Source organism: Salinicola socius, assembly GCF_001937195.1.
GTDB classification, from domain to species: Bacteria; Pseudomonadota; Gammaproteobacteria; order Pseudomonadales; family Halomonadaceae; genus Salinicola; species Salinicola socius.
The window spans coordinates 110,571-224,424 of record NZ_MSDO01000002.1; the positions used below are offsets into that span (position 1 = coordinate 110,571).

The 113,854-nt window shown below is 63.3% G+C and carries 107 protein-coding genes, 2 tRNA genes and 1 pseudogene (2 of these 110 only partly in view); 60 read left to right on the forward strand and 50 right to left on the reverse strand.

What is annotated here, in order from left to right:
- On the reverse strand, positions 1–285 hold the 5' end (the start) of the coding sequence (gene recN / locus BTW07_RS02235) for a DNA repair protein RecN (protein ID WP_075568529.1). Its footprint begins 1,389 nt before the window's first position; the window shows 285 of its 1,674 coding nt (coding positions 1–285); it begins with the start codon at positions 283–285; its stop codon lies off the left edge, out of view.
- Between the two features lie 217 nt (positions 286–502).
- On the opposite strand from recN, the gene grpE reads away from it, so the two are divergent.
- The 3 genes from grpE (at position 503) to dnaJ (ending at position 4,475) form a co-directional block, all read left to right on the forward strand.
- Complete coding sequence (grpE, locus tag BTW07_RS02240; protein ID WP_075568530.1) at positions 503–1,135, forward strand: nucleotide exchange factor GrpE; 633 nt, start codon at positions 503–505, stop codon at positions 1,133–1,135.
- A gap of 155 nt (positions 1,136–1,290) precedes the next feature.
- Positions 1,291–3,231 (forward strand): molecular chaperone DnaK, encoded by a 1,941-nt coding sequence (gene dnaK, locus BTW07_RS02245; RefSeq protein ID WP_075568531.1) that lies wholly within the window; start codon positions 1,291–1,293, stop codon positions 3,229–3,231.
- A 98-nt stretch (positions 3,232–3,329) separates the two neighbouring features.
- Positions 3,330–4,475, forward strand: a complete 1,146-nt coding sequence (gene dnaJ / locus BTW07_RS02250) for a molecular chaperone DnaJ (protein ID WP_075568532.1) — start codon at positions 3,330–3,332, stop codon at positions 4,473–4,475.
- Positions 4,476–4,635: 160 nt separating this feature from the next.
- On the opposite strand, the gene BTW07_RS02255 is transcribed toward dnaJ, so the two are convergent.
- Genes BTW07_RS02255 through BTW07_RS02270 form a run of 4 tightly spaced genes read right to left on the reverse strand, consistent with a single transcriptional unit; the run spans position 4,636 to position 9,908 of the window.
- Positions 4,636–4,929, reverse strand: a complete 294-nt coding sequence (locus BTW07_RS02255) for a formate dehydrogenase subunit delta (RefSeq protein WP_232823935.1) — start codon at positions 4,927–4,929, stop codon at positions 4,636–4,638.
- A gap of 40 nt (positions 4,930–4,969) precedes the next feature.
- The gene (gene fdhF, locus BTW07_RS02260; protein WP_075568534.1) at positions 4,970–7,843 is read right to left on the reverse strand and encodes a formate dehydrogenase subunit alpha; all 2,874 of its coding nucleotides are present in this window, start codon (positions 7,841–7,843) and stop codon (positions 4,970–4,972) included.
- A gap of 2 nt (positions 7,844–7,845) precedes the next feature.
- Complete coding sequence (locus BTW07_RS02265) at positions 7,846–9,402, reverse strand: formate dehydrogenase beta subunit (RefSeq protein ID WP_075568652.1); 1,557 nt, start codon at positions 9,400–9,402, stop codon at positions 7,846–7,848.
- On the reverse strand, positions 9,402–9,908 hold the full coding sequence (locus BTW07_RS02270; RefSeq protein WP_075568535.1) for a formate dehydrogenase subunit gamma: 507 nt from the start codon (positions 9,906–9,908) through the stop codon (positions 9,402–9,404). Before BTW07_RS02270 ends, BTW07_RS02265 begins: the two co-directional genes overlap by 1 nt.
- Positions 9,909–10,089: 181 nt before the next feature.
- Here BTW07_RS02270 and BTW07_RS02275 point away from each other — a divergent pair, with 181 nt between their 5' ends.
- A complete protein-coding gene (locus BTW07_RS02275) occupies positions 10,090–11,160 on the forward strand; it encodes a substrate-binding domain-containing protein (protein ID WP_244158295.1) in 1,071 nt (356 codons plus the stop codon).
- A gap of 69 nt (positions 11,161–11,229) precedes the next feature.
- Here BTW07_RS02275 and BTW07_RS02280 read toward each other — a convergent pair whose 3' ends face one another.
- Entirely contained in the window at positions 11,230–12,885 is a 1,656-nt protein-coding gene (locus BTW07_RS02280; RefSeq protein WP_075568537.1) for an OFA family MFS transporter, read from the reverse strand.
- Between the two features lie 270 nt (positions 12,886–13,155).
- Complete coding sequence (locus BTW07_RS02285) at positions 13,156–14,196, reverse strand: esterase-like activity of phytase family protein (protein ID WP_075568538.1); 1,041 nt, start codon at positions 14,194–14,196, stop codon at positions 13,156–13,158.
- Positions 14,197–14,333: 137 nt separating this feature from the next.
- Between BTW07_RS02285 and dapB the strand changes: the two genes are divergently transcribed.
- The 4 genes from dapB to greA all read left to right on the forward strand — a co-directional run bounded on the left by dapB (position 14,334) and on the right by greA (position 20,471).
- Complete coding sequence (gene dapB / locus BTW07_RS02290) at positions 14,334–15,143, forward strand: 4-hydroxy-tetrahydrodipicolinate reductase (protein WP_075568539.1); 810 nt, start codon at positions 14,334–14,336, stop codon at positions 15,141–15,143.
- A 353-nt stretch (positions 15,144–15,496) separates the two neighbouring features.
- Positions 15,497–16,681, forward strand: coding sequence for a glutamine-hydrolyzing carbamoyl-phosphate synthase small subunit (carA, locus tag BTW07_RS02295; protein WP_075568540.1), 1,185 nt, complete (start codon positions 15,497–15,499; stop codon positions 16,679–16,681).
- Positions 16,682–16,768: 87 nt separating this feature from the next.
- On the forward strand, positions 16,769–20,002 hold the full coding sequence (gene carB / locus BTW07_RS02300) for a carbamoyl-phosphate synthase large subunit (protein WP_075568541.1): 3,234 nt from the start codon (positions 16,769–16,771) through the stop codon (positions 20,000–20,002).
- Positions 19,995–20,471, forward strand: a complete 477-nt coding sequence (gene greA / locus BTW07_RS02305) for a transcription elongation factor GreA (RefSeq protein WP_075568542.1) — start codon at positions 19,995–19,997, stop codon at positions 20,469–20,471. The genes carB and greA overlap by 8 nt, the downstream gene beginning before the upstream one ends.
- 232 nt (positions 20,472–20,703) lie before the next feature.
- On the opposite strand, the gene yhbY is transcribed toward greA, so the two are convergent.
- Positions 20,704–21,030 (reverse strand): ribosome assembly RNA-binding protein YhbY, encoded by a 327-nt coding sequence (gene yhbY / locus BTW07_RS02310; RefSeq protein ID WP_075568653.1) that lies wholly within the window; start codon positions 21,028–21,030, stop codon positions 20,704–20,706.
- A 261-nt stretch (positions 21,031–21,291) separates the two neighbouring features.
- Between yhbY and rlmE the strand changes: the two genes are divergently transcribed.
- The 16 genes from rlmE to eutC all read left to right on the forward strand — a co-directional run bounded on the left by rlmE (position 21,292) and on the right by eutC (position 37,152).
- A complete protein-coding gene (gene rlmE, locus BTW07_RS02315; protein ID WP_075568543.1) occupies positions 21,292–21,969 on the forward strand; it encodes a 23S rRNA (uridine(2552)-2'-O)-methyltransferase RlmE in 678 nt (225 codons plus the stop codon).
- Between the two features lie 90 nt (positions 21,970–22,059).
- On the forward strand, positions 22,060–24,027 hold the full coding sequence (ftsH, locus tag BTW07_RS02320; protein WP_075568544.1) for an ATP-dependent zinc metalloprotease FtsH: 1,968 nt from the start codon (positions 22,060–22,062) through the stop codon (positions 24,025–24,027).
- 152 nt (positions 24,028–24,179) lie between these two features.
- Positions 24,180–25,082, forward strand: coding sequence for a dihydropteroate synthase (gene folP / locus BTW07_RS02325; protein WP_075568545.1), 903 nt, complete (start codon positions 24,180–24,182; stop codon positions 25,080–25,082).
- Positions 25,079–26,464 (forward strand): phosphoglucosamine mutase, encoded by a 1,386-nt coding sequence (gene glmM / locus BTW07_RS02330; RefSeq protein WP_075568546.1) that lies wholly within the window; start codon positions 25,079–25,081, stop codon positions 26,462–26,464. The genes folP and glmM overlap by 4 nt, the downstream gene beginning before the upstream one ends.
- 79 nt (positions 26,465–26,543) lie before the next feature.
- A complete protein-coding gene (tpiA, locus tag BTW07_RS02335; protein ID WP_075568547.1) occupies positions 26,544–27,293 on the forward strand; it encodes a triose-phosphate isomerase in 750 nt (249 codons plus the stop codon).
- A 4-nt stretch (positions 27,294–27,297) separates the two neighbouring features.
- The gene (gene secG / locus BTW07_RS02340) at positions 27,298–27,678 is read left to right on the forward strand and encodes a preprotein translocase subunit SecG (RefSeq protein WP_075568548.1); all 381 of its coding nucleotides are present in this window, start codon (positions 27,298–27,300) and stop codon (positions 27,676–27,678) included.
- 85 nt (positions 27,679–27,763) lie between these two features.
- Positions 27,764–27,850 (forward strand) — tRNA-Leu (locus BTW07_RS02345).
- Between the two features lie 132 nt (positions 27,851–27,982).
- Positions 27,983–28,059: transfer RNA gene (locus BTW07_RS02350), tRNA-Met, on the forward strand.
- 173 nt (positions 28,060–28,232) lie between these two features.
- Positions 28,233–28,694: a ribosome maturation factor RimP gene (gene rimP, locus BTW07_RS02355; protein WP_075568549.1), complete on the forward strand. Its 462-nt coding sequence runs from the start codon at positions 28,233–28,235 to the stop codon at positions 28,692–28,694.
- 107 nt (positions 28,695–28,801) lie between these two features.
- On the forward strand, positions 28,802–30,295 hold the full coding sequence (gene nusA, locus BTW07_RS02360) for a transcription termination factor NusA (RefSeq protein ID WP_075568550.1): 1,494 nt from the start codon (positions 28,802–28,804) through the stop codon (positions 30,293–30,295).
- Between the two features lie 27 nt (positions 30,296–30,322).
- Complete coding sequence (infB, locus tag BTW07_RS02365; RefSeq protein ID WP_075568551.1) at positions 30,323–32,845, forward strand: translation initiation factor IF-2; 2,523 nt, start codon at positions 30,323–30,325, stop codon at positions 32,843–32,845.
- A 68-nt stretch (positions 32,846–32,913) separates the two neighbouring features.
- Complete coding sequence (rbfA, locus tag BTW07_RS02370) at positions 32,914–33,366, forward strand: 30S ribosome-binding factor RbfA (protein ID WP_075568552.1); 453 nt, start codon at positions 32,914–32,916, stop codon at positions 33,364–33,366.
- A complete protein-coding gene (gene truB, locus BTW07_RS02375) occupies positions 33,366–34,298 on the forward strand; it encodes a tRNA pseudouridine(55) synthase TruB (protein WP_075568553.1) in 933 nt (310 codons plus the stop codon). The genes rbfA and truB overlap by 1 nt, the downstream gene beginning before the upstream one ends.
- A 148-nt stretch (positions 34,299–34,446) precedes the next feature.
- On the forward strand, positions 34,447–34,716 hold the full coding sequence (rpsO, locus tag BTW07_RS02380) for a 30S ribosomal protein S15 (RefSeq protein ID WP_075568554.1): 270 nt from the start codon (positions 34,447–34,449) through the stop codon (positions 34,714–34,716).
- A 196-nt stretch (positions 34,717–34,912) separates the two neighbouring features.
- Positions 34,913–36,334, forward strand: coding sequence for an ethanolamine ammonia-lyase subunit EutB (locus tag BTW07_RS02385; RefSeq protein ID WP_075568555.1), 1,422 nt, complete (start codon positions 34,913–34,915; stop codon positions 36,332–36,334).
- A complete protein-coding gene (eutC, locus tag BTW07_RS02390; RefSeq protein ID WP_075568556.1) occupies positions 36,331–37,152 on the forward strand; it encodes an ethanolamine ammonia-lyase subunit EutC in 822 nt (273 codons plus the stop codon). The genes BTW07_RS02385 and eutC overlap by 4 nt, the downstream gene beginning before the upstream one ends.
- A 152-nt stretch (positions 37,153–37,304) precedes the next feature.
- Here the strand turns inward: eutC and BTW07_RS20310 are convergent.
- The 9 genes and pseudogenes from BTW07_RS20310 to BTW07_RS02435 all read right to left on the reverse strand — a co-directional run.
- A pseudogene (locus BTW07_RS20310) lies at positions 37,305–37,757 on the reverse strand (helix-turn-helix domain-containing protein); the annotation flags it as partial.
- A gap of 110 nt (positions 37,758–37,867) precedes the next feature.
- Positions 37,868–38,503 (reverse strand): response regulator, encoded by a 636-nt coding sequence (locus BTW07_RS02400; RefSeq protein WP_075568558.1) that lies wholly within the window; start codon positions 38,501–38,503, stop codon positions 37,868–37,870.
- Between the two features lie 2 nt (positions 38,504–38,505).
- The gene (locus BTW07_RS02405; RefSeq protein WP_083941431.1) at positions 38,506–41,616 is read right to left on the reverse strand and encodes a sensor histidine kinase; all 3,111 of its coding nucleotides are present in this window, start codon (positions 41,614–41,616) and stop codon (positions 38,506–38,508) included.
- A 138-nt stretch (positions 41,617–41,754) separates the two neighbouring features.
- A complete protein-coding gene (locus BTW07_RS02410) occupies positions 41,755–42,465 on the reverse strand; it encodes an alpha/beta fold hydrolase (protein WP_075568559.1) in 711 nt (236 codons plus the stop codon).
- 124 nt (positions 42,466–42,589) lie between these two features.
- Positions 42,590–43,411, reverse strand: coding sequence for an alpha/beta fold hydrolase (locus BTW07_RS02415; RefSeq protein ID WP_075568560.1), 822 nt, complete (start codon positions 43,409–43,411; stop codon positions 42,590–42,592).
- A gap of 113 nt (positions 43,412–43,524) precedes the next feature.
- On the reverse strand, positions 43,525–44,229 hold the full coding sequence (locus tag BTW07_RS02420; protein WP_075568561.1) for a YoaK family protein: 705 nt from the start codon (positions 44,227–44,229) through the stop codon (positions 43,525–43,527).
- A 40-nt stretch (positions 44,230–44,269) separates the two neighbouring features.
- Positions 44,270–46,177, reverse strand: coding sequence for an amidohydrolase (locus BTW07_RS02425; protein ID WP_075568562.1), 1,908 nt, complete (start codon positions 46,175–46,177; stop codon positions 44,270–44,272).
- On the reverse strand, positions 46,174–46,500 hold the full coding sequence (locus BTW07_RS02430; RefSeq protein WP_075568563.1) for a XapX domain-containing protein: 327 nt from the start codon (positions 46,498–46,500) through the stop codon (positions 46,174–46,176). The genes BTW07_RS02425 and BTW07_RS02430 overlap by 4 nt, the downstream gene beginning before the upstream one ends.
- A 155-nt stretch (positions 46,501–46,655) precedes the next feature.
- Entirely contained in the window at positions 46,656–47,336 is a 681-nt protein-coding gene (locus BTW07_RS02435; protein WP_208605359.1) for a hydrolase, read from the reverse strand.
- A gap of 356 nt (positions 47,337–47,692) precedes the next feature.
- Here BTW07_RS02435 and betC point away from each other — a divergent pair, with 356 nt between their 5' ends.
- The 5 genes from betC to hemG all read left to right on the forward strand — a co-directional run bounded on the left by betC (position 47,693) and on the right by hemG (position 54,832).
- Entirely contained in the window at positions 47,693–49,207 is a 1,515-nt protein-coding gene (gene betC / locus BTW07_RS02440; RefSeq protein WP_075568565.1) for a choline-sulfatase, read from the forward strand.
- 183 nt (positions 49,208–49,390) lie between these two features.
- Entirely contained in the window at positions 49,391–50,980 is a 1,590-nt protein-coding gene (locus BTW07_RS02445) for an ABC-F family ATPase (RefSeq protein WP_075568566.1), read from the forward strand.
- 83 nt (positions 50,981–51,063) lie between these two features.
- The gene (locus BTW07_RS02450) at positions 51,064–51,705 is read left to right on the forward strand and encodes a cysteine hydrolase family protein (RefSeq protein ID WP_075568567.1); all 642 of its coding nucleotides are present in this window, start codon (positions 51,064–51,066) and stop codon (positions 51,703–51,705) included.
- 252 nt (positions 51,706–51,957) lie between these two features.
- Positions 51,958–53,301 (forward strand): aryl-sulfate sulfotransferase, encoded by a 1,344-nt coding sequence (locus BTW07_RS02455; RefSeq protein WP_208605360.1) that lies wholly within the window; start codon positions 51,958–51,960, stop codon positions 53,299–53,301.
- 103 nt (positions 53,302–53,404) lie between these two features.
- Positions 53,405–54,832, forward strand: coding sequence for a protoporphyrinogen oxidase (hemG, locus tag BTW07_RS02460; RefSeq protein ID WP_083941434.1), 1,428 nt, complete (start codon positions 53,405–53,407; stop codon positions 54,830–54,832).
- An 82-nt stretch (positions 54,833–54,914) separates the two neighbouring features.
- Here hemG and BTW07_RS02465 read toward each other — a convergent pair whose 3' ends face one another.
- From BTW07_RS02465 to BTW07_RS02485, 5 genes are all read right to left on the reverse strand, one after another.
- The gene (locus tag BTW07_RS02465) at positions 54,915–55,727 is read right to left on the reverse strand and encodes an HAD-IIA family hydrolase (RefSeq protein WP_075568569.1); all 813 of its coding nucleotides are present in this window, start codon (positions 55,725–55,727) and stop codon (positions 54,915–54,917) included.
- A 123-nt stretch (positions 55,728–55,850) separates the two neighbouring features.
- Positions 55,851–56,783 (reverse strand): 2-hydroxyacid dehydrogenase, encoded by a 933-nt coding sequence (locus BTW07_RS02470; RefSeq protein WP_075568570.1) that lies wholly within the window; start codon positions 56,781–56,783, stop codon positions 55,851–55,853.
- Between the two features lie 20 nt (positions 56,784–56,803).
- Positions 56,804–58,411 (reverse strand): gamma-glutamyltransferase family protein, encoded by a 1,608-nt coding sequence (locus BTW07_RS02475; RefSeq protein ID WP_075568571.1) that lies wholly within the window; start codon positions 58,409–58,411, stop codon positions 56,804–56,806.
- The gene (locus BTW07_RS02480; protein ID WP_244158296.1) at positions 58,408–59,508 is read right to left on the reverse strand and encodes a serine hydrolase domain-containing protein; all 1,101 of its coding nucleotides are present in this window, start codon (positions 59,506–59,508) and stop codon (positions 58,408–58,410) included. Before BTW07_RS02480 ends, BTW07_RS02475 begins: the two co-directional genes overlap by 4 nt.
- Positions 59,509–59,544: 36 nt before the next feature.
- On the reverse strand, positions 59,545–60,522 hold the full coding sequence (locus BTW07_RS02485; RefSeq protein WP_075568572.1) for a TDT family transporter: 978 nt from the start codon (positions 60,520–60,522) through the stop codon (positions 59,545–59,547).
- 108 nt (positions 60,523–60,630) lie between these two features.
- On the opposite strand from BTW07_RS02485, the gene BTW07_RS02490 reads away from it, so the two are divergent.
- The gene (locus tag BTW07_RS02490; RefSeq protein ID WP_075568573.1) at positions 60,631–61,524 is read left to right on the forward strand and encodes a LysR substrate-binding domain-containing protein; all 894 of its coding nucleotides are present in this window, start codon (positions 60,631–60,633) and stop codon (positions 61,522–61,524) included.
- Between the two features lie 102 nt (positions 61,525–61,626).
- Here the strand turns inward: BTW07_RS02490 and BTW07_RS02495 are convergent, their stop codons facing one another.
- A complete protein-coding gene (locus BTW07_RS02495) occupies positions 61,627–62,091 on the reverse strand; it encodes a DUF2501 domain-containing protein (protein ID WP_075568574.1) in 465 nt (154 codons plus the stop codon).
- 328 nt (positions 62,092–62,419) lie between these two features.
- On the opposite strand from BTW07_RS02495, the gene BTW07_RS02500 reads away from it, so the two are divergent.
- From BTW07_RS02500 to BTW07_RS02545, 10 genes are all read left to right on the forward strand, one after another.
- On the forward strand, positions 62,420–62,608 hold the full coding sequence (locus tag BTW07_RS02500; protein WP_075568575.1) for a hypothetical protein: 189 nt from the start codon (positions 62,420–62,422) through the stop codon (positions 62,606–62,608).
- 89 nt (positions 62,609–62,697) lie between these two features.
- Positions 62,698–63,906, forward strand: coding sequence for a 5-demethoxyubiquinol-8 5-hydroxylase UbiM (gene ubiM / locus BTW07_RS02505; protein ID WP_075568576.1), 1,209 nt, complete (start codon positions 62,698–62,700; stop codon positions 63,904–63,906).
- A 124-nt stretch (positions 63,907–64,030) separates the two neighbouring features.
- Positions 64,031–64,933 carry a phosphogluconate dehydrogenase (NAD(+)-dependent, decarboxylating) gene (gnd, locus tag BTW07_RS02510; RefSeq protein ID WP_075568577.1) on the forward strand — a complete coding sequence of 301 codons (903 nt, stop codon included), beginning with the start codon at positions 64,031–64,033 and terminating at the stop codon, positions 64,931–64,933.
- A 410-nt stretch (positions 64,934–65,343) separates the two neighbouring features.
- Entirely contained in the window at positions 65,344–65,568 is a 225-nt protein-coding gene (gene nrdH, locus BTW07_RS02515) for a glutaredoxin-like protein NrdH (RefSeq protein ID WP_071230919.1), read from the forward strand.
- A 79-nt stretch (positions 65,569–65,647) separates the two neighbouring features.
- Positions 65,648–66,052, forward strand: a complete 405-nt coding sequence (gene nrdI / locus BTW07_RS02520) for a class Ib ribonucleoside-diphosphate reductase assembly flavoprotein NrdI (protein ID WP_075568578.1) — start codon at positions 65,648–65,650, stop codon at positions 66,050–66,052.
- Entirely contained in the window at positions 66,034–68,211 is a 2,178-nt protein-coding gene (gene nrdE, locus BTW07_RS02525; RefSeq protein ID WP_075568579.1) for a class 1b ribonucleoside-diphosphate reductase subunit alpha, read from the forward strand. The genes nrdI and nrdE overlap by 19 nt, the downstream gene beginning before the upstream one ends.
- Positions 68,212–68,271: 60 nt before the next feature.
- Positions 68,272–69,255, forward strand: coding sequence for a class 1b ribonucleoside-diphosphate reductase subunit beta (gene nrdF, locus BTW07_RS02530; RefSeq protein WP_425272017.1), 984 nt, complete (start codon positions 68,272–68,274; stop codon positions 69,253–69,255).
- Positions 69,256–69,626: 371 nt separating this feature from the next.
- A complete protein-coding gene (locus BTW07_RS02535) occupies positions 69,627–70,379 on the forward strand; it encodes a hypothetical protein (RefSeq protein ID WP_110661463.1) in 753 nt (250 codons plus the stop codon).
- 136 nt (positions 70,380–70,515) lie between these two features.
- Entirely contained in the window at positions 70,516–71,136 is a 621-nt protein-coding gene (locus tag BTW07_RS02540) for an NUDIX hydrolase (RefSeq protein ID WP_075568581.1), read from the forward strand.
- An 86-nt stretch (positions 71,137–71,222) separates the two neighbouring features.
- Positions 71,223–71,876 carry a tellurite resistance TerB family protein gene (locus tag BTW07_RS02545; RefSeq protein ID WP_075568582.1) on the forward strand — a complete coding sequence of 218 codons (654 nt, stop codon included), beginning with the start codon at positions 71,223–71,225 and terminating at the stop codon, positions 71,874–71,876.
- Here the strand turns inward: BTW07_RS02545 and BTW07_RS02550 are convergent.
- Positions 71,873–73,108 (reverse strand): MFS transporter, encoded by a 1,236-nt coding sequence (locus BTW07_RS02550; protein WP_075568583.1) that lies wholly within the window; start codon positions 73,106–73,108, stop codon positions 71,873–71,875. The genes BTW07_RS02545 and BTW07_RS02550 overlap by 4 nt on opposite strands.
- 123 nt (positions 73,109–73,231) lie before the next feature.
- On the opposite strand from BTW07_RS02550, the gene BTW07_RS02555 reads away from it, so the two are divergent.
- A complete protein-coding gene (locus BTW07_RS02555; protein WP_075568584.1) occupies positions 73,232–73,810 on the forward strand; it encodes a TetR/AcrR family transcriptional regulator in 579 nt (192 codons plus the stop codon).
- Between the two features lie 3 nt (positions 73,811–73,813).
- On the opposite strand, the gene BTW07_RS02560 is transcribed toward BTW07_RS02555, so the two are convergent.
- From BTW07_RS02560 to BTW07_RS02625, 14 genes are all read right to left on the reverse strand, one after another.
- Positions 73,814–74,863 (reverse strand): EscU/YscU/HrcU family type III secretion system export apparatus switch protein, encoded by a 1,050-nt coding sequence (locus BTW07_RS02560; protein WP_075568585.1) that lies wholly within the window; start codon positions 74,861–74,863, stop codon positions 73,814–73,816.
- Between the two features lie 26 nt (positions 74,864–74,889).
- Positions 74,890–78,450: a hypothetical protein gene (locus BTW07_RS02565; RefSeq protein ID WP_075568586.1), complete on the reverse strand. Its 3,561-nt coding sequence runs from the start codon at positions 78,448–78,450 to the stop codon at positions 74,890–74,892.
- Positions 78,451–78,587: 137 nt separating this feature from the next.
- A complete protein-coding gene (gene sctT, locus BTW07_RS02570) occupies positions 78,588–79,406 on the reverse strand; it encodes a type III secretion system export apparatus subunit SctT (protein ID WP_075568587.1) in 819 nt (272 codons plus the stop codon).
- A 76-nt stretch (positions 79,407–79,482) separates the two neighbouring features.
- Positions 79,483–79,752 carry a type III secretion system export apparatus subunit SctS gene (sctS, locus tag BTW07_RS02575; RefSeq protein ID WP_075560538.1) on the reverse strand — a complete coding sequence of 90 codons (270 nt, stop codon included), beginning with the start codon at positions 79,750–79,752 and terminating at the stop codon, positions 79,483–79,485.
- Between the two features lies 1 nt (position 79,753).
- Positions 79,754–80,413, reverse strand: coding sequence for a type III secretion system export apparatus subunit SctR (sctR, locus tag BTW07_RS02580; RefSeq protein WP_075568588.1), 660 nt, complete (start codon positions 80,411–80,413; stop codon positions 79,754–79,756).
- Positions 80,406–81,689 (reverse strand): type III secretion system cytoplasmic ring protein SctQ, encoded by a 1,284-nt coding sequence (gene sctQ, locus BTW07_RS02585; protein WP_075568589.1) that lies wholly within the window; start codon positions 81,687–81,689, stop codon positions 80,406–80,408. The genes sctR and sctQ overlap by 8 nt, the downstream gene beginning before the upstream one ends.
- Positions 81,686–82,168: a YscO family type III secretion system apparatus protein gene (locus tag BTW07_RS02590; RefSeq protein ID WP_075568590.1), complete on the reverse strand. Its 483-nt coding sequence runs from the start codon at positions 82,166–82,168 to the stop codon at positions 81,686–81,688. Before BTW07_RS02590 ends, sctQ begins: the two co-directional genes overlap by 4 nt.
- Positions 82,165–83,550 carry a FliI/YscN family ATPase gene (locus BTW07_RS02595; RefSeq protein WP_244158297.1) on the reverse strand — a complete coding sequence of 462 codons (1,386 nt, stop codon included), beginning with the start codon at positions 83,548–83,550 and terminating at the stop codon, positions 82,165–82,167. Before BTW07_RS02595 ends, BTW07_RS02590 begins: the two co-directional genes overlap by 4 nt.
- Positions 83,547–84,134, reverse strand: coding sequence for a type III secretion system stator protein SctL (gene sctL / locus BTW07_RS02600; RefSeq protein WP_075568591.1), 588 nt, complete (start codon positions 84,132–84,134; stop codon positions 83,547–83,549). The genes BTW07_RS02595 and sctL overlap by 4 nt, the downstream gene beginning before the upstream one ends.
- Positions 84,131–84,904: a hypothetical protein gene (locus BTW07_RS02605; protein ID WP_075568592.1), complete on the reverse strand. Its 774-nt coding sequence runs from the start codon at positions 84,902–84,904 to the stop codon at positions 84,131–84,133. The genes sctL and BTW07_RS02605 overlap by 4 nt, the downstream gene beginning before the upstream one ends.
- Positions 84,901–85,665, reverse strand: a complete 765-nt coding sequence (gene sctJ / locus BTW07_RS02610) for a type III secretion system inner membrane ring lipoprotein SctJ (RefSeq protein ID WP_075568593.1) — start codon at positions 85,663–85,665, stop codon at positions 84,901–84,903. Before sctJ ends, BTW07_RS02605 begins: the two co-directional genes overlap by 4 nt.
- Positions 85,666–85,725: 60 nt before the next feature.
- On the reverse strand, positions 85,726–86,181 hold the full coding sequence (locus BTW07_RS02615) for a hypothetical protein (RefSeq protein WP_198651303.1): 456 nt from the start codon (positions 86,179–86,181) through the stop codon (positions 85,726–85,728).
- A gap of 91 nt (positions 86,182–86,272) precedes the next feature.
- Positions 86,273–86,470 (reverse strand): hypothetical protein, encoded by a 198-nt coding sequence (locus tag BTW07_RS02620; RefSeq protein ID WP_075568594.1) that lies wholly within the window; start codon positions 86,468–86,470, stop codon positions 86,273–86,275.
- 153 nt (positions 86,471–86,623) lie between these two features.
- Complete coding sequence (locus tag BTW07_RS02625) at positions 86,624–87,190, reverse strand: hypothetical protein (RefSeq protein ID WP_075568595.1); 567 nt, start codon at positions 87,188–87,190, stop codon at positions 86,624–86,626.
- 236 nt (positions 87,191–87,426) lie between these two features.
- On the opposite strand from BTW07_RS02625, the gene BTW07_RS02630 reads away from it, so the two are divergent.
- On the forward strand, positions 87,427–88,209 hold the full coding sequence (locus BTW07_RS02630) for a tetratricopeptide repeat protein (RefSeq protein WP_158025848.1): 783 nt from the start codon (positions 87,427–87,429) through the stop codon (positions 88,207–88,209).
- A 47-nt stretch (positions 88,210–88,256) separates the two neighbouring features.
- Here the strand turns inward: BTW07_RS02630 and BTW07_RS02635 are convergent, their stop codons facing one another.
- The 7 genes from BTW07_RS02635 to BTW07_RS19980 form a co-directional block, all read right to left on the reverse strand.
- A complete protein-coding gene (locus BTW07_RS02635; RefSeq protein WP_075568596.1) occupies positions 88,257–88,706 on the reverse strand; it encodes a hypothetical protein in 450 nt (149 codons plus the stop codon).
- 61 nt (positions 88,707–88,767) lie between these two features.
- On the reverse strand, positions 88,768–90,090 hold the full coding sequence (locus BTW07_RS02640; protein ID WP_083941440.1) for a type II and III secretion system protein family protein: 1,323 nt from the start codon (positions 90,088–90,090) through the stop codon (positions 88,768–88,770).
- A 188-nt stretch (positions 90,091–90,278) separates the two neighbouring features.
- A complete protein-coding gene (gene sctV, locus BTW07_RS02645; protein WP_075568597.1) occupies positions 90,279–92,447 on the reverse strand; it encodes a type III secretion system export apparatus subunit SctV in 2,169 nt (722 codons plus the stop codon).
- Positions 92,444–92,818 carry a type III secretion apparatus assembly chaperone SctY gene (gene sctY, locus BTW07_RS02650; protein WP_083941442.1) on the reverse strand — a complete coding sequence of 125 codons (375 nt, stop codon included), beginning with the start codon at positions 92,816–92,818 and terminating at the stop codon, positions 92,444–92,446. Before sctY ends, sctV begins: the two co-directional genes overlap by 4 nt.
- Entirely contained in the window at positions 92,815–93,228 is a 414-nt protein-coding gene (locus tag BTW07_RS02655; protein WP_075568598.1) for a hypothetical protein, read from the reverse strand. The genes sctY and BTW07_RS02655 overlap by 4 nt, the downstream gene beginning before the upstream one ends.
- 40 nt (positions 93,229–93,268) lie before the next feature.
- Positions 93,269–94,222, reverse strand: a complete 954-nt coding sequence (locus BTW07_RS02660; protein ID WP_075568599.1) for a SctD/MshK family protein — start codon at positions 94,220–94,222, stop codon at positions 93,269–93,271.
- Between the two features lie 205 nt (positions 94,223–94,427).
- Positions 94,428–94,601 carry a hypothetical protein gene (locus BTW07_RS19980; protein WP_167369271.1) on the reverse strand — a complete coding sequence of 58 codons (174 nt, stop codon included), beginning with the start codon at positions 94,599–94,601 and terminating at the stop codon, positions 94,428–94,430.
- Between the two features lie 957 nt (positions 94,602–95,558).
- On the opposite strand from BTW07_RS19980, the gene mntP reads away from it, so the two are divergent.
- A complete protein-coding gene (gene mntP, locus BTW07_RS02665; protein WP_075568600.1) occupies positions 95,559–96,140 on the forward strand; it encodes a manganese efflux pump MntP in 582 nt (193 codons plus the stop codon).
- A 132-nt stretch (positions 96,141–96,272) separates the two neighbouring features.
- Positions 96,273–96,875: a cyclodeaminase/cyclohydrolase family protein gene (locus BTW07_RS02670; protein ID WP_075568601.1), complete on the forward strand. Its 603-nt coding sequence runs from the start codon at positions 96,273–96,275 to the stop codon at positions 96,873–96,875.
- Positions 96,876–96,898: 23 nt separating this feature from the next.
- On the opposite strand, the gene rhtA is transcribed toward BTW07_RS02670, so the two are convergent.
- Entirely contained in the window at positions 96,899–97,792 is an 894-nt protein-coding gene (gene rhtA, locus BTW07_RS02675) for a threonine/homoserine exporter RhtA (RefSeq protein ID WP_075568602.1), read from the reverse strand.
- On the opposite strand from rhtA, the gene BTW07_RS02680 reads away from it, so the two are divergent.
- Positions 97,791–98,459, forward strand: coding sequence for a helix-turn-helix domain-containing protein (locus tag BTW07_RS02680; protein ID WP_232823882.1), 669 nt, complete (start codon positions 97,791–97,793; stop codon positions 98,457–98,459). The two genes, rhtA and BTW07_RS02680, sit on opposite strands and share 2 nt — an antisense overlap.
- Before the next feature lie 31 nt (positions 98,460–98,490).
- Here BTW07_RS02680 and BTW07_RS02685 read toward each other — a convergent pair whose 3' ends face one another.
- Both BTW07_RS02685 and pdxR read right to left on the reverse strand, forming a co-directional pair.
- Positions 98,491–98,967 (reverse strand): carboxymuconolactone decarboxylase family protein, encoded by a 477-nt coding sequence (locus BTW07_RS02685; RefSeq protein ID WP_075568603.1) that lies wholly within the window; start codon positions 98,965–98,967, stop codon positions 98,491–98,493.
- 129 nt (positions 98,968–99,096) lie between these two features.
- Complete coding sequence (gene pdxR, locus BTW07_RS02690; protein WP_075568604.1) at positions 99,097–100,503, reverse strand: MocR-like pyridoxine biosynthesis transcription factor PdxR; 1,407 nt, start codon at positions 100,501–100,503, stop codon at positions 99,097–99,099.
- Between the two features lie 89 nt (positions 100,504–100,592).
- On the opposite strand from pdxR, the gene BTW07_RS02695 reads away from it, so the two are divergent.
- Both BTW07_RS02695 and BTW07_RS02700 read left to right on the forward strand, forming a co-directional pair.
- The gene (locus BTW07_RS02695; RefSeq protein WP_075568605.1) at positions 100,593–101,045 is read left to right on the forward strand and encodes a GNAT family N-acetyltransferase; all 453 of its coding nucleotides are present in this window, start codon (positions 100,593–100,595) and stop codon (positions 101,043–101,045) included.
- Positions 101,042–101,635: an FMN-dependent NADH-azoreductase gene (locus BTW07_RS02700; protein ID WP_208605361.1), complete on the forward strand. Its 594-nt coding sequence runs from the start codon at positions 101,042–101,044 to the stop codon at positions 101,633–101,635. The genes BTW07_RS02695 and BTW07_RS02700 overlap by 4 nt, the downstream gene beginning before the upstream one ends.
- 65 nt (positions 101,636–101,700) lie before the next feature.
- Here the strand turns inward: BTW07_RS02700 and BTW07_RS02705 are convergent, their stop codons facing one another.
- Complete coding sequence (locus BTW07_RS02705; RefSeq protein ID WP_075568606.1) at positions 101,701–102,297, reverse strand: hypothetical protein; 597 nt, start codon at positions 102,295–102,297, stop codon at positions 101,701–101,703.
- 267 nt (positions 102,298–102,564) lie between these two features.
- Here BTW07_RS02705 and BTW07_RS02710 point away from each other — a divergent pair, with 267 nt between their 5' ends.
- The 13 genes from BTW07_RS02710 (at position 102,565) to BTW07_RS02770 (ending at position 113,722) form a co-directional block, all read left to right on the forward strand.
- Positions 102,565–103,887 (forward strand): flavin-containing monooxygenase, encoded by a 1,323-nt coding sequence (locus BTW07_RS02710; protein WP_075568607.1) that lies wholly within the window; start codon positions 102,565–102,567, stop codon positions 103,885–103,887.
- Entirely contained in the window at positions 103,887–104,306 is a 420-nt protein-coding gene (locus tag BTW07_RS02715; RefSeq protein ID WP_075568608.1) for a RidA family protein, read from the forward strand. Before BTW07_RS02710 ends, BTW07_RS02715 begins: the two co-directional genes overlap by 1 nt.
- Positions 104,303–104,974 carry a DUF1028 domain-containing protein gene (locus BTW07_RS02720; protein WP_075568609.1) on the forward strand — a complete coding sequence of 224 codons (672 nt, stop codon included), beginning with the start codon at positions 104,303–104,305 and terminating at the stop codon, positions 104,972–104,974. The genes BTW07_RS02715 and BTW07_RS02720 overlap by 4 nt, the downstream gene beginning before the upstream one ends.
- Positions 104,975–105,021: 47 nt before the next feature.
- Entirely contained in the window at positions 105,022–105,891 is an 870-nt protein-coding gene (locus BTW07_RS02725) for a phytanoyl-CoA dioxygenase family protein (protein ID WP_075568665.1), read from the forward strand.
- Positions 105,892–105,956: 65 nt separating this feature from the next.
- Complete coding sequence (locus BTW07_RS02730; protein WP_075568610.1) at positions 105,957–106,772, forward strand: transporter substrate-binding domain-containing protein; 816 nt, start codon at positions 105,957–105,959, stop codon at positions 106,770–106,772.
- A 12-nt stretch (positions 106,773–106,784) separates the two neighbouring features.
- On the forward strand, positions 106,785–107,441 hold the full coding sequence (locus BTW07_RS02735; RefSeq protein ID WP_075568611.1) for an amino acid ABC transporter permease: 657 nt from the start codon (positions 106,785–106,787) through the stop codon (positions 107,439–107,441).
- Complete coding sequence (locus tag BTW07_RS02740; protein WP_075568612.1) at positions 107,441–108,142, forward strand: amino acid ABC transporter permease; 702 nt, start codon at positions 107,441–107,443, stop codon at positions 108,140–108,142. Before BTW07_RS02735 ends, BTW07_RS02740 begins: the two co-directional genes overlap by 1 nt.
- The gene (locus BTW07_RS02745) at positions 108,139–108,984 is read left to right on the forward strand and encodes an amino acid ABC transporter ATP-binding protein (protein WP_083941445.1); all 846 of its coding nucleotides are present in this window, start codon (positions 108,139–108,141) and stop codon (positions 108,982–108,984) included. The genes BTW07_RS02740 and BTW07_RS02745 overlap by 4 nt, the downstream gene beginning before the upstream one ends.
- A gap of 45 nt (positions 108,985–109,029) precedes the next feature.
- Positions 109,030–110,016: a LysR family transcriptional regulator gene (locus BTW07_RS02750; protein ID WP_110643653.1), complete on the forward strand. Its 987-nt coding sequence runs from the start codon at positions 109,030–109,032 to the stop codon at positions 110,014–110,016.
- Between the two features lie 147 nt (positions 110,017–110,163).
- Positions 110,164–110,904 carry a class II aldolase and adducin N-terminal domain-containing protein gene (locus BTW07_RS02755; protein WP_075568614.1) on the forward strand — a complete coding sequence of 247 codons (741 nt, stop codon included), beginning with the start codon at positions 110,164–110,166 and terminating at the stop codon, positions 110,902–110,904.
- Positions 110,905–111,058: 154 nt separating this feature from the next.
- Positions 111,059–112,093, forward strand: coding sequence for an ABC transporter substrate-binding protein (locus tag BTW07_RS02760; RefSeq protein WP_083941447.1), 1,035 nt, complete (start codon positions 111,059–111,061; stop codon positions 112,091–112,093).
- A 10-nt stretch (positions 112,094–112,103) separates the two neighbouring features.
- Positions 112,104–112,904: an ABC transporter permease gene (locus BTW07_RS02765; protein WP_075568615.1), complete on the forward strand. Its 801-nt coding sequence runs from the start codon at positions 112,104–112,106 to the stop codon at positions 112,902–112,904.
- Positions 112,892–113,722 (forward strand): ABC transporter ATP-binding protein, encoded by an 831-nt coding sequence (locus tag BTW07_RS02770; RefSeq protein ID WP_075568616.1) that lies wholly within the window; start codon positions 112,892–112,894, stop codon positions 113,720–113,722. The genes BTW07_RS02765 and BTW07_RS02770 overlap by 13 nt, the downstream gene beginning before the upstream one ends.
- Positions 113,723–113,758: 36 nt before the next feature.
- Here the strand turns inward: BTW07_RS02770 and BTW07_RS19775 are convergent, their stop codons facing one another.
- Positions 113,759–113,854, reverse strand: the end of a protein-coding gene (locus BTW07_RS19775) for an MmyB family transcriptional regulator (protein ID WP_158025849.1). It continues 111 nt past the right edge of the window; the window shows 96 of its 207 coding nt (coding positions 112–207); its start codon lies beyond the right edge, outside the window — the gene reads right to left on this strand; it ends in the stop codon at positions 113,759–113,761.

Here is a 113,854-nt window from a genome sequence, read left to right on the forward strand (position 1 = left end):
GACGCGGCGCAACAGGCAGTCATCCGTGGCCAGCTCGCGTGCCGCCAGCCAGGCCTTGGCCTCTTCCCGCTCGGCGATGTCGAAGCGGGCGCTCAGGTCGGCGCGATCGGCGCCGTGGCGAACACCGCCAGCATCCGCGCGCTCCCCAAGGCAGAGCCCCAGCGCCCCGAGCAGAATCGATTTGCCGGCACCGGTCTCGCCGGTGATGGCGGTCATGCCGGCCTGAAACTCCAGGTCCAGCGTGTCGACGATAGCGAAGTCACGAATGGCGAGTTGAATCAGCATGCTGCCTCCCGAGTCGATGGCGGCTTTACGGTATCTGGCGGTGGGGGATGCGCCCGCCGGCAATCTGTTTGTTTATACAGTAGTCCAAAATCCCCTTCAACGACTCTTGTGACCCGCCATGCGATCGGTGCTTGAGATCTGAATCGATAGCCCCATATAGGCAGACAACTCCGACGCTTGTCGAATTGCTGTCACAACACCTTGCCAGGAGAGATTCATGGCTAGAGATCCGCAAAATCCCGTAGACGAAGAACTCGAGCGCGCAGAGCGCGACGGAGAACCGCAACATCAGTCCACCAACGACGCTTTGGACGGTGATCTGGAGCAGTTCGCGGAATCGCTCGAACACGAGGCGGATGACACCGAAGGGCTGGCCAACCCCGAAGCGGAGGTTCTGGCGGCCAGGGTCGAGGAGCTCGAGCAGGCGCTGGCGGAGGCCAAGGATCAGTCGATGCGCGCCGCTGCCGATGCGCAGAATGCCCGTCGCCGCGCCGAGCAGGACGCCGACAAGGCGAAGAAGTTTGCCCTCGAGAAGTTCGTCAAGGAGCTGCTTCCGGTGGTCGACAGCCTGGAAAAAGGGCTGGAAAGCATGCAGGACGTCGACGATACCCATCGCGAGGGTGTCTCGATGACGCTCAAGATGCAGCTCGACGTGCTGAGCAAGTTCGGTGTCGAGCAGCTCGAGCCGCAGGGCGAGCCGTTCGACCCGCAGTTCCACGAAGCCATGACGATGGTGCCCAACCCGGAGCTGGATCCCAATACCGTGATGGATGTGATGCAGAAGGGCTACACCCTGAACGGTCGGTTGATTCGCCCGGCCATGGTCGTGGTCAGCAAGGCGGCGGGCTAGGGAGCGGATGCCATCGGTTCGAATCGACGCTTCCGCTGAATCGTCGACGAGGACTTGAAAGGCGCCAACCAGCCCCCACATAGCAGTCAATCGCGCAGCAAGCGCCGTCATCAAAACGAATTGAGTCGTCAACGAATAGTTAGAGGTGAGGAATTATGGGACGCATCATTGGCATTGACCTGGGTACGACCAACTCCTGTGTGGCCGTGCTCGATGGTGACAAGACTCGTGTGATCGAGAACGCTGAAGGCGGCCGCACGACGCCTTCCATCATCGCCTATACCGACGACGGCGAAACGCTGGTCGGTCAGGCGGCCAAGCGTCAGGCGGTCACCAACCCCAACAACACGCTGTATGCGATCAAGCGTCTGGTGGGCCGCAAGTTCAAGGACGATGTCGTCCAGAAAGACATCAAGATGGTGCCCTACGAGATCGTCGAAGCCGACAACGGCGACGCCTGGGTCAAGGTCAACGGCAACAAGCTGGCGCCGCCGCAGGTCAGTGCGGAAGTGCTGAAGAAGATGAAGAAGACTGCCGAAGACTATCTCGGTGAAGAAGTGACCGAAGCGGTCATCACCGTTCCGGCCTACTTCAACGATTCTCAGCGCCAGGCGACTAAGGACGCGGGCCGCATTGCCGGTCTCGAGGTCAAGCGCATCATCAACGAGCCGACGGCTGCCGCGCTGGCCTACGGCATGGACCGCGCCACCGGCGACCGCACCATCGCAGTCTACGATCTGGGCGGCGGCACCTTCGACATCTCGATCATCGAGGTGGCCGATGTCGATGGTGAAAAGCAGTTCGAAGTGCTGGCCACCAACGGCGACACCTTCCTGGGTGGCGAAGATTTCGATCTCAAGCTGATCGACTATCTCGTCCAGCAGTTCAAGAGCGATTCGGGCATCGATCTGTCCGGCGACAGCCTGGCCATGCAGCGCCTGAAGGAAGCGGCCGAGAAAGCCAAGATCGAGCTCTCTTCCGCGCAGCAGACCGAAGTCAACCTGCCGTACATCACGGCGGACAACACCGGTCCCAAGCACCTGGCGATCAAGGTCACCCGCGCCAAGCTGGAATCGCTGGTCGAAGACCTGGTGGCTCGTTCACTGGGTCCGTGCAAGACCGCCATGCAGGATGCCGGCCTCTCCAATAGCGAGATTCAGGACGTGATTCTGGTCGGTGGTCAGACTCGTATGCCGATGGTCCAGAGCAAGGTCGCCGAATTCTTCGGCAAGGAAGCACGCAAGGACGTCAACCCGGACGAAGCCGTGGCCATGGGCGCCGCGATTCAGGGCGGCGTGCTGGGCGGAGACGTGAAAGACGTGCTGCTGCTCGACGTCACGCCGCTGACGCTGGGTATCGAGACGCTGGGTGGCGTGATGACCCCGCTGATCGAGAAGAACACCACGATCCCGACCAAGAAGACGCAGACGTTCTCGACTGCCGAAGACAACCAGACGGCCGTGACCATTCACGCGCTGCAGGGTGAGCGCAAGCAGGCCGGCCAGAACAAGTCACTGGGTCGTTTCGATCTGGCCGACATTCCGCCGGCACCGCGCGGCGTGCCGCAGATCGAAGTCGCTTTCGATCTGGATGCCAACGGCATTCTGCATATTACGGCCAAGGACAAGGCGACCGGCAAGGAACAGTCGATCGTGATCAAGTCCTCCAGCGGTCTCTCCGATGACGAGATCGACCAGATGGTCAAGGATGCCGAAGCGCACGAGGCCGAGGACAAGAAGTTCGAGGAGCTGGTCCAGCTGCGCAACCAGGCCGATGGCATGATCCACGCTTCGCGCAAGACGATCGAAGAAGCTGGCGACAAGGTCGATGCCGACGAGAAAAGCAAGATCGAGACCGCGATCAGCGAACTCGAGGAAGCGCTCAAGGGCGACGACAAGGATGCCATTCAGGCCAAACTGGATGCCCTGACCGAAGCCTCCGGCAACCTGGCTCAGAAGATGTATGCCGAGCAGGGTGAAGGTGCCGAGGCCGAAGGCCAGCCGGCAGACGACGCCCAGGCCAGCGGCAAGAAGAAAGAGGATGACGTGGTTGACGCCGAATTCGAAGAAGTCAACGACGATCAGAAAAAGCAATAACCACGACGTCTGACGCCGTGTGATCGGCAGGAGCGCGGGAGCCATCATGACTCCCGCGTTGCTGTTTGCACGGTGCCGACACGGAGGCGGACTCAGTAATGTCCCAACGTGACTATTACGAAGTACTAGGCGTCGACAAGGGCGCCGACGGCAAGGATATCAAGAAGGCGTATCGCCGGCTGGCGCAGAAGTATCATCCGGATCGCAATCCGGAAGATCAGCAGGCGGCGGAGAAGTTTCGCGAGGTCTCCGACGCCTACGAAGTGCTTTCCGACGACCAGAAACGTGCGGCCTACGACCAGTTCGGCCATGCGGGCGTCGACGGCCAGGGCGGCGGCTTCGGCGGCGGCGGTTTCGGCGGTGCCGGGGCTGGCGGTTTCAGCGATATCTTCGGCGATGTGTTCGGCGATATCTTCGGCGGCGGCGGTGGTCGGCGTCATCCGAACGCGCCCCAGCGCGGCAGCGACCTGCGCTACAACCTCGAGCTCGATCTCGAGAATGCGGTGTTCGGCACCACGGTCGATATCCGCGTGCCACGTCACGTCGAGTGCGAGCACTGCGATGCCAGCGGCGCCGAGCCGGGCTCCAGCAAGGAGACCTGTCCTACCTGTCATGGTCAGGGTCAGGTGCGGATGCAGCAGGGCTTCTTCGCCGTGCAGCAGACCTGCCCGACCTGCCACGGCAGCGGCCAGAGCATCAAGGTGCCGTGTCGCAAGTGTCATGGCGAAGGCCGCGTTCGCGAGACGCGCACGCTGTCGGTAAAGATTCCGGCGGGCGTCGATACCGGCGACCGCATCCGGCTCAACGCCGAAGGGGAGTCCGGGCTCAACGGTGGTCCCGCGGGCGATCTTTACGTCCAGGTCGAGATCAAGGCGCATCCGATCTTCGAGCGTGACGGCCGTCATCTGCATTGCGAAGTGCCGATCAATTTCGTCGATGCCGCGCTGGGTGGCGAGCTCGAAGTGCCGACGCTGGAAGGCCGGGTCAAGCTCAAGATTCCGCCCGAGACCCAGACCGGCAAGCTGTTCCGGCTGCGCGGCAAGGGCGTCAAGCCCGTGCGCGGCGGCCCGGCGGGCGATCTGCTTTGCAAGGTGGTGACCGAGACGCCGGTCAATCTCAATGAAGAGCAGAAAGATCTGCTGCGCAAGTTTCAGGACAGCCTGGGCAGTGCCAGTCGCCACTCGCCCAAGAAAGAGGGCTGGTTCGACGGCGTGAAGCGCTTCTTCGAGGATATGAAGCCGTAAGGTTTTATCGTCGCCGAGCGAAAAAGGCCTCATCCGAAAGATCGGATGAGGCCTTTTTTGTCACGCATCTATCCGACCACGGCTGGCGCCTCGCGAGCCCTCGCGAAGTCCCTTGTTCCTAGGCGCCGACTGGCCAGCCAGTAGCTGTTCTATCCTCGTGTCATCCCGCGTCGGAAGTCTCCTCCCAGTCCTTGACGGTCGACGACAGGGTCTTCAGCCGAGCGATTGCGAGGCGCGATACCGGGCTCAGCTCGCTGCCATCGGCTTCCGCGTAATCGATGATCTGGCGCTTCATGCTGCGCGCCCAGAATTTCTTGAGATGCGTCGCGACCAGTTCGGCCGCCTGGGCGTCGTCTCCATGATGGAGGTTGTTGGCGCCGATCTGATTGATCATTTTGATCAGCGGTGCGGTTGGCCCACCATGCCCCCCATCATTCATGTTCGAATGACTCATCTCATCTGCCCCCTGACGCCGGAAAGATAGCCGACGGCGCTCACTGGAGCGCCGCCGTGGTTGCTTCGGCGGATTCCAGGTAATGCTGCTGGCGCTCGTCGAAGCGCTGGAAATGCTGCTGCCAGGACGAAGGCTGGGAGACCTTTTCCACCTGCACCGCCGTCACCTTGTATTCCGGACAGTTGGTGGCCCAGTCGGAGTTGTCGGTAGTGATCACGTTGGCCCCGCTGCCCGGATGGTGGAACGTGGTATAGACCACGCCCGGCGCCATCCGATCACTGACGAGACAGCGCAGCACGGTCCGCCCGACCCGGCTGCTGATGCCCAGCCAGTCGCCGTCACGCAGGCCGCGGACCTCGGCGTCCGAGGGGTGAATCTCCAGCACGTCCTCGGCGTGCCAGGCCACGTTGTCGGTGCGTCGGGTCTGGGCGCCGACGTTGTACTGGCTGAGGATGCGCCCGGTGGTCAGCAGCAGCGGATAGCGGCGGGTGGCGCGCTCCTCGGTAGCCACGTAGTCGGTGATCGCGAAGTTGCCCTTGCCGATGGGGAAGTCGAGCGCGTGCATGGTTGGCGTGCCGTCGGGGAAGGCGTCGTTGCATGGCCACTGGATGCTGCCCCGCGCCTCGAGCCTGGCATAGCTGACGCCGGTGAACGTCGGCGTCAGCTGGGCGATCTCGTCCATGATCTCGGAGGGATGGGTGTAGTGCATGGCATAGCCCATTGCGTTGGCCAGATCCTGTGTGACCTCCCAGTCTTCCTTGCCAGCCACCGGCGGCATTACCTTGCGCACGCGGTTGATGCGCCGCTCGGCGTTGGTAAAGGTGCCATTCTTTTCCAGAAACGTGGAGCCGGGCAATAGAACGTGGGCGTACTTGGCGGTCTCGTTGAGAAAGATATCCTGTACGACCAGGCAATCCAGTGCGGTCAGGGCGGCTTCCACATGCTGGGTGTTGGGGTCCGACTGCGCGATGTCCTCGCCCTGGACGTAAAGCCCCTTGAAGGTGCCGGCGATGGCCGCGTCGAACATGTTGGGAATGCGCAACCCCGGCTCGTCGTCGATCGTGGTGTGCCAGACCGCCTCGAACTTCTGACGCACGGCCGGGTCGGCGACGTGCTGGTAGCCTGGCAGTTCGTGGGGAAACGAGCCCATGTCGCAGGAGCCCTGGACGTTGTTCTGGCCGCGCAGCGGATTGACCCCGACACCCTCGCGGCCGATGTTGCCGGTGGCCATGGCGAGGTTGGCGATGCCCATCACCATGGTCGAACCCTGGCTATGCTCGGTGACGCCCAGGCCATAGTAGATCGCCCCGTTGGCGGCGTTGGCGTAGGCACGTGCTGCCTCTCGCACCTGCATCGCAGGCACGCCGGTGACCGATTCCAGAGCTTCCGGTGAGTGTTGCGCTTCCCGAATGAAGTCGCGCCAGCGTTGGTAGGCTTCGCTGTCGCAGCGACGCGTGATGAAGTCGGCGTCTTCCAGGCCTTCGGTCACCACCACATGGGCCAGCGAATTCACCAGCGCCACGTTGGTACCCGGCTTGAGCGGCAGATGCAGGCTCCTGCTGCCATGTGGCGTCTTGAGCAGATCGATCCGGCGCGGATCGGCCACGATCAGCGTGGCGCCCTGGCGCAGGCGGCGCTTCATCTGGGAGGCGAACACCGGGTGGGCATCGGTGGGGTTGGCGCCGATCACCAGAATGGTGTCGGCCTTCATCACCGAATCGAAGGTCTGGGTGCCGGCGGACTCGCCCAGGGTCGTCTTGAGGCCATAGCCGGTGGGCGAGTGGCAGACCCGGGCACAGGTATCGGTATTGTTGTTGCCGAATGCGGTGCGGATCAGTTTCTGGACCAGATAGGTCTCTTCGTTGGTGCAGCGCGACGAGGTGATGCCGCCGATGCTCTCGCGACCGTACTTCGCCTGAGTCTCCTTGAGGCGCCGCGCGGCGAAGGCGATCGCCTCTTCCCAGGCGACGGGGCGCCACGGCTCGTCGATGCTGTCCCTGATCATCGGCTCGCGAATGCGATCCTTGTGGGTCGCGTAGCCGAAGGCAAAGCGCCCCTTGACGCAGGAGTGGCCATGATTCGCGTCGCCGCCCTTGTACGGCACCATGCGCACCAGCTTGTCGCCCTTCATCTGCGCCTCGAACGAGCAGCCCACGCCGCAGTAGGCGCAGGTGGTGACCACGCTGTGCTCGGGCACGCCCTGGTCGATGACGCTCTTCTCCATCAGCGTCGATGTCGGGCAGGCCTGCACGCAGGCGCCGCAGGAAACGCACTCCGAATCCATGAACGGCTCGTTCTGGCTGGCAGCGACCTTGGAGTCGAAGCCGCGGCCTTCGATGGTCAGGGCGAAGGTGCCCTGGACCTCGCCGCAGGCGCGCACGCAGCGCGAGCAGACGATGCACTTGCTGGGGTCGAAGCTGAAGTAGGGGTTGGAGTCGTCGATCTCGGCATCCAGGTGATTGGCGCCGTCGAAGCCGTAGCGCACCTCGCGCAGGCCCACGGCACCGGCCATGTCCTGCAGTTCGCAGTCGCCATTGGCAGGGCAGGTCAGGCAGTCCAGCGGATGATCGGAGATGTAGAGCTCCATGACGTTACGCCGCAGCTTGGCGAGCTTGCCATTCTGGGTGGTGACCGCCATGCCTTCGGTCACCGGCGTGGTACAGGAGGCCGGGTAGCCGCGTCGACCCTCGATCTCGACGGCGCACAGGCGGCAGGAGCCGAAGGCCTCGAGATTGTCGGACGCGCACAGCTTGGGAATGGTGATGCCGGCGAGCGCCGCGGCGCGCAGTACCGAGGTGCCCTCCGGTACGCTGATCTCGACGCCATCGATAGTCAGCGGAACCAGGGTTTCCGAGAGTCTTGCCGGTGTTCCCAGGTCGCGGTCGAACTGTTTCGGATCGAAATGTTGCAGCATGACTACCTCCCGCCTTCGGCATGTCGCGGTGTCAGGTCATCGGGAAAATGCTTCATCACGCTCTGGACGGGGAACGGTGTCATCCCGCCCATGGCGCAGAGCGAACCGTCGACCATGGTGTCGCAGAGATCGGCAAGCAGGGCGAGATTTTCCGTGGCCCGCTCGCCGGCGCGGATGCGATCGATCACTTCCACGCCACGCACGGCGCCGATTCGACACGGCGTGCACTTGCCGCAGGATTCGACGCTGCAGAATTCCATCGCAAAGCGCGCCTGATCGCCCATGTCGACGCTGTCGTCGAACATCACCACGCCACCATGGCCGACGACGCCCCCGAAAGCGGCGAAGCCTTCGTAATCGATGGGGCTGTCCCACTGGCTCTCGGGCAGATAGGCGCCGAGCGGGCCACCGACCTGCACTGCCTTGAGCGGACGGCCACTCTGCGTGCCGCCGCCGAAATCCTCCATCAGCTCGCGCAGCGTGACGCCGAACGCCAGCTCTACCAGCCCGCCACGCGCGACGTTGCCGGCCAGCTGCAGCGGGAGTGTCCCGCGGGACTTGCCCATGCCGTAGTCGGCGTAGGCCTGGCCACCCTGATCGAGGATGTAGGGAACGGCAGCCAGCGAGAGCACGTTGTTGACCACGGTAGGGCGCCCGAACAGACCCTCGATGGCGGGCAGCGGCGGCTTGGCGCGGACCAGGCCGCGCTTGCCTTCGAGGCTCTCCAGCAGGGATGTCTCCTCGCCGCAGATATAGGCACCGGCTCCCAGGCGAATCTCGAGCTCGAATGCCTTGCCGCTGCCGAGCAGGCTCGGCCCCAGATAGCCCGCTGCACGTGCTCGCGAGATCGCCTCCCCGAAGATGGCGTGGGCGTTCGGATACTCCGAGCGCAGGTAGACGTAGCCTTGGGTCGCGCCCACCGCGAGGCCCGCTATCGCCATTCCCTCGATCAGCAGGTAGGGATCGCATTCCATGATCAGACGATCGGCGAAGGTGCCGGAGTCGCCCTCGTCGGCATTGCAGACGATGAACTTCTGACCCGGTGGCTGATCGTGCACCGTCTGCCACTTGATCGCGGTGGGGAAGGCGGCCCCGCCGCGGCCACGAAGGCCGGATATCTTGACCTCGTCGACGATTTTCCGGGCGTCTCGTGCAAGCGCCTTCTTCAGCCCTTCGAAGCCGCGCAGCGCGGTGTAATCCTCGAGCGAGACCGGATCGGTGATGCCGATCCGCGAGAACGTCAGTCGCTGCTGGGCTTTGAGGTAGGGAATCTCCTCGGTCAGCCCCAGCGCCAGCGGATGATCCGAGCGTCCTTCGAACAGGCCGGCCTCGATCAGCGCGTCGACATCTTCAGGCTCGACCGGTCCGTAAGCGACTCGGCCCGCAGCTGTCTCGACCTCCACCAGCGGCTCCAGCCAGCACAGGCCGCGGGAGCCATTGCGCACGATCCGCAGGTCCAGCGAGCGTTGCCGAGCGGCCCGCTCGAGGCGAGCGACGATCGCCTCCGCGCCCAGCGAGAGCGCGGTGGTGTCGCGAGGTACGTAGACGGTGGTCGTCATCATCGAACCTCCACGACGGTCGCCTTCAGTTGCTCGGCCAGACGATCGAACTTGGCGGCCGTCATGCGGCCGTGAATCTCGTCGTTGACCCGGATCGTCGGCCCGCAGGCGCAATTGCCCAGGCAGTAGACCGGCTCCAGCGTGATCTCGCCGTCATTCGTGGTGTGGTGGTAGTCCACGCCGAGCACGGCTTTGACGTGACTTTCCAATGGCCGACAGCCTCTTGCCTGGCAGGCCTCCGCCCGACACACCTGCACCACGCTGCGACCTGGCAGCTGCGTCCGGAAATGGTGATAGAAGCTGATGATGCCGTGGACGTCGGCGCGAGTCTGGCGCAGCGACTCGGCGATGATCGGAATCGCCGCTTCGGGAATGTGGCCGAAGCGATCCTGGATGGCATGAAGCGTGGGCAGCATGGCGCCCGGCATCGATTTGTGGGCGTCGATCACGTCCTGAATCTGTGCCGGCGTCCAGGCGCCGTCGGTCTGCGGGCTGGCGTGTGGCATGGCCTGGTCGTCTCATCAAGCAGTTGGATTTCGTCCGGCGACTTCGCACCTCTCGCCAGCTCTCAGCCAATCGTCTTATAGGAATCGTTGTTCTTAACTGTTTTAAGTTGGGTGCCGCTAGACGCCAACCTAGCACTCCCGAGGGGCGCGAGAAATATGAACGACGATGCTTAGAAAAAAGTTGAATATCACGCCAGCGTGGCTATTTCGCAGCGATGACGGCGAACTGCTCGACCCGGTGCTGTTTCGGCTGCTCGCCAATCTGCGCGAGACCGGCAAGCTGACGCGGGCGGCGGAAGAGGCGGGCGTCTCCTACCGCCACGCCTGGAATCTGCTCAACCGTGGCGCAACGTTCTTCGGGATGGCGCTGGTCGACATGCGAAAAGGGTACGGCACGCAGCTCTCCCCTCTGGGCGAAAAATTGCTGTGGTCGGAGCAGCGCGTCAGGGCAAGATTGGGCCCGCAAATCGACAGCATGGCCTCCGAACTCAATCATCAGCTGCAACAGTTGCTGGAAGGGACTCACCCGGTACTGCGCCTGCATGCCAGTCACGGTTACGCGGTGGCGCTGTTGCCGGCGTGTCCCGGCGAACTCGATCTGCGCTACTGCAATCCGCAGGAGGCGCTGAACGCGTTGGGGCGTGGCGAATGCGACCTGGCCAGCTTTCACGTGCCATCCTGCCCGCGGCTCGCCGAGCGGGTGATGCAGGTCTATCGGCCGCAGCTGGAGGGGCAGGCGCTCAGGATCATTCGATTCGTCACCCGTCGGCAGGGGTTGATCCTGCGGACCGAGGATCGAGACAGGATCCGGTCGCTGGCGGATCTTACCCGGGCCGATGTGCGCTTCATCAATCGCGATGAACACTCCGGGACCCGCGTGCTTTTCAATCTTTTGCTGGCGGAGCACGGTATTGCGGAAGCTCAGATTCCTGGTGCTGCCCAGGAAGAGTTCACTCATACCGCGGTAGCTGCCTACGTGGCCGCCGGCATGGCTGACGTCGGTTTCGGTCTGGAAGCGGCGGCGGCGCAGTTCGGGCTCGGGTTTCTGCCGCTCTCCACCGAGCACTACCTGCTGATCGGTCACGAAGATCGCCTCAGGCAGGACAACGTCCAGCAACTGCTCGCCTTCATGGGCTCGCAGGCATTTCTGACCAGCATCGAGACGCTGAGCGGCTATGCCCCGGACCGCTGCGGAGAGGTGGATTCGTTCGAGTCGCTGCTGGCGGAGGATCGAGAGGCGGATCGGGGATAGAAACGGAGAGACTGGAAACGCAACGGCCGGACGCTCCCGAGCGTCCGGCCGCGGAAAAGCGGATAGGATCTAGAACAGCGCGGCCGCCTTGGCCAGGGCGATGTAGAGCCCGATCAGGAACGGAATGCCCACGCCGAGCCAGGCGAGAACACCGCCGACACCGAAGCGGCCACGGGCCGCGGTCTCGGCATTGGAAGCGACGCCGTCTTCCTTCTGTAGCGCGCGCTCCCGGGCCAGCTCCTCATCGCTCATCTGTTGCTCCGGCTTGACCGGCTTGACCAGCGAATTGCAGATCAGGCCCAGGAACAGCAGCCCAGCCATGATGTAGAGCGTACGATCATAGACCAGGCTCGGTTCGACGCCGGCGTCGAGCTGGGCCTGACGCAGTGCAGCGATGATCAGCGGGCCGACCAGGCCGGCGGCGGTCCAGGCCGTGAGCAGACGGCCGTGAATCGCGCCAACCATCTGGGTGCCGAAGATATCGGCCAGATAGGCCGGTACCGTGGCGAAGCCGCCGCCGTACATGCTCAAGATGACGCAGATCGAGATCACGAACAGCCCGGCCATGCCCAGGTGGCCCCACATCGGCAGCAGGCAGTACATGATGATGCCGATCACGAAGAAGCAGAAGTAGGTGTTCTTGCGCCCGATCTTGTCCGACAGCGATGCCCAGAACAGACGTCCAACGCTGTTGAAAAGGCTGATCAGACCGACCAGGCCGGCCGCGGCGGCAACCACGGCCGCCTGCTGCGCTTCGCTGAGCGTGGCGGCGCGATCGGCGAGACCCACAAGAGCGCCGCCGAAGACATCCTGCAGCATCGGGCTGGCCATCGAGATCACCGCGATACCCGCGGTCACGTTGAGGAACAGCACGCCCCAGATCAGCCAGAACTGCTTGGTCTTCCACGCCGTCTTCAGGTGAACGTGGCCTTGGGAAATCATGGCGTTGGACTTGGCGTTCTTCGGTGCTGTCCATCCGCTCGGCTTCCAGCCGTTGGGTGGTACACGGAACCCGATCGCGCCGCAGGCCATGACGATGGCGTAGATGACGCCCATGGTGATCAGCGTCATGGCGACGCCGGTGCCACCATTCGCGGAATAGTGGTTCATCAGTACCACCGCGAGCGGTGCCCCGACCATCGCGCCGCCGCCGTAACCCATGATGGCGAAGCCGGTCGCCATGCCGCGGCGGTCCGGGAACCACTTGATCAGGGTCGAGACCGGCGTGATGTAGCCGAGACCCTGGCCGATGCCGCCCAGCACGCCGCAGCCCAGATAGACCAGCCATAGCTGATGGTTCATGACCCCGAGGCCACCGACGATCAGACCGCCGCCCCAGCATAGCGCGGCGATGCAGCCGGCCTTTCTCGGCCCTGCATGCTCGAGCCAGGCACCCCAGATCGCCGCCGACACGCCGAGCATGGCAATGAAGATACCGAACACATAGGTGACCTGGGGGACGCTCCAGTTGCAGCTCGTCGTGGTCAATGCCTGGAACAGACCGAGATTGGTGCAACTGGCAGGGGCGTTGACGATCTCCTGGCTCATGGGAAGCCAGAACACCGAGAAGCCGTAGGCCATGCCGATACAGAGATGGATCGCCAACGCTGCGGTGGGCACCAGCCAGCGATTGAAGTTAGGTCCCGCTACCGTTCTTTCACGGGAGAAAAACCCCGCCGATGTGTCGCCGCCGGCATCCAGCGCGGCCTGATTGATCCCACTCATCCTGAACCCTCGTCTTGATTATCGTGTCGTTGGCGCTGCCGGTGCTACCGGGAAGACACCGCGTGCCCTACATCGGCAGGAATGGCCCTTGGCTTGAACGTCGAACCTATGAACACGAATTCTTATCCTGAGTGTCGTCGCGTTCACCGGGCCGTCGGCAGGATCGAATCAGTGGAGGGAAATGGCAACTAGCGGAAATCATTATGCGGCGCCATGCATAGGTGCGACCTTGGCTATCGCTGCTGCGACATCCACGGTACCGGTCCAGGATCATGGGGTCCGATCGCCGACCTCGGTCACGGCAAAGCAGGTCAGCAGGGTGCGCTGCACCAGACTGAAGTTATCGTCGCTGACCATCAGATAGCGATGGGGGCCGATCCGGGTCAGGCCTTCGAAGTTGTCCAGTGACCAGCCATCACCGTTGGAAAGTCTGGCCAGCTCAGTGACGCTGATGCTGCCGTCGCTGTTGATGCGCGCTCGCCGCAGCCGGATCACCAGCGAAGCCGGTGGGGTGTAAGCGCGCTCCAGGGTCAGTAGATCGCCATCCAGATTTTCCATCGCGGTCAGGGCGCTGTTGGCGTTGTCCGCCAACGGATATCGCCATTCGTGCTGACCATCGAGCGTGAAGATTCGGGTGAGCTTCTCGGGCCATCCCTCGGGAGGCGTTTCGATCCCGCCGATGAGACCGAGTCCAGGTAGCGCCGTGATCGCCTCCAGCCCGCCGTTGGAGTTGACGTCCGACAGCCCTGCCGGTCGATGCGCCGGCTCGCTGGCAATACCCGAAGGCAGAAAGCGCTGCCAGCGGGCGTTGCCTTGCGCCTCGTTCTTGGTATCACCGTTCTTCGTATCACCGCCTTCGCCCCCCGCCGCGTCGCCTTCGAAGCCGATCACCAGTTGGGTATTGCCACGCACGCCGTCGTTGGCGTTCTCCAACGTCAGCGCTTCGGCATCGCTGCTGGCACTCGCCAGGATGGCGCCATCCTCGCCGCGTAGCGGGTAGGTATCCAGCGGCTCATAGTCACGTAGCTCGCCGCTGCCACTGAATGTCAGCCGAGCGCGGTGTAGCCAGCCGCGATCGGAAATCAGGAATAGCATCGACTCATCGTCGTCCCAGCCGAGATCGGAAAGCCCGCCCACCGGTGTTCCGTCCTGCCACTCCGACGGCAGAGCCAGCGTCCCGCACCAGTCGATGTTCGGCGTGCCGGCCAAGAGATCCACGGGCGCAATGGCCGTGCGCTGGGGCGTGGCGCTGCAGCCGGCGAGCAATGCTGCGCCGATTGATATCCAGATGCGATGACAGCGTGTTGGCATGGGACGGGGACTCCGGAGATGCTCGACGCCCTCCAGTGTAGCCTGCGCCGCCAACCCGGTGCTGGCTGATATACTGCCGCCACTGACAGTTACCGGCGTGGCAGGACTGCGTTCAAGAGAAAGCTAGGGGAGGATGCATGACGCGGATTGCGATCATGGGAGCGGCAGGCCGAATGGGACGGATCCTGCTGGAGGCGACGCACATCAACAAGGCTGCGCAGCTGGGCGCCGCGATCGTGCGCCCGGGCAGCTCGCTGGCGGGTTGCGACGCCGGTGAGATGGCCGGATTGGGCAAGCTCGGCGTGACATTGCTGGACTCGCTGGATGAAGCCAGGGACGACTTCGATGTACTGATCGACTTCTCCACGCCGGCCCTGACCCTCGACAACCTTGCCTGGTGTGCCGACAACGGCAAGGCGATCGTGATCGGCACGACGGGTCTCGACGAGACACAGCTCAAGACGCTCGACAGCTATGCCGATCGCCTGCCGATGGTCTTTGCGGCCAACATGAGCACGGGCATCAACCTGACGGTGAACCTGCTCAGGACCGCGGCCCGGGCGCTGGGTGACGCTGGCTACGATATCGAAGTGATCGAGGCGCACCACCGTCACAAGATCGATGCCCCCTCCGGCACTGCGCTGATGCTGGGCGAGGCTGTGGCAGAGCCGCTGGGTCGCGACTTGAAGACCCATGGCGTGTTCGAGCGCGTCGGCCAGGTCGGCCCCCGGGATCCCAAGGAGATCGGCTTTGCCACGGTACGTGGCGGCGATATCGTCGGTGAGCATACGGTACTGTTTGCGGCCGAAGGCGAGCGCATCGAGATCACCCACAAGGCGTCGAGCCGTCTGACCTTCGGCAACGGCGCGGTACGCGCGGCGGTCTGGCTGGCCGATCGGAAAGTGGGCCGCTACGACATGCAGGATGTGCTGGGTTTGAAAGACTAGCGGTTGTGCCAGGCGGTTGCGAAAGACGGTCGCGAAAAACGGAATACCGCCCGGCAGCGGGTGCTGATAGCGCTCCGGTTGGGGCGTCATTGAATCGAATCGTGATCGGTACTGGAGCCGGTCGCTGGTTTCCGGTATCATTTCGCCAATTTGGCCGGGCCAGTGCCGCAGGCAACAGCGATTCGCCGCAGGTGATGCCGCAATCAGTACAACAAGCGGGATGAAACCGGTTTTTCCGGATTTCGTCCCGCTTTTTTACGGCCTTGCGGCGGCTCGCCCGGTCAGGATTTCGTAGGGGCGTGACATTAGACCTCGACGCAATGTGTTGATGACCCGTTAAGGAGGATGTTGCCTTGAACAGACCCGCGATACTGGCTCTCGAAGACGGCAGTGTATTTTACGGTGCTGCGATCGGAGCCGATGGGCAAACCAGCGGGGAGGTGGTCTTCAATACCGCCATGACCGGTTATCAGGAAATTCTCACCGACCCTTCCTACACCCGCCAGATCGTCACCCTGACCTATCCGCATATCGGCAATACCGGCATCAACTCCGAAGACGTCGAGTCGGATCGCATCTGCGCGGCCGGGCTGGTGATTCGTGATCTGCCGTTGATCGCCAGCAACTTTCGCAGCACGGCGTCGCTATCCGAGTATCTGGCATCCGAGAACGTGATCGGGATCGCCGATATCGACACCCGCAGGCTGACGCGCATTCTACGCAGCAAGGGCTCGTTGAACGGGGCGATTGTGGCTGGTGATGCCGCCGAGGGCGATGATGCCGTCGAGCGGGCACTGGCCGCCGCCAAAGCCTTCCCGGGACTCAAGGGAATGGATCTGGCCAGGGAGGTCTCCTGCGAATCCAGCTACGAATGGACCCAGGGCGAGTGGGTGCTGGGCCAGGGCTACGCCGAGACCGGTCGCAACGAGCGGCCCTCGGATGGCGCCCAGGACCCGCGTCGGTACCACGTGGTCGCCTACGACTACGGGATCAAGCACAACATCCTGCGCATGCTCGCGTCCCGCGGCTGCCGCCTGACGGTGGTGCCGGCGCAGACGCCGGCCAGCGAGGTGCTGGCGATGAACCCGGATGGCGTCTTCCTGGCCAACGGACCGGGCGATCCGGAGCCCTGCGATTACGCGATTGCCGCGATCCGGGAAGTTCTCGAAACGAACATTCCGGTCTTCGGTATCTGCCTGGGCCATCAACTGCTGGCGCTGGCCGCCGGAGCCAGAACGGTGAAGATGAATCATGGTCATCATGGCGCCAACCACCCGGTCCAGGATCTCGACAGCGGCCAGGTGATGATCACCAGCCAGAACCATGGCTTCGCGGTCGACGAGACCAGCCTGCCCGGCAACGTGCGTGCCATTCATCGCTCGCTGTTCGATGGCACGCTGCAGGGCATCGAGCTGACCGACCGTCCGGCGTTCAGCTTTCAGGGCCACCCCGAGGCGAGCCCGGGCCCGCAGGATGTCTCGCCGCTGTTCGACCGCTTCGTGACGATGATGCAGGCTCGCCAAGCGCAGCCCGCCTGAGCGGACGCTGTGAATCGAAGCCTTTGAATCGAATCTTTCAGGGTCGGCGCGCGGCGCCGGCACCACCTTTTCGACGAGTGTTAGCGCATGCCAAAACGTACGGATCTCGACAGCATTCTGATCATCGGCGCCGGCCCCATCGTTATCGGGCAGGCGTGCGAATTCGACTACTCCGGGGCCCAGGCCTGCAAGGCGCTGCGCGAAGAGGGCTACCGCGTCATCCTGGTCAACTCCAATCCGGCGACCATCATGACCGACCCGGTGATGGCCGATGCCACGTATATCGAGCCGATCACCTGGCAGGCGGTGGAGCAGATCATCGAGCGCGAGCGTCCGTCGGCGATCCTGCCGACCATGGGCGGGCAGACCGCGCTCAACTGCGCGCTGGAGCTGGACAAGCACGGCGTGCTCGAGAAGTACGGCGTGGAGATGATCGGCGCCAATGCCGACGCCATCAACAAGGCCGAAGATCGCGATCTGTTCGACAAGGCGATGAAGAACATCGGTCTCGAGTGCCCCAAGGCCGAAGTCGCCCACAGCATGGATGAAGCGTGGAGAATTCAGGCAACGCTCGGCTTTCCGGTGATCATCCGGCCCTCCTACACCATGGGCGGATCCGGCGGCGGCGTGGCCTACAACAAGGAAGAGTTCGAGGAGATCTGCGATCGCGGATTCGAACTCTCCAACAACCACGAGCTGCTGATCGACGAGTCGCTGCTGGGTTGGAAGGAGTACGAGATGGAGGTCGTTCGGGACAAGAACGACAACTGCATTATCGTCTGTGCGATCGAGAACTTCGATCCGATGGGCGTGCATACCGGCGACTCCATCACCGTCGCGCCAGCGCAGACGCTGACCGACAAGGAGTACCAGATCATGCGCAACGCATCGCTTGCGGTGCTGCGCGAGATCGGTGTCGAGACCGGCGGCTCCAACGTGCAGTTCGGCGTCGATCCCGACACCGGGCGCATGGTCGTGATCGAGATGAACCCGCGTGTCTCGCGCTCTTCGGCGCTGGCCTCCAAGGCGACCGGCTTTCCGATCGCCAAGATCGCCGCCAAGCTGGCGGTGGGTTACACCCTCGACGAGCTGCAGAACGACATTACCGGCGGTGCGACGCCGGCCTCGTTCGAGCCGTCGATCGACTACGTCGTCACCAAGATTCCGCGTTTCACCTTCGAGAAGTTTCCCCAGGCCAACGACCGCCTGACCACGCAGATGAAGTCGGTCGGCGAAGTGATGGCGATCGGGCGGACGTTCCAGGAGTCGATGCACAAGGCGCTGCGCGGGCTGGAGATCGGCGTCGACGGGCTCGACCCGAAGGTCACCGAGTTCAATCAGGAGAATATGGCGCTGATCAAGGGCGAGCTGCAGGCTGCCGGCGCCGATCGGATCTTCTACATCGCCGACGCCATGCGCAGCGGCATGAGCGTCGACGAGATCTTCGCGCTGACCAACATCGACCGCTGGTTCCTGGTTCAGCTCGAGGATCTGATCCGGTCCGAGGCCGCCGTCGCCAAGCGCTCGCTGCATGATCTGAGTGCCGACGACCTCTACCGTCTCAAGCGCAAGGGTTTTTCCGATGCGCGTCTGGCCCTGCTGCTGGGTGTCTCCGAAGGGGAGTTTCGGCAGCGCCGCCAGCAGCTCGATATCCGCCCGGTCTACAAGCGCGTCGATACCTGCGCGGCCGAGTTCGCCTCCGATACCGCCTACATGTACTCCACCTACGAGGAGGAGTGCGAGGCGGAGGTCAGCGATCGTCAGAAGATCATGGTGCTGGGTGGTGGACCCAACCGGATCGGTCAGGGCATCGAGTTCGACTACTGCTGCGTGCACGCGGCGCTCGCGATGCGGGAAGACGGTTACGAGACCATCATGGTCAATTGCAACCCGGAGACCGTCTCCACCGACTACGACACCTCGGATCGTCTCTACTTCGAGCCGGTGACACTCGAGGACGTGCTCGAGATCGCCGACAAGGAGAAGCCGGTCGGGGTGATCGTGCAGTTCGGCGGGCAGACCCCGCTGAAACTGGCCCGCGCGCTGGAAGCGGCCGGAGTACCGATCATCGGCACCACGCCGGATGCCATCGATCGCGCCGAAGATCGCGAACGCTTCCAGAAGATGATCGAAAAGCTGGGGCTCAAGCAGCCCCCCAACGCCACGGCGCGCAGTTTCGAAGACGCTTTCGCCAAGGCCGAGGGAATCGGCTATCCGCTGGTGGTGCGTCCGAGCTACGTGCTCGGCGGCCGGGCCATGGAGATCGTCTACGACGCCTCCGAGCTCGAGAACTACATGACCCACGCGGTCAAGGTCTCCAACGACTCGCCGGTGCTGCTGGATCACTTTCTGAGCGCGGCGATCGAGGTCGACATCGATGCCGTCTCCGACGGCCAGCAGGTGGTGATCGGCGGCATCATGCAGCATATCGAACAGGCGGGCGTGCACTCCGGGGATTCCGCCTGCTCGCTGCCGCCGTACTCGCTGCCGGCGGAAGTGCAGGACGAGATGCGCGATCAGGTCAAGCGCATGGCGGTCGAACTCAACGTGGTCGGGCTGATGAACGTGCAGCTGGCGTGGCAGGATGGCGAGATCTACGTCATTGAGGTCAACCCGCGCGCTTCGCGCACCGTGCCGTTCGTCTCCAAGTGCATCGGCACGTCGCTGGCACAGGTGGCAGCACGCTGCATGGCCGGAACGACCCTGGTCGAGCAGCAGTTCACCCGCGAGATCATCCCCGGCTACTACAGCGTCAAGGAGGCGGTGTTCCCGTTCAACAAGTTCCCGGGGGTCGATCCGATCCTGTCGCCGGAGATGAAGTCGACCGGCGAGGTGATGGGGAGCGGGGCGACCTTCGCCGAAGCGTTCTACAAGGCGCAGCTGGGCGCCGGCGAAGCGATTCCGAGGCTGACCGGCGAGCGTCAGGCGTTTCTCTCGGTGCGCGAGCCCGACAAGCAAGGTGTTATCGAGGTGGCCCAATCTCTGCTAGCCTTGGGCTTCAGTCTAATTGCAACGCGCGGCACGGCCAGGGCTCTGGAAGAGGCTGGTCTGTCCGTTGCTGTCGTCAACAAGGTTTTTGAAGGCCGTCCGCATATCGTCGATCTGCTCAAGAACGACGAAATCGCCTATATCGTGAATACCACCGAAGGCCGCCAGGCGATCAATGATTCCTCGGTCATCCGGCGCACTGCGCTGGCACGCAAGGTGCCCTATGCCACGACGCTGGCGGGGGCACGTGCCGTGTGCATGGCGCTGGAGTACGGTAACGCGATCACGGTGCGGCGGCTGCAGGAACAGCATGCAGGAGTAGTCAATGAATAAGGTCCCGATGACCGTCCACGGCGAGCAGGCCTTGCGCCAGGAGCTGGAGCAGTTGAAGGGCGTGGAACGTCCGCGTGTGATCAGCGATATTGCGGTCGCCCGCGAGCATGGCGATCTCAAGGAGAACGCCGAATATCATGCCGCTCGCGAGCAGCAGGGGTTCATCGAAGGGCGTATTCAGGAGATCGAGGGCAAGCTGTCGCTGGCTCAGGTCATCGACGTGACCAAGGTCACGAAGAGCGGCAAGGTGATCTTCGGGGTCACCGTCGAGCTGCTCAATCTCGAGACCGACGAAGAAGTGCGCTACCGGATCGTCGGCGAGGATGAAGCCGATATCAAGGCCGGCAAGATTTCGATCACCTCACCCATCGCGCGAGCGCTGATCGGCAAGCAGGAAGGTGACGTGGTCAACGTGCGCACCCCGGGTGGCGATGTGGAGTACGAAATCTCCGGCGTCGAGCATATTTGACCGCTTGCGCGCGTCGGTCAAACGGCATTGAGAACGGCCTCGGCATGCTCATTTACACCCCGCAACTCCGCTGCCTCGGCCGCTTTCGCCTTGTCTGTTCCTAGCTCGCAAGCGCTTGCAAAACAGGTAGCCGCAAGCGAGAGAAGCCGCGACAGTGTCGCGGCTTCTCTCGTTCTGGAGCATTCTGTTTTCGCGGCTCGCGGCTCGCGGCTCGCGGCTCGCGGCTCGCGGCTCAGTGCCGCCCGTGATGGTCTTCGGCGCGCTGAATGTTGGAGAGCTTGGGATTGACCTTGGGGTTGTGGCGATAGAGTAGTGCCACTTTGCCCAGGGTCTGGACCAGTTCCGCACCGGAGATTGCCACCAGCTCCTCGACCATGGCCTGGCGCTCCTCGCGCTCGGCGATCGCCAGCTTGACCTTGATCAGTTCATGATCACGCAGCGCGCGCTCGAGTTCCTGCTGGGCGCCCTCGCTCAAACCGTTTTCACTCACGGTGACGATCGGCTGCAGGTGGTGGCCGATGCTGCGGAAGGCTTTCTTTTGTGCGGATGTTAGGCTCATGATAGTCTGACCGTTGAACTTCGCGATAATTGTCAGCGGTGCTGCAATCGGTCTCACCACCGCACTGTCGAAACGCGCCATGGTACGGGTTTCGGTAGCAACAGGAAAGATGCCTTCGGCTCAGTGAAGGTTGCCGATCGATTGCAGGGGCGACACTTCCGGTTTCCCGTCCTCTGTCCGTCTGAGCGATCTACCGCTCTTGGCTATCCAGCCTTGCATCTCCGCTTTACGTTTCTTCGGCTATTCTTCAGGTGATCACCAGTGGCGCGCGCTTCCCGCTCAGGACCCAAATCCAGCCCCGACAAGCCCGGCTCTCCGACCCGGCAGAGCAAAAGCAGCGCGGGCTGGTTGAAAGAGCATTTCGACGATCGTTATGTCCAGCAATCCTGGAAAGATGGATATCGTTCGCGTGCAAGTTATAAGTTGCTGGAGCTGGACGAGCGTGACAAGTTGTTGCGCTCGGGGATGGCGGTGATCGATCTTGGCGCCGCGCCCGGTGGCTGGAGCCAGGTCGCCGCGGAAAAAGTCGGCACCGAAGGTGTGGTGATCGCCTCCGATATTCTGGAAATGGACGCGCTGGCGGGCGTGAGCTTCATTCAGGGCGACTTTACGGAAGAGAGCGTGCTGGAAGCGATTCTGGCCGAACTGGACGGACGCCCCGTCGATCTGGTGCTTTCCGATATGGCGCCGAACCTGAGCGGCATGGCGGCGATCGATCAGCCTCAGGCGATGTATCTGGTCGAGCTGGCGCTCGACCTGGCAAGACAGACGTTGTCGCCCGGCGGCCATTTTCTGGCCAAGGTATTGCAGGGCGAAGGATTCGATGACTATCTGCGGGATCTGCGCAGCAGTTTTCGCAAGGTAGTAACGCGCAAGCCGGAGGCATCACGGGCCCGTTCCCGAGAAGTCTATCTGCTGGCGCAGGGATTTCAGGGCTAGGCTTGCAAGCGTGGTTGAACGCCTCCATCTAGTGTAGTGTCAGACCACGGCAAGCGCAGGCAGCAAGGTTCGTACTACGAGGGTGGTGTCTTGAACGACATGGCGAAGAATCTAATTCTCTGGTTGGTCATCGCAGCTGTACTGCTGACGGTGTTCAACAATTTCAGCGTCGATAGCTCGCCGCAAACGACGAGCTACTCGCAATTCGTGCAGCAGGTCCAGAACGACCAGGTGCGCAGCGTGACCATCGATGGCTTCACCATCAACGGTGAGCGCAAAGATGGCACGCAGTTCCAGACGATCCGTCCGGCCGCTCAGGACCCCAAGCTGATGGATGACCTGCTGGCGCACGACGTCACGGTCGTCGGCCAGAAGCCCGAGGAGCAGAGCCTGTGGACGCGTCTGCTCATCGCCAGTTTCCCGATTCTGTTGATTCTGGGGATCTTCGTCTTCTTCATGCGCCAGATGCAGGGTGGCGGCAGTGGTCGAGGCGGCCCGATGAGCTTCGGCAAGTCGAAAGCCAAGCTGCTGAGCCAGGATCAGATCAAGTCCACCTTTGCCGACGTTGCAGGCTGTGACGAGGCCAAGGAAGAGGTCGTCGAACTGGTCGACTTCCTCAAGGATCCGACGAAATTCCAGCGGCTGGGCGGTCAGATTCCGCGTGGCGTGCTGATGGTGGGGCCGCCGGGGACGGGCAAGACGCTGCTGGCGAAGGCGATCGCCGGTGAAGCCAAGGTGCCATTCTTCAGCATTTCGGGATCGGACTTCGTCGAGATGTTCGTCGGCGTGGGGGCATCCCGCGTCCGTGACATGTTCGAGCAGGCCAAGAAGCAGGCTCCGTGCATCATCTTCATCGATGAGATCGACGCGGTCGGTCGCCATCGTGGCTCCGGCATGGGCGGCGGGCATGACGAGCGCGAGCAGACGCTGAACCAGCTGCTGGTCGAGATGGATGGCTTCGAGGCCAACGATGGCATCATCGTCATTGCCGCCACCAACCGTCCGGACGTGCTCGACCCGGCGCTGCTTCGCCCCGGCCGTTTCGACCGCCAGGTGACCGTGCCGCTTCCCGATATTCGGGGTCGCGAGCATATTCTCAACGTGCACCTGCGCAAGGTGCCGATGGGTGACGACGTGCAGGCGAGCCTCATCGCTCGCGGTACGCCGGGCTTCTCGGGCGCGGATCTGGCCAACCTGGTCAACGAAGCCGCCCTGTTCGCGGCTCGCCGTAACCGTCGCACCGTCGGCATGGAAGAGCTCGAGCTGGCCAAGGACAAGATCATGATGGGGGCCGAGCGTCGCTCCATGGTCATGTCCGAGAAGGACAAGCTCAATACCGCTTATCACGAAGCCGGCCACGCCATTATCGGCCTGGTCATGCCCGAGCACGATCCGGTCTACAAGGTCACCATCATCCCGCGAGGTCGTGCGCTGGGCGTGACCATGTTCCTCCCCGAGGAAGACCGCTACAGCTATTCCCGTCAGCAGATCATCAGCCAGCTCTGCTCGCTGTTCGGCGGCCGGATCGCCGAGGAGATGACGCTTGGGCCGAATGGGGTCACCACCGGTGCCTCCAACGACATCAAGCGGGCCACCGAGCTTGCGCACAGCATGGTTGCCAAGTGGGGCCTCTCCGAGGAGATGGGGCCTTTGATGTACGACGAGGACGAATCGCATCAGTTCCTCGGTGGTCCCGGTCAGGGTGGCGGCAAGCTGAGTTCTGGCGAGACGTCGACCCGTCTCGACAAGGAAGTGCGTCGCATCATCGACGAATGCTATGCCATGGCGCGCAAGATTCTCGAGGACAACCGCGACAAGCTCGACCTGATGGCCGAAGCGCTGATGCAGTACGAAACCATCGACGCTGCCCAGCTCAAGGACATCATGGAAGGTCGCCCGCCGCGTCCGCCGAAGGACTGGGGTGACGATGGTCCGAGCTCGGGTTCTGGCCGGCCGGTCAGCGATCCTGAGCCGCAGCCAGGCGACGAAGGGACGTCGGATGACGAGCCCGGTAACCGTCGCCCCTCGGATCCTCTGGGTGGGCCGTCAGGACTCTGAGGTCATCCGGCGCTTCGAGGCGGTTGGAACCTTGCAAGAAACGTCAGCAAGGGCAGCGGGGCGTCAGTAATGACGCCCCGCTGCGTTTCAGGTCGGTTGCGCAAAGGTCGCGTCCTGCCTAGAGTGAACGCCTTTGTGAACGGCGGACTTCCATGACGGATTCGGTACCCGTTGGCGCTCGACTGCGCTGCGGCCATCATCATCTCGATCTTTCCCGGCCGCGCGTCATGGGTATTCTGAACGTGACGCCGGACTCCTTTTCGGACGGCGGTCGACATGATCGCCTGGACGACGCGCGTCGCCACGCCGAGCGTCTGCTTCAGGAAGGTGCGGCGATCATCGACGTTGGCGGCGAATCGACGCGGCCGGGTGCCGAACCGGTATCGCTCCAGACCGAACGCGACAGAGTGCTGCCGGTGGTCGAGATGCTGGTATCGGAGTTCGATGCGTTGGTTTCGGTCGATACCAGTGCGCCCGAACTGATCCGTGAGGTCGCCGAGGCTGGCGCCGGCATGATCAACGACGTGCGCTCGCTGACGCGGCCCGGTGCGCTCGAGGCGGCCGCGGTCGCCGACCTGCCGATTTGCCTCATGCATATGGCGGGGGAGCCGCAGACGATGCAGCAGGCGCCGCATTACGACCGCCCGGTCGAAGAGGCCGTGGTCGATTTCCTGCGCGAACGTATTTCGATCTGCGAAGCGGCAGGCATTGCGCGCGAGCGTCTGGTGCTGGACCCGGGCTTCGGTTTCGCCAAGACGCTGGATCACAATCTGCGGCTGCTCAATCGCATGGCGTTACTGGCAACTCTGGGACTGCCGCTGTTGGCGGGAATGTCGCGTAAGAGCATGATCGGCCAGCTGCTGGAACGGCCTGTCGACCAGCGTCTGCCCGGCGGGCTGGCATTGAGCGTGATGGCCGTCGAGCGTGGCGCTAGAATTATCAGAGTGCACGACGTCGCGCCGACGGTCGACGCCATCAATATGGCTTGGGCGGTACTTCAGGAGCGATCAGCGTCAGGAACGGAACGACCAGCTTCAGGAACGGAACGAACATGAGTAGACGTTATTTTGGTACCGACGGTATCCGCGGTACCGTCGGCGAGTATCCCATCACGGCAGACTTCATGCTCAAGCTGGGCTGGGCGATGGGGCGGGTGCTGTCGCGCAAGCTGTCCGGCAGTCAGGCGCGGCAGAAATCGGCGCAGTCCACGCGACCCAAGGTGATCATCGGCAAGGACACGCGAATCTCCGGCTACATGTTCGAGTCGGCGCTGGAAGCCGGGTTGTCGGCCGCCGGGGCCGATGTGTCGTTGCTGGGGCCGATGCCGACACCAGGCATCGCCTATCTGACACGTACTTTTCGCGCCGATGCCGGCATCGTGATCTCCGCCTCGCACAATCCCTACCAGGACAACGGCATCAAGTTCTTCTCGGCGGAAGGGTTGAAGCTTGCCGATGAGGTCGAGACCGAAATCGAAGAAGAGCTCGACAAGCCGCTGGAAACCATGGCACCGAATCAGCTCGGCAAGGCGGTTCGCATCAATGATGCCGCCGGGCGCTACATCGAATTCTGCAAATCGACGGTTCACAACCGCCTCGAGTTGCATGGCCTGAGAATCGTGCTGGACTGCGCCCATGGCGCGACCTACCACATTGCGCCCAACGTCTTTCGCGAGCTTGGCGCCGATGTCAGCGTCATTGGTGGCGAGCCCGATGGTCTCAATATCAACCAGGGCGTCGGTTCGACGCACACCGAGCGCTTGAGCGAGGCCGTTCTGGCGCGACAGGCGGATCTGGGGATCGCGTTCGACGGCGACGGCGATCGCGTGCTGATGATCGATCGACGCGGCGCGCTGGTCGATGGTGATGAGATCCTGTACATCATCGCGCGGGATCTGCATGCCCGAGGAAAACTCAACGGCGGGGTCGTGGGTACGCTCATGACCAACTTCGGTCTGGCGGCCGCTTTCGAAAAACAGGGCATTCCCTTCGAGCGTGCCCAGGTCGGGGACCGTTACGTGGTCGAACGCCTGCTTGCCAACGACTGGTTGCTGGGCGGAGAGGCCTCGGGTCATATCGTCTGCCGCAACGTCCAGACTACCGGTGACGGGATCGTCTCGGCCTTGCAGGTGCTGGCCGTCATGGTGCGGGAGAACGCGCCACTGGAGCAGTTGCTCGACGGTTTCGACAAGACGCCGCAGTCGTTGGTCAATGTGCGCCTGCCGAGCGGAACCGATGCCAGGGCGCTGCTGGAAAGTCAGGCGCTGCGCCAGACGGTGGAGGCCGTCGAGGACGAGCTCGGTGGCAGCGGCCGGGTCTTGCTGCGCCCTTCGGGCACCGAGCCGCTGATCCGGGTGATGGTAGAGGGTCGGCCACGATTCGATGTGCAGGCCATGGCCGAGCGAATTGCCAATAGTGTCGAAACCTTGATCGCCTGAGCTGGCTCGATAGCCGGCAGCGGTTGTTGTCTTGCTGTCAAGGCTCTTATACCATGTCGCACCACCGATGGGAGGTTGCATGCGCAAGCCGCTGATCGCGGGTAACTGGAAGATGAATGGCTCGAAGGAACTGATCGAGACCTTTGGTCGAGCCTTCGCCGAGATTGATCTGCCGTCGCCAGTCGACGTGGTGATCCATCCTCCATTTCCCTATCTCGATGCTGCACGCCAAGCTTTTGTGAAAACGCCCGTCGGGCTGGGAGCGCAGACGCTCAATCCGCTGCACTCGGGGGCTCGTACCGGCGAGGTCAGCGGGCAGATGCTCAATGAGTTCGGCGTCGACTACGTGCTGGTCGGCCATTCCGAGCGTCGCCAGCTCTATCACGAAAGTGACGAGCAGGTTCACGAGCGCGTGATGGCCGCGCTCGAAGCGGGCATCAAGCCGATACTCTGTGTCGGCGAGACGCTCGAGGAGCGAGATGCCGGCCGATCCGAGGAGGTCGTGCTGCGCCAGGTGGGCTACGTCATGGCGCGGCTCGACTCGGCGCAGCGCCAGCAGATGACGATTGCCTACGAGCCCGTGTGGGCCATCGGTACCGGGCGCACGGCTTCGCCAGCTCAGGCTCAGCAGATGATGGCCGCGATTCGGCGCTATCAATCCGGCTTCGATCGTGAACTGGCCGATGCGCTGCGTTTGCTATACGGCGGCAGCATGAACGCGAGTAACGCCAAAGAGTTGCTCGCGCAGCAGGATATCGACGGCGGCCTGATCGGCGGTGCGTCGCTCAAGGTCGACGATTTCATAGCGATTTGTCAGTCAGCAGGTTGATTTCATGCAGATAGCAATTTTATTGGTTCATGTTCTGGCCGCCATCGCGCTGGTGGTTCTGGTCCTGCTGCAGCAGGGTAAGGGCGCTGAAGCGGGCGCGGCTTTCGGCGGCGGCTCTTCTCAGACCGTCTTCGGTTCTCGGGGTAGCGGCGGGTTTCTATCCAAGCTGACCGGCGGCCTGGCGGCGCTCTTCTTCGTTACCTCGCTGGGGCTTGCGTACTTCGCGACCAACGCCGGCAGCGCGCCGCAGAGCGGCATTCCCGACGCGCAGGTGATCGAGCAACAACATAATGGCGCGCCTACGCTTGACGACGGCGCTCAAAGCGGGAATAATGCTGCGCCAGCACTCGAGGAAGGTGGCGATCAAGATTCGTCAAATCCTTGAGTGGAAAGGAAAATTCGTTACCTCCTATTGAATCATTGGTTGTAGTGAATTTCGTGTAGCGCCAAGGTGCTACACACCCCCTGATGCCGAAGTGGTGGAATTGGTAGACACGCTATCTTGAGGGGGTAGTGACCTTACGGTCGTGCGGGTTCAAGTCCCGCCTTCGGCACCATCGTCAAGTCTTCCGGTCGAGCAGTCTCGGATCTCTCAGCGATAGCATGACGATTCTTGCGAAAGAATCCGGCGATATCACGGCCTTCCTTGACCCATCTCAAGGACGTTCCTATAATCGCCAACCTGATGTTGCGGGGTGGAGCAGTCTGGTAGCTCGTCGGGCTCATAACCCGAAGGTCATCGGTTCAAATCCGGTCCCCGCTACCAAGTTTCTTGAAAGGCCCCTTCCTGAGAAGGGGCTTTTTGTTAGTAGCTTTGTCGTTTCAACGTTGGCCGTTGTCGACGTCGCTGCTGACGTCAATGCCAGTCAGCCACCTAGCACCTTGCATGTCTCTCAACTCCCGGTCAGGTGCCTGATGCAACTGCTGTAGGAGTCGTTTGTGGTCACCAAGGATGCAGCACTTTATGCGATCATCGAGCCGGTGGTAACCGCCATGGGCTTCGAGTTGTGGGGCCTCGATTATCTGGCTCAGGGCAAGCATTCCAAGTTGATGATCTACATCGACAGCCCTAACGGCATCTCGGTCGACGATTGCGCCGGCGTCAGTCGCCAGGTCAGCGGCATCATGGATGTCGAAGACCCGATCTCGGGCAACTACAGTCTGGAAGTTTCCTCTCCCGGACTCGATCGCCCACTTTATACGCTCGATCACTTTTCGCGCTTCAGCGGCCATGTGGTGCAGCTCAAGTTGCGCACCGCGTTCGATGGTCGGCGCAAGTTCCAGGGGCGTCTGGCCGGTATCGACGGCGATGAAGTGCTGTTGCATATCGACTCGGAAGAGTACTGCTTTCCTATAGAAAGCATCGATCAGGCTCGCGTCGTCCCGCAATTCGACGACTGATTCGACTCCCTGTTATTCGATGACCCAGTCATTCGAGGCTGACTCGGCTATTCGAGATCGATTCAGTTATTCGAGACAAAGAACCGGTTTTTCGGCGAGGCATAGGCATGAGCAAAGAGATACTGCTGGTCGTTGACGCCATCTCCAACGAGAAGAGCGTGCCCCGAGATGTGATTTTCGAGGCTGTCGAAGCGGCGCTGGCCAGCGCATCGCGCAAGCGTTTCGAGGGGCAGGACGTCAGCGTTCGCGTTCAGATTGATCGCCGCACCGGCGAGTACGATACTTTCCGTCGCTGGACTGTGGTCGAAGACGAAGAGTATCTCAGCGAAGATCGTGAAATTCCGGTCTCCGAGGCGGAGAAGCGTGACCCGCCGTTGGCGGCAGGGGATGTCGTCGAGGAGCAGGTCGAATCGGTCGCCTTCGGTCGCATCGCGGCACAGACCGCCAAGCAGGTCATCGTGCAGAAGGTGCGTGAAGCCGAACGCGCCCAGATCGTCAAGCATTACTCCGAGCGGGAAGGTGAACTTGTCGCCGGTATCGTCAAGAAAACGACACGTGACGGGCTGATCATTGACCTGGGCGAGAATGCCGAGGGGTTCCTGCCGCGTGGCGAGATGCTTCCCGGCGAACGCTACCGCATGAACGAGCGCGTGCGCGCGCTGCTGTGGAAGGTCGATGCCGAGGCTCGCGGTTCCCAGCTGATTCTGTCGCGAACGAAGCCGGGCATGCTGGTCGAGCTTTTCAAGATCGAAGTGCCGGAGATCGCCGAACAGCTGATCGAGATCAAGGGGGCCGCCCGTGATCCGGGGGCTCGCGCCAAGATCGCGGTCAAAACCAATGACAGGCGCATCGACCCCGTCGGTGCCTGTGTCGGCATGCGTGGTTCACGCGTGCAAGCGGTGTCCAACGAGCTGCGTAATGAGCGCGTGGACATCATTTTATGGGACGATAACCCCGCGCAACTGGTCATCAATGCCATGGCGCCGGCGGAAGTCGCTTCCATTCTCGTCGACGAGGACGCCCATTCGATGGATGTCGCCGTCGGCGAAGACAACCTCGCTCAGGCCATCGGTCGTAGCGGCCAGAACGTCAGACTCGCCAGCGAGTTGACGGGATGGACGCTCAACGTGATGACCGTTGACGAGGCCGAGGGTAAACGCGAGCAGGAAGTCGACAGCCTGGTCGAATATTTCATCAACCATCTTGAGATCGACGAAGACGTCGCCCGTATCCTGGTCGAGGAAGGGTTCACGACGATCGAAGAGCTGGCCTATGTGCCGCTCGAAGAGATGCTGGAGATCGAAGAGTTCGATGAGGATCTGGTCGAGGAACTTCGTGCAAGAGCCAAGGATGAGCTGCTCAACTTGGCCATCGCGACGGAAGAGCAATTGGATGGCGCTCAGCCCGCCGAAGACCTTCTCACGATGGACGGCATGGACCGCCACCTGGCTTTCATTTTCGCCAGCCGTGGCATCGTCACCATGGAGGACCTCGCAGAACAGTCCATCGAGGATTTGAAGGATATCGACGACGTGGACGAGGAGCGCGCAGCGGTACTGATCATGACTGCCCGTGCGCCTTGGTTTCAGAGCGAAGAGTAACGTGGTCACGGGTTCAGGAGGGTCGTAATGTCAGACATGACCGTAAAAGAGTTTGCCGGCAAGGTGGGACGCGATGTGTCTCGCCTGCTTGAACAGATGAAGGATGCGGGTCTGCCGCATCAGAAAGAAAGCGACGCGGTCTCCGAAGAGGACAAGCAGCGTCTGCTCGATCACCTGACCAAAAGTCACGGTGGCGGACGGGGTCCGCGTAACCGCATCACCTTGACGCGCAATACCCGCAGCAAGATTCGGTCGGGCGAGCGCGGCAAGACCATCGAGGTGCAGGTGCGCAAGAAGCGTACCTACGTCAAGCGGGATGCGGAGCCGGTCGAAGAAGTCGTGGCCGAGGAAACGGGGCCGCGGCAACTGGTCGGCGACATGGCCGACCAGGCGCAGCAGTCCGAGCAGGCAGCTGCCGAAGCGGCGAGCGCAGCGGCGCAGAGCCAGACCGCCGGGCAGGAAAGCTCCAACAAGGCTGCCGCACCGGCGCCCGAACCCCAGGCGCCGGGGAGCGACATTCCCCAGGAGCCTCAGGTCGAGGACAACGAGCCGACTTCCAACAGTCAGCCGTTCGTCGAGCCGCCTCCCAAGGAGCAGCGCACCGAAAATCGTCGCGCCCATCCCAAGAAGGACAAGGAGCGTGATCAGGGTCGTCGCGGCCGTCGTGACGACAATGACGATCGTTCCGAGCGTCGTCGCGGTAGCGGCGCCAAGAAGGTCAAGCGTGCCGAGCGTCGGGGTAGTCGTCGCGGTCGCGGTGACAACGAGCATGGCTTCCAGAAGCCGACGCAGCCGATCGTGCGTGAAGTCGCGCTGCCGGAATCGATCAGCGTTGCCGAACTGGCGGACAAGATGTCGGTCAAGGCCAACGAAGTGATCAAGGCCATGTTCAACATGGGCGCGGCGGTCACCATCAACCAGACCATCGATCAGGATACGGCTGCCATCGTGGTCGAGGAGATGGGGCACAAGCCCAAGCTGGTCAAGGAAGATGCGCTCGAGACCGAAGTGCTCGAAGGCATCTCCTATGAAGGCGACGAGATCACCCGCTCACCGGTCGTCACCGTCATGGGTCACGTCGACCATGGCAAGACGTCGCTGCTCGACTTCATTCGTCGCACCAAGGTCGCGACTGGCGAAGCCGGCGGTATCACCCAGCATATCGGCGCGTATCACGTCGAAGGCGAACATGGTGGCGTCACCTTCCTGGATACACCGGGTCACGCGGCCTTTACCGCCATGCGTGCTCGTGGTGCCCAGGCGACCGACGTCGTCATCCTGGTGGTTGCCGCCGACGATGGCGTCATGCCGCAGACGGTCGAGGCGGTAGAACACGCCAAGGCTGCCGGCGTACAGCTGGTCGTCGCGATCAACAAGATCGACAAGGAAGGCGCCGATCTCGACCGGATCCGCAACGAGCTGTCTCAGCACGGTGTGATTTCCGAAGAGTGGGGCGGCGATACGCAGTTCGTGCAGGTCTCGGCGAAGACCGGCGAGGGTATCGATCAGCTGCTGGAATCGGTATTGCTGGTTTCCGAAGTGCTCGAGCTCAAGGCCGTTCCCGAAGCCCCCGCGAAAGGCGTGGTCGTCGAATCGCGCCTCGACAAGGGCCGCGGGCCGGTAGCGACCGTGCTGGTACAGAACGGTACGCTCAAGCGTGGCGACATCGTCCTTGCCGGCCTGCATTACGGCCGTGTCCGGGCGCTGACCAACGAGCTCGGCAAGCAGGTCGAGTCGGTCGGCCCGTCCATGCCGGTCGAGATCCAGGGTCTCGACGGCACGCCGGAAGCCGGTGAAGACTTCATGGTCCTGACCGACGAGAAGAAGGCACGCGAAATCGCCAACTTCCGTCAGGGCAAATACCGCGAAGTCCGTCTGGCACGTCAGCAGAAGGCCAAGCTGGAGAACATGTTCAGCCAGATGGGCCAGGACGAGGTTGCCAAGGTCAACGTCGTGCTCAAGGTCGACGTGCAGGGCTCGCTGGAAGCGATCCGTGGCGCGCTGGAAGAACTCTCTACCGACGAAGTTCAGGTCGCTGTGGTCTCTTCCGGGGTCGGCGGCATCACCGGTACCGATGCCAACCTGGCACTGGCCAGTGAAGCGATTCTGGTCGGCTTCAACGTCCGTGCCGACGCCTCTGCCCGGGAAATCGTCGAGCGTGAAGGTCTGGATCTGCGCTACTACAGCGTCATCTACCAGCTCATCGACGAGGTCAAGCAGGCCATGAGTGGCATGCTGGCGCCCGAGTGGAAAGAAGAGATCGTCGGCATCGCCGAAGTGCGCGATGTGTTCAAGGCACCGAAGATCGGCGCTATCGCGGGCTGCATGGTCGTCGAGGGCTCCGTTCACCGCAACAAGAAGATCCGTGTCCTGCGTGACAACGTGGTCATCTATGAAGGCGAGCTGGAATCTCTGCGTCGCTTCAAGGATGACGTCAACGAAGTGCGTAACGGCATGGAGTGCGGTATCGGCGTCAAGAACTACAACGACGTCCAGGTCGGCGACAAGATCGAGGTCTTCGATCAGGTCAAGGTCGAGCGTACCCTGTAAGTGACTGGACCCCGCAGGCGCCCAGATTGTCTACGACATAGGCGCCTGCGGGATCTCGAGAGGCAACGATGCGCGAATTCAAACGAACCGATCGGGTCGCCGACCAGCTGCAGCAAGAGCTGGCCGTACTGATCCAGCGCGAGATCAAGGATCCGCGCCTGGGGATGGTCACGGTCAGCTCGGTCACGGTCAGTCGGGATCTCGGCTACGCCGATATCCACGTGACGCTGCTGGGCGAAAACGATCCGGCTCGGGTCAAGGAAAACCTGGCCGTGCTCAAGCGGGCCGCCGGCTTTCTGCGCTCGCAGATCGCGCGCCGCATCAAGCTCCGCCACGTTCCTGAACTGCGCTTCCACTACGATGAAAGCGTGGTACGCGGGCACAAGCTGTCGGCGCTGATAGAAGAAGCCGTCGCCAGCAACCGGCCGCAGCAGAGTGACGAAGCGGAACTGGCAGACGAGGTTCAGAAAGACGAGCCTCGGTCAGACGGTACGCGGAGCGAGGACGGAGAGTCTCGCTGATGGCAAGGCGTCGCAAGGGGTTGCCCATCAACGGCGTGCTGCTGCTGGACAAGCCCAAGGGCGTGTCGAGCAATCACGCGCTGCAGCGCGTCCGACGGCTGTTTCAGGCGCGCAAGGCGGGCCACACCGGTACGCTCGATCCCATGGCGACCGGGCTGCTGCCGGTCTGCCTGGGTGAAGCGACCAAGTTCTCCGCCCACCTGCTCGAAGCCGACAAGGTCTACCGGACCCGAATCAAATTCGGTGAAGTGACCACGACCGGTGACGCCGAAGGTGACGTGGTGGAACGCCGTTCACTGCCGACAACGCTGGACCGAGATGCCGTCGAAGCCGTTCTCGAACGCTTCCGAGGTGAGATCGACCAGGTCCCGCCGATGTATTCGGCGCTCAAGCACCAAGGGCGCAAGCTCTATGAACTTGCGCGTGAGGGCGAAACGGTAGCGCGTGCGCCCAGGCGCGTGACGATATATGATATGCGCCCGCTCGGCTGGGAGCCCGATGGTGTCTGGTTGCAGGTGCGCTGCAGCAAAGGCACCTACATACGGACGCTGGCCGAGGATATCGGCGCAGCGCTGGGGCTTGGCGCTCATATCACGGCGCTGGAGCGGCTGGAAACGGGTCCTTTCGACAGTGAAAGACGACTCTCCCTCGAAGCCCTCGAGGCGATGAGTGACGAGGAGCGACTGGCACAGCTGCTGCCGGTCGACGTGATGCTCGAGCATCTGCCGACGCTCAGCGTGGCGGAGACCGTGGCCCAACGCCTGCTGCTGGGGCAGCGGGCGGAGTTGGCCGATAGCCAGCTGGCACCGGGCACCACCGCCAGACTGTATCGCGACGAATCCTTTCTGGGATTGGTCGAATTGACCGCGCAAGGGGAGGTTACTCCCCGGCGTCTGGTCGATACGACAGCCTTGAACTCGGGAGGCGCCTGAACCGGGACGAGTCCTGGCAGGTGCAATCGGTCAAGCTGTCAGCATCGATTCGATGCGCCCGTCCATGTGACGGTTAACCGGGAGGCTGCAAATATGCGTGGTCTCCGACATTCATCATTCAGGCATATTGCTTGCTGGAGAGTTTTTCATGGCACTAACTGCTGAAAAGAAAGCCGAGATCGTCAAAGAGTTTGGTCAAGGCGAAAGCGATACCGGTTCCCCGGAAGTCCAGGTTGCACTGCTGAGCGCCAACATCGACGGTCTGCAGAGCCACTTCAAGGATCACAAGCAGGATCACCACTCTCGTCGTGGCCTGATCCGCATGGTCAACCAGCGTCGTAAACTGCTGGACTACCTCAAGGGCAAGGACTTCGAGCGCTATCAGGCGCTGATCAAGAAGCTCGGCCTGCGTCGCTAAAACGCCGGGCTGCCGATGTCGGCGGCCTGGCACTAGCGATGATCGATGGCCTCGTGCCATCGGCGAAAGCCCTATCGACCTGGTCGGTAGGGCTTTTTCCTTGTCTGGCGCTCCGCATTTTCTTGTCGCAGGAGAAGTCTCTCTCATGGCATAAACTGAGACGACCGTATAACGACAATGATCCCGGGAGTGTGCCATGGCTGAACACGTCATCGACATCGGCGGTCGACGCTATCGCTTCGACACTCTTGGCGCGCTGATGGCTGCGGCTTCGCCCCGTCGTTCCGGGGACGAACTGGCCGGTGTCGCTGCCACCAGCGCCGAAGAGCGGGTCATTGCCCAGATGGCGCTGGCGGAGCTGCCGCTCACCGCCTTTCTGGAAGAGCCGCTCATTCCCTACGAGGAAGATGAGATCACCCGGCTGATTCTCGATCGCCACGACCGCGACGCGTTCGCGCCGATCGCCGCGCTGAGCGTCGGCGAGTTTCGCAACTGGCTGCTCTCCGAGCGTGCCGATAGCCGGTCACTGAAGGCGTTGGCACCCGGCCTGACGCCGGAGATGGTGGCGGCGGTTTCCAAGCTGATGCGCGTGCAGGATCTGGTGCTGGTCGGCCGAAAATGCGAGGTCGTCACGCGCTTCCGCAATACCATTGGCCTGCCGGGCCGGCTGTCGACGCGGTTGCAGCCCAATCATCCCACCGACGACGCTTCCGGCATCGCGGCCAGCATCCTCGATGGCCTGCTCTACGCCAGCGGCGACGCCGTGATCGGCATCAATCCCGCCACCGACAACACGTCCACGGTGGTGACGCTGTTGAAGATGCTCGACGAAATCATCTCCCGCTACGAAATCCCCACCCAGAGCTGCGTGTTGACCCATGTCACCACCGCCATCGAGGCGATCGAGCGCGGTGCGCCCACCGATCTGGTATTCCAGTCGATCGCCGGCACCGAAGCCGCCAATCGCGGCTTCGGCATCGATCTCGCGCTGCTGCGGGAGGGGCGCGAGGCGGCACTGTCGCTGAATCGCGGACCGCTCGGCAACAACGTGATGTACTTCGAGACCGGCCAGGGGAGCGCGCTTTCCGCCGACGCCCATCATGGGCTCGACCAGCAGACCCTGGAAGCACGCGCCTACGCGGTCGCGCGCGAGTTCGAACCGCTGCTGGTCAATACCGTGGTCGGCTTCATCGGCCCCGAGTATCTGTTCGACGGCAAGCAGATCATCCGCGCCGGGCTGGAAGATCACTTCTGCGGCAAGCTGCTCGGCGTGCCGATGGGGTGCGATGTCTGCTACACCAATCACGCCGAGGCCGACCAGGACGACATGGACATGCTGCTCACCCTGCTCGGTGCGGCGGGATGCAGCTACATCATGGGCATTCCCGGCTCCGACGACATCATGCTCAACTACCAGACCACCTCGTTTCACGATGCACTCTATCTGCGCCAGGTACTTGGCCTGCGCCCGGCGCCGGAGTTCGAAGCCTGGCTGGAAACCAGCGGTATCTATCGTCACGATCGCGGCATCGCCTTTGATCGGGACTTGCCGTCACGCTTCCAGCACGTGTTGGGGGCAATGGGCTTGGGCACGGTTGATACGGGAACAGCACGATGAACGACGAGGATCTCCACGATGGCGATGCGGGTATCACCGTCATCAATCCCTGGCAGCGGTTGCGCGAGTTGACCGATGCCCGCATCGGCCTGGGGCGCGTCGGCGGCAGTCTGCCCACGGCAGCACAGCTGGCGTTTCAGTTGGACCATGCCCGGGCTCGCGATGCCGTGCACCTGGCGCTGGATACGGAGCGTCTGATGCCGGATCTGGACGCACGCTTTCCGCTGGCGCTGCGGCTGCAGAGCCGTGCCGTCGACCGCGACGAATATCTGCGTCGGCCGGATCTCGGGCGGCGGCTGTCGGAGCAAGCCGAGCAGGAGCTTGCCGCCATCACCCCCGAACCCTGCGATGTCTCGATCTGTGTGGTCGATGGTCTTTCCGCCAGGGCGATTCATGAACAGGCGATAGCGTTTCTCGATGCGGCGCTGCCGGAGATCGAACGGCTCGGCTTGTCGCTGGGGCCGGTGGCCCTGGTGGAGCAGGGACGGGTCGCGATCGGCGACCCGATCGGCGAGGCGCTCAAGGCGCGCATGAGCGTGGTACTGATCGGCGAGCGTCCCGGTCTCAGCTCGCCGGACAGCCTGGGCCTCTACTTCACCTGGGCGCCTCAGAGTGGCCGGCGCGACAGCGAACGCAACTGTATCTCCAACATTCGCCCACGCGGCTTGCGTTACGCCAACGCTGCCAGGCTGCTCGGCTATCTGATGCGCGAAGCGCAGGCGCTGGGTACCTCCGGCGTGGCGTTGAAGGATGACAGCGAAGTCGACTCCCGTCTCGGCGACGGTCGACAAGGCAACTTTCTGCTGCCGCCCGCGTGAGCCTCGGCGGCGAATTCGAACGATGTCGGGCGCGTTACGGCGCCGATGACCGGTGCTGTAGGGGCAAGCTCCTGGACGGCATCGTTACCGAAGTGACGTCGCCACTCGCTCGGACTGGTACCGGTGACCCGGCGAAACAGTCGCGTGAAGTGAGACTGATCGCAGAAGCCACAGATCAGTGCAATGTCGGTCAACGGCGTCTGCTGATGCTGCATCAATGTTTGCGCCTGCCGAATACGCTGACGAAGGACGTAGTGACATGGGGTTTCGCCAAAAGTCATCTTGAAGGCATGGGTGAAGTGACCAACGCTCAGCCGGACGAGAGCCGCCAGATCCGCCGTGCGTATCCGGTCCTGAAGATGAGTCTCGACGTGAGCGGTAAGGCGCCGCGTTTGCCATCCCGCCAGTTTGCCAGGGTCGGTTTCATTCGAGAGCCGTTCTTGCAGCAGCGTCATGGCTCGGGAAAGACCGAGCTGCGCGGCAAGACGCTCGTCGTCGAGGCTATATACCGCCTGGGAGAGCAGGGATAGCACGAGCGCTACCCTTTCCGCCTTTACCGTTCGAGCAACCGGGGGTAGCGTCGATGCAGGGTGGGAACGCCTCATGGTCGAACTCCGGTTGTATCGGTGGCATCAATGATGAAACGCTCTCGTCGGGAAGTTAATCCTCTTTGGGCGAGGGCGCGCCTCCCCCTAAAGAGGGAGGCGCCGGTCTCTTACGCCATATCGATGATGCCGCGTCTCAGTGCAATGGCCACGGCATGGGTGCGATTGCCGGCGTTGAGCTTGGCAATCAGGTTCTTGACGTGTGCCTTGATCGTCTCCTCGGTAAGCCCGAGTCGACGCGCGATCGCCTTGTTGGAGTCTCCTTGTGCGATCCAGCGCAAGACCTCGACTTCGCGCCGGCTGAGTGGCTCGGCACCCAGGTGGCTGGCCAGGTCGGACGCAATTTCGGCGGGGAAATGAGTCTTCCCCATCGCCAGTGCCCGGATGGTGTCGACGAGCGACTTGCGTAGCGTGCTTTTCAATAGATAGCCGGTGGCGCCCGCCTGAATGGCGTGCAGGACCCGGACATCCCCTTGGTAAGTGGTCAGAATGGCGATTCGTGCCGCAGGGAACTCGTCGCGAATGGCACGAATGGCAGCGATGCCATCCAGCTCCGGCATCTGCAGATCCATCAGCGTGACATCGGGCTGCAGGCGGCGATAGCTGTCGATGGCCTCGATACCGTTGCTGGCTTCGCCGACCAGTTCGATATCCGGTTGACCCGCGATCACGGCGGCGATTCCCTCTATCAGTAGAGGATGATCGTCGACGACCAGAACACGGATCGGCAAATGGGCTGGGGGCATGCTCAGGTTCTCCCGAATCGCCAGCGGCGGCGTCGCGAGGGATGATGTCGCGAAGGGTGATATCGATAGGCTAGCGCTGCCGGAACGGTCAGTCGAACCGTGGTCCCGAGGCCGGCCTGGCTGTCCAGTTCGAGGTTTCCCCCTAACTGGCGGGCGCGCTCCTGCATATGGGGCAACCCCCAATGACCGGGGCGCCCCGACGGTGTCAGGTAGTGGCCGGGAATCCCCGTACCATCGTCGCTGACCGACAGGCTGAAGCCATCCGGCGCATGACACAGGGTGACGGTGATTCGCGTCGCATCGGCATGGTGAAGCGCGTTGCACAGTGCTTCATGACCGATCCAGTAGGCTTCGTTTTCGACTCGGGTGCGGAGCGGTTTCGGATTGCCCTGAGTGGTGACGTGGCAGGTCGGGTATCGGGCGTCTGGCCGCTCCCGGGACGCCCGCGCCAAGCGTTCGGCGAGACCGGTGTCCGCCGAGGCACGATGCAGTGACATCACGCGATCACGGCCCTCATCGATTACCTCATCGGCACGGTCGAGCGCCCGCGCCATCGCCTGACGAGCCGGGTCGTCGATGGGCATTCTGTCGGCGGCGGCCTGAAAGTGCAGCACCAGTGCCTGGATGCTCTGAAGCAACGTGTCATGGAGCTCGCGGGCAATGCGTTCGCGTTCGGCGTGGCGCGCCTCGAGTCGTGCGCGCAGCTGAGCCGCCGCCAGGCGCATCCGGTAACGGTAACCAACCCACAGCAAGACGCTGATGATCAACAGGCACAGCCCGCGAAAGGTCCAGGTCTGGTAGAAGGCGGGAGCGATATGCAGGGACAAGCTGGCCGGCCGCGGATTCCAGACACCGCTGCTGCTGGAGGCTTCGACCTCGAAGCGGTAATCGCCAGGTCCCAGCCGAGTGTAGATGGCCTGACGTCGATGTCCGGCGTCGTGCCACCGGGTATCGTAGCCGCGCAGGCGGTAACGAAAGCGTACGCTCTCGGGCCGGGACAGATCGATCGCCGTATAGTCGATAGCGATTCTTCGCGGCCGTGCTGATAATGACGCTTGGGAGGCGATGGGCGAAGCCAGAGGATAGCTGCTGGTATCGGCCGAGAGTGCCGTGAGTCGAGGCTCGGGCGGAGGAGATCGAGCCTGGGTCCGGCTTGGGTCGACCGAGACCACGCCAGTGACGGTGGCGAACCAAAGTCGTCCATCCCGCCCCTGGATGGCACTGGGTACCGGGTGAATACGAAAAGCATCGTTGGGGAGATCATCATCCCCTTCGAAGCGGCGGAATCGAACGCGATAGCCGGGCTCCCCGAGCACTCTGGTGATTTCTCCCGCGGGTATCTGGAGAACGCCGGTTTGGGTGTGCAGCCAGAGATCCCCCCACGCCGGCGAGTCGCCAAGGTGATCGTCGGCGATCTCGGCCGGAGTTTCGATGATGGCGTGAATGCCAGTGAACGGCCCTCCACTGGCGATGGCGTGAAACCGTTTACCATCGAACAGAGCCGCGCCGTTCGTGCCGCCCAGCCAGAGGTGCTGCCGGGTGGCCGAGATCGCCGCCACATTGCCGATATCCAGGCCGTCCTGCCGCCCCCACTGGCGCACGTCGTCTCCATCGCGCATGACCAGTAGATCATCCCGGTAGCCGAACCAGACTCGGCCTTGAGCATCGCTGGTCGCGCTGACGGGCATGGTCTGACTCGGATGGGTCGTCGGTGGAGACGTGAGTTGCCAGGCTTCCCCATACCAGCGGAACAGCCCCGACCGATTGATCGAAACCCACAGCGCGCCGTCGCCATCGCGGGCCATCGCGCGCACGCTCGCTTCGGCCTGGGCCGTTGGCGGCAACGCGGTGACGCGGCGCAACACGCCTCGATGTGCCCGCCAGATACCGTTCGGACCACCCAGCCAGACGTCGCCTTTCGCATCGCTGAAGGCGCTGGTGATGGGCGGCGGAACGTCGCTCGTGTGCCACCGCCCCGCGAACCGGTGCATGAGCGGGCGGTTGCTGGAGCCTGCCCACAGCATGCCGGATGCTTCCTCGGCCAGCGCGATGTTACGGGCGCCGCCGGGCAGATCCGCCGGCACCAGAGTGGCATGACGAAAGCGGTCCAGGCCGGCACTGGTGCCGACCCAGACATTACCGGCCGCGTCCTCGAAGACGGGTTCGATGTCATCGGCGCTGAGACCATCGAGATGACCGTAATGCTGCACTGCAGCGGCAAGCGAGTTGGTGGAGGTCGACAGGTTGTGCCCGGCATCGGGCAACCGCAGCAGACCCTCGCCCTGGGTTCCGATCCACAGGTTGCCGTCGCGGTCAGCGGCCAAGCCCGCGGAGACGACGTCGAGGGGTTGCGGGGCTTCGCCCGAGAACAGGATCGGGCGCACCCGGCCGGGGTGAAGTTCGGCGATCCACAGCGTGCCGTCACGGGTCTGGGTGATCTGGCTGACCCAGCCCACCGGTTGATCGGCATCAAGGAATCGATGGCTGCCGCGGGGCAGATAGAAGAGCCGGCTCTCGCTGGCGGCCCATAGCGTACCGTTGCGGTCGACGAAGACGGCGCGGGCGTTGTTGCCGGGAAACCCCCAATCGGTCGAAACGGTATGCCAGCGAACCCCATCGAAACGCGCCAGGCCGTCGTTGGCGGCAGCCCAGACGTCGCCGTCGTGATCCTGCGCCAGCCCATAGACCGCTCCGGTCGGGAAGCCCGATCCCGGTCCATAATCGGTGAGTTCGCCGTCGCGAATCAGGCTGACACCGCCGCGGCGAAGACCGACCCAGAGCCCACCGCCCGGGATCGACAGCAGGGAGGAGACGGTCGCCACGGTCTTCCCGTCAGTGGTGGCGTAGCGCTCGAAAGCATTGCCGTCGAAGCGAAACAGCGAGTAGTGGGTGCCCAGCCAGAGATAGCCATCCGAGGTCTGGGCGATAGCGCCGACCTGGCCGGGTCCGTTCTCTTCGGCAGTACCGCTCCAGCTGCGATGATGGAGCTGCTGGAGCGTCAGGTTGGAATCCAGCGCCAGTGCCGTCACGGGCATCAGCCAGATCCACCACAACCAGAGGGCGGCCGATCGTCCCATTGGCACGTTCAGCCAGGCCGACAAAGCAGGTTTCATGCAGGTATTCCCACGGCCAGGCACCAGCTTCGCCCTCACCGGTCGATTGTGTCGAGAGCCCGAGGAAACTCGATATTACACCGAGCGCCTGGCATTGGCGTCATCCGCGATTCCGGTCGTGATCGATGCATCAAGGTGTCAGAGACGAAGCGCTACCCGTTGCGCCCAGTGGAGCGTGGCGTCGGCCACGGCCTCCCAGCCGGGTTCGACGATCAACCCGTCGCCGTGTTGGGGGAACGCCAGCAGGGTAGTGGTGGCCATCGAGCGGCGATGGCGCCGGTAGCAGGCCTCGACCCGGGCACTCGATACTCGACGACTCCTGCCCGCGCTGACCAGTAGCAGCGGGCTCCGCTCGTCGTTGGCATAGTCGATGGCGGTGCCGATCCCCAGCGCGGCTTCGAGCAACAGCCGGCGGGGCGTGACGGGCGCTTGGCGGCCGTCGTGGCATGGCGCGATCGGCGAAGGCGGCGGTGGCGCAAGAAGCTGCCAACAACCCCGGCGCGGTGTCGGGCTCAGCGCGATGCCGGCGGCGCCCAGGCCGCGATCCAGCAACAGCTGGACGATGAGTCCACCGAGGCCGTGACCGACGAGCAGCGGCGGTGGCGGCCCTCGATCGAGTCCGTTGGCGTAGTGATCGACGACGTGCCGGATGTTGAGTCCACGCCATCCAGCGCTCGAGCAGGAAGCGGATGGCGCCGGCCGGGATGAGGCGTCGTCGGGCGCGGTCGAAAGAGGGGGCCAGGCCGGTGCCTGGCAGAGATAGCCACAGGCGCCATAGCGGCCGATGAAGGGGCTCCAGCAGGCGGGCGTCTGGCCGACATCGTGGATGAAGACGACGAGCCGCTTCACGCCGAGATCGCCCAGTGGATATGCATGATGCGAGGCTTCGCCCTTGCCGTGTCGGTCGCGCCGATGGTGGTCATCGCTACCAGTGGGAAGATCGGGGCCGGCGCCGTGGGGCGCCGGCCGGTCGTCAGGAACGAGCGAACGCCAGCAGGTCGGCGTTGAGCTGGTCCCTGTGAGTGTCCGCCAGCGCGTGGCTGCCGCCCTCGTAGACCGTCAACCGGGCGTCGGGGATCAGCTCCACGCTCAGGCGGGCGGCACCCTCGATGGGCACGATCTGATCGTCGTCGCCATGAATGATCAGCGTCGGCACGTCGAAGGCTCGCAGGTCCTCGGTGAAATCGGTCTCCGAGAACGCCTTGATGCAGTCGTACTCGTTTTTCAGACCGCCCATCATGCCCTGCTGCCAGAAGGCATCGCGCTGGCCCTGGCTGATCTCCGCCCCGTCGCGGTTGGCACCGAAGAACGGTGTGGTCAGATCCTGGAAGAACTGCGAGCGGTCCTTGGCCACGCCTTCCCGGATACCGTCGAAGACCGCCATCGGCAGGCCGTTGGGGTTATTGGGGCTCTCCACCATGATGGGGGGCACCGCGCCCATCAACACGGCCTTGGCGATGCGGCGGGTTCCGTGGCGTCCGATATAGCGCGCGACTTCGCCACCGCCGGTGGAGTGGCCGACCAGGATCGCCTCCTGCAGATCCAGCGATTCGATCAGTTCGGCCAGGTCATCGGCGTAGGTATCCATCTCGTTGCCTTGCCACGGTTGGCTGGAACGTCCATGGCCGCGGCGGTCGTGGGCGATGCAGCGAAAGCCGTGCTCGGCCAGGAACATCATCTGGCTCTCCCAGGCATCGGCGCACAGCGGCCAGCCGTGGCTGAAAACGACGGGCTGACCGGCCCCCCAGTCCTTGTAATAGATGTCGGTGCCATCGCGTGTCGTGATCGTTGTCATCGGAAGCACTCCTCTTGGCGTGTCGAGTTGTCTTGACGTCGGGTCGGAATTTCCAGCCCGGTGGCACTCGGTGACTTTGTCACCGAGAAGGGGGAACGCTGGTGCGTATCGCCTCAGCGTTCATTGACCGCCCCGGCTGAGTCGCGCTGGGCCAGTGGACGTCGGCGCCAGGCGACCATCGTCATCGCAGCGAGCAGCGCCACGGGCAGTAGCAGCGCGACGAACAGCATCTCGCGATAGGCGACGGCACCGGCGATGGCGCCGAGCCCGAATGCCGCCACCGCCGGCAGGGTCCTGGAGAGGCGACCTCTGGCCTTTTGCCGCACTTCCAGCGAGCAGCGCCGTCCGATCAGATCGACGATATCGAGCACGGCCTGGGTCACGTTGCCGGTCATCACGGTGTTGGGGACGCCGACTCGCACGATCAGTCGACTATGGGCGTTCTGTATGCCCATCGCCGTGGCGCCGGTCATGCCGCAGAGGATGACGCTCATGTCGTCGGGATCGACGACCGGTGAAACCTGAATGCCCATCAGGCAGAAGGCGAGCAGCAACATCGTCTGGGTGCCGTAGAGCACGCTGGGCGCCAGGGGCCGCGGCAGCCATCTGACCAGAAAACTGCTCAGCACGACGCCGGCCACGAAGGCAGGAAACGCTAGCAGCTTGATGAGCGCACCCTCGGCGAAGCCACCGGCCTGCGCCCCGATCAGCACGAAGTTGCCGGTCACGTGGGCGGTGAACAGCCCGAAGAGGGCAACGAAGCCGAGCGTGTCGACGTAGCCCGCGATGCCGGCGAGTATGGTGTCCTCGTGCTTCATGACCACCTCCGCGCGATGACCTGTGGCGAATGGGGATATCTCACACCGCCCAGCAGGCGCAGCCAAGCGCGCCCCAGAAGGCTTTCAGGTCCGAGGCCGGCGCCTGGCTGGCCCAGGCGCGCGCATGATCGTGGCCGTGGACGGCGCAACCGGAGGCGCAGCCGCATGCGCTGGCGGAGACGCGCATCACCGGTGTCGGGTTGGCGGCCGCTTCCGCCTCCTTCCAACCGGCGTAGCCTCCGTAACGGTTGACCGGCGACCAGTCCGGCATGGCCGGGGGCGGCGTGTCGTCCAGCCCTGCGAAACCCGCCGTTGCGTAGACCACGCGTCCGCCGACCACGGTCAGTTGCGAGCTGGCATGGGCGATCTCGTCTTCGGCGCAGGTAAAGAAGTCCCGGTCCGGAACGATCAGATCGGCCAGTTGGCCCGCAGCGATGCGCCCCTTGTTGCCCTCCTCGTTGGAGAACCAGGTGACCTTCTCGGTCCACATCCGCAGCGCCGTATCGCGATCCAGGCAGTGATGCCTTGGGTAGAGTCGCAGGCCGCCGACGGTCTTGCCGGTCACCAGCCAGGCCAGCGAGACCCAGGGATTGTAGGAGGCGACACGCGTGGCGTCGGTGCCGGCCGAGGTGCGCACGCCCAGTTCCAGCATCCGCGCGATCGGCGGCGTCGCCTCGGCGCTCCCGGCGCCATAGCGCTCGACGAAATACTCGCCCTGATAGGCCATGCGATGCTGCACCGCAATGCCGCCCCCTAGCGCCGCGATCCGCTCCATGGAGCGCTCGGAGACGGTTTCGGCGTGATCGAAGAACCAGTGGATGCCCTCGAGCGGGATCTCCTGGTTGACCTTTTCGAACACGTCCAGGGCACGACTGATGGTCTCGTCGTAGGTGGCGTGCAACCGCCACGGCCAGCGATTCTGGGCGAGCACGCGGACCACTTCCTCGAGCTCGCCTTCCATCTCCGGCGGCATGTCGGGCCGGGGTTCGCGGAAATCCTCGAAATCGGCCGCGGAGTACACCAGCATCTCGCCGGCGCCGTTGTGACGGAAATAGTCGTCGCCCTGTTTGTAGGTGGTCGAGCGGGTCCAGTTCAGGAAGTCCTGCTTTTCCTCCTTGGGCTTCTGGGTGAACAGGTTGTAGGCGAGACGCACCGTCAACTGGCCATCGTCCGCCAGCTTTTGAATCACCGCGTAGTCTTCGGGGTAGTTCTGGAAGCCACCGCCGGCATCGATGACGCTGGTGACGCCGAGCCGGTTGAGGTCGCGCATGAAGTGACGCGTCGAGTTGAGCTGGTAGTCGAACGGCAGCTTGGGGCCCTTGGCCAGCGTCGAGTAGAGAATGGTGGCGTTGGGACGCGCCAGCAGCAGGCCGGTGGGGTTGCCCTTGCCATCCCGCAGGATTTCGCCGCCCGGAGGTTCGGGCGTCTCCCGGGTGTAGCCCACGGCGCGTAGCGCGGCGGCATTGAGCAGCGCGCGGTCGTACAGATGCAGAATGAAAACCGGGGTGTCCGGTGCGACGGCATTGAGTTCGTCGAGCGTCGGCAGGCGTTTCTCGGCGAACTGGTTCTCGGTGAATCCGCCGACGACTCGCACCCACTGCGGTGGCGGGGTGATCGCGACCTGTTGTTTGAGCATGCGCATGGCATCGGCCAATGACGGCACGCCGTCCCAGCGCAGCTCCATGTTGAAATTCAACCCGCCGCGCACGACGTGGGTGTGGTTGTCGATCAGTCCCGGCAGCGCCGGCTTGCCTTGCAGATCGATGACCTGGGTGCTGGCATTGGCCAGCGCCGTGATGTCGCGGGTCGTGCCCACCCTCGAAAAGCGACCGCCCTGGATGGCGACGGCTTCCGCTTGCGGTTGGGAGGGATCCAGCGTGGTGATCCTTCCGTTGACCAGAATCAGATCGGGGACTGACGGAGAGGCGGTATTGCCTGAGCGGTTCATGACGGACGTTTCTCCGAGGCTGGCTGGTTGTCGTCGCTGTGGGCCGACGGTTCGCACGGCGTTGGCTCCAGCGGGCGCTGGCCGTTGTTTCTGCCCGGTAGCACGCCAAGGATGTGATTGCTGCAGTCGGACCGATGCCAGGCCGAGGCCAGCGAGGTGCCCGCCAGAACGTGTTTGGCCACCGGAATCACCTGCTCGCCGCAGAGCATGCCCAGCAGCCCCAGGAGCGCCACGATCGGCGGGGCCGGTGAACGAACCTGCAGCAGGCTGTAGAGGATGCCGACCAGTACGCCGGCACCGATGGAGAGCAGATAGAGCTTCATGGCCGTGCTGACCTCGCGGGACGAATGGCGGAAGGTGGGACGCGCGAGCCGATCCGCTCTCGACCTCGCCTTCCAGGCGAGCGTCGAAAGAACGGGACTTGCCTGGCGTGAGCGCCGGATTGGTCGTTCTGGTTTTGTCTCAGTAGGGCGAGCGGTCAGCGCGCGGGAACCGGCTCCTCGGTCGGGCCATGTTTCACCCGCTCGTCTGCGCCGTGCACCATGGTGTAGGCGTAGTCGATCCCCATGCCGTAAGCGCCGGAGTGCTCCTTGACCAGTGCCATGACGGCGTCGTAGGTATCCTTGTGCGCCCAGTCGCGCTGCCACTCCAGCAGTACCTGCTGCCAGGTCATCGGTACGACGCCGGCCTGGATCATGCGCTGCATGGCGTAGTCGTGAGCGTCCTTCGAGGTACCGCCGGAGGCGTCAGCGACCATGTAGATCTCGTAGTCCGCGTCGTGCATGGCGGAGAGCGCGAAGGTGTTGTTGCAGACCTCCGTCCACAGACCGGCGACGACGACCTTGTTGCGGCCATTCCTGGCCAGGGCGTCGCGCACTTTCTGGTCGTCCCAGGAGTTCATGGACGTACGTTCGAGAATGGGAAGGTCTGGAAAGACGGCGAGCAGTTCGGGAAAGGTATGCCCGGAGAAACTGAGCGTTTCCACCGTGGTGATGGTGGTGGGAATGCCGAAGATGCTGGCGGCCTTGGCCAGCCCCACCACATTGTTCTTCAGCACCTGACGGTCGATGGACTGCACCCCGAAAGCCATCTGCGGCTGCTGGTCGATGAAAATGATCTGACAGTTGTTCGGCGTCAAGACTTCCAGTTTCGGTGACATGATCAGCCCCTTGTCGATGAGTGATGTTGAAAAGCCGCGATCGAATCGAGGGCGGACGGCACCTTGGCCCTTCCCGTGCCATGAGTCGCTCGACGCTTGGCGACCAGATTACGCAGTGGCGCCAGGCGAGAATTGGACGAAACGCCGACTTTTGGAACGACTCGGCGGTGTCGGGTGAAGATCCACTGACATCGAGGAGGTCTCTGCGGCAGGAGCGGGTGGCGATAGCGCGAGCGGAAACCAGCCCAAGCTTCGCTTGGCCTCAGGCGTCGAATTGATCGTTTGCGCCAGTCCTTGTCTGGCGCGCAAGCTGGGGCGTATCTCGAACGCCCAATCCAACGACGCAGGGAGGGAGCATGACGCGACCGAATATTCTGGTGCTGATGGCCGATCAGGTGAACGGCACGCTGTTTCAGGATGGGCCGGCGGACTTTCTGCACGCGCCCAATCTGAAGAAGCTGGCCAGGCGGGCGGTGAATTTCAATAACGCCTACACGCCGAGCTATCTGTGCGCGCCGGGTCGTGCGGCCTTCATGTCGGGCCAGTTGCCGTCGCGCACCGGCGTCTACGACAACGCCGCCGAATTCCGCTCCGCGGTGCCGACCTGGGCCCATCATCTGCGTCGCGCCGGCTACTCGACCTGTCTCTCCGGCAAGATGCACTTCGTGGGGCCGGACCAGTTGCACGGCTTCGAGACGCGCCTGACCACCGACGTCTATCCCGCCGACTTCGGCTGGACGCCGGACTATCGCAAGCCCGGCGAGCGCATCGACTGGTGGTATCACAATCTGGGCTCGGTCACCGGCGCCGGTGTCGCCGAGATCTCCAACCAGATGGAGTACGATGACGAAGTCGCCTTTCACGCCGAGCAGAAACTGTTCGATCTCTCTCGCGGGCATGACGCGCGCCCGTGGTCGATGTGCGTGAGCTTCACCCACCCCCACGACCCCTACGTGGCGCGGCGCAAATTCTGGGATCTGTACGAGGATTGCGAGCATCTCGATCCGGAGCAGGGTGTGGTGCCCTTCGACGAACTCGATCCGCACAGCCAGCGGGTCTTCGAGGCCAACGACTACACAAAGTTCGATATCCAGCCCGAGCACGTGCGCCGGGCAAGGCGCGGTTATTTCGCCAATATTTCCTATATCGACGACAAGGTCGGTTCGATTCTGGACGTGCTGGAACGGACCCGGATGCTCGACGACACCATCATCGTGGTGACCTCGGATCACGGCGACATGATCGGCGAGAAGGGGCTGTGGTTCAAAATGAGCCCGTTCGAGGGCTCCTCGAGAGTGCCGCTGATGATCGCCGCGCCGGGACTGGAGCCGCGTTCGGTGGAGACGCCCGTGTCGACCATCGACATCAATGCCACGTTGGCCGATCTGGTGGGCATCGATCTCTCCGAAGTCGAACCCTGGACCGATGGCGAGTCGCTGCTGCCTCTGGCGCGTGGCGGCAGCCGCGAGACGCCGGTCTACATGGAGTACGCCGCCGAGGGCACCCAGGCGCCGCTGGTCACGATTCGCGAGGGCCAGTGGAAGTTCAATCACTGTGAGATCGATCCGCCGCAGCTGTTCGATCTCGAGGCCGATCCGCACGAGACCCGCAATCTGGCCGACGACCCGGACTATGCCGAGACGCTGGCGGAATTCCAGGCCAAGGTCCGCGAGCGCTGGGACATGCAGCGTTTCGACGCCGAGGTTCGGGAGAGCCAGGCGCAGCGCCTGATCGTCTACGAAGCGCTGCGCAACGGACACTACTATCCTTGGGATCACCAGCCGCTGCAGGATGCCTCCCAGCGTTACATGCGCAACCACATGGATCTCAACATCGTCGAGGAGTCCCAGCGCTTCCCGCGGGGCGAGTGAAACGGCGGCTGCATCAGACCGAGGCGGCAATCATTTCGCTCGCGCCGTATGAGCGGGCACTGCATCCGCGTATAATCCATCTATACGAACGTCCAAGACGCCAGTCGAGCTCGCCTCGGCTTGCGTCGTGCTATTCATCCTGTCGTCGTTTCATTCACGTCGTTTCCCGCGAGATTCCCCGCTGTGCTCTCTACTGCCAACATCACCATGCAGTTTGGCCCCAAGCCGCTGTTCGAGAACGTTTCCGTCAAATTCGGCGGTGGTCATCGCTACGGCTTGATCGGCGCCAACGGCTGCGGCAAGTCCACCTTCATGAAGATCCTGGGGGGCGACCTGGAGCCGTCCGGCGGTCAAGTGATGAAGGATGCCACCACGCGACTGGGCAAGCTGCGCCAGGACCAGTTCGCGTTCGAGAACGAGCGCGTGATCGATACCGTGATCATGGGGCATGAGGAGCTGTGGGAAGTCGCGGCGGAACGCGAGCGGATCTACTCCCAGGCGGAGATGAGCGACGAGGACGGCATGAAGGTCGCCGATCTCGAAGTGCGCTTCGCCGAACTCGAAGGGTATACCGCCGAATCCCGCGCCGGCGAGCTGCTGCTGGGGCTGGGCATTCCGCTCGAACAGCACACCCAGCCGATGAGCGTGGTGGCGCCGGGCTGGAAGCTGCGCGTGCTGCTGGCGCAGGCGCTGTTCTCGGACCCCGATGTACTGCTGCTCGACGAGCCCACCAACCATCTGGATATCAATACCATCCGCTGGCTGGAAGAGATCCTGCGGGCGCGCAGTTCGACGATGATCATCATCTCTCACGATCGTCACTTCCTGAACAGCGTCTGCACCCATATGGCGGATCTCGACTACGGCGAGCTGCGTCTGTTCCCGGGCAACTACGACGAGTACATGATCGCCGCGACCCAGGCTCGCGAGCGCCTGCACTCCGAGAACGCCAAGAAGAAGGCGGAGATCGCCGAGCTGCAGCAGTTCGTCAGCCGCTTCTCGGCCAATGCGTCCAAGGCCAAGCAGGCCACCTCGCGCCAGCGCAAGATCGACAAGATTCAGCTGGACGAAGTGAAGCCTTCTTCGCGAGTCAGCCCGTTCATTCGCTTCGAGCAGAGCAAGAAGATCCATCGGCACGCGCTGACGGCGGAAAAAATCTCCAAGGCGTGGGACGACAATGTGCTGTTCGACCGCCTGGGACTTCAGATCGAGGCCGGCGAGCGGGTCGCGATCATCGGCCCCAACGGGATCGGCAAGACCACGCTGCTCAACTGCCTGGTCGGCACGATGACGCCGGACGCCGGCGAGGTGAAGTGGACCGACGCCGCGGAAGTGGGTTACTTCGCTCAGGACCACGCCGCCGATTTCGAAAGCGGTGACACGTTGTTCGACTGGATGCGCCAGTGGACCACCGAAGGCGAGCAGACCGTACGCGGTGCGCTGGGGCGGATGCTGTTCTCCAACGATGACATCGGCAAGTCGGTCAAGGTGATCTCCGGTGGCGAGCAGGGTCGGATGCTGTTCGGCAAGCTGATCCTGCAGAAGCCCAACGTGCTGGTAATGGACGAGCCCACCAACCACCTCGACATGGAGTCGATCGAGGCGCTCAACCTGGCCCTGGACAACTATCCCGGCACGCTGATCTTCGTCAGTCACGATCGGGAGTTCGTCGGCTCGCTGGCGACGCGCATCATCGAGATGAAAGAGGACGGCATCGTCGATTTCAGCGGCAACTACGACGACTATCTGCGCAGTCAGGGCGTGTACGGCTAGCGTTCGTTTCGAGACCGCTCTCCGGCCGGGTATGGGCTACGCTGAATGACAGCGAGCCCATTCCCGTTCAGGAGCGCCCCGTCATGTCAGCCCATCCAGCCCATCCCGCCAGAACACTCGATGCCGCCAGGACTGCCCTGGTGCTGATCGAATTCCAGAACGATTTCACCTCCGAAGGCGGCGCCCTTCACGACGCCGTGAAAGAGGTCATGGCGGGCAATGACATGCTGGCCAAGACCCGGGATCTGGTCGCCAGAGCGCGTGCCGCGGGCGTCAGCATTCTCCATGCGCCGATTCAGTTCGCGCCGGGGTATGGCGAGATCACGGCCCGGCCCTACGGCATTCTGGCGGGGGTGGTGAAGGGCAGTGCGTTCGTGAAAGGTGAATGGGGTGCCGAAATCTGCCAGGCACTCACGCCGCAGCCCGGTGACATCGTCATCGAAGGCAAGCGCGGGCTGGACACCTTCGCCTCGACCAATCTCGATTTCATCCTGCGCAGCAAGGGCATCGAAACGATTGCCCTGGCTGGCTTTTTGACCAACTGCTGTGTCGAATCGACCATGCGTTCCGGCTACGAGAAAGGTTTCGAGGTGTTGACGCTGACCGACGCCGTTGCCGCCACCAGCGAGGCCGAGCACGATGCTGCGATCGCCTACGATTATCCGATGTTCTCCAAGCCGATGACGACCGCCGAGTTCGCCGGACTGCTGCCCGGCGTCGCATAGCCGCGAATGTTCCGGGGCAGGGAGAGAAACGCCGTCGCCAGGGTCTTACGTAAAGGTCTATCGTAAAGGTCTATCGTAAAGGTCTAACGTAAAGGCCTATCTCAAAGGTCCACCGTAGAGCCGATGGCGATCAACGACTTTCATCATCGGCCAGGTGGATATCGCCGACACCGCAGTGCCGGCCAGACCCGCGCACGGCGGGACTCGACGAAGGAGCGACGAGCGATGATGTCACCGGCAAGATCCGTTTCGATGTTACTGGGTGCCCTGTTGACGGCAACGGCGACCACGGCGTTTGCCCTGCCCAGCAGCTTTCCCACCGGCACCACCTACTACGACCCCGAGCGGGCCTACAACGGCTTCGTGCTGTTCCCCGGCGGCGATCGCAAGACCCACCTGATCGATATGAACGGCAACGAAGTGCACCGTTGGGACTACGAGAGCTTCCCGCCCATTCCGCTCTCCGCCGACCAGGCCGACGGCGAAAAAGGCCATCTGCTGGTGCAGTTGGCCAGGGCCGACAAGCTCCCCGAGCACGCCAGTCCCGGCAACGGTCTCACCAATGCCTCCGTGGCGGAGGTTAACTGGGACGGCGAGGTCAAGTGGCAGTGGGGCAGCCAGCAGGATCCGGTCTACCAGCATCACGATATGCGCCGCCTGCCCAACGGCAACAACCTGGTGATGACCGCCGAGATGCGGGAACTCAACGGCTTCGATTATCCGATCATCGAGAACGGTATCGAGGAGGTCGATGACGAGGGCCGGGTGGTATGGGAGTGGAAGTCAGGCGATCATCTCGACGAGATGGGGTTTTCCGACGCCGGACTGCGCGCGCTCAAGGACTCCGAGGATCCCGACTTCCTGCATCTGAACACGGCCGTACCGGTGGGGCCCAACCGCTTGTACGACGCTGGCGACGAGCGCTTTGCGCCGGACAATATCCTGGTCAATTCGCGCAACGCCAACGTCACTTTCATCGTCGACAGGCAGAGCGGCGAGATCGTCTGGCGTATCGGCCCCGATCTGCCGGCCCTGCAGCTCAATGGCAAGCTTGGCCGCCCCGTGGATCAGACCGTGGGCTCGCATGACGCGCACTTCATCCCCGAGGGTCTGCCGGGCGCCGGCAATCTGCTGATCTTCGACAACCAGGGCAATGCCGGCTTTCCGCCCTCCAGGCAGGGGTTTTTCTCGTCCTCCCGCGTGATCGAGGTCGATCCGAGCAGCGACAAGATCGTGTGGCAGTACACCGGCAATATGTCGGGGCGTTCGCCCTACACGTTCTACAGCTCGTTCATCTCGAGTGCGCGTCGGCTGCCCAACGGCAATACGCTAATCGACGAGGGCCAGAACGGCCGGCTGTTTCAGGTCACGCCGGAAGGCGATATCGTGTGGGAGTACGTGAGCCCGTTCTTCGGCAAGTCGATGCCGAGCGACGACTACGTCACCAATCAGGTCTACCGCGCGCAGTTGGTGGATTACGACTGGGCACCGGACGGGACGCCCCACACCGAGAACTCGGTGATGCCGGACTGCGACATCTATGTGGCGGCGCCCGGCTGTCATCCGGGCGAGTCTGACCAACCCGGCAACGAATAACCCCGGAGCGGCCAGCGTGACGGCAAGCTGTCGCACGTTGGCCGGATGCAGATGACGTGAGGTCTGCGTAGACTGCGTAACCCATTTCCTCGCACGAGCGACCATGTCCAGCCACGTCCCCGACGCCTTGAGCGCGACCCCCCATGCCCGTCCCGAGACGCCACCCGCCACTTTGATCATTGGCGGCGGTGCGACCGGCCTGGCGGCGGCCTGGGCGCTGGCCAAGCGCGGCCGGAGCGTCACCGTGCTCGAGAGCAACGACCAGGTTGGCGGCAACCTGCATACCGAGCGCGATGGCGAATGGCAGATCGAGCACGGCCCCAATACCGTGATCATGAAGCCGCCGCTCCATGCGCTGCTGGACGAACTCGGTCTGCTCGGGGAGGCCCAGCCAGCCAACGCCATTGCCAACAAGCGTTACGTGGTACTGAACGGCCGCCCCGTTGCGCTGCCGATGACACCGCTCGAGGCATTGACCAGTCCACTCATCGGATGGCGTGGCTGGGCGCGCCTTGCGCGCGAACCCTTTCTGCCCCGGCGCAACGCCCGCGAAGAGACGCTGGCTGCTTTCGTCGAGCGGCGACTCGGCCCTCGGATCCTGGCGCGGATGGTCGATCCCTTCGTCTCCGGCGTCTACGCGGGAGATCCGGCCCAGCTGTCGGTGCAGGCCGCCATGCCGCGCCTGGCCGCCATCGAACAGGAACATCGCTCGCTGATCATCGGCGTGGTCAAGCGTCTGCGTCAGGCGCGCCGCGATCCCGCTGGCGTGCCGGCCGAATGGCGCGGCAAGCTGGTGAGTTTCCCCCGGGGCCTGCAGCATCTTGCCGATCGGCTGGCGGAGCGTATCGTGGCCCAGCCGACGGCCGCCATTCATACCGATTGCTCTATACGTAGCCTGCGCCGTGAAGGCGAGCAGTGGGTCGTGGTAGATGATCAGGGGGGGGAGTGGCGAGCCGAGTCGCTGGTGCTGGCGGTACCCGCGCCGGTGGCGGCGCAACTGCTGCGACCGCTGGACGAGTCGCTGGCCGATCCGTTGGCAGCGATCGCCTATCCGCCGGTCAACGCCATCGCGCTGGGTTTCCGCGAGCAGGATGTCGCGCATTCGCTGGATGGATTCGGCATGCTGATTCCACGCGGCGAGCGTCGTCGCACCCTGGGGGCGCTGTTCTCGTCGACGCTGTTTCCGAATCGCGCACCGGCCGGCCACAAGCTGCTCAGCGTGTTCATCGGCGGGCGTCAGAGCCCGGAAGCGGCGGCCGGGGACGATGCGACGCAGGTGGCGCGGGTGCTTGACGATCTGCGTGACCTGCTGGGCATTCGCGGCGAACCGGTGTGGCAGAAGGTGACGCGTTGGCCGCAGGCCATTCCGCAGTATGAGCTGGGGCATCTGGCGCGACTCGAGACGCTGGATCTCGCGCTCGAGACATATCCCGGACTGCATCTGGCCGGCAACTGGCGGGGCGGTATCGCAGTGGGGGACTGTCTCGAGAACGGCCGGCTGCTCGGTGAGCGGCTGTCGGCGCAGGGGTAAGCGGCAGAGGTAAGCGGCAGAGGTAAGCGGCAGAGATGAGCGAGGGCGGCGCCGGTCGCCGCCCCGCTTCTTGTCTATCGGGCTACTTGTCTACCAGGTCGGCCACCGATGACATGATCTCCTTGGGCCGGAACGGATAGCGCTCGATCTCGGCCTTGTCGGCGATGCCGCTCAGCACCAGCACCGTGTGCATGCCCGCCTCGATACCGGCAACGATATCGGTGTCCATGCGGTCGCCGATCATGCCGGCACTGTCCGAGTGGACGCCGAGCTTGTTCAGCGCGGAACGAAACATCATCGGATTGGGCTTGCCGACGATGTAGGGTTTGCGACCGGTGGCTTCGGTGATCAGCGCCGCGATGGCACCGGTGGCCGGCAGCACGCCTTCCTGGCTGGGTCCGGTGGCGTCGGGGTTGGTACAGATGAAACGCGCGCCCTGAATGATCAGACGGATCGCCTTGGTGATCGCCTCGAAAGAATAAGAGCGAGTCTCGCCCAGCACGACATAATCCGGCTTGGTATCGGTCATGATGAAACCGGCTTCATGGATCGCCGTGGTCAATCCCGCCTCGCCGACGACGAAGGCCGAACCGCCCGGCGCCTGATCGCGTAGAAACGCCGCGGTGGCCAGCGCCGAGGTCCAGATCTTGTCCTCGGGAACCTCCAGGCCGTTCTGCCGCAGGCGAGCGCTGAGGTCGCGAGGCGTGTAGATCGAGTTGTTGGTCAGCACCAGGAACGGAATCTCCCGTTCTCGCCACTGATTGATCAGGTCCGCGGCGCCGGGGATGGCCTTGTTCTCGTGAACCAGGACGCCGTCCATGTCGGTCAACCAGGACTTGATGTTGCGGCGACTCGCGGTGTTGTCTTTCTTGCTGGCCTCTTTATGGCTGGACATGTGACCCCTTAGCGTGCGCGTGAAGAGAAGAACGATATCGAATCGCCTGTCCGATCAGTTTAGCAAGTTGTCGCCTCAGCGTGCGGACGAGGTGTACGACAACTCTTTATCCGTGTTGCCGACTCAATAGCCGCGCCCGGCATCGGCCAGATCCTCGACATGCCCGGTGGCCTCGAAGCGCTCGATATTGGCGGCGACGATGCGGCTGCCGGTAGGGGCATCGATCAGCGAGGCGATGTGCGGGGTCACCGTGACCTGGGGATGCGTCCAGAACGGATGCTCGCTCGGCAGCGGCTCGAGATGGAAGACGTCCAGCGTGGCGTGATACAGCTGTCCACTCTCCAGCGCGGCGAGCAGATCGTCGTCGACCAGGTGGGCGCCGCGCCCGGCATTGATCACGCTCGCGCCTCGGGGCAGACGGGCAAAGAGCCTGGCATCGAGTATGCCTGTCGTCGCCTCGGTCAGCGGCAGCAGGCAAACCAGGATCTCGCAGCGAGCGAGAAAAGCATCGAACTCGGCCTTCCCGGCGTGAGTCGTGACACCCTCGATATCGTGTCGGGTGCGCGACCAGCCCAGCGTCTCGAAACCGAGCGCGGCCAGCGTCGAGGCGGCCGTGCCACCGAGATTGCCCAGCCCCATGACGCCGACGGTGCGACCGGTGGCGGGCGGCACCACCAGCGGTTTCCAGCGCCGCTCGCGCTGATTGGCGGCGATCGTCGGCATATCGCGATGGTGACGCAGCACGTGCAGCGCCACGTACTCGCGCATGCGCTGGGTCAGGTCGGTGCCCACGGTGCGGATGATGGGCATCCGGCGCGGCAGCTCGGCATCGGCCAGCACGTGATCGATACCCGCTCCCAGCGAGACGATCGCCTTGAGATTGGGGAAGGCCAGAAAGGCGCCGGTCGCCGGTTTCCATACCACGGCATAGGTGACCGCTTCGGCGTCCCCCGGATCATCGATCGGGCGGATCGTCCAGTTCGGGAGCAGGACTTGAAGTTGCTCGACCCACCAGTGTGTTTTATCCACACCCGGTATTGATACGACGATAGACATGTCGACATCCTGGTAGTGAATCAGGGGCGCACGGCCGGCTCGTCATCGCCGAGCGGTTCGAGCTGAAACGGTGCCGGCGTGGCGGCGCCGCCAACCGGCTGCGTCGGGTCGTTCAGGCCCACGCATTCGCCGGTGGCCGGGTCACGCGAGAGCGCCGAGACGCAGGCGTAGAGTTTGGGGAACACCCGTTGCGGGGCGATCTCCAGTTCGAAACGCTTGGCCAGTGTCGCCAGCGTCTCGGGACTGAAACGTGGATCGATACGCACAGAACCCCGGAAGCTGGCATCGAGACGCGGATGGTGTATCGCCTCTTCCACGGACATGCCGAAATCCATCATCAGCGCTGCGACCTGGGTCACCGCCGGCATGATCAGATTGCCGCCGGAGGCGCCCACCGAGAATCGCGCTTCGCCGTCTTTCACGGCCACCGTGGGGCACATGTTCGAGGAGTTGATACGCTTGCCGCCGACCATGGTGGTGGGGTAGCCGGGGCGCGGGTCGAAGTAGCTGACGCTGTCGTTCATCAGCATGCCGGTCGAGGGCAGCGTGACGCCGGAACCGAAGCGGTTGAGCAGGGTGTAGGTGAGCGCCACCATGTTGCCCTCGGCGTCCACCGATGACATCGATGACGTGCAGGCGCCCTGCTCAGTGATGACACCGTTGCGAATCTTGTGCCGCTTCCAACAGTGCTCCAGCGCTTCGGCGTAAACCCGCCAGGTCTCCGGTGTCGGCCTTTCCGGCGGGATCGGCATCGCCGCCAGCGCGTGCGCCAGCATCTCGCGCTGGCGCAGGCCGCCGGAGCGCGCTCCCGGCGTGTAGAGCGTGTAGCCGCGATGCCCGACGGCCATGGGGGCATATTCGAACACCTCGTAGGCAGCGAGATCCTGCCGCGAAATGCGCGAGCCGCCGGCCTGCAGATCGCCAACGATCTTCTCGGCCAGCGCGCCGCGATAGAAAGTCTCGCTGCCGCCTTCGGCGATCTCGCGCAGGGTCGCGGCCAGAATCGGAATGCGCAGCCGGCTCTCCGGCGTCGCCGGGTGTCCGCCGGGCAGATAGATCGAACTCGATACCGGGTCGCGGGCCAGCGTTCTGGCGCAGACGCCGATCTGCAGGCTGGTGAACCAGTCGACATCCAGACCTCGTTCGGCCAGCGCGATTGCGGGTGCCATCACTTCGGGACGCCGCTTCGTGCCATACCGGGTGAGCGCGTGATCGAGCCCGGCCACGGCGCCGGGCACGGTGATCGAGCGATAGCCTTCGATATTGGCATTGTCGACCACGCCGGGGAACCCCATCGGCGTCGCCGGCAGCGACGGATCGACCGGGTAATCCTCGAGCCGCGTGTCGCCGGCCAGCACGCCCTGGAAATCCAGCGCCACGGCGCGCTGCGCCTTGGCCAGCCAGATCACCATGAAACCCGCGCCGCCAAGTCCGCTCATCCACGGTTCGACGGCATTCAGCGCATAGGCGGTGGCGACGATGGCATCGACGGCGTTGCCCCCGGCGTCGAGCTGGGCCGCTCCGGCCTGCGCGGCGATTCGATGCTGCGCCGCCACCACGCCATTGCGGGAGCGTGCGGCGGGCGTGGTGAGGGTCCAGTTGTCGCCCTCGCGATCGGAAAGTGTCATGGGGAAGGTTCCGGGTCGGACGGATTCGTTGCCTCGATCAATTCTGCAATCAGTGCCTCGACGTCGTCCAGATAGTCGCTGCCGCGGGAAGGTGGCGTCGGATCCGAGGTCATCACCACGGTCATGGCACGGGAGGGGATGACGTAGAGCAGTTGGCCGCCGTATCCCCAGCCGTAATAGACGGGGCGGTCGGCGATGCGAGTGATGAACCAGCCGTAGCCGTAGTCGTCGCCGTTGAAGAACGAGCGGGTGCGCGGCTGCCAGGCGCGCTCGATCCAGTCGGCGGAGAGCACTGTCCGGTCGTCGCGCCGACCCCGTTGGCGGACCATCTCGCCGAAGCGCAACAGCGCCTGCGGGGTCAGGCCCATTTCGTTGCCGCCGAAGTAGATCCCCTGCGGATCCCTTGTCCACGGTGGAATGGCGATGCCGAGCGGAGCGCCCAGCCAGTCTCGCGCGAGCGCCAGTGTGCTGCGCCCGGTGACCTCGGTGAGCGCGGCGGAGAGCAGGTGGCTGTTGCCGGTGGAGTAGAGCATGCGACCGCCGGGTTCGGCGACGAAGGGTCGCTCTAGCGCATCGGCGACCCAGTTCGAGCTCGCCACCCAGGCGCCGTAGTTACCGCCGGAGGTGCGTTCCAGCCCAGCCTGCATCGACAGCAGGTTGCCGACGGTGATGTCGCTGACGCGTGGGTCGACGTCCGCGGGAACCCGGTCGCCCAGCAGCTCGACCACCGGCTGATCGACGCTCTCGATCACGCCACGGTCGATGGCGGCACCCACCAGGGCGGAGATCAGCGTCTTGGAAAGCGACTTGATGTTGGCCGTCTCGTCGGTCGCGTGGCCGCGAAAGCCTTCGTCGATCACGGTTTCGCCGTCGATGGCGACCAGCAGGGTGTGGCTGCGCGGCAGGTCACGCGCGCGTGTCGTGACGTCATCGCGAGTGGCCTCGGGCAGAGCGTCTTCGGACAACGTGTCTGCCGTGACCAGCGGCGACAGCGCCGTCAGCATCAGGCTGATGGCAACAAGCCGCCAGCGAAACCGGGCGGCGACGGAAAAGGGGCGGAGAGAGCGGGAAATCGGCATGCGTTGAGTCTGGCGCATGCAACCGGGTTCTTCCATGCCGTCATGCAGTGCGCGTCACACGGTGCCGGGCGTGGCGCGCTCGCGTCCGGCGTAGAGATGGAAGTCGAGATAACGCAGGGCCACGTAACCGACGATGACGCTGGCGACGATGACTTCCAGCGTCGCCAGGCCGTGGACGATGGCGACATCGTGCGCGCTGAAACCTTCCTTCTGCATCCACGCAGCGGTCTTCGAAAGCGCCGTGGCACCGATCACCATGGGGAAGGTAAACGCCGCGTAGCCCGGGCTGTAGGGCAGGCGCAGCAGCTTGAAAAAGGCCAGATAGATGATCAGGGTCATCAGCACCGCGATGCCGCCCAGCAGCGCGATCATCAGCGGCGACGGTTCGGCCATCACGGTGAGATAACCGGCCAGCGACAGGCTGGCCGGTGCCGCCATGATGGCGATGGTCGGCTTCGCTGGATCGGGGATCTCGCCGGCGAAGATCAGCCGATAGATCATCACCGGCAGCAGGATGGCGTAGAGCCCCATGCCCAGGTAGAGCAGGCCGACGGCCAGCGGGTGCAGCGCCGCGACGCCGGGAACAGCCACATCGGCGACGATGATCCCTACCGGCGGTACGAACCAGGCCGGCACCATGTGGTGAAGCTCGAAGGCTTTGGCGCGGTGCGCCACGAAAGCAACGAGAAAACTCAGATGCAGCGCCACCGCCACCAGCCAGAGCGTGACCCCGGCGGCTGGCATCAGCCACTCCCCGGCGGCTTTCGACACCACCATCAGCGCCATGGCGAACGTCGGCACGACGCTGCCGACCACGGGGTGCGCCAGGTCTGCCCACAGCAGGCGAGGATGGAGGATGAACTTGGCGCCGAGAAGCAGCAGCAGGAAGGAGGCGACGGTCGCGCCGGCAAGCTGGGCGAACCCGCCGAAAGAGGCGAAGCTCTCCCAGCTCCAGCCCAGGCTGGAGATACCCAGCGCCAGGCCGGCCATCGGAGTGGGGGCAGTCTGAAGCCGCTGGCACAGGGGGATCATTGGCGTTCTCCTCGAGATCGGTGGAGACACCTTATGGCATTTAGCGCTATCGTTATATTTTAACTTTTTTCACCATTCGTTTTACGAAATTTAACCTCGGCGAGAGCGATGGCAATCACGTTTCGGCAACTACAGGTCTTCGTCGCGGTGTCGCGGGAGCGGACGCTGACGGCAGCGGCGGCGAGGCTGTTTCTGACCAAGCCGGCGGTTAGCATCGCGCTGGCAGAGCTGGAGAAGCAGTGCGGCCGCACTCTCTTCGATCGTCACCGTAACCGGCTTTACCTCAACGATCAGGGGCGGCGGCTGCTGCCGATGGCGGACGAACTGTTGGCCCGCAACGCCGCAATCGAACAGCTGTTCGACAACGACGCGCTCGGCGGGCGTCTCCATATCGGTGCCAGTTACACGATCGGCCATCAGCTGTTGCCGACGCTGCTGCGGGACTTCCGTCTCGACACCGGGCATCGGGATCAACGGGTCACCATCGCCAACAGCGCGGCGATCTGCGCGTCACTGGAGGCGTTCGAGCTGGACGTCGGGATGATCGAAGGCCGCGTCGCGGGAGAGCGTTTCCATGTGCTGCCGTGGCGTCGCGACCGGATGTTGGTGGCGGCTTCCCGCGACCATCCGCTGGCGCAGCAGGCCCGCGTTGAGATCGGCACCTTGGCCGAGTTCGGCTGGTTGCTGCGTGAACCGGGATCCGGCACGCGCGAGCAGTTCATGCGTTTCATCGCGCCACGACTGCCGCAGTGGGAGCTGAGTCTGGAGGTCAACTCGGCGGAGGCGATCATCAATGCCGCCGCGGCCGGACTCGGGCTGACCTGCCTGTCGGCGCTGGAAGCGCATCACGCGCTGAAGGACGGTCGCCTGGTCGAGATCGATCTGGATCTGGACATGACGCGGGAATTCAGCCTGGTGCTGCATCGCGATAAGTATCGCAGCCCGCTGCTCGAACGATTCATCGCGTTCTGTCTGGCGCGTGGCGACAGGCGCGATGACTGAAGGCTCGAGCAACGACAGGCATGGCCCCTCGACGGACGTCCCGGGTGCATGACGCCATGAGCTCGGGGGCCGGTTCCACAAAAGGCGATCCGACACCAGGTATCAGCCGCCGAGGAAAGAGGACATGGCTTTGTCGGCGACCATGCCGCAAGCCTTCTTGCCTACCTGCTCCTTGAGGTTGGTCAGGCTGAAGGTTTGGCCACTGCCGCCCTGCAGCAGTCCACTCAGGCCCTGCTGATAGCCGTCACTTTTCTCGGCCTGACGCTGGCCGCCGATCTTGTCGAGCAGGCTGCTTTTGACCTTGTCGGTGGTGCTTTCGGCATAGCCCTGATCCTGGCAGTAGCCGAGAACACCGGCCACGTTCTGCATGCTACCGAGGTTCATGGAGCCGGAGCCCAGCGAGCTGAGCAGTGAGGCGCCACCGGCGGTCCCGGTGCTCTGCGAGGACTGCCCGGACATCATTTCGCCAGCGTTTTTCTTGACGCTGTCGAAGCTGAAGGCCGAGGCCATCGGTGAAGCGGCTATCGAGGCGGTCAACAGGGCGGCGGACAGAAAACGAAAATTCATGGACTAAACACTCCTGGCTGAAAAAGAGACCCTGCAGACGAGGGTTCGGTGAAACGATCCGCGGATGTCACCACTGGGTGATGGGACGCCACCCTAGCGATGTCCTACGCTAGGCACTGTTTGAAAACTGTTAGCTACGCGTCCCGGTCTTGCCTTCGCTCGTCGACTTTTCAGACAGCGCCCAGGGTAACCATGAGTGGCAGTGACGGACCTGGCGAGACGATTTTCGGCAGATCACATTGGCCGAAGACGACATCCCAAACCGGCGTCATGGTCTAGGCTTGGAGTGTCGGAAGGACTTCGACGTTCCCTCGATAAAGGAGATGTCATGATTATTACCGTTGGCGAATTCAGAAAATTGCTCGAGGAGTACGACGATGAGCTGGAGCTGAGCTTCAGCGGTCTGGAGTACCATCGTCTTGGGCGCAGGGGTGACAAGCACCTGGAAGTGGAATTCGAGGAAAAAATCTTCAAGGATAAGCTGGGTCACACCAAGATTTTCGACGAGAAGCATTGAGCGTGTGCGTCAAGTGCCATGGGCGGTGCTTCGCCGTGACCCCTTTTTCCGTTACGGTTACGCCCCATTGACGCTAGGGAGCGGCACGAATGGATGATTCAACCCCCACCACCCGGGTCGATGTGGTCATCGTCGGGGCCGGGCCGATCGGTCTGTGTTTCGCCAATGCGCTGTCGCGACAGGGTGTGAGTTCGATGCTGATCGATCGCCAGCCGCGGTCGGCGATGGCGGAACCGGCCAGCGACGGGCGAGAGATCGCGCTGACTCGGGCCTCTCAGCAGATTCTCGATCAGCTCGACGTGTGGTCGCGGGTCGGTCCCGCCGAACGCGCCCGCATGCGTGCCGCCAAGGTCTTCGATGGTCAGTCGCTGTTCGCGATGCAGATCGCGCCGCAGGCGTCTCTTGAAGAGCCGCTAGGCTGTCTGGTGCCCAACCAGGTGATCCGGCGGGCCGCCCATGCGGCACTGCAGAATACCTCGACGGGCGCCGGCGCAGTGCTGTGGCGCGACCAGCAACAGATCGCGCGCTTTCAGGCCAACGATGGCGAGGTCGACATCGTTCTCGCCAGCGGCGAGCGGATTCAGACTTCGCTGCTGGTGGCAGCTGACAGTCGCTTTTCCACCACGCGTCGCGCCATGGGCATTCCCGCCCATATCCATCAGCATGGTCAGCAGATGCTGGTATGCCGAATGCATCACGACCAACCTCACGATCAGACGGCATGGGAGTGGTTCGGCTACGGTCAGACGCTGGCGCTGTTACCGGTCGACACCCACTGTTCGTCGCTGGTGCTGACACTGTCCCCTGCGGCAATGGAGCAACAGCTGGCGTTGAGCGACGAGGCATTCGATGCCGACATCACCCGTCGCTTCGGCGGTCGGCTGGGTGCGATGCGCCGTATCGCAGAGCCGCATCGCTATCCGCTGGTCAGCGTCTACGCCGAACGCTTCATCGGCCATCGTCAGGCGCTGATCGGCGATGCCGCGGTGGGCATGCATCCGGTCACCGCGCATGGCTTCAACCTCGGACTGCAGGGGTTGTCACGGCTGGCGGAGCTGATCGGCGAAGCGCGCACCGCAGGACAGGATATCGCCTCGCCCACGCTGCTCAGGCGCTATCAGCGCGAGCAGCGTCTGGCGACGGCGCCGCTGTTTGCTGCGACGTTGGCCATTGTCGGGCTCTATACCGACGATCGAACGCCAGCCAAATGGTTGCGAAAGGCAGTGTTGCGGGCTGGTGAAGCGGCCTGGCCGGCCAAGCGCCTGATCGCGAGTCACCTGACCCGATCGATCGGCTAGCGGCAATCCTGCCTTACGCAGTACCCTCAGGCGCCGAGCGCGGGGCGAATCTCGGCACACGACGCCTTCTCAAACGACGCCGTTCTCTCTCAAACGACGCCTATCTCTCTCAAGAGGAGTTCGTATGGATCTTGCAATGGTGGGACTCGGGCGCATGGGCGCCAACATGGCCGAGCGTCTGGTGCGCGGCGGGCACCGCGTGGTAGGTCACGATCCTAGCGAGGAAGCGATGACGAAAGCGGCGGAGAAAGGTATCGAGCCGTCTGCATCGCTGGCGGCGGCCATCGACGCATTGCCATCGCCTCGAATCGTCTGGCTAATGGTGCCGGCCGGGACGCTGGTCGACAAGCTCATCGCTGAACTCGAACCGCTGCTGTCGAAGGATGACATCGTGATCGACGGCGGCAATTCGATGTACAAGGACAGCGTGCGTCGGGCCGAAGCGTTGCGCCAACACAGGATTCATGCCGTCGATGTCGGTACCAGCGGCGGCGTCTGGGGTCTGCAGGAGGGCTACAGCATGATGGTCGGCGGCGAGACGGCGATCGTCGAATCGCTCAAGCCGCTGTTCGAGAGTCTGGCGCCAGCGGCCGACAAGGGGTGGGGGCATGTCGGTCCCAACGGCGCGGGCCACTTCACCAAGATGGTCCACAACGGCATCGAGTACGGCATGATGCAGGCCTATGCCGAAGGCTTTGCGATCATGGAGCGCAAGGATTTCGATCTCGATCTGCACCAGATTGCCGACATCTGGCGTCATGGCAGTGTGGTTCGTTCCTGGCTGCTCGATCTGACCGCCGACGCGCTGGCGAAGAATCCGTCGCTCGAAGGCATCGCCCCTTTCGTGTCGGATTCCGGCGAGGGGCGTTGGACCGTGGCCGAGGCGATCGAGCTCGACGTCAGCGCCCCGGTTATCACGCTGTCGCTGCTCGAGCGCCTGCGATCCCGCGAGCAGGATTCCTACGGCGATAAGCTGCTGTCTGCCATGCGCAACGAGTTTGGTGGGCACGCGATCAAGAAGGGCTGATCCGCGATCCGCGGTGGCTGGCGCATCGTCGTTTTGCCACTTCCCTGTCGATCCTCTGTCGCTATCAGATCGACTTTTTTCACTACCAGGCCGGTCTGCTTTTTCTACCAGATGGTGTGTTGCGACGCGTCGATCGGCACAAGCCATCGGCGCGTTTTCGCGCCTCGGGGTAGCACCTTTTTACCCTTGACAGGGCGGGAGGCCGGCTACCATGCGGGCTCTACGAGGGTACAAAATTATCCACAGGATGTTTACAGAAAAAGAGCACATCTATGCTTGGAAAATCGCATGGCTACCATATATAGTGTTTTCCAGAAGCGGCGGGCACGGTCAGAAAGCGTGATTCCCACGTCGCCCAAGCCTGCACCATCGGTCATCGATGGCGTCTTTTTCTGTGAAGGATGGTTACCATGAGCATCACGATTTATAGCAAGCCTGCCTGTGTTCAGTGCAACGCCACTTATCGCGCTTTGGACAAGCAGGGCATCGACTATACCGTGGTCGACCTGACACAGGACGCCGATGCGATGCAGCGCGTCCAGAATCTGGGCTATCGCCAGGTGCCGGTCGTGGTCGCGGGTGAAGATCACTGGGCCGGGTTCCGCCCGGACAAGATCAGCACGCTGGTTGCCTGATCGGATCCTTTTGAAATTCTTCGGCTAGCGCGGTTCTCGATCCGCGCTGTCGATATCGCGCAGGGCGCAGGAGACCGTCATGGCTGAACTGGTCTATTTCTCGACCAAATCAGGCAATACGCGTCGCTTCGTCGAAAAGCTGGGTTTATCGGCAAGCCGGATTCCGCTGAACCGAAGCGACCCACCCCTGCGGGTTGAAGCACCCTATATTCTCGTTGTACCGACCTATGGTGACGGCGATCCGCGTTCTGCGGTGCCGGCGCCTGTCATTCGCTTCTTGAATGACGAACACAATCGGTCCCTGATTCGCGGCGTGATCGCCGGCGGCAACACCAACTTCGGCGAGTCCTTCGGCCTGGCCGGGCGAGTCGTTGCGCAAAAGTGTCAGGTACCGCTTCTCTATCGCTTTGAACTGATGGGCACCGTCGAAGATGTCCATCGAGTCCTCGCAGGAGTGACCGAATTTTGGAAACGCTCAGCCTAGATACCGGTACGGTAGCGCGACCCGCCGCCGGCGCCGAACATAACGCCAAGGCGCTCGACTATCACGCGCTCAACGCCATGTTGAACCTGTATGACGCCAACGGCCGTCTGCAGCTCGACCGCGATCGAGAAGCGGCGCGTCAGTATTTCCTGCAGCACGTGAACCAGAACACGGTGTTCTTTCACTCGCTGAAGGAAAAGCTCGACTACCTGGTGGAAGAGGGTTACTACGAGCAGCAGGTCCTGGATCAGTACGACTTCGGCTTCGTCTCGGCGCTGTTCGATCAGGCCTACGCAGCGAAGTTCCGCTTCCAGAGCTTCCTGGGCGCGTTCAAGTACTACACCAGCTACACGCTCAAGACGTTCGACGGCAAGCGTTATCTCGAACGCTTCGAGGACCGCGTCTGCATGGTCGCGCTGAGCCTGGCGCGTGGCGAGGAAACGCTGGCCAGGCAGCTGGTGGAAGAGATCATCCACGGCCGTTTCCAGCCGGCGACGCCGACTTTCCTCAACTGCGGCAAGCGTCAGCGCGGTGAGCTGGTGTCATGTTTCCTGCTGCGTATCGAAGACAACATGGAGTCGATCGGGCGCTCCATCAATTCGGCGCTGCAGCTCTCCAAGCGCGGCGGCGGCGTCGCGTTCTCGCTCTCCAACGTGCGGGAATCCGGCGCGCCGATCAAGCGCATCGAGAATCAGTCCTCCGGCATCATCCCGATCATGAAGATGCTGGAAGATGCCTTCTCCTACGCCAACCAGCTGGGCGCACGCCAGGGCGCGGGGGCGGTCTATCTCAATGCGCACCACCCGGACATCCTGCGGTTCCTCGACACCAAGCGCGAGAACGCCGACGAGAAGATCCGGATCAAGACGCTGTCGCTGGGCATCGTGATGCCGGACATCACTTTCGAGCTGGCCAAGCGCAACGAGGACATGTACCTGTTCTCGCCCTACGACGTGGAGCGCATCTACGGCGTGCCGTTCGGTGACATCAGCGTCACCGAGAAGTACGAGGAGATGGTCGCCGACGGGCGTATCCGCAAGAAGAAGATCAACGCCCGCGAGCTGTTCCAGACCATCGCCGAGCTGCAGTTCGAATCCGGCTATCCGTATCTGATGTTCGAAGACACGGTCAATCGTGCCAACCCGATTCACGGCCGGATCAACATGTCGAATCTCTGCTCGGAGATTCTGCAGGTCAACACGCCGACCGAGTACGACGACGATCTCGGCTATCGCCATATCGGCGAAGACATCTCCTGCAACCTGGGTTCGCTCAATATCGCCAAGGCCATGGACTCGCCGGACTTCGGCACCACGGTGGAAGCGGCCATTCGCGGGCTGACCGCGGTCTCCGAGATGAGCAACATCACCTCGGTGCCGTCGATCGCCGAAGGCAACGCCAAGTCTCACGCCATCGGCCTGGGACAGATGAACCTGCACGGTTATCTGGCGCGCGAGCACATTCTCTACGGTAGCGAGGAAGGGTTGGATTTCACCAACCTCTACTTCTATACCATCGCGTTTCATGCCATTCGGGCGTCCAATCGCATTGCCATCGAGCGCAATCAGCGTTTCGCCGGTTTCGAGCAGTCGACCTATGCCAGCGGCGAGTACTTCGACAAGTACACCGAGCAGGCGTGGGTGCCCAAGACCGAGAAGGTGCGTGGCCTGTTCGAAAAGAGTGGCATTGCCATTCCGACCCAGGACGACTGGCGCGAGCTGAAGGCCTCGGTCATGGCTCATGGCCTGTTCAACCGCAATCTGCAGGCGATCCCGCCGACCGGTTCGATCTCGTACATCAACAACTCGACCTCGAGCATTCACCCGGTGACGGCCAAGGTCGAGATCCGCAAGGAAGGCAAGCTGGGGCGCGTCTACTATCCGGCGCCGTACCTGACGGACGAGAACCAGGAATACTATCAGGACGCCTACGAGCTCGGTCCGGAGAAGATCATCGACACCTACGCCGAGGCGACGCAGCATGTCGATCAGGGCCTGTCGCTGACGCTGTTCTTCCGCGACACGGCGACCACCCGCGACGTCAACAAGGCGCAGATCTACGCCTGGCGCAAGGGTATCAAGACGATCTATTACATTCGTCTGCGTCAGGCCGCCCTCGAGGGGACGGAAGTCGAGGGCTGCGTTTCCTGCACGCTGTAAGCCTGAATCTGTTTGAACGCGCCGGGGGCACTCCGGCGCCAACCGAACGAGAGCACTCTCATGGATATGCCCACCTCTGCCGCCCGTCATCTGAACCGGGTCGACGCGATCAACTGGAACCGTCTTCAGGACGACAAGGACCTGGAGGTCTGGAATCGTCTCACCGGCAACTTCTGGCTGCCGGAGAAGATCCCGCTCTCCAACGACATTCCGGCCTGGAACACGCTGACCGAGCATGAACAGCAGCTGACCATCCGCGTCTTCACCGGTCTGACGCTGCTCGACACCATTCAGGGCACGGTCGGCGCGCCGGTGCTGATCGAGGATGCGATCACCCCGCACGAAGAGGCGGTGTTCACCAACATCAGCTTCATGGAGTCGGTTCACGCGCGCTCCTACAGCTCGATCTTCTCGACGCTGTGTACTACCCGCGATGTCGACGACGCCTATCGCTGGAGCGAAGAGAACCCGTTTCTGCAGAAGAAGGCGGAGCTGATTCTCGAGCGTTACCGCAGAGAGGACCCGCTGATGCGCAAGATCGCCAGCGTGTTCCTGGAGTCGTTCCTGTTCTACTCCGGCTTCTACCTGCCGATGTACTGGTCGAGCCGCGCCAAGCTGACCAACACGGCCGACCTGATCCGCCTGATCATTCGTGACGAGGCGATCCACGGCTACTACATCGGCTACAAGTTCCAGCGCCAACTGGCCCAGCTGCCGGCGGAGCGTCAGGAAGAGGTCAAGATCTACGCCTACGAGCTGCTCCACGAGCTCTACGACAACGAGGTCAAGTACACCGAAGCGCTCTACGACGACGTCGGTTTCACCGAAGACGTCAAGAAGTTCCTCCATTACAACGCCAACAAGGCGTTGATGAACCTGGGCTTCGAAGCGCTGTTCCCGGCCAGCGTCACCGACGTCAGCCCGGCGATTCTCGCCGCGCTCTCGCCCGGCTCCGACGAGAACCACGACTTCTTCTCCGGCTCCGGCTCCTCCTACGTCATCGGCAAGACGGTCAGCACGGAAGACGACGACTGGGCGTTCTGAGGGAAGCACTGACTAAATGTCTGCGCGGGAAAATCACTGCGTTGTGCGGTGCCGGGGCGCCGGTCCGATCGGAATCCTCACCTATACCCCATAGGCTCCGGATCCTGTGCTCCGTACGCCTTGTGCTTTAACCCGCTCGTCGATTTATTCAGCACTTCCCGAGCTATTGCAGCCATTCTCAATTGCGCCTTGAAGAACCGCTCCGACAAGAGCGGTTTTTTTATGCCTGTTGGCAGCGACGGTGCGAGTGGTGGATCTCATCACTTGCCGATTCGATGATTCACCCTTCCATGCTCACTGCACACTGCCTGCACGAAGCCACGAGATAGTGCTCCTGCACCGCGTCTCGGTGCGCAACCGGAGTCGAAGTCATGAAATTTCATCAAAAGTCACTCATCGCGCTGGCCATCGCCGCTTCCACCCTGTCACCGCTGGCCATGGCTGCCTCTACTGAACAACCCAGGCAGTCCGCACCTCACGAGGCACGGATGACGCACGGCAATCCGCTCAAGGACGCCGTGGTCGCCAGCTGGCACCTCGATGAGGACAAACTGGCCAGTCTGGCTCGGGCCGACAGCGAGTTCCGTGCCGGTCTTCAGCAACTGCGTGCAGACGCCGATGGTGCTGACAACAAGGTTGCGCCCGAGCAGCGCCGCGCCGCGATGGAATCCCTGCTCGAGCAGCAGCGTGAGCAGCTGGCGGATGTGCTGACCGACGAGCAGTTGCACGCCTACCAGATGCTGGAGCGTCCGCGGCCTTCGATGATGCGTCATCACGGTGGTCCGAAGATGGACCCGGAGCGCATGACGGCGCAACTGGAGCAGCGCTATGCGCCGCTGTTCGCGACCTGGGATCTTAGCCAGGAGCAGAGTGCCAAGGTGCTGAATGCCGAGCGCACCTTCTTCGACGGGCTGCATCAGATGAAGCGCTCCGATATGAAGGGCGACGACCCATCACGGGATTTGCGCGGTGCGCAGTTCAAGCAACTTCTCGAACAGCGCCATAGCGCACTCGCCTCGGTGCTCGACGACGAACAGGTCACCGCTTTCGAAGCACTGACGAAGCCGCCGCGCGGCCCGAAGGGTGGCCCGCAGTCGGAAGGCGAGGCACCCAAGGCTGGCTGATGCCGACTGTCCTGACGACACGAGCCCTTCTTCGGAAGGGCTTTTTCGTGCGCCGTAGCCTGACGTCTCCCGCAGCAGTTGTTAGTCTTTAGGTGGAGATACATCGTCATTCACCCTCTGCGATCGGAACCGTCTCATGGAAGATCAATGGCTCGCCTGGGCCAAGCGGCTGTCGGCCCTTGCCGATACCGGCCTGCATTACTGTCGCGACAAGTTCGATCGCGAACGCTATGAAGAGATCGCCGAGATATCGACATCGATGATGGCGGCGCTGGGCGATATCCCCATCGGCCGGATGAATCTGGCGCTGGGCGAGGGGGAGGGGCACGTCACGCCCAAGATCGACGTGCGCGCGGCGATCATCGACGAGGGCAAGATCCTGCTGGTGAAAGAGAAGATGGACGGACGCTGGACGATGCCCGGCGGCTACGCCGAAATCGGGCTGTCGGCTGGCGAGAACACGGTCAAGGAGGTGTGGGAGGAAGCCGGGGTCAAGGTCGGGATCCAGCGCCTCTACGCCATCCGTCACAAGGCCAGGCATGCCTATCCGGCCGACGTGCTCGACTTCTACAAGCTGTTCTTTCTCTGCGAGCGGCTCGACGGGGCGCCGCTCGATCCCGGTCATGAAGTACACGATGCGGCCTACTTTTCTCCCCATGAACTGCCGCCGCTTTCCGAGCCCCGAGTCATCGCGCGAGACATCTTTGATGCCTTCGAATTTCACGCCGATCCCCGGCGCCCGGCGCTGATCGATTGAGAGAATCGGCGCTGGCGTTAAACCTCCTCGCTTCAAGGCGGTCTATTCTATGCAGGATGACATGCAACGGGGTGACGGGAGGGCCAATGAACGCACAGAAAATTCTTTCGCAAATCATGAAACAGGCCGGGGGCAGCGGGAAACCGTCCTCGAGCGGGGGCGGTGGTTTCGACGCCAAATCGCTGCTGGGCGGCGGCGCGCTGGGCATGCTGGTTGGCAGCAAGCGCGGTCGCAGCATGGGCGGCAAGGCGATCAAGTACGGCGCCCTGGCCGGACTGGGGGCGCTGGCCTGGAAAGCCTGGCAGGCCCATCAGCAAAAGTCGTCGGCACCGACCGCCGCACCGAGCGGTGCCGATCAGCCGCTGGAACAGCTCTCCGGCGAGCGGCAGGAGACGCGCAGTCTGGTGATTCTGCGCGCGATGATTGCCGCCGCGCGTGCCGATGGCCACATCGATGCCGAAGAACGGGCGGCGCTGGCCGAGCAGATCGATGCCCTGGGCGCCGACGACGAACTGCATGCGTGGGTCGAGCAGCAGATGTCAGCCCCGCTGGACGCCGAGGCGATCGCCCGCGATACCGACTCGCCACAGGCGGCGCGGGAGGTCTATCTGGCCAGCGTGGCGATCGTCGACGAACAGAATCCGATGGAACGGGCCTGGCTCGATCAGTTGGCGGCCGCGCTCAAGCTCGACGGCGATCTCTGCCGCACGCTGGAGCGCCAGGCGGTAGCAGCTGTCTAGGCGGAGGCCTGACACCGAGCCCGGGGTTCGGCCTCGGGCTGGCGCTGCGTCAGGGTGCCGAGAAAGGCAGCAAGCGAGAGCAGCGCCACCAACGTGCCATAGGCGTAGGTGGTGGGGATCAGCCCCAGGTGCTGGGTCGCGATACCGCCGCACAGCGCCAGCGTGCTGGCCGACAGATAGCAGATCACGTAGAACGCCGCCATCAACGCCGAGCGTTCCGTGGACGGTGCCAGCGGCATGACCACGCGCATGGCACCCATGAAAGCGGCGCCGAAGCCGATGCCGGCAATCGCCGTTCCCACCAGCAGGATCGCGACCGTCCTGTAGTAGACCCCCAGCAGCAGCCCGGTCATGCCGACGATGAGACAGGCGGTGCCGAGCAATACGGCCAGGCGTGGCGGCTTGGCGCGCAGAATCATGACGCTGATCCCGCCAATGAAGGGCAGCAAAAAGGTGATCAGGCAGCCGACCAGCGGGTTGTGAACGCCGCTGATCGTCTCTACCAGCGTCGGCCCCAGCGACAGCGAAAAGCCTCCCAGCGCCCACGATGAAACCACCGCCGGGATCACCCGGAACAATGGGTCACGCACGGCCGGCGGGATCGTCGCGCGGGGGCGGAGCGCTGCCAGCGCACCGGGGCGTGGCGTCACGCTCTCCGGGATCCGGCCAAGCCACAGCCCCATCACCACGAGCAGCACGATCAGTACGCCGTAGACCAGGCGCATGGGTGCCGGGGCGTACGTCACCAGAATGCCGGCGATCAGCGCACCGATGCCCATCCCGGACAGCGGCGCGATACTCGCCAGTACCGGGCCGCGGGTGTGGTCGCTGTCGAGCATCGCCGCGGCCAGCGCGCTGGTCACGATGCCGGTGGCCACCCCCTGCAGGATCCGGGCCGCCAATACCCACATCAGCCCGTCGGCGACCAGAAACAGTCCCAGCGACAGGATTTCGCCGACGATGGCGACGGCCACGACGGGGCGACGGCCGATGTAATCGGACAGCGAACCGGTCGTCAGCAGCGCCAGCAGCAGGGCAAACACGTAGCTGGCGAACACCAGCGTCAGCCAGGTGGTCGAGAAGTGCCAGGTGTTCTGGTAGATCCGATATAGCGGTGTGGGCGCGCTCGAGGCCGCGAGGAACGTCACCATCAGTACAGCGTAATAGACCAGCGAACCGAGCCGGGGAGCCGGATAGACATTGGTCGTCGACGAAGACGCGGAAGGTGACATGAGAGAATCCATTAATGCTAAAATTTAGCGTTAGTGAAGTCTGAGCTTAGCAGGCTCATAAAGCAAATATTTTGCGTTTGTGTTTTTTCGTTTCTTGTGCCGTTTTTCGTCTAGTGGATAGCCATGCCGATCAAGGAAGCCGTCAGACCGGGCGGACGTAGCGCCCGAGTACAGGAAGCGGTCCATCAGGCCGTGCGCGAGCTGCAGGCCGTAACGTCACGCGATGACCTGACGGTACCGCAGATTGCCGAGCGGGCCGGCGTCACGCCGTCGACGATCTATCGCCGCTGGGGCAATCTCGCGGAGCTGGTTGCCGACGTCTCCGTCGAGCGCATGCGACCCGATGCCGATCCCGTGGATACCGGCACCCTGACCGGCGATCTGCAGGCCTGGGGCGAACAGTATCTCGAGGAGATGACATCGGTGCCCGGGCAGCGCGCGCTCAACGACGTCATGGCCAGCGCCGACTGCGAGCGCCGGGAGCGCTGTTACCGCTACAGCGAGTCGCTCATGAACACGCTGCGGGAGCGTGCCCTGGCTCGCGGTGAATTCGCGCCATCGGTGTCGCAGCTCATCGATGGCGTGGTCGCGCCGATGACTTACCGCCTGCTCTACGATCGCGAGTCGGCGACTGTCGACAATCTGCGAGGTTGGATTGCCCGCACCCTGAGCAGTGCGCACTTCAGGCAGCGCCAGGACTGAGGATCAAATCAGCCTGGCCGCCACCAGCAGGTCGGCCACCGACTGGAAGGTTCCGTCGGGTATCGGGTCGCCGTTGCCCGCACGAGTGGCGATGCGCTGGGCCAGCACCGCATCCGGCGCTCTCGGGATGTGGCGCGGATCTGCACTCGCCAGTAACCCGGCGGCCTGTTGCGGGTTGGCCTTGCAGGTAACCAGCGGCACCGGCGTTTCGCCGCGCACGTAGCGAATGCCGACGAGCCAGCCGTCTTCCGTCCCGATCATCATCGAGGTGTGCTGCACGCCGACCTTGGCGTTGAGTTGATGCATCTCGCGGCGCCGCTTGCGACGCTCCTGATTCATGGTGGGATCGCCTTCCTGATCCTTGCGCTCACGTTTCTGCTCGGTCTTGGTCATGCGCTGATCGCGCCGAAACAGCCAGCGCTGAAGCATCACGTCGAAGCCCCCCACCAGCAGGAACGCGATCAGTGCGGTAATGACCAGCGGCTGCAACAGGTCGATGAAGGTGCCCTGAATGCAGCTGAAACCGCAGCTGGAAGACTCCATCAACGACTGCAGACCGAGTCGATAGACAACGATCAGCGCCACGCCCAGCGCCACCATCTTGAACAGCGACTTGAGAAATTCGGTCAGGCCGCGCACCGAGAAGATGCGCTTGAAACCCTGGACGGGATCGATCTTCTCGGGTTTGGGCAGCACCGGTTCCGTGGCGAAGACGAACCCTTGAGAAACCACGAGGTTGGTCAGCACGATGATCAGCAAGGTCAGAGCCACTAGCGGTACCACCGAGAGCAGCAGCACTTCACCGGCCTCGGCCACCAGGCGTGGCCACAGCGTGTCGAAAGGCTCGGTGTAAAGTCGGGCGGTCATGTCGAGCAGACCCCGCACGCGAGCGATGATGTCGCTGGCGCTGACGGCGATATAGAGCGTACACGCCAGCAGTACCATGGCAGTGACCAGGTCCGCGCTCTTGGAAACCTGGCCTTTCTTGCGCGCATCGCGAAGCTTCTTCGTCGACGGCGGTAGTGTCTTCTCTTCGCTGGGTTGGTCGCTCATGCGCTCAGGGTGTCGTGTCAGGCCCGTCAGGCCATCTGGGTATCGAGATTGCTGCCGTCACCGGCATAGTCCTCGTGGTCGAAATCGTCCCAGCCGTCTTCCGGGAGGTGCCCTTCCCGGACGTAAAATTGATACTCGTCGCTACGGTAGTCGAAGATGCTCTCGTCGTCGGGCGCATCGCGCTGGCCGTAGCTCCGGACGTACGCTTCGAGGAACTCATAGCGATTCAGGCCATCTTCGGCCAGTAGACCATCCTCATCGAGAGAGGTGAAGAGTTCCTTGAGGTCGGCTTCATGTCCTTCCAGTGCGTTGGTGCGCTTGATGTCCTGAACGATGGAGAACGGCAGCGTCGCCAGTGTCAGGCCGGCGGATATCCAGAACAGCGGCCCGGTGGCGGCGCGGGCGACGGCAATGCCCTTGAGCGCCGCCAGCGATGATGCGCCGCCGGCAAGGCCGAAGGCGCCCGCCGCAACGGTGACGGCACCCTGACCGATGGTAGCGCCGTCGCCGCTGTCCGCGCCGCGCTTGATCATCAGCCCGCCGAGGGCGATATCCAGTGCCCCGGCGGCGGCGTTGGCGGCCCCATCCAGCACCCGTAGGAATGAGCTGACGGTGCGCGTCGTGGTCGTGGCATCGGGTAGGGCCGGGTTCCTGGCGTATCCATCCTCGATGCCCTGCACGATCTTGCCTGTATCGGACTCGCTGAGATCCAGCTTCTGACTCAGTTTCTCGCGATCACCCACCGGGGCCTCGTCGATGATCTGCTCGATATTCTCGACGAACTTGAGGCCCTTGCCCTCGGTGAACGGGCTGCCGCCGGCGGTGTCCCTGCCCCAGATCTGCGGCAGTGTCTTGTCCAGACCCAGCATGGCGTTGACGTTGGTGCCTTTGACCTTGTCGACGATGTTGCTGCCGAGATTGACGAAGTGCTGACTGGCGCCCAGGAAGCTGATGAACTCCTTGGCGATCGCCATGCGCTCTTCCATGGTGTCGGCGAGCGAGCCGCCCTTGCCGGCCAGTTGATAGATGCCCGAAGCGAGCGAGATCAGCCCGCCGGTCGAGCCCAGTGCGCCGTTGCTGTTCAGCGTGCCGATCAGCGACATCATGCCGCCGTTGGTCTGCTCGTTGAGCGCCTTGTAGACGCCGTTCTTCATCAGGCCGTCGATGTCCGACTGGGTGATGGCGCCATTCTTCTGGAAGCGATCACCGAGCTCCTGCAGCGCCTTTCCGAAATTCTTCGCCGTCTGCTGATCGTTGAGATACTCGTTGACGAACTTGTCGATCGACTCCGCCGTGCGTCGTGGAATATCGACACCGGCACGCTTGAGCGCCGTCAACACCATCTTGACCACGTCCTGTGTCGCGGTCGCGGTGTTGGCATCGTTGATCCGATCGGGATTGGCGATCAGGTCGTCGAGATCGGTGATCATCGAATCGAGCTGCAGGCTCTGGGCGAATTCGGCCGCCTTGTCGCTCTCTTCGGTCGCCGGGAACAGCGCCGAGAGCGCATTGTAGGTCCGCGAGATATCCTGCTCGGCGAGTTCCCCCTGGCCGCTTTCGCGCAGGTCGTTGATGTAGTCGATGTATTCCTCGCCAAACGCGGTCTCTTCCAGTCGCGAAGCGATGCCGTCCTTGTCGGCGACCTTGTCGATCGCGCCTTCCTGGGCCGCCATGTAATCCTTCTGCACGGCATCGGAGGCGAACAGTTCGCCGAGGCTGGCATCGAGTGCTTCGCCATCGATGATCGACGACAGATCATCGCCGGTAACGTGATCGAGGCTCAGCCCCTCCGAGATATCGAGGCCGACCAGATCCAGGCCGTTGTCGAGTGCGCCCTGGGCGCGCAGGGCGCGGTAGAACTGGGCGCGCTCGTCGTTCTTGTCGATGCTGCCGTCCTCGATGCCCGCTTTCCAGTCGGCTACCAGGTTTTGCCAGGTCAGTTCGCTGACGGTGAGCTTGCGCGAGCTGTCGTCCGGGTCGGTTTCGCTGGTTTCCATCGACTGGATGTCGACATCGCTGAAGGCCGGCAGATCGTGATCGCGACGCGCCGTATCCAGCTCCGCGTTGTCGGACAGACGCTGGACGTTGGTCTCGCCGCCGTGCCTCGACCAGTAACCGTCGAAGACATTCTGGACCGCCTTGCCGTCGTCCCCGGCCGCGCTCCCGATCCGAGCGCGCAGGTCATCGTTGACCTGGGCGGTGGCATCCTGGCGGGAGACACCGTCGCTCACCTTGCTGTCGATCAGATTCTGGTAGAGCTGCGACAGCGTTTCCGAGCTTTCAATGTGCAGAATCTGGCGCGTGTCGGTCAGCGTACTGCCCGCCAGGCCGGATGCCAGTGCGTTGAGGTTGTCCTCGTAACTGGGGTTGTCGGTCACGGTGCTTTCGGCGAGGAAGTCGTCGTAGGCTGCGTAGCCGGCATCGATGGCGTCGTCCTTGCCGCCGTGACGCTCCCAGTAGCCATTGAACACATCGAGTCCGTCCTTGCTGCCCTTGTCGGCCCCTTCTTTATCGACATTGGCCAGGGCGTTGCCGGTACGATCGAAGAGATCTTCCTTGGCGTCGTCGATGGCGGCCTGGAGATCCGGGGCGTCACCGCGCTCGCGCTGCTGATCGAGCTGATAGCCGACCAGCTGGCGGAATTTGTCGCCGGCGTCGCCGGTCAGGGCGTGAACGGTACGATTGTCGATATCGATACCGTCTGCCATGTCGCTGGCCAGCGAATTCAGGGTGTCGTCGTAGGCGATGTCGGCTTCGTCGCGGTTGGCCAGATAGCTCTCCTCGGCCAGCTTCTCGGTGTCTTCTTCGCCACCGTGACGTTTGAAGTAACCGTCGAAGACATTGGCGACGTCGCCACCGCCGACGCTGTCGATGCGCGAGCGTAGATCGTCGTTGACGTGATCCGTCGCTTCCTGGGGATCGTCGCCCTGATCGATCCGGTTCTGGATCAGATTCTTGTAAAGCTGGGAGAGCGTTTCCGAGCTTTCAATGTGCAGGATCTGGCGCGTGTCGGTCAGCGTACTGCCCGCCAGGCCGGATGCCAGCGCGTTGAGATTGTCTTCGTAGTCGACGTTGTCGGTCAGCGTGGTCTCTGCCAGAAAGCCGTCGTAGGCGTCATAACCGGCGTCGATCGCGGCATCCTGCCCACCATGACGCTTCCAGTAACCCTCGAAGACATCGAGACCCTTGTCGGCATCGCGGCCGTCATTCGTCAGCGCGTTACCGATACGATCGAACAGGGCGTCCTTGGCCTTGTCGATGGCGGCACCCAGATCCGGTCCATCGCCTCGCTCGCGTTGGGCATTCAATTCGGCCGAGACGAGACGCTGGAACCGGCTGGCAGCCTCCCCCGTCAGCGGTCTCACGGTGCGCGTATCGGTATCGATCCCGCCGGCCATCGACACCGCCAGCTCGTTGAGTGCGTTCTCGTAGTCTTCGCTACCGGGCAGCAGCGGATCCTTGTTGCCGCCGTTGCTGGTGCTCTCGGCCAGACGGGTGGCGATACCCAGCGCGGAGGAGAAGGCGGTGCCGAAGCGAGACGACGGTGAATGCTGCTCGAGAGTGTCTGCGTCCTGACCAATGCGCATGGCTTTCTCCTTCCGACCGGGTTCGAGGATGGAAGGCCAGTGTGGAAAGCGGGTATGACGACCCGATGGCAACTTGGCAACGCCGTGTAACTCTGTGTGTGGATTCGATGCTCGCAGGGCCGGGGCGTGATCCGCCATCAGCGCATCGCACCCAGAATGGCTTCGAGTCGATCCATGTTGAGGCTGACGACGTCCAGCTGATCGATCATCAACGGGATCAGGAAGACCACGTAGATCAGCATCAGGAAGGCGAACAGCAGGTTCTTGATCGGCAGCGACAGGTCGAAGGCGTGAAGGTTCGGCGCCATCCTGGCGACGTAGGCCAGCATCAGATCGGCGATCAGCAGTGCGATGACGAGAGGAGCGATCATCAGCACGCCGATCTGCATCACCTGGTCGAGCAGACCGAGCACGGCCAGGGCGGAGGTTTGCGACAACAGCGGGACGAATTCCACGGCCGGCCACAGCGCGTAGCTACGATAGAACCCGTCGAGCAGCAGCATGAAGCCACCGGTCATGAAGAACAGTGCCAGCAGCGTGATCGTCATCAATGTCGAGGTCACCCCGGACTCGGTGGCCCCCATCGGGTCGACGATCTGGGCCATGGTCGAGCCGCGTTGCAGATCGATCAGTTCTCCGGCGACCTCGGCGGCCCAGAATGGCACACCGAAGACCAGCCCGATCGCCACGCCGATCAGCAGCTCCTTGATCACCATGCCAGCGACGGTGACGGAGGAGAGCGACTCCGCGTTCACCATGGCATCGAAGAGCGGCACGATCAGTGGAATCGAGATCGTCACTGCCACGGCGGAACGGATCATGCCGGTCAGCCCCAGACGATTGAAAGCTGGCGTCACCAGTACCATGCCCAGCGCCCGCGCCACGCCGATGGCCGCCGCCGCGATCATTGGATAGGCGAACTGGGTCAGGAACTGGGCAAAATCGTCGTAATTCATAAGGGTCGTTCACAGGGCGTCTGGTACAAGGCGCTATTTGAAAACCGGCGAGCGCAGCGAGTTTTCAAGGAGAGACTCAGCGCGACCAGGCGGCAAAATTGTCCAACACCTGATCGGTAATATTGACGATCTGCCCGGCCAGCAGCGGCCCTGAGACGATCAGCACCAGCAGCACCGCCACCAGCTTGACCGCCTGGGGCAGGGTCTGGTCCTGAATCTGGGTCAGCGCCTGCAGCAGGCCGACCCCGAATCCGACGGCGATCGCCACCAGCAGCGCGGGCGCCGATACCAGCAGCACCGTCCATAGCGCGTTCTTCATCAACGAGAGGAAGATGTCGTCCGTCATCCTAGCCGCCTCCGTAACTCAGAATCAGGCCGTGCATCAGTCGTGACCAGCCATCCACGGCCACGAACAGGAAGATCTTCAACGGGATCGAGATCAGCGTCGGCGACACCATCATCATGCCCATCGCCATCAGCACGTTGGAAACGATCAGGTCGATGATCAGAAACGGAATATAGAGCAGGAAGCCGATCTCGAAGGCACGGGTCAGCTCGGAGCTGACGAAGGCCGGGATCAGCACGATCAGATCGTCGCTCTGCAGGTCCTCGCGCGCCTCGTCCGACCACAGCGTGCGAGTGGCATCGATGAAAAAAGCGCGCTCGTGCTCGCTGGCGTAGCGCGACAGATACGCCTGCAGCGGCCCGCGTATCGCCTCGCCGGCCTGCTTGATCTCCTCGACGCTGGCCAGCCCCGCCGAGCGCTGTTCGAATTCATGCGCCATCTCGCCCACCAGCGGCGTGGTGATATAGACGGTGAGAATCAACGCGATGCCATAGAGCACGAGATTGGGGGGTGTCTGCTGAACGCCGAGGGCGTTGCGGATCAGGAACAGCACCACCGATATCTTGAGAAAGCCCGTCATCGTGACCACCGCCAGCGGTACCAGGCCGATGGTGGCGACCACGATGATGATCGCGATCAGGTTGGGCTGGAACTCAGTCATCCCCGGCGCGTCCTTCCCCGAGCGCGAGCCTCTCGATCTGTACACCGATGGCATCGCCGATCGCGACCAGACGTCCACGCCCCATCGTCCGGCCGTTGACGACAAGGTCGACAGCCTGATCGGGGCGACGCTGAAGCGGCAGTACGCTGCCTTCGCCGAGCTGGCGAAGTTCGCCGAGAGACATCTCCAGGCGACCCAGCTCACAGGTCAGCCGCACCGGCAGATCGTTCACGCCAGCACCATTGATGTCAGCACCGTTCATGTCAGCACCGTTGACGTTGGAACCGATCGCCGTCTCGTTCTTGAGGCTCGAGTCATTCCGATCCCGGTCGGCGAGTGTCGTCTTGTCCACACCCGGTTCGGGTGGGGCGGTTGAGGTTTCGTTATCCACAGTGTCTTCGTCCTCATGGGTTGCCGTGACGTCGGGAGTCTCAATGGCGCGCGCTTCGCGTGGGGCGCTCGGGACCGGGCGGGGAGTCATCCGCTGCAGCGGCTCGCTCAGGCGCAGTCCGGTTTCGTGGAAACGAATGCGGCAACCGAATCGATCGGCCAGGTTCAAGCGTGCCTCATCGGCCGCCGCGGCCTCGAGCATGACCATGTCGCCGGGGCGCAGGCTGCGCCATTCGCCCAGCGTCAGCGTCTGTTCGCCAGTCTCGACCCGCAGGGTGGCAACGACGGCATTGGCCGGGGCTGGCTCGGCCACGAAAGCGCGATCGAATAGCGGCAGCAGCATCTCGGCGGCGGAAAGCGGCAGATCGAGCGCCAGCGGGTGGGACTCATCACCGAGTTGGAAGACGACGCTGACGCGCATCGTGGGTTCCGACAGCACCGGTGGCGAGGGCGCCAGACGGATATCGGCGCCCAGCGTCGCTTCCAGTGGCTCCAGCCACTCGAGCCAGACCACTTCGAGCCACATCGCGGCCAGCTCGGGATCGACCTCGTCCAGGGTGCGCCGCCGGTCGGGATGCTGGCCGAGCCGATCGAAAGCACGAGCGCTACCGCTCAGTACCACCGACGTCTTACCCACCCGGATGGCGATCTTGCACGCCTCGGGGATATCCGCCGTGTCCGGCAGCAGGTGCAGGCTGGCGGCGCGGCCGTACCAGTCGAACGCGAGCGGCCGACGCGCCACGTGCAAGGCATTGTGCAGTGCCAGCCGGGCGGGATCGATCGACGGCAGGTCCGAGAGCGAAAGCGGTGCCGAGCGCGAGGATAGCCAATGGCCTGCAGGAGCAAGGTCGGAAGTGGAAGGGTCCGAAGCGAAGTCGATCGTCATCTCCGGTCTCCTCGGCCCGGCGACATCTCTTCCATCTCCAGTTCCGCCAGGCGCTCGGCATCGACGATCCGAGCGTGATGACGGTCGTCCCCCAGTCGCTCCAGCGCTTGCTGAGCGCGCCGACGACGTGCCCAGTCGGCAGCCAGGCCGTCACGTTCCTGTTCGGCGGCGCGAAGGGTCTGTGCCTGGGTCCGGCGCTGCCGAATCAGCGATTCGCGATGCTCGGCGTCATCGGCCAGCGTCTGTTGCCACTCGGCCAGGGCGTTGGCATCGAGCGGCTGGTGCTGGCCGGCCTCGAAGTGGGTCTGTTCCCGTTGAGTGGATGTGCGCTGGTGTTCGATCAGAGATGCTTCCAGCCTCTGGCGTTGTGCGGCAAGGTCGTGGCAGTGACGCTGACCCGCCGCCAGTGCCTCCTCGGCCAGACGCGTGCGCTGGCGCCGCAGTCGAATCAGACGCTCGAGCTGATGCGACGAGGTCATTGGGCGAGCTCCTTCAACCGCTTGAGTGTCTCCGCAAAATCGCTGTGGTCGTCCCGGGGCTGGCGCAGGAAGGCATCGATGGCGGCGTGTTTGTGAATCGCCTCATCGGTAGCCTTGTCGCTGCCCTCGCGGTATTCGCCCACCTGCAGAAGCAGTTCGACATCGCGATAGCGTGCCATCAGATCACGAATCTTCGCGGCATCGCGGCGGTGCGCCTCATCGGCGACGCTCTCCATCAGGCGGCTGCGGCTGGCCAGTACGTCGATTGCCGGAAAGTGATCGCGGCGGGCGAGTTCGGCGCTCAATACGATATGGCCGTCGAGAATGGCGCGGGTCTCCTCGGCCACCGGGTCCAGCGTACCGTCGCCTTCGGTCAGCACCGTGTAGATCGCGGTGATGGTCCCGCCGGCGACACCACCGGGGCCGGCACGCTCGAGCAGGCGTGGCAGGGCGGCGAACAGCGACGGTGGGTAGCCGCGCCGGGTCGGCGGTTCGCCGGCAGCCAGACCGATCTCGCGCTGGGCGCGGGCAAAACGGGTGAGGCTGTCGACCAGCAGCAGCACGTCGCGACCCTGATCGCGGAAGTACTCCGCCACGCTGGTGGCGACCAGCGCGGCGCGGGCGCGTTCGATCGCCGGCCGGTCCGAGGTCGAGACGACGCACACCGTGCGGCTTCGGGCTTCGGCATCCAGCTGCACGTCGAGCAGTTCCCGGACTTCGCGCCCGCGCTCGCCGACGAGGCCGAGCACCACCACTTCCGCGCTGCTGCCTTTGACGATCGCCGAGAGCAGCGAGGATTTGCCCACTCCGGGCTCGCCGAACAGACCCACGCGCTGGCCTTTGGCGACGGTATTGAATGCATCGATGGCGCGCACGCCCAGCGCCAGTGGATGTTCGATCAACTGGCGGCTCAACGGAGCCGGCGGCTCGGCATGCACCGGATATTCGCGCAGGGACGCAGCGCAAGCGCCGGCGGGTTGTGTAGGGCCAGCGGGTGTCGCTGCGTCGTCCAGCCACTCGCCCAGCGGGCTGATGACACGTCCGAGCAGGGCTTCGCCAACGCCCACGCCTTGAGCGCGGCCGGTGGCGATCACTTCGCTGCGGGTCGACAGGCCCTGCAGCTCGCCGATCGGCGACAGCACGGCATCCTCTTCCTCGAATCCGATCACTTCGGCAGCGATACGGCGGCCGCTGACAGGATCGCGGAGATAGCAGAGCTCGCCGATGCTCACGCCTTCGATACTGGCATGGATCAGCAGGCCCCGAATCCGGCGGACCCGGCCGTTGACCTGACGGGTTTCGGCGTGGGTGAGACGCGCACCGAGTTTCGGCAGCAGCCCCTCGAGTGTCGACAGCACGTCGTCAGGGGGTTCCATGCTCATGCCGGCTCCTGATCGCGCGACAGCGCCTGATGGAGGGCTTCCAACTGCGAGTCCACGCCGATATCCATCACCGCGATCGGGCTGACCAACAGGCACTGACTGGGTCCGAGCTGGGCATCCGCCTCGACCTGATAGTCGATCGCCGCCGGTGGCCGGTCGGCAAGCAGTGCGGCTACGCGGGTTTCCAGTGCCGGCGCGACCCGAATACGGAGACGGTGCTCGTGGCGCCATTCGCTCAAGGCGTGGCGCACGCAGCGGGCCAGCAGCTCGGCTTCATCGAATTCGCCGAGGAGCCGGCGAACCAGATTCAGCGACAGTTCGGTCAGGGCCGGCTCGAGACTCCCCAGATAACGTGCGACGTCGCCCTGGGTCGTCGCCAGCAGCGCCGCGGCCTTGATTTCCCCATCGCGGCGACCCGCCTCGAAGCCTGCGGCGTAGGCGTCTTCCTGCGCTTTCTGAACGGTCTCTGTCTGCCTGGCCGCCTGCTGACGAGCCTGTTCGAGAAAGGCGTAGCCATCGATCCAGGCCTGCGCTTCTTCGGCGCGGAGAATGATCTTGCCGGGGCGGGGTGGAAGCGACTTCATGCCGGGTCGCTCCCTTGTCGCTCAAACCCTTGCTGCGCAATTCTGTGTCGATCACCCTCTTGTCGATCTCGACCGGGTCGATCGCGCGAGGTATCCACTTCCTGATCCTCGGCGCGCGACTGCACGCAAGCTGCCGCCATACGCGCGATCTCCACGGCGTCGTCGGCCGCGTCGGCATCGGCGCCGTCGTCCGCCAGTTGACCAAGCCAACTCAAGCGCAACCAGGCGCGCAGTTCGGCAGGCTGCGAATCGCCCCACGCCCGCAGGCAACGTCTGCCGTCGCGTTCGAGTCTGGCCTCGAACGCCTCGATGTCGTCTCCCACCTTTTCGCCGACATGGCTGTGAGTGCGATGCGCCAGCGTCAGCGCGTAAAGATCATCACCGAGAAGCCGCTTGAGCGCTGCCACACGCGGGGCATGGATCTCCTGTGCCACGGCGTTGGCATGGGCGATGACGCCTGCGGTGCGGATACAGGCCGGCAAGGTATCGGCATCGAGCTGGCACAGCGTCCGATCGGCAGCATCCTGCCCAGGCAGGAGATCGATGGGCGCCAGGTCATGCCGGTAGCGCAGACGTTCTCGCAGACGGTGCTGGAAGCGCGGCTGGGACACCCATCGGTACAGTGTCGCTTCCGTAGCCATGCCGTCGAGGCTCTCGATCCATACCGCCGGGTCGATGTTCACCGGCAGTGGCGCAGCGGGCGACGAACCGGCGATCGACTCGGGCGCGTTCGCTTTGCCAAGGTCGCGATGTTCGGCAGCCGCCGTCATGAGGGTGTCACCAGGGCGTACGGACGTTGACGACGCTGGCGCCAGATCAGCCAGCCCACCGCGCCGGACAGAATGACGACCGCCATGATCAGCAGACCGAAAAGCCAGCCGGCGCTGGCGACGCTGGCGGCCGGCATCGCGATGCCGAGGAAGGAGCTCATCACTGGCTGCGGCGCCGACCGCGTCTCTTCCGGCAAGTTGGAGACGACCGGCACCACCGAGACCTTGTCGTAGGAGAGCCCGGAGATGCCATTGGCGACCAGCGTCTTGATCTGAGGAATCAGCGGATCGATGTCCAGCGACGGGATGTAGCGTACGAAGACCGATGCCGAAGAAGGCGTGCTGTTCTGTTGCAGCAGGTCATTGTCCGGAAGCACCACATGGACCCGCGCCGACAGAACGCCATCGATCTGGGATACGGTGTGGGAGAGCTCCTGGCTCAGGGCGTAGATCATCTGAGCGCGCTCCTGAACCGGCGACGAGACCAGACCGTTGCCCTGGAACACCTCTCCGAGGTTGGCGAACTTGCGCTCGGGCAGGCCAGCGCGATCGAGCACATCGACCGCCTCGGCGAAGCGGTCCTCGTCGACCGTCACCTTCATCCGGCCTTCGTCTTCGGCCTGTCGACTGGCGGGGATGCCGTTGCGTGCCAGCGTTGCCACGATGACGTTGGCCTCGCGCTCGTCGAGACGGGTGTAGAGATCGGTATCACAGGCCTGCAGCAGCAGCGCCATGAGAACCAGCGTGATGGCCTGCAGCATGAGCCTTGAGCGGCCCGGAGGCCTACGCTTTCCGCTAGCGCGTCGATCGAGAGACAAGTGTCATTGACCTTTGAGCAGAGTGTTGGCCGAACCGGAAACCTGAGTGGCACCGCGCACCACCATGGTGGTTTCGATGGAGTGGTCGAAGACCTGGCTCAGCGAGTCGACGACCCGGGTCATCTTGTCGTCGCCGAGCGCGGAGGGGATATCACCGGCATCGGGGGCCGGCGACGCCTCTTGTGTCGTCACCTTGGCGAAGCGGTCTGGCGCCTGGGTGTCCGATACCCTGGCCTGCTGCGCAAACGTGTTGACCCGGTCGACGAAGCCGTCGAGGTTGTCGATCAGGTTGGAACCCAGTTCGCCGGGGCTCGCGCCGGCGGGAGCGGCACCGGCCTGACTGGCCATGTGCTCGAACAGATTCTGCGATGCCAGCGCCTTGGCGCTCGTATCGGATGTCGGTAGCGCGGGTGTCGGCGTCAGGGCCCCAGCACTCGGTGGTGTCACGGGAGTCATCATTCACCTCATCATCTGGCTCGTGGCGAACGGCGGCAACCGACAGTCGTGTCGATCTCGAATGACGGTTGCCGCCAGCGATGGCAATTTTGTGTCAGTCCTCACCGCCCGACATGGCCTCGCTTAGAAGATCCTTCATCATCGGCATGAGGATCAACTGCCCGCCGACCTGGACCATTCCCTCGCTCATCGCCTCCTGAAACTGGGCATTGTCGATGGCGTCGTCGAAAGCCTGGGAATCGGTCGTCGACTCGCCAGTAACGTTGCCGTTGCCTACTGCATCGATAGCCATGTGTTGTCTCCTTCGGGTTTCGCATTGACCGATCGGCAAGTGTGCCATCGGCGAGTCATCGCGCAGCTCCCAGGAACGGCGCTTCAGAAACGGCCAGCCATGATCGATAACGGCCGTCTACCGCGTTTTCATCTGTCCGCAATGCTCATTCGCTCATTCGCTCGCCGTCGGCGCTGCCACGCTGCCGCGAAAGACCCTGACCTCTCCCGGCGTCGAGGGCGAGGGTGTTCGACGAAGTGATTCGACGCGCTGCGCCACCTCCTCGAGCCAGGATGGCGGGCCCATCGCCTCCAGCCGATCGCGGCCGTCGAGAAAGTCGATACTCAACGGTGCGCCGATCGCTGCCGCCTCGAGGTCGTCTCTGAGAAGCGGTATTTCCACGTCATCGAGATCGAAGCTGCGCCGGGCCAGCTCTTCACGCGCGGCAACGTGCAGCACGTACCCATCGAAAAACCACGCCAGGCCGTTGGACTGGCAGACCTTCTCCAGAAACTCCCCGGCAGTGGTGGCATGGATATCGCCACGCACCTCGCCGTCCACGGCAGCGCTGACTTCGACCGGGAGCGACAGGTTGCGGCCGAATTCCTGAAGCACATCGCGCACGCTCTGGTCGATCACCACATAGCGGTAGCTGCGTTCCGCCCAAGGTGCCTGCGCTGCCAGCGCGCTGCCCCAGGGGGCCGTCAGCATCGTCAGTAGCAGCAGGATGGCGGCTGACATCGATCGACGACGCCGATTTTCTACCCTAGCAAGATCGCGGTGACCGTTTTGCGGCGGCTTGTATCTCTTTTCGTGGCTTTCGCTTATGTTTTGTAACGGTGCGTCACGGTTCATTGACATGCCGTCTCGCCCCAAGCGACGGGTTCTCGGGTACGCTGTCTTCCCCTCTCTCTTGCTGCTGGACTGACTCACGGATGAAGGCATTTTTGACGCATTCTCGGATTGATGATTCTCGCGTGAAGTGCACGCTGACGGCACTCTGCCTGAGCCTTGTGCTCTCTGCCTGTGCGTCGACGCCTACCGACAGCAGCGAAGCCCGTCTGCTCAAGCTGGCCGACGATATCGATCAACGTGGCGATCACGCCACGGCGGCGGCGATGTACCAACGCGCCCTGGCGCAGAACGGTGCCTCTCCCGACATTCAGATTCGTCTGGGCAACGCGCGCCTTGCTGCCGGTGAGCCCGCTGCGGCCGCAGAGGCCTTTCGCGCAGCGTTGAGCGACGATATCGATCTGGCGCCGGCACTGCTCGGTCTGGGGACGGCGCAATTGCGGCTTGGCGAGCCCGAAAGTGCGCTGCGAAGCCTGTCTCGCGCCGCTCCCGACGTCGACAGTGTGGCCGGATGGAGCCGGCTCGGCGCTGCGCAGGCCCTGGTGGGGCGCCCCTCGCAGGCCGTCGAGGCGTTCTCCAGAGCCCGGGCGCTCGCACCGCGAGACCTGGATGTGCTGGCCAATCTGGCGCTGGCCGAGTCGCTGGCCGGTGATCACGCCGAGGCGATTGCCGCGATGCGCCAGATCACCGACTCCCCGTTGGCCGAAGCGCGTCATTACCGCAACCTCATTCTGGTACTGGTGCTCGCCGGCCAGACCGATCAGGCACGTCGGATCGAAATTCCCGACCTGGCGATCGCGAAGCGTGAATCGCTGATTGCCAGCGCCGAACGCCTCGCCGCACTGCCCGGCGCTGCCGAGCGTGCCCAGGCGCTGGGCATGGCCATGGCCTCCTTCAACGAGCCTTGAGCGGGGATCGGGCCGGCCATCCGTCGTGCAGCTCATGTCCCGAGCCTTCACAGGCCACCGGTCGTCGCGGTATTGCCCATGGCACTGCGGGCTTCGTTTTCCAGCATGGCGCGCCGCTCGTTGGCACGGGCGCGATCATCGAGGCGCTCGCTGGCGGCCTTGGCGACCGGTCCCGCCATCGCCGGTCCCATGTCTCGACCGTGGGTCAAGTCCCGGGGATCGGCGACCATCAACTGAAGATTGAGATCGTTGGCGCAGCCCGGAGGGAGCGTGATCAACCCCTCGTCCTCCGGCTGCGACTGGCAGAGATTGGGCAGCGTCGCCATCTGCCCGACCGTGACGTCAGCCGATTGTGGATTGGCCACGGCCACCTGGCGATAGCCGCTGGTCCAGCTCATCGGCCCCATCGAAGACTGGCAGCCGGCCAGTAGCGTCAGCACCAGCAGCGGTGCCAGGCGTCGGCTCACCTCGGCCGACAGGATCAATACTCGAGACATGAGGGGTTCTCCTCGGTCATTGCGGTGTCTCTCATCGCCACTCGCTGTATCGCCACTCGTCTCATCGCAGGTAGAAGCCGAAGGGATCGTCGGCGCCCGCCGACCTCGCGTGCTGCGCCGGGTCATCTCCCAATCGCGGATCACGACTGACCCGGGCCTGATCCAGCGGCGTTCTCGGGGCCGGCGAGGAGGAGGGGCGGACCAGGTACGGCGTGATCAGGATCACCAGTTCGGTCTCGTTGCGCTGGAAGCGGCGTGACCGGAACAGCTGGCCCAGAATCGGGATATCGCCCAGCACCGGGACGCGCTCGATCTCGTTGGAAGCCTGGCGCTGGAACAGCCCGGCGATGGCGAAGGTCTGGCCGCTGCCGACTTCGACCACGGTGTCGGCCCGCCGCACCTGCAACGATGGCACGTCGTAGCCGGCGATCTGGACATTGTCGCTGGTCAGGCTGCTGACCTCTGGCCGGACTTCCATCGAGATGCGGCCGTTAGGCAGCAGCGTCGGCGTGCTCAACAGAGAGACACCGAATTGCTTGTACTGGATGCCTACCAGATCACTGTTGACCGGTACCGGGATCGGCACCTCGCCGCCGGCCAGGAAACTCGCCGTCTGCCCCGAGACCGTGGTGATATTGGGTTCGGCGAGAATCTGCAGCAGATTGTTCTGCTGCAGAGCCTGCAGCAGGCCATCGACGCCCTCACTGGTCGGCGAGCTGGCGATATTGCTGGTCAGCACGCCGAACGAGAACGAACCGTTGTTGATCAGCGCATTCCAGCTGATGCCGTAGCTCAGCAGCTCCTCACGGGCGACCTCGGCAAAACGCACCCGGATATTGATCTGGTTGGCGCCCTCAAAGGTCGAGCGGTTGAGGGCGCCGCCGGCTGGCGACTGGGCGTCGAGCGTCGACTGTGTCGCCATGGCGCCATCGACCGAGGCGCTACTGCCATCGGCCACCAGCTGATTGCCGGCCATGTGTAGCCGGACCTGACTGTCGCCATCGAGCCCCCGCAAGGCCTGTCGGGCTTGCCCATCGCCGTCGCGGACCAGCAGGCGCAAAGACGCCTGGCTCTCGTCGTCGGCGCCGAGGGCGATCAGATTGGTATCGCCACTCTGCTTGCCGAACAGGTAGATCACACCGGGGGAGACCACCTGCACATCGGCGATTGCCGGGTTGGCGACGAACACCGAAGCGACCTGCCGATCGAATCGCAAGACACGCCCCTGGCCGGTCTCCAGCGTCATGGCTCCGCCCGCATCATCGATGGCGACGTCGCCGCTGGCGGGCAAGGCGACAACGGTGATCAGCAGGATCAACAATTGCGTGAGGAGGCGCACGCTCGTCTCGATGAAACTCGCGCCGGAGATTGCGCCTGCTTTCATGAAGCTTTCTGCCACTGTGTCACGAGCGTATTCCATCCCTGTCGTTGTCCATCGCTGTCGTTGTCCATCGCTAGTTGCGTTATCGCGGCTCGGCAACGCGCGCGTAGTCGAGCTTCGACACCGGAATCCAGAGTCCTGTCATCATGTTACGGCTTTGTCAGCGCTTTCTGTCACTTTGTCAGCGCTTTTTATCCCTTTGTCTGAGCCTCGGTCTCTCTTCTCGGCGTCGGCTTCGGCAGCCGTACCTGGGCGATGGCCTGAAGACTGAATTCGGGGGCGATTTCGGTCCAGGCCATGGCCGCGAGGTCGATCTCCTGTTGCTTGAGCCATTGTTGCAGCGACGCGCGGACGTCGCCGGCGACCACGACGACCGGCTGCAGGTCGTTATCGAGAGCCGCCAGCTGCTGTTGGAACCAGGCGCCTAGCGCTCGAGACAGCGGTGCCGGTAACCCGCTGCGCAGCGGCTGATCCTCGGCATGCCGTTGGGCGGCGCGCAGCGCTTCTTCCAGCGGTCGGGTGGCGACCCAGGCCGGTAGCACTCTGTCGCTCCGTGCATGGCGGTGACAGATTTGGCGCGCCATGGCAACGCGGATGCGATCGGCGAGCCTTGCGCTGCTGGATTCCTGCGGTCCCCAGGTCACCATCGCCTCGAGAATGGTGCGCATCGAGCGGACAGGGACCCCTTCGTTGACCAGGCGCCGCAGGATCTCCGCCATCTTCTGCAGCGAGACGACGCGAACCGCTTCGGTGACCAGTTCGGCGTAATCCGTTTCCATTCGGGCGAGCAGCGCACGCGCTTCCTGAATACCGACAAAGTCACCGGCGTAGCGCGTCAGCGTGCGCTCCAGGCAGTGCTCCAGTACCTGATCCGGCGTGCGGTAGCGCACGCCAGCATCAAAGAGTGCGGTGCCAGCGGAGGACGGTAGCCACTGCCAGGTGCCGCGGCCGACCAGCGCCGGCTCGGTTTCCGGCGTCAGCTCGAGGAGCTCCAGTGTGCTGGCGTCGTCATCCAGCAGCAGCCGAGATGCCGCCAGCTCGCCGTTGAGCACCGGCACTTCGTCCAGCTCGACGGCGAAGCGGCGGGCGGCAAGGCCCGGCTCGATTCTCAGTCCGACCGAGGGAATGGCAATTCCCAGGTCGCGCTCGACGCGCTCGCGGGCGGCCTGCACGCCTTCCCGCAGGACATCCAGCGATAGCGTGTCGGCCAGCCCGGCACCCAGGCACAGCATGACGCGATGTTGGCGGGGATCGTCATCGGCCTGCCGGGAAGAGGCGTCGCCCTGCGACTCGGCGGCGGCATCACCGGAGGTCGACGATGCGCCGTGGTCGGCATCGGTGTCGCTCTGATCGGCTTGCTCGGCCGCCTGCTCGCGCAGATGGCGTCGGCGCAGGAAGTAAGCGGCGCTGCCCAGCAACCCCGCCAGGGCCAGGAACACGCCGGTGGCGAAGCCCGGCACGAAAGCGGCGCAGAACAGTACCGCGGCGGTCAGGCCCAGCGCTCTGGCGTTGCTACCCAACTGGCCGACGATCTCGCTACCCAGGTCGCTGGCATTGTCGGAACTGACGCGGGTCACCACGGTGCCGGCGCCGATCGAGATCAGTAGCGCCGGGATCTGGGCGATCAAGCCATCGCCGACGGTCAGCAGCGAGTAGGTTTCCACCGCATCGCCGAATGGCATGTCGTGCTCCAGCATCCCGATCAGCAAGCCGCCGATCAGGTTGACGAAGAGAATCACCAGTCCGGCAATGGCGTCGCCCTTGACGAACTTCATCGCCCCGTCCATGGCCCCGTAGAGCTGGCTTTCGCTCTCCAGCAGCGAGCGTCGCCGGCGAGCCTCGACGTTGTCGATGTCGCCGTTGCGCAGTTCGTTGTCGATGCTCATCTGCTTGCCGGGCATGGCATCGAGGGTAAATCGGGCGGCGACCTCGGCGACGCGCTCCGAGCCTTTGGTGATGACCAGGAACTGGGCCACCGTGATGATCAAGAACACCACCATGCCGATGACGACTTCTCCGGCAATGACGAAGTTGCCGAAGGCGTTGACGATCTGGCCGGCATCGCCTTCGAGCAGGATCAGCCGGGTCGTGGTGATCGACAGGGCCAGACGAAACAGCGTCGCCAGCAGGATGATCGGCGGCAGCGAGGAGAACTCCACCGGGTGCGAGATGTAGAACGCCACGATCAGAATCAGCAGACTGAAACCGATGTTGATGCCGATCAGCGCATCCACCATGGCAGTGGGGAGCGGAATGATCATCATCACCACTGCCAGCACCATGAACGCGGCGATCACCACGTCGCTGCGCTGGGAGGCGCGGCGGGCCAAGGTGTTGAGGCGACCGAGAAATTTGTTCATGGCGCGGATTCTCCGCAGGCGGTGTCATCGTGACGGCGCTGTTCGAGGTAACGCTGGAAATGACGTCGGGCCAAAGCGCGCTCGCCGGTCAGCCATTCGGCACGGCTGCGCAGCAGGATCAGCGTGGCGTCGTGTTCGTGGTTCGCCTCGAGCCGCGCTATCACGTTGAGCGCGCGCGCGCCATTGCCGCTGGCCAGAAACCCCCGGCATAGCGCGCGCAGAACGCCGGCGTGATCCGGCGCCATGCGATTGGCGATCAGCAACATGACCATGCCGCGTCGAGTCTGGCCGCTTTTAAGATAGAGATGGCCCATCAGGTGCAGCAGATCGACGGCGTCGCGATCGTTGACCGAGCCAGGGGACTGGTTCAAGTGAAACGCTCCTCGTCGAGATCGTCGCCTGCCGGGGCGAGTGTGGCGTCGGTCAGGCGGCTCTCCCAGGCCTGACGCCAGTCGAGTTCTTCACCCATGATGATCCTGGCCGTGGAGACGGTGTCATCGTCTGCATCCATCGAGGGCAGGACACTATCGATCACATGCTGAAGGAGTTCGATGCTGCGCTGATTGTCGTAGCTGCGAGCATCGTTGGCCTCGGGGCTCGCCAGGGCATCGAGGCGCTCGGCCAGGGCGGGGCGGTCGGCGTCGCGTCCTCGGGCCTTGCTGGCCGCGCGGGTGAAAGCCTCATCGCGGGCCGCGGTCCTGTCGGCGTGCCGAGTCGATGTGACCTCGACGCTCGTGGCGCGATGGCGATCATCGGGAATCGGTCGATCGGTGATCTTCATGAGGCGGTAGCCAGGTCAATGCATCAATCGTGGTTGTCGTTCAGAGCGTTAGCGCGAACTGGTCGTCACCGCGACGCAACAACACCTGCTCGGGTTGAATGGCGGAAATCACCCAGCCCGATGCCAGCGCCGCGCCGGGATAGAGCCGTTTTCCCCGGTTGTCGATGACGTAGGGGTTGGTTCCAAGCCAGACGGCTTGCAGTTTCAGGTCGGGCCGGGCAGGAGCCACTCGTGGCCGCGCGGTGTTGAGCAGCACCTGGTGGCTTCCGAAGTGCTGATCGAACCAGCGCTGCGTCTGATGCCAGGCGTCGACCTGATTCGCGGCGTAGTCACCGGACACGCTGAGATAGGCGCCGTGGTCGGTCACGGAGAGCGAGGCGAGACCGGCATCGGCCAGGTGCTGGCGCAGCGCTTCTGCCGGGCCCGGGCGCGCGTCGGCTACCATCTGGCTGACCCCCTCGAGCACCTGTGGATCCAGCTTGGCCCTGAGGGGGTAGCCGCCGATGTTGGCACCCGCCTGATTGACGTCGATGAATTCATAGACCGCCAGCACCCCCAGCGTCGCCACGAGAGCGAGCATCGTCGCGCCACGGTTAAGGGAGGTTCGCCAGCGTGGCGACAACGGCGGTAGCCTGGGCAGCGTCGGCATTATCGCGGGTGCCTCGGGTCGCGATAACGTCAGCGTCACGCCACCACAGCACAGTTCTGCGGGGAGCTCGCTACGCAGCCCAGTGCCTTGAGTGACGGTTCGACCGTTGATGACGATATCGCCGCCGACGGCCTCGACGGCCATTTGCCGGCCGTGAAAACGCAGCACCAGGTGCTCTGGCGCTATTCCGGCGTCGCTGAGCAGGACGTCGGCAGTGTCTTGGCTGCCGATCCGACAGACGGTGTCGGTCAGATCTACCGCGGCGCCACGATGCAAGCCGGCGGTAACGGTGAGCGTCGTAACGATTTCGCGTGCCGACGCCAGAGAGGAGGTGACGGATTCCATGCGGTTAACTCGCTAATGTCGTACGAAGCAGTGAGAGATCCCTTGGCTATTCGTGCCGCAATCACCGGGCGGATAGCCAAGAAAACTCCGAAGAACGGTATCCTTTTCGCCACTCGACCTGGTCGCCTCGATCGCGAGGGCCACGACGCAAGGTGTGGTCGATAGGGCGTCGCGGGCAGCGTGGCGCTCCCCGCGACTTTCCGCATCAGTTCTGCGGGCGCTGCTTGGTCGCGTCGAGCATGGTTTTCTTCTCGGTCGTGACCTTGGTGATTTCCGCGGATTTCTCGATTGCCTGATCGAAGACTGCCTTCAACTGACTGATGGAAGAGTCAGCGCTGTCATTCGAAGTTGACGGATCGATTGCAGGAGTATCAGCCATGGTATTTCTCCTAATAGCGTGAGATTCAAAGTCCGCAGTATCCGCGGCTCGACAAAGAACGCCAGAATGATTCCCAGCTCTCGGCGAATAATCAGGAATCCAATCTAACAGGATCAAGACTACTGGGTAGCCATGACATCGCAGCGGCCAGGAAGTAAAACTTTGATGTGTTGTGTGTTTTTGGGTAACCAAAAGAAATCCTAGGATATTCTTCAAGTGTCTAAAAATTAATATTTTTATCTTTTTTGAATGCTCGTTCAACTCCCGCTGGGTATGCAATAATTACAGGATATGACATTTAAATGAGCGTTTAAATTGCCTGTCGAGCCATCTATGCCGATTCCGATTTGTGGAATCGCTACCGAGTTTGTGCAGTAAAATGCGCAAATGGATGAATTCCTGGTGCGGGAAGTGACGGCTCATTTAAATAATCATAATTTTCTTAATTAGCAGAATTCATTTCTCGGATAGCTGTCTTTAATGGCAGACAATTGGCGATGGGGCGTGTCGTTCAATGGCGTCACTCGAGGATTTATGATCTGCACGAGTCGAGGGCAGGCGTAACGAGACATCCGTCTGAGGCCGTACCAATGCTCTCCCGTTGCCGCGTCGACCTATCGTTCTTGCCGGAGGCTTCCTGCCGATCGTCTGCAACCTCGTCATCAATGTCCAACCGACGTTAACTTGATTAACGTCAACGACACGAATTAACCGTGGTGAATTTTGTCTTTAAATTCAATCATTTATTGATGTTCGTGTGAGGCGTGTCTATAGTCGAACTCCTCCTTGGGGAGTAGCCGATCACCGCTGCGTCAAATGCTGGCGGTGATGCTCGTGTCAACAGACCCGGCAATGCCGTGGCACGAACGCCGAGTCCGGTTGGCGAGACCATGGACACCCGCAGCGCAAAGTCGGTCTTTGCGGGTGTCGTGGCGACATTACCGGCTGGACAAGACCATGAACCCTGCATCCCTCCTGTTGCTCGCTTTCGCCATGTCGACCGATGCCTTCGCCGCATCGATCGGCAAGGGAGCGGCCCTCAAGCGTTCGCGCTTTCCTGAAGCGCTGCGAATCGGCGTCATCTTCGGCACCGTCGAAACGATTACACCGGTTATCGGCTGGGCCATCGGCCTGGCGGCGACGCGATTCGTCTCCGAGTGGGATCACTGGATCGCTTTCGTGCTGCTGGGCGCGCTCGGGGCGCACATGATCCGGGAAGGATTCAAGACGGCCGACAGCGAGACGGATGAACAGGAGGCGCCGGCGCGTAAATCGGTCTGGCTGCTCGCGGTGACCGCGCTCGCGACCAGTATCGATGCCATGGCGGTCGGGGTGACGCTGGCATTCGCCGACGTCAACATCCTGGTCGCGGCAGCGGCTATCGGCATCGCGACCACGGTCATGGTGACTGCCGGCATCATGCTCGGACGGGTGATCGGCGCGATCATCGGCAAGCGCGCCGAGATCGCGGGCGGATTCGTGCTGATCGCGATCGGCATCGCTGTCCTCTACGAGCACCTGTTCGCCCATATGGGCTGACGCCCGTCATCCGGCCCACCAGCATCTGCCACGGCTGTTGAATCCGGGCACCGCTCGTTCTGGGTCGACGACTCGCGCGCTGCCGCCGCGCCCCGGCTATGCTTAACCGTGATTCCATCATGGAGTGGCGCCATGCCGTCCTCGCTCTGGCGACAATCGCTCGCCGATTTCCAGCACGCCGTTGAGACCCGTTCCACGCCGGGTTGTGGTGCCGCTGCGGCAGTCAATGGCTGCCTGGGATTGTCATTGGTCCTCAAGGGGGTGCGGCTGCATCGCGGCGAACCGCAAGCGGATCGGCAGCGTCTCGTCGCCGAGGGGGATGCGCTCCAGAGAGCACTGGCTGAAGCTGTCGACGATGACGCTGCGGCGTTCGCCAAGTATCTCGAAGCGCAGCGCCTGCCGAGCGATACCGACGCCGAATCGAACCAGCGCGAGAGCGCCTTGAACGAAGCCCGCGACGCTTCGATCCGGATTCCGCTGGCGGCTGCCGAGCGGTGTCAGAAAGCATTGGAGCTGGCGGTCGAGGCGCTGTCCCTGACCTCTCGGGCGATGCGTAGCGACACGCTGGCAGGTGCGACGATGCTCAGGGCCGCGCTGGACGCGCTATTGATCGGTATCGAGGCCAATCTTGAGGCGCTGCCCGATCAAGGCAAGCGTCGCGAGCTCGAGATTCGTTGTGGCGAGCTCCGCGATAGCGCCCAAGCCCAATGCCAGCGACTTGGTCTCGCCGGCTGATCCATTTCCCCGGCGCCGGCGGCTCAGTCCGGCACCGGCGTCTCGAAGGTGTCGCGCCGCCGGATCGACAGCGTCGTGCCGATCGACGCGGCAATCACCAGCCCGATCGCCATCCATTGCAGGGTGCTCAGCAACTGACCCAGGAACAGCAGCCCTGAGAGGGCGCCAACTGCTGGCTCCAGGCTCATCAGCGTGCCAAAGGTCTGCGTCGGCAGCCGCGGCATCGCGATCATCTCGAGCGTGTAAGGCAGCGCGGTGGAGAGCACCGCCACCGCCAGCGCGTAGGGCAGCACCTCCGGCGCGAACATCGCCGTGCCTACATCCAGCAACCCCACCGGAGCGATGACGACGGCGGCGATGGTGATGCCAAGCGTGGCGCTCTGGGCGCCGTTGATGGCCCCGGCCTTCTGTCCAAACAGAATGTAGAGCGCCCAGCAGACGCCGGCGCCGAGGGCGCAGGCCGCGCCATAAGGGTCGATCGGGCCGCTGCCGCCATCGCCCAGCAGCAGCAGGCAGATCAGGCCGAGTACCGCGAGTGCCACCCATAGCAGGTCCAGCCAGCGCCGCGACGAGAGCATCGCCACCGCCAGCGGCCCGGTGAATTCCAGCGCCACGGCGATACCCAGCGGTACGGTCCGCAAGGCCTGGTAGAAGAGGAGATTCATGACGCCGAGGGAGACGCCGTAGATCAGCGTCGATTTCCAGGCGCGACGGCTCAGCGGCTGGCGCCAGGGTCGCATGACGATCAGCAGCAGCAGGGCGGCGATGATCAGGCGAATCGAGGTCGTGCCGGTGGCACCGATGACCGGGAACAGCGACTTGGCGACAGAAGCGCCGCTCTGGATCGAGCACATCGCCACGATCAGCATGGCCACCGGCCAGATCCTGGCAAGCATTTCGCGCATGGCGACTGACATGACACCCCCTGACGTCTGCGGCATGATGGCTCGCCAGACGTTGCCATTCGCCGCCGGTGGCGAGTGGCATTCGACGAGAGCCGCGATTGTACGGATGGGCAATATATTGCACAAGTCTAACGAGCGTCCCGACGTACTGGTCCACGTGGCTGCCAATGTCAGGCGTCGGCGCCAGGCCGCGGGGCTGAGCCAGCAGGCGCTGGCCGATCAGGCCGGGGTGAGCCGACGCATGCTGGTCAATATCGAAAAGGGCGATGTCAACGTCAGCCTGAACACGCTCGATCGCCTGGCCGAAGTCTTGGGAGTGCTGTTCTATGCGCTGGTCCAGCCGCCCGATAGCGAGGACTCCGCGCGTATCGACGAGGTCGCCTGGGTGGGAGCGCACCCCGACAGTCGTGCTCGACTGCTGGCGAGCAAGCCGGCACGGCAGGAGGTCGAACTGTGGTCGTGGTCGCTGGAGCCGGGAGACGTCTACGAATCGGCTGCGGACGACGCCGGCTGGCACGAGATGCTGGTGGTGATCGAGGGGACGCTGACCCTGAACCTCGGCGAGCGTGAGGTGACGATCGAGGCCGGCGACTTCCACGTCTATCCCAGCGACCAGCCCTATCGCTATCGCAACGATGGGGCTGGTCGACTGCGCTTCATTCGCAACGTGGTGTATTGAAGCCGAGCTGCGAGCGCGGGCGATACCGACTCTACAGCCCGGCCTTGTCCAGTCCGAATGCCTTGTCGGCGGAGCCGGGAATCGCCTGGAAGGCGATGCTGAGGCGATTCCAGCCGTTGATGGCGACGATCAGGAAGGTCAGGTCCGAGAGCTCCGCTTCGGAGAAGTGGCTGCGAACGTGGTCGTAGGCGCCGTCATCGACCCCATGCTCGGGCAGCCGGGTCAGCGTTTCGGTCCATGCCAGGGCGGCGCGCTCGCGCGGGGTGAACAGCGTCGATTCCCGCCACAGCGCAACGTGGTGCAGGCGCAATTCGCGCTCGCCGTCGATCTTCGCCTCCTTGACGTGCATGTCGACGCAGAAGGCGCAGCCGTTGAGCTGGGACGCGCGCAGCGTCACCAGATGCTTGATCTCCTTGATCACGTCGCTCTGCGACAGCGCCATGTTGAAATCGATGTACTTCTGGGCGGCCTGGGGAGAGGTCTGGTAGTAGTTCACTCGGGCTTTCATGTCGCTTACCTGTCTGGGTCATGGGAGTTGAGATTTGAGTACCGAGACAGGATGAAATGCGGGAAGGCGTTCTCACAGAGCCAAAAACGGTGGCGATTTCTGGGCCATCGCGAGACGACCTGCGATGCGTCACGCCATGAGCGCGGCCAGCCGGGCGGCCAGCGCGTCGGCGTGGGCGGTATCGGTGACGTTGGTGAAGCTCAGCAGCAGCCCGGACTGTCGTGTCGGGATCAGGGACCACTCGGACAGCGCGTGCCCACCTAGCCCGGCGCTGGCGGCCCGGTTCGCGATGGCCACGTCGTCGGTGCCGTCGGGAAGACGGGCCAGCAGGTGCATTCCGCCGGCTTGCAGATCGATGTGAATCCGATCGCCCAGATGGTGCTCGAGCGTCTGGCGAAGATTTTCACGGCGCTCTTTGTAGAGCGCCCGCATCCGCTTGAGGTGGCGGGCAAAATGGCCTTCGTCGATGAAATCCGCGACCACCGCCTGAGTCAGCGTCGGGCAGCCATGGCTCAGGCGCCGCATCGCACGCTGAAAGATCGCGACCTGAGAGAGTGGAACCACCAGATAGGCCAGTTTGATGGCGGGGAATAGCACCTTGCTGAACGTGCCGGCATAGAGCACGCGCCCATCGTGATCGAGACTCTTCAATGCCGGTACGGGATGGCCGTGGTAGCGATATTCGCTGTCGTAGTCGTCCTCGATCACCCAGGCATCCTCACGACACGCCCACCCCAGCAAGGCCTGGCGTCGGGCCAGCGTCATCGTCACCCCGGTGGGGCTCTGGTGGGTGGGCGTGACGACGGCGAAACGGGCTTGGGCGGCGCGGGAATCTCCTTCTTCGACGTTCAGTCCCTCGGCGTCGACGCCCACCGGCGTCAGGTGCATCCCGTCGTTCAGCAGTCTTTCACGCGCCATCACATAGCCCGGCTCCTCGAACCATCCGCTGTCGCCGGGTTTCAGCAGTGCCCGACAGATCAGGCCAAGCGTGTCGCGGTAGCTGTCGGTGATGAAAATCTGTTCGGGCTGGCAGGCGATGCCTCGCGACACGCCGAGGTAGCTCACCAGCGCGCGCTTCAGCGCCGGGTGGCCGGTCGGCGGCGGGTAGTTGAGTTCGGCGCTGGTCTGGGCCCTGAGTCGGCGATGGGTCAGGCGGGTCCACAACTTGTCGGGGAAGGCGTCCAGCGCCGGCAGCCCCAGTTGGAAGGGTAGCGGCGGTTCGAGATCAGGCTTTGGTTCCTGCCCGGTCGCCGCCTCCAATGTCGCCGCCGGTCCCGTGGCATCGGGCAGGTGTGGGGAGACGATGGTTCCCGCCGGCCCTCGCGGCAGAAAATACCCTTCGCTGACCAGCAGCTGATAGGCCAGCTCGACCGTGCCGCGCGACAGGTTCAGCTCACTGGCGAGGCTGCGTACCGAGGGCACCCGTTTGCCGGGTGGCAGGCGCCCGTCCGTCATCGCTTCGCGCAGGCGCTGATAGAGCTGCCGGTAGATCGGCACGTTCTGCGTGCGGTCGAGCCGAAGTGGGGTATTGGACATGTCGATGTCCCAGAAGATCGAAGACGTCTTGGCGCTGCCAAGCGGGTCCGTCCGATTCTACCCTGGCTGCTCTATCAGGAGGATGTCCGATGACGACCGTTCGACTATTACTGGTGACCACGGAGCAGGAGTGTCTGCGCTGCTTCGATGTCATGCGCGAGCTTCGCCCGCATCTCGATGCACCGCAGACCTTCGTCAGCCGGATCATGGGCCAGATGGCCATGGGGTATCGGCTGCTGGCGGCGTGGGAGGCGAATCGGGTCGTCGGACTGGCGGGCTATCGCCTGACCGAAAACCTGCTGTATGGCCGCTTCGTCTATGTCGACGATCTCGTCGTCAGCGCAGCAGGGCGACGCCACGGTTTGGGGGCGCGGCTGATCGCGGCCGTGCGCGAGGAGGCGAGAACCCTGGCGTGTCGCCATCTGGTGCTGGATACCGGGCTGGGCATGGCGCTGGCACAGCGCTTCTACTTTCGGCAGGGCCTGCTTTCCCGAGGCATGCACTTCGTGGAAGCCTTGAGCGTCGAGGAGATGGCATCGTGACGATACCCACACTGCTCGTGACCGCCAGTCCGCATCGCGACGAGGCTCTGGGTAACCGTCTGGCGCGGCAGATCGCGGCGCGAAAGGGAGGCGACCTGCTGGTACGGGATCTCGCCGCCGAGCCGCTGCCGCCGTTGACGGTGGACTACGCCCGGGCGCTGACGCTGCGCGATCCCTTGCCTCGCTCGAACGCGACGCTTGAGTTATCCGAGCGCCTGATCGAAGAGCTCGAATCCACCGACCGGCTGATCATCGCGACCCCCATGCATAATTTCGGCATGCCCGCGGCGCTGAAGCTCTGGGTCGATTACGTGCTGCGCATTCATCGAACCTTCGCGCCGACCCCGCAGGGCAAGGTGGGCCTGCTGGCGGCCCGGCCGACACTGGTCATCGTCAGCTCCGGTGGCTTTCACCGCGCCGGAGAGTCGAAACAGCCCAATTTCCTCACCCCGCATCTCGAAGCCGTGCTGAGTACGCTAGGCATTCGAGCGCCGGAATTCGTGTATCTGGAAGGGCTGGTCGGCCGACGCGCCACTCCCGAGGCGATGATCGCAGAGGCGGTTGCCGTGCTGGGCGACGCCTGGTACTGACGGCGGCCGACCCCCTCGAACAGCCCATCATCACGTCGACGGGCAGATCCCCGACGCATTCGGCATCAAGGACCGCACTGCCACTCGCCTTCCAGTGTGCGCTGGGCGCCGTCGGCGCGGTCGTAGGTCAGCGTCGCCGGCCGAGCGGGCGACTCGCCGCCACCGCTGGGTTCGCCGGTCACCTCGATTCGGAGGGTCTTGCCCTTGCCCTCGAAAGTCGGGTTGCCGGTCATGCCGTCGAATCCGCCGGGCGCCGAGACCCGCTCCACGTAGCCGGAGACCTTGACCACCCCTTGCGCCGCCGATGACGAGTCGACATTCCCCTTCGCGACCAGCAGCGGCGAGGCTTGCGCCGTCGAGAACTGGCAGCCCAGCTCGCCCGGGAGGTTGGCCTCGCCGATATCCGACGCCGTCAGGGCGTCCAGGGTTATCGTCGAACCGTCCCCGCCCCGGGTTCCTCCACCAATGCCCGGCGTCGGCTCGTCGGTGGTCTGGTCCTGGCGTGTCGGTTCCTGGGCGGTGGGCTGTTCCGCCGATGACGCCTGGCCGCTGGCGGCGTCGTCCTTGTCCGAAGACGAATCCGAGCAACCGGCCAGCATCAGCGTCAGCAGGCTGGCAGCGACGATACCGGCTCGATATCTCTTTCCCTGGGTGAACTCCATGTTTCCTCCTGGAACGTTTTCTCCTGGAACCATCGATGGGACTCACGATGACCACGCCTGAACTCTACCGCGAGTGGTTAGTCGATGGGTAATGACCTCCCTGCTACCTTGGGAATCCGTACTGCTGTCGCCACCGCGCAGGCTCGTCCGTCTTGCATTGGTTTTTCTGATCCCAAAGAACGGATAACAATATTTTAACGATGCATCATACGTCTTTAGTGTTAGGTGAAGGGCATCAATAACAACTTCACGCACGCTGGAGCCACAATGAGCACTTCCACCGACACGCTCGTGGTCGGCGCCGGGCAAGCTGGCATTGCCATGAGCGAACACCTGAGCCGACACGGCGTTCCCCATCTGGTACTCGAGCGCGATCGCATCGCCGAACGCTGGCGAACGGCGCGCTGGGACTCGCTGGTGGCCAATGGCCCAGCCTGGCATGACCGCTTTCCTGGGCTGACCTTTCCCGCCATCTCGCCGGACGGCTTCGTGCCGAAGGAAGAGGTGGCGGACTATTTCGAAGCCTATGCGCGGAAATTCGACGTTCCCGTTCGCACTGGTGTCGAGGTCACTCGCGTGACACCGAATCAGGGACGGCCGGGATTCACGGTGGAAACCTCTCAGGGCACGATCGACGCACAGCGGGTGGTCGCAGCGACTGGCGCCTTCCAGACGCCGGTCATCCCCGCCATCGCGCCTCAGGACGAGCGCTTCACGCAGCTGCACACGGCCGATTATCGAAACCCCGAGCAGCTTCCCGAGGGCGCCGTTCTGGTCGTCGGGGCCGGCTCGTCAGGCACCCAGGTGGCGGCAGAGCTCAATCGTGCAGGACGTCAGGTTTACTTGTCAGTGGGGCCGCATAACCGCCCGCCGCGGGCCTACCGCGGTCGGGATTTCTGCTGGTGGCTCGGCGTGCTGGGTGAGTGGGACAACGAGGTTCGCAGGCCCGGATCGGAACACGTCACCATCGCCGTCACCGGTGCGCGTGGCGGCTACACCATCGATTTCCGTGAGCTGGCGCATGCGGGCGTGACGCTGGTAGGACGCACCGAGTCCTTCGTCGACGGCGTGGCGCGATTCGCCTCCGACCTCCGCGCCAACCTCGATGCCGGCGATGCCAATTATCTGGCCTTGCTGGACGACGCCGATGCCTATGCCGAGCGCAACGGGCTCGACTTGCCGCCGGAGCCGGAAGCCCGAGTGATCCCGCCCGATCCGGATTGCGTCTCCAACCCGCTTGCCGAACTCGACCTGGCGAAAGCCGGCATCACCACCATCATCTGGGCGGCCGGGTTCTCGCAGGATTATCGTTGGCTGGAAGTCGATGCCTTCGATGCGGATGGCAAGCCAAGCCACCAGCGCGGGGTCTCGAGCGAGCCCGGCGTCTACTTCCTGGGCCTGCCGTGGCTCTCCCGTCGCGGCTCCAGTTTCATCTGGGGCGTCTGGCACGACGCCAAGCTCATCGCCGATCACATCGCCAAGATGCGTGACTATCTCGCCCGCTACGACTCACCCGGTTCCGTCTCGGCGACGCCGTCAGCCAGCGATGCCGCGTCCTCGACCGATTCTCGTCCTCGGAGGGTCAGCTAATGCCGACGCATACGCGCATCCGCATGTTCAACACCCAGGAAACCTACCCCAATCAGGCCCTGGACAACGATCTGTGCCAGGCCGTCCGAGCAGGAAACACCGTTTACGTACGCGGTCAGGTGGGAACGGACTTTCACGGCAATCTGGTCGGGCTGGGCGATCCTGGCGCCCAGGCCGAGCAGGCGATGAAGAACGTCAAGCAACTGCTCGAAGAAGCCGGCAGCGATCTTTCGCACATCGTCAAGACGACCACTTATATCACCGATCCGCGCTTTCGCGAGCCGGTCTACCGTGAAGTCGGCCAGTGGCTGCGTGGGGTCTTCCCGATCTCGACCGGACTGGTCGTCGCCGGTCTGGCGCAGCCGGAGTGGCTGATGGAGATCGACGTGATCGCGGTGATTCCCGAGGAGGACGCATGACCTTTTCGATCGCGGCGCGCTGTGCCGAGACGGGCGAAACCGGCTGTGCGGTCAGCTCATCGAGCATCTGCGTGGCGGCGCGCTGCGCCTTCGCCGGCCCCGGCGGCGCGGTACTGACGCAGAACGTCACCAATCCGGCACTGGGGCCCGAGGGATTGGCGCTCATGGCACAGGGCCTGTCGCCGCAGGCGGCGTTGGCGCGGCTGATCGAGGGGGAGCCTGCCCCGCAGTATCGGCAGTTGCTGCTGATCGACGGTGAGGGCCGCACTGCCGTCTATGACGGTGACAATGCCCTCGGCGTGGTCGGCCGTGCCGATGGCCTCGACTGCGTGGCAGCCGGCAATCTATTGGCCGATGCCGAGGTGCCACGGGCCATGGTCTCGGCGTTCGAGCAGAGCGAAGGGCCGCTGGCGGAGCGGCTTCTGGTCGCCATGGAGGCAGGCCTGGCCGCTGGCGGCGAAGCTGGCGCGGTGTTTTCTGCCGGCCTGGTGGTGGCGCGCCCCGAGGCGTCCTGGCCCGTCGTCGACTTGCGCGTCGATTGGCATGACGCCCCGATCGCTGAACTGCGTGGGCTGTGGACGCGCTACGCGCCAAAGCTCGAGGCCTATGTCACGCGCGCGCGCCAGCCGGATGCGGCGCCGAGTTACGGCGTCCCGGGGGATCAGTGAGGCAGACCCCGACAAACTTCCGAATTGACAAGAAAATGGGTGACAACATGTTGACCGAATCTCAGATCGAACAATTCCAACGAGATGGCTATCTGGTCGTCGAGAATGTCCTCAGTGCCAACGAGCTCGAAGCGCTCAATGTCGAGTTCAATGGCTGGGTCGATGGGAGTCGCGAGCAGACCGCGGCCTATGGTGAAACGCTGGATCATCGGCCGCGTTTCGACGTCGGTGGCGATCACAGTGCCGAGCACCCCTCGCTGCGCCGGGTGGCATCGCCGACCGAGATCTCGCCGGCCTATCTGCAGGTGGCGACGGATTCGCGCATGACCGACATGGTGCACGCGCTGATCGGGGCGGGTGGCGTGCGTCTCCACCACAGCAAGATCAACTCCAAGCTGCCGGGCACCGAGACCCAGGTGAAGTGGCACCAGGATTTCCTCTTCACGCCTCATAGCAACGACGATCTGGTCACTGCACTGCTGATGGTGGGCGAGGTGACGGCCGAGAATGGCCCGCTCCAGGTCATTCCGGGCAGTCACAGGCAGCCGCTTTACTCCCATTGGCAGGGCGGCCGCTTCACCGGCAGCGTCGACGACGAGGTGGTCAGCCGCGAATGTCAGTCACCGGTCGAATGCGTGGGTCCGGCAGGTTCGGTCTGCTTCATGCATACCCGCCTGCTGCATGCTTCCGCACCGAACGCCTCGACGCTGCCGCGAACGCTGTTCATCACGGTCTACGCGGCGGAAGATGCGCTCCCTTACGGCGAGAATCCCTTGCCGAGTCAGCACCAGGGCATGTTGCTACGCGGCAATGAGAGTGGCGAGGTCCGCACCACGGCCAACGTGATGAAGCTGCCGCAGAAGCCGAAAGGAGCCTCGTTCTTCGTGCAGCAGGCAGGTATGGACGCCACGATGTGATCTGGCGTTATCGAACAACTGGTTAGGTAGCACCCCAACAACGATAAAACCCGGTGGAACGAACCATGAAAAAATTGGCAGCAGCAACGCTCTTGATCGCACTTGGTGCCTCGGCAATGGCGTCGGCTCAGGCGGATACGCTCGATGACGTCAAGGCGCGCGGCGTGCTCCGCGTCGGCACCGAGATGCAGTTTGCGCCGTTCGACTATCTGGAAAACGGCAAGCAGACAGGATTCAACAAGGCGGTCTTCGAGGAGGTCGGCAAGGCGCTGGGCGTCGAGGTCGGATTCGTCGACCTGCCGTGGCCGAGCGTTTTGCCCGGCCTGGAGGCGGACAAGTACGATATGGTCGCCGGCCCGCTGATCATCACCAAAGAGCGCATGCAGCGTTATCGCTTTACCGACCCCGTTGCCGAAAGCTCCGTTGCGTTGATGGTCCGTGCCAATGACGACGACATCTCGGCACCGGAGGATATCGCCGGCAAGACCGTCGGTGCCGGCAAGGCATCGGCTCAGTTGACGACATTGCAAGCCTATGCCGAGTCGCTCGATCCGCCGGTCGACATCCGGGAGTACGTCGACAATAACCAGGCCTACGCCGACCTGGCTGCAAGGCGTCTTGATGCCGTGGCGAACTCCCTGCCCAATATTGCCTATCTCGCCAAGCAGCGACCCTCGTTGTTCAAGGTCGTGACCCCGTCCTTCGGACCCAAGAGCTATTTTGCCTACATCGGTCGTGGCGATGACGACTCCCGACGGCTGATCGACACATTCAACGATGTGCTGGCCAAGATGCGCGACGACGGTCGATTGGCCGAGCTGCAGGAACAATGGATCGGTCAGAAGATGGACGTACCCGATCATCCGGTGGCTGCCCAGTAACGGGGACATTCGATGTTCGATCTTGCGCTGTTGGTCCAGGGTCTGCCGCTGCTGCTGGCAGGCCTCTGGAACACGGTCTGGCTGTCGGCCTGCGGACTGGCGCTGGGCTTCCTGATCGGGATCGGGGTCTGCTCGCTGAAGCTCTCCGAGCGAGGCGCCCTGCGGCGGCTCGGAGGGGCTTATATCAGCGTGTTCCGAGGCATTCCGCTACTGATCCAGTTGCTCTTCATCTATTACCTGCTACCTCGTCTGGGGCTCGATGTCCCCGCCTGGGTGGCGGCGATCGCCGGACTGGCCTTGTGTAGCGGCGCCTACCTGGCCGAAATCCTGCGGGGTGGTCTGCTGACACTGCCGGTAGGGCAGGTCGAGGCCGCCCGGTTGCTGGGGCTCAGTGGTCGCACCACCCTGACCCGAATCAAGCTGCCGCAGGCGTTGCGCGCCACGCTGCCCGCGCTGCTCAACGAGGTGATACTGCTGATCAAGGCCTCCTCGCTGATCTCGGCGGTCGGGCTGGCGGAGTTGACCCGCACTGCACAGAATCTCGCGGCCAGCAGCTTCCTTCAGTTGCAGTTCTATCTCGCCGCGGCGGTGCTCTACTGCGTCGTCAACATCAGCCTGGCGTTACTTGCCGGGCGGCTGGAACGTCGCTTCGCGAAGGGGAGAGCGTAATGGACTTCACCGTTCTGACCGATCATGCCAGCGAGATCGGCAGCGGCTTTCTCGTCACGCTCTGGACCTGGGGTGGCGGGGTGCTTGCCGGTGTGATCGCGGGGCTGGTCATTGCCGTGATTCAACTCAGCGCCGGTCCTTGGGTTCGTGGCGTGCTGCGTTGCTATATCGAGGTGATTCGAGCGACGCCCTTCCTGGTGCAGCTGTTCCTGCTCTACTACGGGGGGCCGAGTCTTGGTCTCTCGCTGTCACCCATGACTGCGGGCCTGGTCGGCCTGGGGATCTATGGCAGCGTCTACTTCGCCGAGATCTTTCGCACCGGCTTCACGTCGATTCCGCGTGGACAGCAGGAAGCGGCCGCCATGCTGGGGATGACCGCCTGGCAGATCATCTGGCGCGTACAGATACCGCAAATGCTGGTCCTCATCCTGCCGGCGCTGGTCAACTTCACCACGATCCTGGGCAAGGAGACGCCGGTGCTGTCGATCATCACGGTGCCTGAACTGACCTTTGTCCTCACGGGCGTCGGTGCCGAGACCTTCGCCTATGTCGAAACCCTGCTGGCGCTCTGTGTCGGTTACTTTCTTCTGGCCGAGCTCTGCTCTCGTCTGGGCCAGTGGCTCGAGCGCAGAGCCAGTCGTTATCTCACCCAGGGTGTGCAGCAACGACGCGCCCTCAAGCCGCGGGAGTCAGCCGCATGAATCATTCAGCAGCGAAGCGGGGAGGCGGCGACGTCATGCTCGAAGCCAGGGGCATGAGCAAGCGGTTCGGCGAGCATACGGTGCTGCAGGACATCAACCTGTCGATCCAGCGTTCCGAGGTCGTCTGTCTGATCGGGCCTTCCGGATCGGGTAAAAGCACGCTACTTCGCAGCCTCGCCTTTCTCGAAAATTACGATGACGGCGAAGTGTTCGTCGAAGGGGAGCTGCTGGGCTACGACCGCGCAAGCGACGGCCGTCGCGTGCGCTCGCGTCCCTCTCGCTTGAGCGACGTGCGTCGCAACATGGGTATGGTTTTCCAGCAGTTCAATCTATGGCCGCACCTGAGCGTTCTCGAGAACGTCATGGAAGCGCTGCTGCGAGTGCGCGGAATGAAAAAAGACGCGGCCCGCCGACTGGCACTGGCGACGCTGGAGAAGGTGGGGCTGGCCGAAAAGGCCGATGCCTGGCCGAATCGTCTCTCCGGCGGGCAGCAGCAGCGCGTCGCCATCGCGCGTTCCCTGGCGATGTCGCCGGCCATCATGCTGTTCGACGAGCCGACCTCGGCGCTCGACCCCGAACTGGTCGGTGAGGTGTTGCAGGTCATGAGACAGCTCGCCGAAGAGGGCATGACGATGGTGGTCGTGACGCATGAAATGGGCTTCGCCGCCAGGGTCGCCGATCGCGTGCTGTTTCTCGATCAAGGGCATATCGTGGAACAAGGCCCACCCATGACACTGTTTAAAAACCCCCAGTCACCCAGGCTTGCGCAGTTCCTCGGCAACTATCTGGAAAGGAATTCCCTGTTCGAGGCGGCGCCAGCGTTGAACCGTGTCGATGACTGAGCAGGGACGGGATTGGCATGGACGCCCCACCAGCGGGGGCGCAAGATGCTGAAACGCATCGTCATCTCCACGCGAGATGATGCCCGTTTCCATCACTCCAGGCTGTGCCAGGGAGCCCAGATGCTGCATGCCACCCTGAAGCAATTGCGATACTTCGTCGTTGCCGGTGAACTGAAAAGCGTCACTCGCGCGGCGGAACAGCTACACGTGTCTCAGCCCTCGATCTCGGCCGCGATCGCTCACCTCGAGGAGGCCTCCGGCGTTCAACTCTTTGTCAGGCACCATGCACAGGGGCTGTCGCTGACCACGGCGGGTACGCAGTTGCTGGGGCGGGCGCGCAGCCTGCTCTACGATGCCGACAGCCTGATGCAGTTCGCGATATCGCTGGGTGAAGAGATTGCCGGTCCGCTGAACATGGCGGCGTTTCACACCTTCGCGCCCATTTTCATGCCGCGCTTGATGCAGTCATTCCTTACCCAGTTCCCCCGGGTCGTGCCCCAATGCGACGAGGGGCATCAGGTCGATATCGTGGAGGGGTTGCGGGAAGGTCGATATGAACTCGGGCTGATCTACGACATGCAGGTGCCGGAGGATATCGAGTTTCAACCGCTGTGCCGCTTTCCACCCTACGCGGCGGTCGCCCCCGATCACCCGCTGGCCGCGCATGAGCGGCTGACCATCGACATGCTCAGCGAGTATCCGATGGTGCTGCTCGACTGGCCCATGAGTCGGGACTACTTCCTGTCGCTGTTCATCGATGCGCCACGCCAGCCAAAGATCGCACATCGCGCCACATCGCTCGGCATGGTGCGTGGCCTCGTGGCCAATGGTTTCGGCTTCTCGCTGCTCAACGTGCCACCGGGTCGACATCTGGCGCTGGATGGCAAGTCGTTCCGCACGATCCCGCTGGACGGAGAGGTCCGCGCGCTGACCGTCGGCATGGCCACGTTGAAGGGCGTTCGCTCGAGTCCGGCCGCTCAGGCCATGGGCGAGTTTCTCAAGCACAGCGAGTTGAGTCAGGCCGAGACATGAGCCCGAGGCGTGGATAGGAAAAACTGATGCCGAAGAGCGAATAAAGATATTTTAAAAAATCAACGCGGCTCAGTAGCGTGACAGCAGTGAGACGAAAGTCGATAGGTGTTCGACTGCGTCACCAGAACAATGACAAGGATCTCCATCATGTCCAACGTGTCGCTCCCCGATGAAACGCAGCTCCGTATCGACATGGCGGCGCTGTTCCGTATCGTCGCTAGGCAAGGTCTCCACGAGGCCGTCGCCAACCATTTCAGTGCAGCGGTGTCCGCAGACGGTCGCCGCTTTCTGATGAACCCCAAGTGGAGGCACTTCTCCCGCATCCGCGCCAGCGATCTGGTGCTGTTCGATCTCGATGGCGAGGCCCCGGATCTCGACAAGGTCGTCGATCCGACGGCCTGGGCCATTCACGGCCAGATGCATCGCCTGATGCCGCAGGCGCGGGTCGTCCTGCATCTGCATCCCCCTTATGCCACCACGGTCGCGACACTGAAGAACCCGACGGTATTGCCGATCGACCAGAACACGGCGCGCTATTTCAACCGTATCGCCATCGACAGTGGCTTCAGCGGCATGGCCAACAGCGAGGCGGAGGGAGAGCGGCTGGCAGCGCTGCTCGGTGACAAGACGCGTCTGATGATGGGTAATCACGGCGTGATGGTCGCGGCGCAGACCGTGGGCGAAGCGTTCGACGACATGTACACCCTCGAGCGCGGATGCCGCACGCTGGTGCAGGCGTATGCGACCGGCCAGCCGCTGAACGTGTTGCCTGACGACGTCGCCGAAGCCACGGCGCGCGACTGGGAATCGATCCGCGATTTCTCGATGGCGCATTTCGAAGAGATGAAAGCCATCCTGGATCGCGAGGATCCTTCCTACGCGGATTGAACGTACGACCGCTGCGGCAGTTGTTCTGCGGCAGCGTCCCGCTTTACGGCAATACCATGATGCTTATCGAGCAGGTGCCCGGCGGGCACGCGCTGCCGGCCGGCCATGCGCGCTGTTCGCCAACCTCAAGTGACAGTCCACAGCGAGAACAACAATGAGATTACAAAGCCAATCCTCGAACGCTCCGATCAACCCGAAGCTTCCGCCTTCGACATGGAGGCTGAGGGCGCTCGGCTTCGCGGGTGCTGCCGTGCTGGGGCTGTCCAGCGTGGCGGCCCAGGCCGGCACGCTGTCGATCGGACACACCACCTGGGTGGGTTACGGTACGCTCTACCTGGCGCAGGCTAAGGGGTTCTTCAAGGAAAATGGATTGACGGTCGAGCTACCGACCTTCGAAGACTCCTCCTCCTACATGGCGGCTCAAGCCGCTGGCCATCTGGATGGCTCGGCAGGCACCATCGCCGAGCTGCTCAAATATCGCTCACCGGATTTCTGCTTCAAGACGGTGGTCGTGCTGGATGGCAGCAACGGTGGCGACGGTGTGCTGACCGACGACGCCGTGACCTCCGTCGAGCAGCTCAAGGGTCAGACGGTCGCCATGAATGAGGGATCGGCCACCCAATTCTGGCTTTCGTATCTGCTCAAGCAGCATGGTCTCTCGCTCAGCGACGTCACGGTTCAGAACATGTCCGCCGATGCCGCTGCCGCCGCTTTCATCGCCGGCCGCGTGCCGGTGGCGGTGACGTGGGAGCCGAATCTCAGTTTCGTGCGAAGTCATGACGTGGGTCACGTGCTGGTCGATAGCAGCGCGACGCCAGGGGTCATCATCGACGTCGTCGCCCTGAGTTGTGATGTCATCGATAACCAGCCCGATGACGTCAAGGCGCTGGTTGCCGGTCTGTACCAGGCTGTCGACTATCTGAAGTCCCACCCGGAAGCGTCTTATCGACTCATGGCAGCAGGGGTTGGCGGCTACCTCAAGGACCCCGCGGATCTAGCCGAGGCGACGAAAGGCGTCGAATTCTACGGCGAGCCAGGCAATCGGCGCATTCTCGGCACCCAGGAAGAGCCCGGTTCCATCTCCGCCCTGATCGATGTTGCCCGCGACACCTGGAATCAGCTCGAGGACCGCGATATCAGTGCCACTTACGCCGATATTGTCGACCCCACCTACGTCGAGCAACCGTGAGGGCATCACAATGGCTCACGCTTCTTTATGGCAACGCTGCCTCACGCCAAGAGCGACGATCCCGAAGACGCTGACCTGGAGCGCGGGCATCGGTGTCTGGCTTGTCGTGATTGCGCTTTGGGCGCTGGTCACCTATAGCGGTCTGGTTCGATCGATCTTTCTGCCCACGCCAACCGCGGTGTTGTCGGCCGCGGTCAGCATGATCGGCGATGGTTCGCTGTGGAAAGATATCTGGTCGAGCGCGCAGGTCGTCCTCTACGGTTTCCTGCTGTCGTCCGCGATCGCGATTCCGCTCGGCATCCTGATGGGCAGCTTTCGTCTTGCTCAGGCGTTTCTCGACCCGCTGGTCAATTTCATGCGCTACCTGCCGGTCACGGCGTTCGTCCCGCTCTTCATCCTGTGGATTGGCATCGGCATCGAGCAGCGAGTGACGGTGATCTTTTTCGGTATCTTTTTCCAACAGCTGGTCATGATTGCCGACATATCGCGTGGGGTCTCGCAAGATCTCATCAATGCCTCTTACACGCTTGGCGCCAAGCGCCGGGACGTCGTCACGCATGTCCTGTTTCCCGCCTGTCTGCCGGGGGTGATCGACATGATGCGAGTCACCATGGGATGGGCCTGGACGTTTGTCGTGGTCGCCGAGCTCGTCGCGGCCAACAGTGGATTGGGCTACATCAGCCTCAAGGCGATGAGAGGCTTTCAGGTCGATGTGATCTTTTTATCCATCGGGCTGATCGGCCTGCTCGGGTTGGTGACGGATCAGTTTTTCCGACTTCTCCGCAAGAGGCTGACATCATGGGCGCTTTGAACGATGGCGAGATAACGCGGGGCGGCGTTCGGATCCCGGCACTCAATGCGGGGCCGCGAACCTGTCTCGATATCCGGCAGATCGGGCTGACGTTCTCCTCGGGCCAGAAGTCCGTGACCGCGCTAGAGGACATTTCCCTGCAGGTGGCCGAGAACGAATTCGCGGTCATTGTCGGACCCTCCGGCTGCGGCAAGTCGAGTCTGCTCTATCTCACCGCAGGTCTGCTCGAGCCCACTTCCGGCGAGATTCGAGTCAACGACAAGAGGATCGACGGGCCTGGCGCCGACCGGGGCATGGTATTTCAGGCCTATACGCTGTTTCCCTGGCTCAACGTGCGCGACAACGTGGAATATGGTTTGAAGCGACGTCGCCTGCCAGCCGCTCAGCGCCAGGAAATCGTCGAATACTATCTCCGCGAAGTGGGGCTGGAGCGCTTTGCCGATGCCTGGCCACGCCAGCTATCCGGGGGCATGATGCAGCGGGTGGCGATTGCGCGTGCGCTGGCCAACGACCCCGATATCCTGCTGATGGATGAGCCGTTCGGTGCGCTCGACAGTCAGACCCGGCTCTCCATGCAGCAACTTTTGCTCAATGTCTGGGGGCACAACAGCAAGACCGTGCTTTTCGTCACTCATGATATCGATGAAGCGATCCTGCTCGCCGACCGTATCTATGTCATGAGTGGGCGCCCCGGGGTCATCAGTCGAACCCTCGAAGTGCATCTGCCACGGCCGCGCACATCGGAGATCGTGATGGAAAAGCACTTCCTCGATATCAAGCGCGAGATACTGGGCATCCTTCACCATGACGACACCTAGCCTCGGGAGGCTTGCCGAGGTGCTCGGACAGGCAATTCAGTCCGTGCTGCCCCGGATTCCTCCCAGACAGGTCATCAGGCAGGCGCCGGGCAGGTGGGGAATGCGCAGCGGCAGATAGTCGAACTCGCGGTT

Excerpts from the sequence above, each read along its gene's own strand:
- rpsO (WP_075568554.1), top strand. The coding sequence starts at position 34,447 with ATGGCACTAACTGCTGAAAAGAAAGCCGAGATCGTCAAAGAGTTTGGT.
- BTW07_RS02425 (WP_075568562.1), bottom strand. The coding sequence starts at position 46,177 with ATGAACCGCTCAGGCAATACCGCCTCTCCGTCAGTCCCCGATCTGATT.
- dapB (WP_075568539.1), top strand. The coding sequence starts at position 14,334 with ATGACGCGGATTGCGATCATGGGAGCGGCAGGCCGAATGGGACGGATC.
- BTW07_RS02735 (WP_075568611.1), top strand. The coding sequence starts at position 106,785 with ATGTTCGATCTTGCGCTGTTGGTCCAGGGTCTGCCGCTGCTGCTGGCA.
- BTW07_RS02680 (WP_232823882.1), top strand. The coding sequence starts at position 97,791 with ATGACACCCCCTGACGTCTGCGGCATGATGGCTCGCCAGACGTTGCCA.
- sctJ (WP_075568593.1), bottom strand. The coding sequence starts at position 85,665 with ATGCTGCAGGCCATCACGCTGGTTCTCATGGCGCTGCTGCTGCAGGCC.
- fdhF (WP_075568534.1), bottom strand. The coding sequence starts at position 7,843 with ATGCTGCAACATTTCGATCCGAAACAGTTCGACCGCGACCTGGGAACA.
- sctT (WP_075568587.1), bottom strand. The coding sequence starts at position 79,406 with ATGAATTACGACGATTTTGCCCAGTTCCTGACCCAGTTCGCCTATCCA.
- sctV (WP_075568597.1), bottom strand. The coding sequence starts at position 92,447 with ATGAACAAATTTCTCGGTCGCCTCAACACCTTGGCCCGCCGCGCCTCC.
- BTW07_RS02545 (WP_075568582.1), top strand. The coding sequence starts at position 71,223 with ATGAACGCACAGAAAATTCTTTCGCAAATCATGAAACAGGCCGGGGGC.
- BTW07_RS02640 (WP_083941440.1), bottom strand. The coding sequence starts at position 90,090 with ATGAAAGCAGGCGCAATCTCCGGCGCGAGTTTCATCGAGACGAGCGTG.
- BTW07_RS02430 (WP_075568563.1), bottom strand. The coding sequence starts at position 46,500 with ATGAAGCTCTATCTGCTCTCCATCGGTGCCGGCGTACTGGTCGGCATC.
- BTW07_RS02420 (WP_075568561.1), bottom strand. The coding sequence starts at position 44,229 with ATGAAGCACGAGGACACCATACTCGCCGGCATCGCGGGCTACGTCGAC.
- pdxR (WP_075568604.1), bottom strand. The coding sequence starts at position 100,503 with ATGTCCAATACCCCACTTCGGCTCGACCGCACGCAGAACGTGCCGATC.
- BTW07_RS02625 (WP_075568595.1), bottom strand. The coding sequence starts at position 87,190 with ATGTCAGCCGCCATCCTGCTGCTACTGACGATGCTGACGGCCCCCTGG.
- BTW07_RS02620 (WP_075568594.1), bottom strand. The coding sequence starts at position 86,470 with ATGGCTATCGATGCAGTAGGCAACGGCAACGTTACTGGCGAGTCGACG.
- sctQ (WP_075568589.1), bottom strand. The coding sequence starts at position 81,689 with ATGACGATCGACTTCGCTTCGGACCCTTCCACTTCCGACCTTGCTCCT.
- BTW07_RS02490 (WP_075568573.1), top strand. The coding sequence starts at position 60,631 with ATGGCAATCACGTTTCGGCAACTACAGGTCTTCGTCGCGGTGTCGCGG.
- BTW07_RS02495 (WP_075568574.1), bottom strand. The coding sequence starts at position 62,091 with ATGAATTTTCGTTTTCTGTCCGCCGCCCTGTTGACCGCCTCGATAGCC.
- BTW07_RS02595 (WP_244158297.1), bottom strand. The coding sequence starts at position 83,550 with ATGAGCATGGAACCCCCTGACGACGTGCTGTCGACACTCGAGGGGCTG.
- BTW07_RS02285 (WP_075568538.1), bottom strand. The coding sequence starts at position 14,196 with ATGCCAACACGCTGTCATCGCATCTGGATATCAATCGGCGCAGCATTG.
- BTW07_RS02555 (WP_075568584.1), top strand. The coding sequence starts at position 73,232 with ATGCCGATCAAGGAAGCCGTCAGACCGGGCGGACGTAGCGCCCGAGTA.
- BTW07_RS02760 (WP_083941447.1), top strand. The coding sequence starts at position 111,059 with ATGAGATTACAAAGCCAATCCTCGAACGCTCCGATCAACCCGAAGCTT.
- sctS (WP_075560538.1), bottom strand. The coding sequence starts at position 79,752 with ATGACGGACGACATCTTCCTCTCGTTGATGAAGAACGCGCTATGGACG.
- BTW07_RS02605 (WP_075568592.1), bottom strand. The coding sequence starts at position 84,904 with ATGACGGCGGCTGCCGAACATCGCGACCTTGGCAAAGCGAACGCGCCC.
- BTW07_RS02615 (WP_198651303.1), bottom strand. The coding sequence starts at position 86,181 with ATGATGACTCCCGTGACACCACCGAGTGCTGGGGCCCTGACGCCGACA.
- BTW07_RS02540 (WP_075568581.1), top strand. The coding sequence starts at position 70,516 with ATGGAAGATCAATGGCTCGCCTGGGCCAAGCGGCTGTCGGCCCTTGCC.
- BTW07_RS02455 (WP_208605360.1), top strand. The coding sequence starts at position 51,958 with ATGTTACTGGGTGCCCTGTTGACGGCAACGGCGACCACGGCGTTTGCC.
- BTW07_RS02655 (WP_075568598.1), bottom strand. The coding sequence starts at position 93,228 with ATGAAGATCACCGATCGACCGATTCCCGATGATCGCCATCGCGCCACG.
- BTW07_RS02740 (WP_075568612.1), top strand. The coding sequence starts at position 107,441 with ATGGACTTCACCGTTCTGACCGATCATGCCAGCGAGATCGGCAGCGGC.
- BTW07_RS02485 (WP_075568572.1), bottom strand. The coding sequence starts at position 60,522 with ATGATCCCCCTGTGCCAGCGGCTTCAGACTGCCCCCACTCCGATGGCC.
- BTW07_RS02750 (WP_110643653.1), top strand. The coding sequence starts at position 109,030 with ATGCTGAAACGCATCGTCATCTCCACGCGAGATGATGCCCGTTTCCAT.
- BTW07_RS02535 (WP_110661463.1), top strand. The coding sequence starts at position 69,627 with ATGAAATTTCATCAAAAGTCACTCATCGCGCTGGCCATCGCCGCTTCC.
- yhbY (WP_075568653.1), bottom strand. The coding sequence starts at position 21,030 with ATGAGCCTAACATCCGCACAAAAGAAAGCCTTCCGCAGCATCGGCCAC.
- gnd (WP_075568577.1), top strand. The coding sequence starts at position 64,031 with ATGGATCTTGCAATGGTGGGACTCGGGCGCATGGGCGCCAACATGGCC.
- grpE (WP_075568530.1), top strand. The coding sequence starts at position 503 with ATGGCTAGAGATCCGCAAAATCCCGTAGACGAAGAACTCGAGCGCGCA.
- BTW07_RS02265 (WP_075568652.1), bottom strand. The coding sequence starts at position 9,402 with ATGACGACCACCGTCTACGTACCTCGCGACACCACCGCGCTCTCGCTG.
- nrdI (WP_075568578.1), top strand. The coding sequence starts at position 65,648 with ATGGCTGAACTGGTCTATTTCTCGACCAAATCAGGCAATACGCGTCGC.
- sctL (WP_075568591.1), bottom strand. The coding sequence starts at position 84,134 with ATGAAGTCGCTTCCACCCCGCCCCGGCAAGATCATTCTCCGCGCCGAA.
- BTW07_RS02725 (WP_075568665.1), top strand. The coding sequence starts at position 105,022 with ATGTTGACCGAATCTCAGATCGAACAATTCCAACGAGATGGCTATCTG.
- BTW07_RS02270 (WP_075568535.1), bottom strand. The coding sequence starts at position 9,908 with ATGCCACACGCCAGCCCGCAGACCGACGGCGCCTGGACGCCGGCACAG.
- infB (WP_075568551.1), top strand. The coding sequence starts at position 30,323 with ATGTCAGACATGACCGTAAAAGAGTTTGCCGGCAAGGTGGGACGCGAT.
- secG (WP_075568548.1), top strand. The coding sequence starts at position 27,298 with ATGCAGATAGCAATTTTATTGGTTCATGTTCTGGCCGCCATCGCGCTG.
- hemG (WP_083941434.1), top strand. The coding sequence starts at position 53,405 with ATGTCCAGCCACGTCCCCGACGCCTTGAGCGCGACCCCCCATGCCCGT.
- dnaJ (WP_075568532.1), top strand. The coding sequence starts at position 3,330 with ATGTCCCAACGTGACTATTACGAAGTACTAGGCGTCGACAAGGGCGCC.
- BTW07_RS19980 (WP_167369271.1), bottom strand. The coding sequence starts at position 94,601 with ATGGCTGATACTCCTGCAATCGATCCGTCAACTTCGAATGACAGCGCT.
- carB (WP_075568541.1), top strand. The coding sequence starts at position 16,769 with ATGCCAAAACGTACGGATCTCGACAGCATTCTGATCATCGGCGCCGGC.
- nrdF (WP_425272017.1), top strand. The coding sequence starts at position 68,272 with ATGGATATGCCCACCTCTGCCGCCCGTCATCTGAACCGGGTCGACGCG.
- BTW07_RS02550 (WP_075568583.1), bottom strand. The coding sequence starts at position 73,108 with ATGTCACCTTCCGCGTCTTCGTCGACGACCAATGTCTATCCGGCTCCC.
- BTW07_RS02635 (WP_075568596.1), bottom strand. The coding sequence starts at position 88,706 with ATGTCTCGAGTATTGATCCTGTCGGCCGAGGTGAGCCGACGCCTGGCA.
- ubiM (WP_075568576.1), top strand. The coding sequence starts at position 62,698 with ATGGATGATTCAACCCCCACCACCCGGGTCGATGTGGTCATCGTCGGG.
- BTW07_RS02450 (WP_075568567.1), top strand. The coding sequence starts at position 51,064 with ATGTCAGCCCATCCAGCCCATCCCGCCAGAACACTCGATGCCGCCAGG.
- glmM (WP_075568546.1), top strand. The coding sequence starts at position 25,079 with ATGAGTAGACGTTATTTTGGTACCGACGGTATCCGCGGTACCGTCGGC.
- BTW07_RS02715 (WP_075568608.1), top strand. The coding sequence starts at position 103,887 with ATGCCGACGCATACGCGCATCCGCATGTTCAACACCCAGGAAACCTAC.
- BTW07_RS02705 (WP_075568606.1), bottom strand. The coding sequence starts at position 102,297 with ATGGAGTTCACCCAGGGAAAGAGATATCGAGCCGGTATCGTCGCTGCC.
- rbfA (WP_075568552.1), top strand. The coding sequence starts at position 32,914 with ATGCGCGAATTCAAACGAACCGATCGGGTCGCCGACCAGCTGCAGCAA.
- BTW07_RS02255 (WP_232823935.1), bottom strand. The coding sequence starts at position 4,929 with ATGAGTCATTCGAACATGAATGATGGGGGGCATGGTGGGCCAACCGCA.
- BTW07_RS02730 (WP_075568610.1), top strand. The coding sequence starts at position 105,957 with ATGAAAAAATTGGCAGCAGCAACGCTCTTGATCGCACTTGGTGCCTCG.
- mntP (WP_075568600.1), top strand. The coding sequence starts at position 95,559 with ATGAACCCTGCATCCCTCCTGTTGCTCGCTTTCGCCATGTCGACCGAT.
- BTW07_RS02470 (WP_075568570.1), bottom strand. The coding sequence starts at position 56,783 with ATGTCTATCGTCGTATCAATACCGGGTGTGGATAAAACACACTGGTGG.
- truB (WP_075568553.1), top strand. The coding sequence starts at position 33,366 with ATGGCAAGGCGTCGCAAGGGGTTGCCCATCAACGGCGTGCTGCTGCTG.
- BTW07_RS02755 (WP_075568614.1), top strand. The coding sequence starts at position 110,164 with ATGTCCAACGTGTCGCTCCCCGATGAAACGCAGCTCCGTATCGACATG.
- BTW07_RS02770 (WP_075568616.1), top strand. The coding sequence starts at position 112,892 with ATGGGCGCTTTGAACGATGGCGAGATAACGCGGGGCGGCGTTCGGATC.
- BTW07_RS02720 (WP_075568609.1), top strand. The coding sequence starts at position 104,303 with ATGACCTTTTCGATCGCGGCGCGCTGTGCCGAGACGGGCGAAACCGGC.
- BTW07_RS02405 (WP_083941431.1), bottom strand. The coding sequence starts at position 41,616 with ATGAAACCTGCTTTGTCGGCCTGGCTGAACGTGCCAATGGGACGATCG.
- BTW07_RS02435 (WP_208605359.1), bottom strand. The coding sequence starts at position 47,336 with ATGTCACCGAAACTGGAAGTCTTGACGCCGAACAACTGTCAGATCATT.
- BTW07_RS02400 (WP_075568558.1), bottom strand. The coding sequence starts at position 38,503 with ATGCCCCCAGCCCATTTGCCGATCCGTGTTCTGGTCGTCGACGATCAT.
- BTW07_RS02475 (WP_075568571.1), bottom strand. The coding sequence starts at position 58,411 with ATGACACTTTCCGATCGCGAGGGCGACAACTGGACCCTCACCACGCCC.
- rhtA (WP_075568602.1), bottom strand. The coding sequence starts at position 97,792 with ATGTCAGTCGCCATGCGCGAAATGCTTGCCAGGATCTGGCCGGTGGCC.
- BTW07_RS02695 (WP_075568605.1), top strand. The coding sequence starts at position 100,593 with ATGACGACCGTTCGACTATTACTGGTGACCACGGAGCAGGAGTGTCTG.
- nrdH (WP_071230919.1), top strand. The coding sequence starts at position 65,344 with ATGAGCATCACGATTTATAGCAAGCCTGCCTGTGTTCAGTGCAACGCC.
- BTW07_RS02415 (WP_075568560.1), bottom strand. The coding sequence starts at position 43,411 with ATGACAACGATCACGACACGCGATGGCACCGACATCTATTACAAGGAC.
- dnaK (WP_075568531.1), top strand. The coding sequence starts at position 1,291 with ATGGGACGCATCATTGGCATTGACCTGGGTACGACCAACTCCTGTGTG.
- folP (WP_075568545.1), top strand. The coding sequence starts at position 24,180 with ATGACGGATTCGGTACCCGTTGGCGCTCGACTGCGCTGCGGCCATCAT.
- BTW07_RS02465 (WP_075568569.1), bottom strand. The coding sequence starts at position 55,727 with ATGTCCAGCCATAAAGAGGCCAGCAAGAAAGACAACACCGCGAGTCGC.
- BTW07_RS02385 (WP_075568555.1), top strand. The coding sequence starts at position 34,913 with ATGGCTGAACACGTCATCGACATCGGCGGTCGACGCTATCGCTTCGAC.
- BTW07_RS02745 (WP_083941445.1), top strand. The coding sequence starts at position 108,139 with ATGAATCATTCAGCAGCGAAGCGGGGAGGCGGCGACGTCATGCTCGAA.
- BTW07_RS02480 (WP_244158296.1), bottom strand. The coding sequence starts at position 59,508 with ATGCGCCAGACTCAACGCATGCCGATTTCCCGCTCTCTCCGCCCCTTT.
- tpiA (WP_075568547.1), top strand. The coding sequence starts at position 26,544 with ATGCGCAAGCCGCTGATCGCGGGTAACTGGAAGATGAATGGCTCGAAG.
- BTW07_RS02685 (WP_075568603.1), bottom strand. The coding sequence starts at position 98,967 with ATGAAAGCCCGAGTGAACTACTACCAGACCTCTCCCCAGGCCGCCCAG.
- nusA (WP_075568550.1), top strand. The coding sequence starts at position 28,802 with ATGAGCAAAGAGATACTGCTGGTCGTTGACGCCATCTCCAACGAGAAG.
- BTW07_RS02500 (WP_075568575.1), top strand. The coding sequence starts at position 62,420 with ATGATTATTACCGTTGGCGAATTCAGAAAATTGCTCGAGGAGTACGAC.
- eutC (WP_075568556.1), top strand. The coding sequence starts at position 36,331 with ATGAACGACGAGGATCTCCACGATGGCGATGCGGGTATCACCGTCATC.
- betC (WP_075568565.1), top strand. The coding sequence starts at position 47,693 with ATGACGCGACCGAATATTCTGGTGCTGATGGCCGATCAGGTGAACGGC.
- BTW07_RS02710 (WP_075568607.1), top strand. The coding sequence starts at position 102,565 with ATGAGCACTTCCACCGACACGCTCGTGGTCGGCGCCGGGCAAGCTGGC.
- BTW07_RS02565 (WP_075568586.1), bottom strand. The coding sequence starts at position 78,450 with ATGCGCATTGGTCAGGACGCAGACACTCTCGAGCAGCATTCACCGTCG.
- BTW07_RS02590 (WP_075568590.1), bottom strand. The coding sequence starts at position 82,168 with ATGACCTCGTCGCATCAGCTCGAGCGTCTGATTCGACTGCGGCGCCAG.
- greA (WP_075568542.1), top strand. The coding sequence starts at position 19,995 with ATGAATAAGGTCCCGATGACCGTCCACGGCGAGCAGGCCTTGCGCCAG.
- BTW07_RS02280 (WP_075568537.1), bottom strand. The coding sequence starts at position 12,885 with ATGAGTGGGATCAATCAGGCCGCGCTGGATGCCGGCGGCGACACATCG.
- sctR (WP_075568588.1), bottom strand. The coding sequence starts at position 80,413 with ATGACTGAGTTCCAGCCCAACCTGATCGCGATCATCATCGTGGTCGCC.
- BTW07_RS02560 (WP_075568585.1), bottom strand. The coding sequence starts at position 74,863 with ATGAGCGACCAACCCAGCGAAGAGAAGACACTACCGCCGTCGACGAAG.
- BTW07_RS02765 (WP_075568615.1), top strand. The coding sequence starts at position 112,104 with ATGGCTCACGCTTCTTTATGGCAACGCTGCCTCACGCCAAGAGCGACG.
- BTW07_RS02670 (WP_075568601.1), top strand. The coding sequence starts at position 96,273 with ATGCCGTCCTCGCTCTGGCGACAATCGCTCGCCGATTTCCAGCACGCC.
- BTW07_RS02660 (WP_075568599.1), bottom strand. The coding sequence starts at position 94,222 with ATGGAATCCGTCACCTCCTCTCTGGCGTCGGCACGCGAAATCGTTACG.